Source organism: Natrinema pallidum, from assembly GCF_005890195.1.
GTDB lineage: Archaea > Halobacteriota > Halobacteria > Halobacteriales > Natrialbaceae > Natrinema > Natrinema pallidum.
On sequence record NZ_CP040637.1, the window covers coordinates 2861782 to 2972811 of the forward strand.

General features: G+C 65.5%; 115 protein-coding genes (2 of these 115 cut by a window edge). 59 read left to right on the forward strand and 56 right to left on the reverse strand.

What is annotated here, in order from left to right; translation table 11 throughout:
* The 3 genes from FGF80_RS14180 to FGF80_RS14185 form a co-directional block, all read right to left on the reverse strand.
* Positions 1-291: the 5' portion of a GtrA family protein gene (locus tag FGF80_RS14180; protein WP_006186270.1), read on the reverse strand. 156 nt of this gene lie to the left of the window's left edge; only the first 291 of its 447 coding nucleotides appear in the window; the start codon lies at positions 289-291; the stop codon falls past the left edge of the window.
* Complete coding sequence (locus tag FGF80_RS19800) at positions 284-406, reverse strand: hypothetical protein (protein ID WP_269150330.1); 123 nt, start codon at positions 404-406, stop codon at positions 284-286. The genes FGF80_RS14180 and FGF80_RS19800 overlap by 8 nt, the downstream gene beginning before the upstream one ends.
* 80 nt (positions 407-486) lie before the next feature.
* Entirely contained in the window at positions 487-765 is a 279-nt protein-coding gene (locus tag FGF80_RS14185; RefSeq protein WP_007107822.1) for an HAH_0734 family protein, read from the reverse strand.
* A 146-nt stretch (positions 766-911) separates the two neighbouring features.
* Between FGF80_RS14185 and FGF80_RS14190 the strand changes: the two genes are divergently transcribed.
* From FGF80_RS14190 to FGF80_RS14210, 5 genes are read left to right on the forward strand one after another with little or no spacing between them, the layout of a single operon-like run.
* The gene (locus FGF80_RS14190; protein ID WP_006186272.1) at positions 912-1193 is read left to right on the forward strand and encodes a 50S ribosomal protein L44e; all 282 of its coding nucleotides are present in this window, start codon (positions 912-914) and stop codon (positions 1191-1193) included.
* 5 nt (positions 1194-1198) lie between these two features.
* Positions 1199-1372, forward strand: coding sequence for a 30S ribosomal protein S27e (locus FGF80_RS14195; protein ID WP_006186273.1), 174 nt, complete (start codon positions 1199-1201; stop codon positions 1370-1372).
* Positions 1369-2169: a translation initiation factor IF-2 subunit alpha gene (locus FGF80_RS14200; protein ID WP_006186274.1), complete on the forward strand. Its 801-nt coding sequence runs from the start codon at positions 1369-1371 to the stop codon at positions 2167-2169. Before FGF80_RS14195 ends, FGF80_RS14200 begins: the two co-directional genes overlap by 4 nt.
* A complete protein-coding gene (locus tag FGF80_RS14205) occupies positions 2169-2348 on the forward strand; it encodes an RNA-protein complex protein Nop10 (RefSeq protein WP_006186275.1) in 180 nt (59 codons plus the stop codon). The genes FGF80_RS14200 and FGF80_RS14205 overlap by 1 nt, the downstream gene beginning before the upstream one ends.
* 6 nt (positions 2349-2354) lie before the next feature.
* Complete coding sequence (locus FGF80_RS14210; protein ID WP_006186276.1) at positions 2355-3122, forward strand: proteasome assembly chaperone family protein; 768 nt, start codon at positions 2355-2357, stop codon at positions 3120-3122.
* A 117-nt stretch (positions 3123-3239) separates the two neighbouring features.
* Here FGF80_RS14210 and FGF80_RS14215 read toward each other — a convergent pair whose 3' ends face one another.
* Positions 3240-4019 carry a DUF7839 domain-containing protein gene (locus FGF80_RS14215; protein ID WP_006186277.1) on the reverse strand — a complete coding sequence of 260 codons (780 nt, stop codon included), beginning with the start codon at positions 4017-4019 and terminating at the stop codon, positions 3240-3242.
* A 130-nt stretch (positions 4020-4149) separates the two neighbouring features.
* Between FGF80_RS14215 and artA the strand changes: the two genes are divergently transcribed.
* The 3 genes from artA to FGF80_RS19285 are packed head-to-tail and all read left to right on the forward strand — an operon-like array spanning position 4150 to position 6243.
* Positions 4150-5226, forward strand: coding sequence for an archaeosortase A (artA, locus tag FGF80_RS14220; protein ID WP_138654739.1), 1077 nt, complete (start codon positions 4150-4152; stop codon positions 5224-5226).
* Positions 5219-5935, forward strand: coding sequence for a metallophosphoesterase (locus tag FGF80_RS14225; RefSeq protein ID WP_138654741.1), 717 nt, complete (start codon positions 5219-5221; stop codon positions 5933-5935). The genes artA and FGF80_RS14225 overlap by 8 nt, the downstream gene beginning before the upstream one ends.
* A complete protein-coding gene (locus FGF80_RS19285) occupies positions 5932-6243 on the forward strand; it encodes a hypothetical protein (RefSeq protein ID WP_162471317.1) in 312 nt (103 codons plus the stop codon). The genes FGF80_RS14225 and FGF80_RS19285 overlap by 4 nt, the downstream gene beginning before the upstream one ends.
* 109 nt (positions 6244-6352) lie before the next feature.
* Here the strand turns inward: FGF80_RS19285 and FGF80_RS14235 are convergent, their stop codons facing one another.
* From FGF80_RS14235 to FGF80_RS14265, 7 genes are all read right to left on the reverse strand, one after another.
* Positions 6353-7708, reverse strand: coding sequence for an NAD(P)/FAD-dependent oxidoreductase (locus FGF80_RS14235; protein WP_138654743.1), 1356 nt, complete (start codon positions 7706-7708; stop codon positions 6353-6355).
* Between the two features lie 137 nt (positions 7709-7845).
* Entirely contained in the window at positions 7846-8565 is a 720-nt protein-coding gene (locus FGF80_RS14240) for an ABC transporter ATP-binding protein (RefSeq protein WP_138654745.1), read from the reverse strand.
* Positions 8565-9293: an ABC transporter ATP-binding protein gene (locus FGF80_RS14245; protein ID WP_006186284.1), complete on the reverse strand. Its 729-nt coding sequence runs from the start codon at positions 9291-9293 to the stop codon at positions 8565-8567. The genes FGF80_RS14240 and FGF80_RS14245 overlap by 1 nt, the downstream gene beginning before the upstream one ends.
* Complete coding sequence (locus FGF80_RS14250; RefSeq protein ID WP_138654747.1) at positions 9290-10447, reverse strand: branched-chain amino acid ABC transporter permease; 1158 nt, start codon at positions 10445-10447, stop codon at positions 9290-9292. Before FGF80_RS14250 ends, FGF80_RS14245 begins: the two co-directional genes overlap by 4 nt.
* Complete coding sequence (locus FGF80_RS14255) at positions 10440-11312, reverse strand: branched-chain amino acid ABC transporter permease (protein ID WP_138654749.1); 873 nt, start codon at positions 11310-11312, stop codon at positions 10440-10442. The genes FGF80_RS14250 and FGF80_RS14255 overlap by 8 nt, the downstream gene beginning before the upstream one ends.
* Before the next feature lie 3 nt (positions 11313-11315).
* Entirely contained in the window at positions 11316-12557 is a 1242-nt protein-coding gene (locus tag FGF80_RS14260) for an ABC transporter substrate-binding protein (protein WP_138654751.1), read from the reverse strand.
* A 218-nt stretch (positions 12558-12775) separates the two neighbouring features.
* The gene (locus FGF80_RS14265) at positions 12776-13780 is read right to left on the reverse strand and encodes an MBL fold metallo-hydrolase (protein ID WP_138654753.1); all 1005 of its coding nucleotides are present in this window, start codon (positions 13778-13780) and stop codon (positions 12776-12778) included.
* A 217-nt stretch (positions 13781-13997) separates the two neighbouring features.
* Here FGF80_RS14265 and FGF80_RS14270 point away from each other — a divergent pair, with 217 nt between their 5' ends.
* Entirely contained in the window at positions 13998-14519 is a 522-nt protein-coding gene (locus FGF80_RS14270) for an ArsR family transcriptional regulator (protein WP_138654755.1), read from the forward strand.
* A gap of 102 nt (positions 14520-14621) precedes the next feature.
* Here the strand turns inward: FGF80_RS14270 and FGF80_RS14275 are convergent, their stop codons facing one another.
* The 4 genes from FGF80_RS14275 to FGF80_RS14290 form a co-directional block, all read right to left on the reverse strand.
* Positions 14622-15107: a DUF6789 family protein gene (locus FGF80_RS14275; RefSeq protein ID WP_006186291.1), complete on the reverse strand. Its 486-nt coding sequence runs from the start codon at positions 15105-15107 to the stop codon at positions 14622-14624.
* Between the two features lie 182 nt (positions 15108-15289).
* Positions 15290-16786 (reverse strand): Asp-tRNA(Asn)/Glu-tRNA(Gln) amidotransferase subunit GatB, encoded by a 1497-nt coding sequence (gene gatB / locus FGF80_RS14280; RefSeq protein ID WP_006186292.1) that lies wholly within the window; start codon positions 16784-16786, stop codon positions 15290-15292.
* Between the two features lie 199 nt (positions 16787-16985).
* On the reverse strand, positions 16986-18383 hold the full coding sequence (locus tag FGF80_RS14285; RefSeq protein ID WP_049908148.1) for a sodium-dependent transporter: 1398 nt from the start codon (positions 18381-18383) through the stop codon (positions 16986-16988).
* Between the two features lie 247 nt (positions 18384-18630).
* Complete coding sequence (locus FGF80_RS14290; protein WP_006186294.1) at positions 18631-18810, reverse strand: hypothetical protein; 180 nt, start codon at positions 18808-18810, stop codon at positions 18631-18633.
* A gap of 122 nt (positions 18811-18932) precedes the next feature.
* On the opposite strand from FGF80_RS14290, the gene FGF80_RS14295 reads away from it, so the two are divergent.
* Positions 18933-20177, forward strand: a complete 1245-nt coding sequence (locus tag FGF80_RS14295; RefSeq protein WP_238705300.1) for a PQQ-binding-like beta-propeller repeat protein — start codon at positions 18933-18935, stop codon at positions 20175-20177.
* A gap of 47 nt (positions 20178-20224) precedes the next feature.
* On the opposite strand, the gene FGF80_RS14300 is transcribed toward FGF80_RS14295, so the two are convergent.
* Positions 20225-22297: an AMP-binding protein gene (locus FGF80_RS14300; RefSeq protein WP_138654759.1), complete on the reverse strand. Its 2073-nt coding sequence runs from the start codon at positions 22295-22297 to the stop codon at positions 20225-20227.
* Between the two features lie 162 nt (positions 22298-22459).
* Here FGF80_RS14300 and FGF80_RS14305 point away from each other — a divergent pair, with 162 nt between their 5' ends.
* The 6 genes from FGF80_RS14305 to FGF80_RS14330 all read left to right on the forward strand — a co-directional run bounded on the left by FGF80_RS14305 (position 22460) and on the right by FGF80_RS14330 (position 29674).
* The gene (locus FGF80_RS14305) at positions 22460-23152 is read left to right on the forward strand and encodes an ATP-binding protein (protein WP_394348243.1); all 693 of its coding nucleotides are present in this window, start codon (positions 22460-22462) and stop codon (positions 23150-23152) included.
* 153 nt (positions 23153-23305) lie between these two features.
* Positions 23306-23620, forward strand: coding sequence for a DUF7518 family protein (locus tag FGF80_RS14310; RefSeq protein ID WP_006186300.1), 315 nt, complete (start codon positions 23306-23308; stop codon positions 23618-23620).
* An 87-nt stretch (positions 23621-23707) separates the two neighbouring features.
* Positions 23708-27280, forward strand: a complete 3573-nt coding sequence (smc, locus tag FGF80_RS14315; RefSeq protein WP_138654761.1) for a chromosome segregation protein SMC — start codon at positions 23708-23710, stop codon at positions 27278-27280.
* On the forward strand, positions 27273-28406 hold the full coding sequence (locus tag FGF80_RS14320; protein WP_175417041.1) for a segregation and condensation protein A: 1134 nt from the start codon (positions 27273-27275) through the stop codon (positions 28404-28406). The genes smc and FGF80_RS14320 overlap by 8 nt, the downstream gene beginning before the upstream one ends.
* A gap of 113 nt (positions 28407-28519) precedes the next feature.
* Positions 28520-29257, forward strand: coding sequence for an NAD(P)/FAD-dependent oxidoreductase (locus FGF80_RS14325; protein ID WP_138654763.1), 738 nt, complete (start codon positions 28520-28522; stop codon positions 29255-29257).
* Between the two features lie 222 nt (positions 29258-29479).
* A complete protein-coding gene (locus FGF80_RS14330) occupies positions 29480-29674 on the forward strand; it encodes a hypothetical protein (protein ID WP_006186304.1) in 195 nt (64 codons plus the stop codon).
* 18 nt (positions 29675-29692) lie between these two features.
* Here the strand turns inward: FGF80_RS14330 and FGF80_RS14335 are convergent, their stop codons facing one another.
* Both FGF80_RS14335 and FGF80_RS14340 read right to left on the reverse strand, forming a co-directional pair.
* Entirely contained in the window at positions 29693-30625 is a 933-nt protein-coding gene (locus FGF80_RS14335; protein ID WP_006186305.1) for a Vms1/Ankzf1 family peptidyl-tRNA hydrolase, read from the reverse strand.
* Positions 30626-30654: 29 nt separating this feature from the next.
* Positions 30655-31047 carry a DUF5802 family protein gene (locus tag FGF80_RS14340; protein WP_006186307.1) on the reverse strand — a complete coding sequence of 131 codons (393 nt, stop codon included), beginning with the start codon at positions 31045-31047 and terminating at the stop codon, positions 30655-30657.
* A 390-nt stretch (positions 31048-31437) separates the two neighbouring features.
* On the opposite strand from FGF80_RS14340, the gene FGF80_RS14345 reads away from it, so the two are divergent.
* Both FGF80_RS14345 and FGF80_RS14350 read left to right on the forward strand, forming a co-directional pair.
* On the forward strand, positions 31438-32523 hold the full coding sequence (locus tag FGF80_RS14345) for a hypothetical protein (RefSeq protein ID WP_138654765.1): 1086 nt from the start codon (positions 31438-31440) through the stop codon (positions 32521-32523).
* 77 nt (positions 32524-32600) lie between these two features.
* Positions 32601-33260, forward strand: coding sequence for an ArsR/SmtB family transcription factor (locus FGF80_RS14350; RefSeq protein WP_049908149.1), 660 nt, complete (start codon positions 32601-32603; stop codon positions 33258-33260).
* A gap of 7 nt (positions 33261-33267) precedes the next feature.
* Here the strand turns inward: FGF80_RS14350 and FGF80_RS14355 are convergent, their stop codons facing one another.
* The 4 genes from FGF80_RS14355 to FGF80_RS14370 all read right to left on the reverse strand — a co-directional run bounded on the left by FGF80_RS14355 (position 33268) and on the right by FGF80_RS14370 (position 39145).
* Complete coding sequence (locus FGF80_RS14355; protein ID WP_138654767.1) at positions 33268-33900, reverse strand: DUF456 domain-containing protein; 633 nt, start codon at positions 33898-33900, stop codon at positions 33268-33270.
* A gap of 181 nt (positions 33901-34081) precedes the next feature.
* Positions 34082-36418 (reverse strand): phosphoenolpyruvate synthase, encoded by a 2337-nt coding sequence (gene ppsA / locus FGF80_RS14360; protein WP_006186311.1) that lies wholly within the window; start codon positions 36416-36418, stop codon positions 34082-34084.
* A gap of 137 nt (positions 36419-36555) precedes the next feature.
* Positions 36556-37455 carry a PhzF family phenazine biosynthesis protein gene (locus FGF80_RS14365; RefSeq protein WP_006186312.1) on the reverse strand — a complete coding sequence of 300 codons (900 nt, stop codon included), beginning with the start codon at positions 37453-37455 and terminating at the stop codon, positions 36556-36558.
* 67 nt (positions 37456-37522) lie between these two features.
* Positions 37523-39145: an alpha/beta hydrolase family protein gene (locus FGF80_RS14370; RefSeq protein WP_138654769.1), complete on the reverse strand. Its 1623-nt coding sequence runs from the start codon at positions 39143-39145 to the stop codon at positions 37523-37525.
* Between the two features lie 148 nt (positions 39146-39293).
* Between FGF80_RS14370 and FGF80_RS14375 the strand changes: the two genes are divergently transcribed.
* On the forward strand, positions 39294-40364 hold the full coding sequence (locus tag FGF80_RS14375) for a hypothetical protein (RefSeq protein WP_238705301.1): 1071 nt from the start codon (positions 39294-39296) through the stop codon (positions 40362-40364).
* 96 nt (positions 40365-40460) lie between these two features.
* Positions 40461-40967, forward strand: coding sequence for a hypothetical protein (locus FGF80_RS14380; protein WP_138654771.1), 507 nt, complete (start codon positions 40461-40463; stop codon positions 40965-40967).
* Between the two features lie 523 nt (positions 40968-41490).
* Here the strand turns inward: FGF80_RS14380 and thiC are convergent.
* Positions 41491-42936, reverse strand: a complete 1446-nt coding sequence (gene thiC, locus FGF80_RS14385) for a phosphomethylpyrimidine synthase ThiC (RefSeq protein ID WP_138654773.1) — start codon at positions 42934-42936, stop codon at positions 41491-41493.
* Positions 42937-43073: 137 nt separating this feature from the next.
* Here thiC and FGF80_RS14390 point away from each other — a divergent pair, with 137 nt between their 5' ends.
* The 5 genes from FGF80_RS14390 to trkA all read left to right on the forward strand — a co-directional run bounded on the left by FGF80_RS14390 (position 43074) and on the right by trkA (position 47852).
* Positions 43074-43772: a phosphoribosyltransferase gene (locus FGF80_RS14390; protein WP_138654775.1), complete on the forward strand. Its 699-nt coding sequence runs from the start codon at positions 43074-43076 to the stop codon at positions 43770-43772.
* Between the two features lie 141 nt (positions 43773-43913).
* The gene (locus tag FGF80_RS14395; RefSeq protein ID WP_006186318.1) at positions 43914-44642 is read left to right on the forward strand and encodes a sporulation protein; all 729 of its coding nucleotides are present in this window, start codon (positions 43914-43916) and stop codon (positions 44640-44642) included.
* A 124-nt stretch (positions 44643-44766) separates the two neighbouring features.
* The gene (gene mtnP, locus FGF80_RS14400) at positions 44767-45621 is read left to right on the forward strand and encodes an S-methyl-5'-thioadenosine phosphorylase (protein ID WP_138654777.1); all 855 of its coding nucleotides are present in this window, start codon (positions 44767-44769) and stop codon (positions 45619-45621) included.
* Positions 45622-45769: 148 nt separating this feature from the next.
* A complete protein-coding gene (locus FGF80_RS14405; RefSeq protein WP_138654779.1) occupies positions 45770-46291 on the forward strand; it encodes an SRPBCC family protein in 522 nt (173 codons plus the stop codon).
* A 223-nt stretch (positions 46292-46514) separates the two neighbouring features.
* Complete coding sequence (trkA, locus tag FGF80_RS14410; RefSeq protein ID WP_138654781.1) at positions 46515-47852, forward strand: Trk system potassium transporter TrkA; 1338 nt, start codon at positions 46515-46517, stop codon at positions 47850-47852.
* A 7-nt stretch (positions 47853-47859) separates the two neighbouring features.
* On the opposite strand, the gene FGF80_RS14415 is transcribed toward trkA, so the two are convergent.
* A complete protein-coding gene (locus tag FGF80_RS14415) occupies positions 47860-48924 on the reverse strand; it encodes an NAD(P)/FAD-dependent oxidoreductase (RefSeq protein ID WP_138654783.1) in 1065 nt (354 codons plus the stop codon).
* A gap of 74 nt (positions 48925-48998) precedes the next feature.
* Positions 48999-49733, reverse strand: a complete 735-nt coding sequence (locus FGF80_RS14420; protein ID WP_006186322.1) for a histidine kinase N-terminal 7TM domain-containing protein — start codon at positions 49731-49733, stop codon at positions 48999-49001.
* A gap of 135 nt (positions 49734-49868) precedes the next feature.
* On the opposite strand from FGF80_RS14420, the gene FGF80_RS14425 reads away from it, so the two are divergent.
* The 5 genes from FGF80_RS14425 to FGF80_RS19805 all read left to right on the forward strand — a co-directional run bounded on the left by FGF80_RS14425 (position 49869) and on the right by FGF80_RS19805 (position 54034).
* Positions 49869-50648, forward strand: coding sequence for a prephenate dehydrogenase/arogenate dehydrogenase family protein (locus tag FGF80_RS14425; protein WP_006186323.1), 780 nt, complete (start codon positions 49869-49871; stop codon positions 50646-50648).
* Entirely contained in the window at positions 50645-52207 is a 1563-nt protein-coding gene (locus tag FGF80_RS14430; protein WP_138654785.1) for a small ribosomal subunit Rsm22 family protein, read from the forward strand. The genes FGF80_RS14425 and FGF80_RS14430 overlap by 4 nt, the downstream gene beginning before the upstream one ends.
* 51 nt (positions 52208-52258) lie before the next feature.
* A complete protein-coding gene (gene surE, locus FGF80_RS14435; RefSeq protein ID WP_006186325.1) occupies positions 52259-53065 on the forward strand; it encodes a 5'/3'-nucleotidase SurE in 807 nt (268 codons plus the stop codon).
* Positions 53066-53282: 217 nt separating this feature from the next.
* Positions 53283-53675 (forward strand): helix-turn-helix transcriptional regulator, encoded by a 393-nt coding sequence (locus FGF80_RS14440; protein WP_138654787.1) that lies wholly within the window; start codon positions 53283-53285, stop codon positions 53673-53675.
* Positions 53676-53908: 233 nt separating this feature from the next.
* Positions 53909-54034, forward strand: coding sequence for a hypothetical protein (locus FGF80_RS19805; protein ID WP_006186327.1), 126 nt, complete (start codon positions 53909-53911; stop codon positions 54032-54034).
* A 64-nt stretch (positions 54035-54098) separates the two neighbouring features.
* Here FGF80_RS19805 and FGF80_RS14445 read toward each other — a convergent pair whose 3' ends face one another.
* The 3 genes from FGF80_RS14445 to FGF80_RS14450 form a co-directional block, all read right to left on the reverse strand.
* The gene (locus FGF80_RS14445) at positions 54099-54425 is read right to left on the reverse strand and encodes a TRAM domain-containing protein (protein ID WP_138654789.1); all 327 of its coding nucleotides are present in this window, start codon (positions 54423-54425) and stop codon (positions 54099-54101) included.
* 100 nt (positions 54426-54525) lie between these two features.
* The gene (locus FGF80_RS19295; RefSeq protein WP_175417042.1) at positions 54526-54663 is read right to left on the reverse strand and encodes a hypothetical protein; all 138 of its coding nucleotides are present in this window, start codon (positions 54661-54663) and stop codon (positions 54526-54528) included.
* A 730-nt stretch (positions 54664-55393) separates the two neighbouring features.
* Entirely contained in the window at positions 55394-55843 is a 450-nt protein-coding gene (locus FGF80_RS14450; protein WP_238705302.1) for a hypothetical protein, read from the reverse strand.
* A gap of 592 nt (positions 55844-56435) precedes the next feature.
* Between FGF80_RS14450 and sppA the strand changes: the two genes are divergently transcribed.
* The 3 genes from sppA (at position 56436) to FGF80_RS14470 (ending at position 59658) form a co-directional block, all read left to right on the forward strand.
* Positions 56436-57431 (forward strand): signal peptide peptidase SppA, encoded by a 996-nt coding sequence (gene sppA / locus FGF80_RS14460; protein ID WP_006186331.1) that lies wholly within the window; start codon positions 56436-56438, stop codon positions 57429-57431.
* Between the two features lie 153 nt (positions 57432-57584).
* The gene (locus FGF80_RS14465; protein WP_138654793.1) at positions 57585-58883 is read left to right on the forward strand and encodes a DUF373 family protein; all 1299 of its coding nucleotides are present in this window, start codon (positions 57585-57587) and stop codon (positions 58881-58883) included.
* A gap of 49 nt (positions 58884-58932) precedes the next feature.
* Positions 58933-59658: a diphthine--ammonia ligase gene (locus FGF80_RS14470; protein WP_006186333.1), complete on the forward strand. Its 726-nt coding sequence runs from the start codon at positions 58933-58935 to the stop codon at positions 59656-59658.
* A gap of 83 nt (positions 59659-59741) precedes the next feature.
* Here FGF80_RS14470 and FGF80_RS14475 read toward each other — a convergent pair whose 3' ends face one another.
* Positions 59742-60716: a sugar phosphate nucleotidyltransferase gene (locus tag FGF80_RS14475; RefSeq protein ID WP_138654795.1), complete on the reverse strand. Its 975-nt coding sequence runs from the start codon at positions 60714-60716 to the stop codon at positions 59742-59744.
* 149 nt (positions 60717-60865) lie between these two features.
* On the opposite strand from FGF80_RS14475, the gene FGF80_RS14480 reads away from it, so the two are divergent.
* Positions 60866-61156 carry a transcriptional regulator gene (locus tag FGF80_RS14480; RefSeq protein ID WP_007107758.1) on the forward strand — a complete coding sequence of 97 codons (291 nt, stop codon included), beginning with the start codon at positions 60866-60868 and terminating at the stop codon, positions 61154-61156.
* Positions 61157-61347: 191 nt separating this feature from the next.
* Positions 61348-61716 (forward strand): DUF7344 domain-containing protein, encoded by a 369-nt coding sequence (locus FGF80_RS14485; RefSeq protein WP_049908162.1) that lies wholly within the window; start codon positions 61348-61350, stop codon positions 61714-61716.
* On the opposite strand, the gene FGF80_RS14490 is transcribed toward FGF80_RS14485, so the two are convergent.
* Positions 61713-62159: a Rieske (2Fe-2S) protein gene (locus FGF80_RS14490; RefSeq protein ID WP_138654797.1), complete on the reverse strand. Its 447-nt coding sequence runs from the start codon at positions 62157-62159 to the stop codon at positions 61713-61715. The two genes, FGF80_RS14485 and FGF80_RS14490, sit on opposite strands and share 4 nt — an antisense overlap.
* 174 nt (positions 62160-62333) lie before the next feature.
* Complete coding sequence (locus tag FGF80_RS14495) at positions 62334-63206, reverse strand: aminotransferase class IV (protein ID WP_006186337.1); 873 nt, start codon at positions 63204-63206, stop codon at positions 62334-62336.
* Between the two features lie 294 nt (positions 63207-63500).
* On the opposite strand from FGF80_RS14495, the gene FGF80_RS14500 reads away from it, so the two are divergent.
* The 3 genes from FGF80_RS14500 (at position 63501) to FGF80_RS14510 (ending at position 65868) form a co-directional block, all read left to right on the forward strand.
* Positions 63501-64139 (forward strand): hypothetical protein, encoded by a 639-nt coding sequence (locus FGF80_RS14500; RefSeq protein ID WP_138654799.1) that lies wholly within the window; start codon positions 63501-63503, stop codon positions 64137-64139.
* Positions 64132-65112: a hypothetical protein gene (locus FGF80_RS14505; protein ID WP_138654801.1), complete on the forward strand. Its 981-nt coding sequence runs from the start codon at positions 64132-64134 to the stop codon at positions 65110-65112. The genes FGF80_RS14500 and FGF80_RS14505 overlap by 8 nt, the downstream gene beginning before the upstream one ends.
* A 537-nt stretch (positions 65113-65649) precedes the next feature.
* On the forward strand, positions 65650-65868 hold the full coding sequence (locus FGF80_RS14510; RefSeq protein WP_138654803.1) for a HalOD1 output domain-containing protein: 219 nt from the start codon (positions 65650-65652) through the stop codon (positions 65866-65868).
* A gap of 44 nt (positions 65869-65912) precedes the next feature.
* Here FGF80_RS14510 and FGF80_RS14515 read toward each other — a convergent pair whose 3' ends face one another.
* The 4 genes from FGF80_RS14515 to FGF80_RS14530 all read right to left on the reverse strand — a co-directional run bounded on the left by FGF80_RS14515 (position 65913) and on the right by FGF80_RS14530 (position 69904).
* Positions 65913-66587 carry an anthranilate synthase component II gene (locus FGF80_RS14515; protein ID WP_138654805.1) on the reverse strand — a complete coding sequence of 225 codons (675 nt, stop codon included), beginning with the start codon at positions 66585-66587 and terminating at the stop codon, positions 65913-65915.
* Positions 66571-68127 carry an aminodeoxychorismate synthase, component I gene (pabB, locus tag FGF80_RS14520; RefSeq protein ID WP_138654807.1) on the reverse strand — a complete coding sequence of 519 codons (1557 nt, stop codon included), beginning with the start codon at positions 68125-68127 and terminating at the stop codon, positions 66571-66573. Before pabB ends, FGF80_RS14515 begins: the two co-directional genes overlap by 17 nt.
* Positions 68128-68291: 164 nt before the next feature.
* Entirely contained in the window at positions 68292-69029 is a 738-nt protein-coding gene (locus FGF80_RS14525; protein WP_138654809.1) for a helix-hairpin-helix domain-containing protein, read from the reverse strand.
* Between the two features lie 71 nt (positions 69030-69100).
* A complete protein-coding gene (locus FGF80_RS14530; protein ID WP_138655547.1) occupies positions 69101-69904 on the reverse strand; it encodes a shikimate dehydrogenase in 804 nt (267 codons plus the stop codon).
* 120 nt (positions 69905-70024) lie between these two features.
* Here FGF80_RS14530 and FGF80_RS14535 point away from each other — a divergent pair, with 120 nt between their 5' ends.
* Complete coding sequence (locus tag FGF80_RS14535; protein WP_006186348.1) at positions 70025-70969, forward strand: calcium/sodium antiporter; 945 nt, start codon at positions 70025-70027, stop codon at positions 70967-70969.
* Positions 70970-71008: 39 nt separating this feature from the next.
* Here the strand turns inward: FGF80_RS14535 and FGF80_RS14540 are convergent, their stop codons facing one another.
* Both FGF80_RS14540 and FGF80_RS14545 read right to left on the reverse strand, forming a co-directional pair.
* Positions 71009-72352: a DUF7344 domain-containing protein gene (locus tag FGF80_RS14540; RefSeq protein ID WP_138654811.1), complete on the reverse strand. Its 1344-nt coding sequence runs from the start codon at positions 72350-72352 to the stop codon at positions 71009-71011.
* 54 nt (positions 72353-72406) lie between these two features.
* Entirely contained in the window at positions 72407-74497 is a 2091-nt protein-coding gene (locus FGF80_RS14545; RefSeq protein WP_138654813.1) for a bacterio-opsin activator domain-containing protein, read from the reverse strand.
* A 130-nt stretch (positions 74498-74627) separates the two neighbouring features.
* On the opposite strand from FGF80_RS14545, the gene FGF80_RS14550 reads away from it, so the two are divergent.
* Both FGF80_RS14550 and ftsZ read left to right on the forward strand, forming a co-directional pair.
* Positions 74628-76031, forward strand: coding sequence for a D-aminoacyl-tRNA deacylase (locus FGF80_RS14550; protein ID WP_138654815.1), 1404 nt, complete (start codon positions 74628-74630; stop codon positions 76029-76031).
* Positions 76032-76190: 159 nt separating this feature from the next.
* Positions 76191-77363: a cell division protein FtsZ gene (ftsZ, locus tag FGF80_RS14555; RefSeq protein ID WP_006186352.1), complete on the forward strand. Its 1173-nt coding sequence runs from the start codon at positions 76191-76193 to the stop codon at positions 77361-77363.
* Positions 77364-77473: 110 nt separating this feature from the next.
* On the opposite strand, the gene FGF80_RS14560 is transcribed toward ftsZ, so the two are convergent.
* Positions 77474-78106 carry a ferritin family protein gene (locus FGF80_RS14560; protein WP_138654817.1) on the reverse strand — a complete coding sequence of 211 codons (633 nt, stop codon included), beginning with the start codon at positions 78104-78106 and terminating at the stop codon, positions 77474-77476.
* Between the two features lie 88 nt (positions 78107-78194).
* Here FGF80_RS14560 and FGF80_RS14565 point away from each other — a divergent pair, with 88 nt between their 5' ends.
* Positions 78195-79430 carry an MBL fold metallo-hydrolase gene (locus FGF80_RS14565; protein WP_138654819.1) on the forward strand — a complete coding sequence of 412 codons (1236 nt, stop codon included), beginning with the start codon at positions 78195-78197 and terminating at the stop codon, positions 79428-79430.
* Between the two features lie 76 nt (positions 79431-79506).
* Here FGF80_RS14565 and FGF80_RS14570 read toward each other — a convergent pair whose 3' ends face one another.
* Both FGF80_RS14570 and FGF80_RS14575 read right to left on the reverse strand, forming a co-directional pair.
* On the reverse strand, positions 79507-79842 hold the full coding sequence (locus FGF80_RS14570) for a 2Fe-2S iron-sulfur cluster-binding protein (protein WP_006186356.1): 336 nt from the start codon (positions 79840-79842) through the stop codon (positions 79507-79509).
* An 87-nt stretch (positions 79843-79929) separates the two neighbouring features.
* Positions 79930-80265, reverse strand: coding sequence for a twin-arginine translocation signal domain-containing protein (locus FGF80_RS14575; protein ID WP_138654821.1), 336 nt, complete (start codon positions 80263-80265; stop codon positions 79930-79932).
* A gap of 222 nt (positions 80266-80487) precedes the next feature.
* Between FGF80_RS14575 and FGF80_RS14580 the strand changes: the two genes are divergently transcribed.
* Entirely contained in the window at positions 80488-81891 is a 1404-nt protein-coding gene (locus tag FGF80_RS14580; protein WP_138654823.1) for a geranylgeranyl reductase family protein, read from the forward strand.
* 314 nt (positions 81892-82205) lie between these two features.
* On the opposite strand, the gene FGF80_RS14585 is transcribed toward FGF80_RS14580, so the two are convergent.
* Complete coding sequence (locus tag FGF80_RS14585) at positions 82206-83486, reverse strand: amidohydrolase (RefSeq protein ID WP_138654825.1); 1281 nt, start codon at positions 83484-83486, stop codon at positions 82206-82208.
* Positions 83487-83551: 65 nt separating this feature from the next.
* Positions 83552-83887 carry an uS10/mL48 family ribosomal protein gene (locus FGF80_RS14590; protein WP_006186360.1) on the reverse strand — a complete coding sequence of 112 codons (336 nt, stop codon included), beginning with the start codon at positions 83885-83887 and terminating at the stop codon, positions 83552-83554.
* 184 nt (positions 83888-84071) lie between these two features.
* Here FGF80_RS14590 and FGF80_RS14595 point away from each other — a divergent pair, with 184 nt between their 5' ends.
* Together FGF80_RS14595 and FGF80_RS14600 are read left to right on the forward strand one after the other, a co-directional pair.
* A complete protein-coding gene (locus FGF80_RS14595; RefSeq protein ID WP_138654827.1) occupies positions 84072-84518 on the forward strand; it encodes a bis(5'-nucleosyl)-tetraphosphatase in 447 nt (148 codons plus the stop codon).
* A gap of 182 nt (positions 84519-84700) precedes the next feature.
* Entirely contained in the window at positions 84701-85753 is a 1053-nt protein-coding gene (locus FGF80_RS14600; RefSeq protein WP_138654829.1) for a DUF5787 family protein, read from the forward strand.
* A gap of 20 nt (positions 85754-85773) precedes the next feature.
* Here the strand turns inward: FGF80_RS14600 and FGF80_RS14605 are convergent, their stop codons facing one another.
* Complete coding sequence (locus tag FGF80_RS14605) at positions 85774-86277, reverse strand: DUF5797 family protein (RefSeq protein ID WP_138654831.1); 504 nt, start codon at positions 86275-86277, stop codon at positions 85774-85776.
* Positions 86278-86551: 274 nt separating this feature from the next.
* Here FGF80_RS14605 and FGF80_RS14610 point away from each other — a divergent pair, with 274 nt between their 5' ends.
* Positions 86552-86860 carry a transcription factor S gene (locus FGF80_RS14610; protein WP_006186364.1) on the forward strand — a complete coding sequence of 103 codons (309 nt, stop codon included), beginning with the start codon at positions 86552-86554 and terminating at the stop codon, positions 86858-86860.
* 291 nt (positions 86861-87151) lie between these two features.
* Here FGF80_RS14610 and FGF80_RS14615 read toward each other — a convergent pair whose 3' ends face one another.
* From FGF80_RS14615 to FGF80_RS14625, 3 genes are all read right to left on the reverse strand, one after another.
* Positions 87152-87952, reverse strand: coding sequence for a methyltransferase domain-containing protein (locus FGF80_RS14615; protein ID WP_175417043.1), 801 nt, complete (start codon positions 87950-87952; stop codon positions 87152-87154).
* Positions 87949-88335, reverse strand: coding sequence for a nascent polypeptide-associated complex protein (locus FGF80_RS14620; RefSeq protein WP_006186366.1), 387 nt, complete (start codon positions 88333-88335; stop codon positions 87949-87951). Before FGF80_RS14620 ends, FGF80_RS14615 begins: the two co-directional genes overlap by 4 nt.
* A 130-nt stretch (positions 88336-88465) precedes the next feature.
* Positions 88466-89323 (reverse strand): SDR family oxidoreductase, encoded by an 858-nt coding sequence (locus FGF80_RS14625; RefSeq protein ID WP_006186367.1) that lies wholly within the window; start codon positions 89321-89323, stop codon positions 88466-88468.
* 98 nt (positions 89324-89421) lie between these two features.
* On the opposite strand from FGF80_RS14625, the gene FGF80_RS14630 reads away from it, so the two are divergent.
* On the forward strand, positions 89422-90036 hold the full coding sequence (locus FGF80_RS14630) for an HD domain-containing protein (protein WP_138654835.1): 615 nt from the start codon (positions 89422-89424) through the stop codon (positions 90034-90036).
* A 19-nt stretch (positions 90037-90055) separates the two neighbouring features.
* Here the strand turns inward: FGF80_RS14630 and FGF80_RS14635 are convergent, their stop codons facing one another.
* Positions 90056-90544 carry a PUA domain-containing protein gene (locus FGF80_RS14635; protein ID WP_006186369.1) on the reverse strand — a complete coding sequence of 163 codons (489 nt, stop codon included), beginning with the start codon at positions 90542-90544 and terminating at the stop codon, positions 90056-90058.
* Positions 90545-90737: 193 nt separating this feature from the next.
* On the opposite strand from FGF80_RS14635, the gene FGF80_RS14640 reads away from it, so the two are divergent.
* The gene (locus tag FGF80_RS14640) at positions 90738-90926 is read left to right on the forward strand and encodes a hypothetical protein (protein ID WP_006186370.1); all 189 of its coding nucleotides are present in this window, start codon (positions 90738-90740) and stop codon (positions 90924-90926) included.
* Between the two features lie 45 nt (positions 90927-90971).
* Here FGF80_RS14640 and FGF80_RS14645 read toward each other — a convergent pair whose 3' ends face one another.
* Both FGF80_RS14645 and FGF80_RS14650 read right to left on the reverse strand, forming a co-directional pair.
* Entirely contained in the window at positions 90972-91469 is a 498-nt protein-coding gene (locus tag FGF80_RS14645; RefSeq protein ID WP_006186371.1) for a LabA-like NYN domain-containing protein, read from the reverse strand.
* A 75-nt stretch (positions 91470-91544) separates the two neighbouring features.
* A complete protein-coding gene (locus FGF80_RS14650) occupies positions 91545-92369 on the reverse strand; it encodes a M48 family metallopeptidase (RefSeq protein WP_049908153.1) in 825 nt (274 codons plus the stop codon).
* Positions 92370-92702: 333 nt separating this feature from the next.
* Between FGF80_RS14650 and dapA the strand changes: the two genes are divergently transcribed.
* The 3 genes from dapA to FGF80_RS14665 are packed head-to-tail and all read left to right on the forward strand — an operon-like array spanning position 92703 to position 95223.
* Positions 92703-93626 carry a 4-hydroxy-tetrahydrodipicolinate synthase gene (gene dapA, locus FGF80_RS14655; protein ID WP_138654837.1) on the forward strand — a complete coding sequence of 308 codons (924 nt, stop codon included), beginning with the start codon at positions 92703-92705 and terminating at the stop codon, positions 93624-93626.
* On the forward strand, positions 93623-94390 hold the full coding sequence (gene dapB / locus FGF80_RS14660) for a 4-hydroxy-tetrahydrodipicolinate reductase (protein WP_138654839.1): 768 nt from the start codon (positions 93623-93625) through the stop codon (positions 94388-94390). The genes dapA and dapB overlap by 4 nt, the downstream gene beginning before the upstream one ends.
* Positions 94387-95223, forward strand: coding sequence for a 2,3,4,5-tetrahydropyridine-2,6-dicarboxylate N-succinyltransferase (locus tag FGF80_RS14665; protein ID WP_138654841.1), 837 nt, complete (start codon positions 94387-94389; stop codon positions 95221-95223). The genes dapB and FGF80_RS14665 overlap by 4 nt, the downstream gene beginning before the upstream one ends.
* Positions 95224-95270: 47 nt before the next feature.
* On the opposite strand, the gene FGF80_RS14670 is transcribed toward FGF80_RS14665, so the two are convergent.
* Complete coding sequence (locus FGF80_RS14670) at positions 95271-96020, reverse strand: hypothetical protein (RefSeq protein ID WP_006186376.1); 750 nt, start codon at positions 96018-96020, stop codon at positions 95271-95273.
* A 145-nt stretch (positions 96021-96165) separates the two neighbouring features.
* On the opposite strand from FGF80_RS14670, the gene lysA reads away from it, so the two are divergent.
* The 4 genes from lysA (at position 96166) to FGF80_RS14690 (ending at position 100528) form a co-directional block, all read left to right on the forward strand.
* Positions 96166-97506, forward strand: coding sequence for a diaminopimelate decarboxylase (gene lysA, locus FGF80_RS14675; RefSeq protein ID WP_138654843.1), 1341 nt, complete (start codon positions 96166-96168; stop codon positions 97504-97506).
* Positions 97507-97510: 4 nt separating this feature from the next.
* Positions 97511-98341, forward strand: coding sequence for a diaminopimelate epimerase (gene dapF, locus FGF80_RS14680; RefSeq protein WP_138654845.1), 831 nt, complete (start codon positions 97511-97513; stop codon positions 98339-98341).
* Positions 98338-99531, forward strand: coding sequence for a M20 family metallopeptidase (locus FGF80_RS14685; protein ID WP_138654847.1), 1194 nt, complete (start codon positions 98338-98340; stop codon positions 99529-99531). The genes dapF and FGF80_RS14685 overlap by 4 nt, the downstream gene beginning before the upstream one ends.
* A 127-nt stretch (positions 99532-99658) precedes the next feature.
* Positions 99659-100528, forward strand: coding sequence for a hypothetical protein (locus tag FGF80_RS14690; RefSeq protein ID WP_138654849.1), 870 nt, complete (start codon positions 99659-99661; stop codon positions 100526-100528).
* Positions 100529-100575: 47 nt separating this feature from the next.
* Here the strand turns inward: FGF80_RS14690 and FGF80_RS14695 are convergent, their stop codons facing one another.
* The gene (locus tag FGF80_RS14695; protein ID WP_138654851.1) at positions 100576-101355 is read right to left on the reverse strand and encodes a CPBP family intramembrane glutamic endopeptidase; all 780 of its coding nucleotides are present in this window, start codon (positions 101353-101355) and stop codon (positions 100576-100578) included.
* Positions 101356-101429: 74 nt separating this feature from the next.
* Positions 101430-102815: an adenylosuccinate lyase gene (gene purB, locus FGF80_RS14700; RefSeq protein WP_138654853.1), complete on the reverse strand. Its 1386-nt coding sequence runs from the start codon at positions 102813-102815 to the stop codon at positions 101430-101432.
* A gap of 177 nt (positions 102816-102992) precedes the next feature.
* Here purB and purH point away from each other — a divergent pair, with 177 nt between their 5' ends.
* Positions 102993-104633: a bifunctional phosphoribosylaminoimidazolecarboxamide formyltransferase/IMP cyclohydrolase gene (gene purH, locus FGF80_RS14705; RefSeq protein ID WP_138654855.1), complete on the forward strand. Its 1641-nt coding sequence runs from the start codon at positions 102993-102995 to the stop codon at positions 104631-104633.
* Between the two features lie 54 nt (positions 104634-104687).
* Here purH and FGF80_RS14710 read toward each other — a convergent pair whose 3' ends face one another.
* Positions 104688-105131, reverse strand: coding sequence for a DUF5518 domain-containing protein (locus FGF80_RS14710; protein ID WP_175417044.1), 444 nt, complete (start codon positions 105129-105131; stop codon positions 104688-104690).
* Between the two features lie 166 nt (positions 105132-105297).
* Between FGF80_RS14710 and FGF80_RS14715 the strand changes: the two genes are divergently transcribed.
* Positions 105298-106623 (forward strand): glycerate kinase type-2 family protein, encoded by a 1326-nt coding sequence (locus tag FGF80_RS14715; RefSeq protein ID WP_138654859.1) that lies wholly within the window; start codon positions 105298-105300, stop codon positions 106621-106623.
* Positions 106624-106659: 36 nt separating this feature from the next.
* Here the strand turns inward: FGF80_RS14715 and FGF80_RS14720 are convergent, their stop codons facing one another.
* On the reverse strand, positions 106660-107520 hold the full coding sequence (locus FGF80_RS14720) for an amidohydrolase family protein (protein ID WP_138654861.1): 861 nt from the start codon (positions 107518-107520) through the stop codon (positions 106660-106662).
* 160 nt (positions 107521-107680) lie between these two features.
* Here FGF80_RS14720 and thsA point away from each other — a divergent pair, with 160 nt between their 5' ends.
* Together thsA and FGF80_RS14730 are read left to right on the forward strand one after the other, a co-directional pair.
* A complete protein-coding gene (gene thsA / locus FGF80_RS14725; RefSeq protein ID WP_049908158.1) occupies positions 107681-109225 on the forward strand; it encodes a thermosome subunit alpha in 1545 nt (514 codons plus the stop codon).
* A 116-nt stretch (positions 109226-109341) separates the two neighbouring features.
* Entirely contained in the window at positions 109342-109713 is a 372-nt protein-coding gene (locus tag FGF80_RS14730) for a HalOD1 output domain-containing protein (protein WP_138654863.1), read from the forward strand.
* A gap of 39 nt (positions 109714-109752) precedes the next feature.
* On the opposite strand, the gene FGF80_RS14735 is transcribed toward FGF80_RS14730, so the two are convergent.
* On the reverse strand, positions 109753-110571 hold the full coding sequence (locus FGF80_RS14735) for an SAM hydrolase/SAM-dependent halogenase family protein (protein ID WP_006186389.1): 819 nt from the start codon (positions 110569-110571) through the stop codon (positions 109753-109755).
* Positions 110572-110652: 81 nt separating this feature from the next.
* Positions 110653-111030 carry the 3' portion of a nicotinamide-nucleotide adenylyltransferase gene (locus tag FGF80_RS14740; protein WP_006186390.1) on the reverse strand. It continues 141 nt past the right edge of the window, so only the last 378 of its 519 coding nucleotides appear in the window; its start codon lies beyond the right edge, outside the window; it ends in the stop codon at positions 110653-110655.

A 111030-nucleotide genomic window follows, 5' to 3' on the forward strand; every position in this document is an offset into this window, starting at 1 on the left:
CCGGACGCCGTTCGAACGGAGGAACCGCCTCACCAACGGTCCCAACCCGACCTGCCCGTACTCCGCGAACGTCCACCGCTCGTTGATGGCGAAGATAATCATAATCCCGAGCTCCCAGGAGAGGATCTTCGCCACGACCGGTCCGAGAAACGTCGCCTCGACGAGCGCCACGAGCACCACCGTGTCGACGGTGGCACCGACGGTCCCCACCCCGACGAACTGGGTAAACCGCGACGTCGAAAGCAGCGCACGAACCCGCGTCCGGATGGCCTCTGATAGGGAATCACTCATCGTCGTGTTCGCTCTCGAGCGGCTCGATCGTCGTCCCCCGGATCGCGATCGGAGTCGTCGAGCGACGCGTCGTTCCGAACGGGTCGGGAGACGGGCAGCCACTCGCGGGACCCATTCGTCCGCATGCCAGCCGAGGGAAGAAAAACGTTCTGAGACGGCTCGGGGAACGGGCCGACGACCGAGCCGCGACGACGCTCAGACCGCGAGATCGCTCTTCGCTCGGACGACTTCGACGTCGTCGGCGTCGACGCGGTCGACGTCGAGGAAGTGGGGCGTGAAGTTTCGTTTCTCGTAGTCCTCGTATTCGTCTTCGCTGCCGACGGTACACCAGAGCTGGACCCGATCGGGACCGTGATACTCCCCGTTTCGATTGATCCCGAAACAGACCACCTCGGAGTCACCCTCGTCCCCCTCGTACCGAACGATGGCCCCGTTGCGGATTCCGGGATCGCCGTGAATGATGAGCTGCTTCATGGACGGCCGTTCACAGGAGAGCGGATTAAACGCTTCGGACCCGGGAGTAGCCGTCCGGATCGAAACGACAGCCGGCAGTAACGAGCGACGACGAACCAAACGGGTTTTAAACAGCGCTATCTTAGGCCACGGCAAGTGAGATAACTATGCAGATGCCACGCCGATTCAATACGTACTGTCCGCACTGCAACGAACACCACGAACACGAAGTCGAGAAGGCCCGAACCGGTCGCTCCTCGGGGCTAAAATGGGACGCTCGCCGAACCCGGCGGAGCACCTCGAGCATCGGTAACTCCGGTCGCTTCTCGAAGGTGCCGGTCGGCGAGAAGCCCACCAAGAAGACCGATCTCAAGTACCGCTGCGGCGAATGCGGCAAGGCCCACCTCCGCGAGGGATGGCGCACCGGCCGACTCGAGTTCCAGGAGTGATTCCAATGGCAGGAAATTTCTACAGCGTTCGATGCGGTGACTGCGAGAACGAACAGACCGTCTTCGGCAAGGCCTCCTCGGAGGTCGCCTGTGCCGTCTGTGGCACGACGCTCGTGCGGCCGGCCGGCGGGAAAGCCGAGATCGAACACGAGATCGTTGAGACAGTCGAGTCACGATGAAGTACAGCGGCTGGCCCGATCCCGGCGAACTCGTCGTCGGCAAGATCGACGAAATCGAGGACTTCGGTGTCTTCGTCGATCTCGAGGAGTACGAGGACAAGCGCGGTCTGATCCACATCTCCGAAGTCGCGAGCGGTTGGATCAAGAACGTCCGCGATCACGTCCGTGAGGGCCAGATCGTCGTCTGCAAGGTCCTGGACGTCGACGAGGGGTCCCAGCAGATCGATCTCTCCCTGAAAGACGTCAACGACCACCAGCGCTCCGACAAGATCCAGGAGTGGAAAAACGAGCAGAAGGCCGACAATTGGATGGAACTGGCCTTCGGCGAGGAGATCGCCGACGAGGACTACACCGCGATCGCCAACGAACTGATCGCCATCCACGGTGGGCTCTACGAAGGGTTCAAGCAGGCCGCGATCCACGGCGACGAGGCCCTCGACGACACTGATCTCGACGACGACGAAATCGCATCGATCGTCGAAACGGCCCGCGAAAACGTCTCGGTACCGTACGTCAACGTCACCGGCTACGTCGATCTCGAGAATCCGACCGAGACCGGCGTCGACGGCATTCGGGAGGCCCTCGAAGCGGCCGAAGGCAACGGCGAGGTGCCCGAGGAAGTCGATCTCGAAGTGAGCTACGTCGGCGCACCCGAGTACCGAATTACGGTTCGAGCGCCCAACTACAAGACCGCCGAATCCCAACTCGAGGAGAGCGCACAGCGGGCAGTCACGGCGATCGAAGGCCACGGCGGGACGGGCGAATACCATCGCGAGCGCCGGACCGACGACGAGTAATGAAATCCGACATTCGGGTGTGCTCGGCGTGGCGCGAGGCCCACGACAGCCCGGTGTATACCCTTTCGGATAGCTGTCCCGACTGCGGCGCGGACGCGGAAAACAGCGCGCCGGCACCGTTCGATCCGAACGACCCACACGGGAAGTACCGACGCGCTCTTAAACGTCGCCGCCGCTGATACGGTATGGACGAACTCGAGATCGACGCAGTCGCCGAGGTCGAACTGGACGACCCCGTCCTCGTCGAAGGGTTGCCGGGTGTCGGACACGTCGGCACCCTCGCGGTCGAGCACTTACTCGAGGAACTCGAGGGTGAGAGCACGCTCGTCCGGCGGCTTTACTCTCGGGAGTTCCCGCCGCAGGTCAGCGTCGAGGACGGCGTCTCGGAACTGACCTGCGCTGAGATTCACGCCGTCGAGGTTCCCGAGGGCCGCGATCTCCTCCTGCTGACCGGCGATCATCAGGCACAGAGCAACGCGGGCCACTACACGCTGACCGACGCCTTCCTCGACATCGCCGAGGCGTTCGGTGCGACCGAAGCGTACGCGCTCGGCGGCGTCCCAACCGGCGAACTCATCGACGAGTACGCCGTCGTCGGAGCCGTCAACGACGAGTCGCTGCTCGAGCCGCTCGAGGACGCGGGCGTCGAGTTCCGCGAGGACGAACCCGCCGGCGGCATCGTCGGCGTCTCGGGACTCCTGCTCGGACTCGGCGAGCGGCGCGGCTTCGAGGCGACGTGCCTGATGGGCGAGACCAGCGGCTATCTCGTCGACCCCAAGAGCGCCCGCGCGGTGCTGGAAGTGCTCGAGGACGTACTCGGCTTCGACCTCGCGTACGAGTCCCTCGACGAGCGGGCCGACGAGATGGAGGAAGTCATCGGCAAGATCCAGGAGATGGAGCAACAACAGCAGATGGACGTGCCCACGGACGACGATCTGCGATACATCGGCTGACGGCAGCGACCGGCAGCGCCGGACGGCGGAGCACGAGTCCCTTTTCGAAAGCCGACGCGCCGCGAGAGCCCTCGCTGTCGTGTGTCTCGAGTAGCTCCCGGAGTACGGCCGGTCGACTCAGCCTTCGAGCACTTCGTAGGAGATGTCGGCGTCCCGGAGCGCGTCGGTGACGCGGCCGACGGCGTCGGTCGTGGCCACGGCGGTGACCTCGAGTCCGTGGTTCGCGGCGTCGGCCGCGACCTCGCCGACGGCGAACGTGACGTCGGGATCGGCGTCCGCCTGTCGGCAAGCGACGATGGCTTCGACGCCGGCGGCGACTACGATATCGGCACCGTCACAGGCGTCGGTGACCGTTTCGTCGTCGATCGCGCGGCTGCCACCGGTGCGGATCGAGGGGACCTGCAGAACGGTGACAGAGCCGGGAACCAGGTCCATGACGCCTTCGAAACTGGTGACGCCGACATCGGTTCCGGCCTCGGCGTCGGTCGTCGCGATGCCGGTCGCGGGACCGTCGCTGTCCGGCGTGGCGTGGAGCAGTCCGTCTTCGACCGTCAGCGAGACGGTCTCGCCTTCTTCGATGTCCGCGGTCGCGATGTAGGCGTCTTCGCTCATCGCGCCGAGCACGTCGCCGGTGACGTGGTCGGCGAACCGGCGGACGTCGTCGGCTGCCCGGAAGAGCCAGTCGACACCTTCGCGAGTGACGCGATAGCGCGATCGGCCTTCCTTCTCGACCAGGCCGTCGTCGACGAGTTCGCGGATGTACTCGCTGACGGCCTGGCTCGTCACGCCGACTTCCCCGGCGATCTCCCCCTGGCTGACTGCGGGCTGGCGCTCGGCGATCTGGACGAGAATCCGGAACCGCGTCGCGGCCCGCTTGTTATCGAGGACGTCGACCATGTAGCTAGCGTTTTCTCGAGCGACGGAAAAAGGTACGCGGTCGGCGGGTCGGTCGCCCGGACGCTCCGCCCGCCCGAGCGTTCCGAGGCGTCAAGTTGATAGCGGGAGAGTCCGTCGGGTTCACGTGAGTATGTCGGCCCTCTCAGCGACGACCGCCGCAACCGTGCCGGCCGCCGATTTCGTGGCGACCGGGACCATGTCACCCATTCCGGCAGTCGTCGGCCAACTCGGACTCTCCGACTGGGTCGCCTGGATCGCGATCGGGACCTTCGTCGCGGCGATGGCGCTGCAGTGGTCCGGTGCCGTCGATCCGGCGCGATACGTCGCCGCAGCGGCCTGGTCGGTCTTCGGCGTCTACTGGCTCATGCTGGTGCCGTACTACTACGGCCACCTGCAGAGCCCACTCGAGACGCTGTTGGCACTCGCCGCGCTGCCGCTGTGTCTCTACACCGCCTACCTCCTCGTCACGGGCCGGGAGTCGCTGCTCTTGCTCTCGAAGGCCGTCGCGTTCATGGGACTGATATACCTGCCCGCCGAGACGATCCCCGTCGTTCGCACGTGGTTGATCGAGACGACCGCGGCACAGACCCACTTCGGGATGGAGTTGCTCGGACACAGCCCCGGACTGACCGAAGGTGCGGACGGGTACATGAGCAAGTTCGACTTCGACCCCGAAAAGACGGTCACCGGGCGGACGACCTACATCATCATGGCCTGTACCGGGATCGGTAGCATGGCCATCTTCGGCGGCCTCATCGCCGCGGTCAACGCACCGCTCAAGCGGAAAGCAATTGCCTTCACGAGCGCGATCGGCGTCATCTGGATCCTCAACCTCTCCCGGAACGTCTTTATCGGGCTGGCCTCGCCGTGGGGCTGGTTTCAGCAGGACGTGTTCGTCTACATCGCGAGCGACTTGATGGGTGCTCCCGTGAGTCGCACGTCCTATCTCGTCGCCCACAACTTCATCGCCCAAACGCTGTCGATCGGCGCTCTGCTGGGCATTACCTACCTCGTCGTTCGCATCCTCCCCGAAGTCCTCGAGCCACTCGAGGATGTCCTCTTCGTGCTGACCGGCTCCGAGTACGATCTCGCGGCCGCGCTCGGCGAGGAAGGACACCCCGGCGGCGGTGCGGAGACGTCCCGGTCCGACCAGCGGTCGGCGGTCGACTCCGACGCCGCGTCCGGCTCCGACTCCGACGATGACTGACCACACGGCCGTCGACATCCCGTTCACGATCCACGACCGCGCCGTGTTCGTTCCCGCGGCCGAGACGCTCGTCGTCGCCGACATCCACCTCGGCAAGGCGGCCGCCTCGAGCGTCGAGGCACCGATCGATGACGGACGCGATGTCGTCGAGCGGCTTCGAGGACTCCTCGCGGAGACCGAACCCGCCACCGTCGTGGTCGCTGGCGACCTGTTACACTCGTTTTCGCGGCTTCCGCGGGGCGTCGAGCGCGACCTCGAGCGACTCGTCGCAACCGTCGAGGCGGCCGGTGCCGAGCTGATCGTTACGCCCGGCAACCACGACACGCTGCTCGAGGACGTGTTTTCGGGCACGACCGTCGGGGAGTACCGGCTAGCCGACGGTGACACGGTCGTCTGCCACGGCCACGAGCGCCCCGACGCGACGGCCGACCGCTACGTCGTCGGCCACGACCATCCGGCGCTGTCGATCGAGGGCCGGAAACTGCCGTGTTTCCTCTACGGGCCGGCGTGTGACGAAGACGCGGACGTCCTCGTCCTGCCGGCGTTTACGCGCCTCGCCGCCGGGGCGACGGTCAACGGGATGTCCGGCGTGGATTTCCAGACGCCGCTGGTCCAGTCCGCCGACGCGTTTCACCCCGCGGTCAGGGACGACTCGAGCGGCGATGTCCTGTGGTTCCCGCCGTTGGGGGAGCTACGACGGGTACTGTGACTGTCGAGGGACCCTCCCACCAGGTGGACGACGTTCGATGGCAGCGACTCTCGAGTTCACTGGCCGACGGCACGATCACGAGCGACAGCGCGCCGACGCGACCGGCGTTCGAGTCGGCGGCCGCCACCAAATTTTTGAAGAAATCGCTGAACGTGAGCAGCAAGACCGCGGCGGTGATGATCAAGATGAGGAACGCGAAGAATATGATCGCCGCTTGTCGCCCGGTCAGCGTCGTCCCTTCGAGAAAGTCGTCCATTGCCATGTCGGTTCCGTTCGTCTCCCGAGGGGACGGGACGAGGCGAAGTTAGTAGTTTCCCGCTCGCCGATGGCTGTCGTCGGCCGAAGCACGTCTCGGCGCGGCGGCGACACCGGGACGCCGCGGTTCCCGGTCGCCGACCGACTCGGACGAGAGTGCGGTCACCGCGACAGATCGTCGAGCACGGCTTTGGCTGCCTGCCGACCGCTCTCCATCGCGCCCTGAATCGACGACCACTGCGTGTAGTCGCCGGCGAGATAGACCGGCCCGGCGGGCGCGCGAACGTCAGGCAGCCGGTCGTAAATCCCCGGCGGCTGGTCGAACTGCGCGAACGGGACGCGCTCGGTGTGGAGCGCCTCGAGCGCGGCGAACCGTCGGTCAGGATACCACGACTCGAGGGCGCGTCGCGTCCGCTCGACGAGGGCGGCGTCCGACGCGTCCGGGCCGCGGTCGGCGTCGCTCCCGGTCGAGGACCCGGTGCCCTCGAACTGCTCGTCGAGGTAGGTCGCGCTGAGCAGCGTCGCCCCGTCGGGGGCGTACTCGGGCGCGACCGCGCTGTGTGGGACGACGTGGTTCGGCCCCCGATCGGTCGCGTTCAACAGGAGTCGCCGGCCGGTCTCGAGGTCGACCTCGGCCGGCAGCGCGTAGTATTGGGTGACACACCCCCGCCCGTCGGTCGGGATCGACGGAACGCCGGTGAGGTCGCGAGCGGTCGGCGGGTCCGTCGCGACGACGACCGCGTCGGCGTCGATCGATCCGCCGTCGGTCTCGAGCATGACACGACCGTCCACGCGCTCGGCACCGCTCGAGTCGGCGTCGGTCGCTGTGACCGACTCGACCTCGACGCCCGTTCTGATCGTGCCGCCGGCCTCGCGAACGCGGGTGGCGAGTTGGGTTGGGATCGCTTCCATACCGGTCGCCGGGACCACCGTCTCGCCGGCCGCAAGCGTCCGGAAGGTGTACTCGAAGACGCGTCTCGACGTCGCGAGCGATCGGTCGAGCGTGATCCCCCCGTAGAACGGCGCGATGAAACCCTCGATGAACGCCTCTGAGAAGCCGCGGTCGCGGAGGAACGCGTCGATTCGCTCGTCGTCGCCGGCGAACAGGGCGTCCGGCTCCGTCCGCCGGAGTTCCCACCAGAGCCGGGCGACCCGGAGCGCGTCGCCGGCGGAGACGTACGGACTGGCCAGCGTCGATGGGATCGTTCCGGGCTCCCGAAGCGGGTCCGCCAGCGTCGATCGCCCGGTCGGACCGGCGACGGTGGCACCCGGGGCGAACCGCCGGAGGTCCAGCGCCTCGAGATCGAGTTCCGTCCGGACCGCCGGATAGGCGGTAAAGAGCACCTGAAAGCCGCGGTCGAATCGATAGCCGTCGCGCTCGCGGGTGCGGACGCGCCCCCCGACTGTCTCTCGGCGTTCTACCAGCGCCACGTCCACGCCGCCGGCGGCGAGGTGGCGCGCGGCGACCAGTCCGGCGAGTCCGCCACCGGCGACGACGACCTGCGGAGTCGAGCGCATGGGTGACCATCCGGCCGGCGGCGAATAAAATGGTCGACCCAACAATGCAGGCGCGTCGACGGCAGTCCGACCGATCGCCCCTCGAGAGTGGCATCTACTGCCGGCGGACGCGTCGGAAACGGGCCGGGAAAGCACCGTCAGTGGACGCCGACGTACGCTTCGCGGACGTACTCGTTGTCGTGGAACTCCCCGTGGGTCCCCGACAGTTCGATCTCGCCGGTTTCGATCAGCGAGAGTCGATCGGCGTGGTTCAGCGCGAACGTCGCGTTCTGTTCCGCGAGCAGGATCGTCAGTCCCGTTTGTGCCTGCAGCGTCTCGAGGGCCGCGCCGATGTCCTGGATGATGACCGGTGCGAGGCCGAGCGTCGGTTCGTCGAGCATCAACACGTCGGGGTCGCTCATCAGCGCCCGGCCGACGGCGAGCATCTGCTGTTCGCCGCCGCTCATGGTCTCGGCCTCCTGCTCGCGGCGCTCGTCCAGCCGCGGGAACAACTCGTAGACCATGTCGAGATCCGCTCGGACGCCGTCGCGGTCGTCGCGGAACTGAGCGCCCATCAGTAGGTTCTCGTGGACCGAGAAGTACGGGAACAGGTCCCGATTCTCGGTACAGTAGACCAGACCGTCCCTGACGATCCGCTGTGGGCTGACGGCGGCGAGATCGGCCCCGTCGTAGCGGATGGTGCCGTCGTAGTCGACGAACCCGGCGATAGCGTTGAGCATGGTCGTCTTTCCGGCCCCGTTTGGCCCGATCACGCCGTAGATCTCTCCCTCGCCGATCGACAGCGAGACGCCCGTCAATGCGTGTGACTTGCCGTAGTAGACGTCGAGATCGTCGATCTCGAGTATCGGTTCGGTCATCAGAGTCCCTCCCCGGCGAGGTATGCCTCCTGGACCGCATCGTTGTCGGCGATCTCCGCGGGCGTTCCCGCGGCGAGGAAGTCGCCGTTGTTGAGGACGACGACGCGGTCGACGAGTTCCATCAGCCCGCCCATGTTGTGGTCGACGACGACCATCGTCATCCCGTCCTCGCGGAAGCGTTCGATCTGGGCGGCGAGTGCCCCGATTTCGGCCTGGTTCATCCCGGCGAACGGTTCGTCGAGCAGCATGAGTTCGGGCTCGGTCGCCAGCGATTTGGCGATCTCGAGCCGTCGAACGTCCGCGTGCGGGAGTTCGCTCGGCATCTCGTGGAGTTTGTCTTCGATATCGATGCGTGCGGCGTACTCGCGGATCTCCTCGTCGCTCGCGCCGCCGTGGAGCGAGCGGATACTGTTCGGGAGCGTGAACAGCCTGATGTTCTCGCTCACGGAGTACAGGTCGATCGGATTCGACTCCTGTGAGACCCGCGAGAGTCCCTTGGTGACGATTTGGTGGGTCGAATCCGACGTGATGTCCTCGCCGTTGAACCGTATCTCGCCGTCAGTCACGTCGTACAGCCCCATGATGCAGTTGAACACCGTCGACTTCCCCGACCCGTTCGGGCCGATCAGTCCGACGATTTCGCCCTCGTCGACTTCGAGCGAGAAGTCGTCGACGGCGACCAGTCCACCGAACGTTTTCGTGAGGTTGTCGACTTCCAGAACGCTCATTCGGACTCACCTCGAACGGCACCGAGACGGTGCCAGATCGCCCTGAACAGCCCGTCGCGTGCGAACACGAGCACGAACAGGACGATTAGCCACAAGAAGAGATACCTGACCGGCGTCGAATAGCCGTGGAGGACCTGGTGGTTGAGAACCTCGAAGAGGAACGCGCCGCCGAGCGGCCCGAGGATCGAGCTCATGCCACCGATAACGGCGATCGCGATCATCTCGATGCTGTTGTCGACGACGACGAACGTACTCGGGTCGACGTTCCCGGTAAAGCCGACCAGGAGGACGCCGCCGATCCCCATCGGCACCGAACTGAGCACGAACGACCAGAGCTTGAACTTCGTCGGATTGAGTCCCGCGGCGGACACCGCCGGTTCGTTTTCGCGGATCGCGATCAGGATCATTCCGAGGTTCGACCGGGCCATGAACGTCAATGCGAGCGCGATGAGCAGCATCGGAATCGCCATGTAGTAGTATCGCACCATCGGGTCCCAGGTGAAGACGTCCGGCTGGCCGAACCCGGGAATGCCCCCGAGCGAACTGAACGCCGTCGTCAGCCTGTAAAACAGGAGCACGGCGACGAACGTGATCAGCGAGAAGTACGGCCCCTCGAGCCGAAGCGTAGGCAGCGCGATCAACAGCCCGACCACGAGCGCGGCCAGCACCGACACCGATCCCGTGATCCAGATCGACAGCGTCGGATCGACGTGTACGATCAGGAGGGCCGTCGTGTAGCCGGCCGCGCCGGACAGCGCGGAGTGGCCGAAGCTGATGTAGCCGGTGTATCCGCTCTGGATGTCCCAACTCATCGCGAAGATGGCCCAGATACTGGCCAGCGCCAGCGTTCGCAGAAGGCCGCCGCCGAGGAGCGGGCCGACCATCGGAGCCCAGGTGCCCGCGGTGAGGAGTCCGGCGACGCTGACCGCGATCACGCCGAACTGCAGTCCCGACATCTCGCCGAAGTACGGCCCCAGCGATCGGTTGTACCCGTCTGCAACCGGACCGAGGACCCGGTCGATCGGTGCCAGCAGCCGCTCGAGCGTTCGACCGATCGGCCACAGAACCTGTCGCCGTAGCGTTCCGGCGACGCGACCGAGTCGACCCGTTACCGTCGAGCAGACCGTTCCGAGGAGTAGTATCGTACTAATCATGGGCGAACTCCCTCCCGTAGAGTCCCTGCGGCATGAACAGCAGGAAGGCAACGAGCACGACGAGCGAGAGGATGCCTCGGAACCCGTGCCCGACGAACGTGACCGTGAACTGTTCGAGGAATCCGATGACGTACGCCGCGACGACGGACCCCTTGATCGACCCGATACCGCCGATGACGACGATCATAAACGCCAGCGCGAGCGGGTTGAGCCACATGAGCGGCGTCGCCCCGCCCGTCGAGCCGAGGATGATACCCGCGGTACCGGCGAGTGCGCCGGCGATGAGCCACGTCTTCGACCGGACCGAGTGAAGGTCGACGCCGGTCAACTGCGCCCCCCGCTCGCTCATCGAGGCCGCGAGGATCGACCGGCCGTCGTCGGTCTTCGTGATATAGTACCACAGCAGCCCGATCGCGATCCACGAGATGACGAACCCGACGAACTGAACGATACGGGGCCGCGCGTTGATCCCGTAGGGCTCGAGGTTTACGGCTCCACTGACGAGCGTCATGCCAAGCGGCGAGCTACCGAAGCGAATGAGGATGACTTCCGTCGCCGCGACCGCGACGATGACCGTCGCCAGAAACGTGATGACGACGTTTTCCTCGACCCAGCGGACGAGAATCTGATAGAGCCCCCACGAAAGGAGCGCGATCACGACGATGGTGACTGGGAACGCGACGGCCGAATGGATACTCTGTGCGAGGACGCCGAAGACGTAGGCACCGGACATGATCAGCGCGCCGTGAGCGAGGTTCAACGTCCCGCCGACGCCGAAGATCATGGTGAATCCGATCGCGATCAACGCGTAGACGGCACTGATCATCGTTCCTTGTAACACCAGCGTGGCGATGTCCCCGAGCATCGCTCACTGCATCCACGACGGCAGTTGGTGCTCCGCAGTCCGGTGCTCGTCGGGGTAGACGCACTCGCTTTCCTCCGGGCCGACCCACTGGGTCACGGGGTAGTTCGTGATCGTCCCGTCCGCTCTGCGCTCCTCGCGAACGTCGTGCGGGTAGTCGGAATCGGGCCCGTAGAAACTGAGTTGTCCGGCGACGCCGGTGACATCGACCTCGAGCATCTCGGCGACGAAGTCGTCGAGATTGTTCCGCGTGTCCGTCGTCTCGAGGGAGTCGATTGCCGCCTTGAAGACGTGGATGCCGTCGTACGTGTTGAATCCCATGTACATCGGGGCTCGGATCGGAGCCTCGTCCGCGTCCTGGTATCGACTGGAATACGCCTCGACGAACGGCTGCGTCCGCTCCGTAATGGGCGTCACACCTGCGGCACCGGACTGTGCCGTCGTTTCGTATGTCGCCGCGCCTTCGTAGAGTTCGTTGTACGACGGCAGCATTCCGGAAACGTGCACGCCCTCGATGCCGAACTCGTACTGCCCTTCGTGCCACCGCGTGAGCATATCTCCGCCGTCGATGTGTGCGAAGAACCGCAGGACGAAGTCCGCGTCCGATTCGTTGACGTCGCTCATCACCGGCCCGAAGTCGGTTCCTTCGATCGACAGGGCATCCTGATACACGATCTCTAGATCGCGCTCCGAAAGCAACCCCGGAATCCGTTCGCCGAACGGCTCCGTCCACTCGGCCTGATCGCGGAGGAACGCGACCCGCTCCCAATCGTGTTTGTCGTTGAGGTATGCACAGTAGTCGGCGATCGACTCGGCCTGAAAATCGGAATTGATCGGCCCGATACGGAAAACGTTCTTGTACGTGTCGTAGTCGGAACCGGCGTAGTCGGTAACGAGACTCGGGGCGGCCGATCCAGTGATCATGAGGGGAACATCGAACTCCGCCGTGAGATCCAGAATCGACTGCGTCGTCTCGGAGTTGAACGTTCCGATCAAGAGGTCAACGTCTTCCTGCTGGATGAGTTCCTCCGTCACGCTCTGTGCTTCGCTCGAGTCCGTCCGCGTGTCCTTCGTGATGACGGTGGCCTGTTCACCGTTGAAACCGCCATCCTCGTTGAGTTCCTCGACGGCCATGTCCACCGTCCGTTTGGACCCGATTCCGAGCGGGTTACTCATCGGCGCGAGATGACCGATAGTGAGCCCGTCGCTCCCGCCGCCACCGAGGCACCCGGCGAACGCCGTTGCCATCGTACCGGCCCCTGCAGCCCCCAGGAATCGCCGCCGTCCCACGGTTCCGTTACCAGTTCTGCCCGATTTGAGACTATTATTATCGTCGTTAGACATTATCTATCACTAAGTTACCGATTCTCACCCACCCCTTTCGATCCTGCCATAATAAAGATGAGGGAAGTTAGCAAGTCACTTGGCAACTATACACGACTGTACTGTTGTCCGTGACTACCCGGTCATCGGCCATCGCTCCCGCCGCGATGGGTACGGACTGATGGGACGACATCCTCGAGATCGATCGCCCCGTCCCGGAGCCGGTACTCGCCGTCTTCGTACGCGAGACACCCCTCGTGGCGGAGGTGATCGAGATGTGCGAACGCCTCTCCGGGGCCGTGGACGATGTGAATGCCCTCGAGGTCACCAAACAGGTGGGTGCTGACCGTCCAGGCATCGGCCGGTCCGTTCGCCGACAGGAACTCGAGGACGGTTTCGGTTCGCTCGCGGTGGTGCTCGAGGATCGTCAGTGCGCGATCGGTCGGCTCCGAGATCGAATCGCGGTGGCCGGGCCAGACTCGCTCGTAGTCGCGGTCGGCGAGTCGCGTGAGGGCAGCCCTATACTTCTCGAGGGGATGGTCGACCCGGACGTCCGCCCCGCCGACGTTCGGCGTGTACACCGGGAGGACCGCGTCGCCGACGAACGCCTCGTCACCGCCGTCGAGTTCGAAACAGCACAGGCCGGCCGCGTGGCCTGGTGTGTGAATCGTCTCGAGGGTACGTCCGCCAACCGTGAGCACATCGCCGTCCGCGATCGGCGTCGGATCGACCGGCTGGCCCTCTATCTCCGCCGCCTCGAGAAAAGCGAGGAATTCCGCTCGTGCGTCCTCGGGCACGCCCCACTCCTCGAGTCGGTCCCGGCGGCGGTCCTCGACCGCCGCGACCGCGGCGGATTGCTGGGCGACCAGCGGAGCGTCGGCTTCGTGGACGTAGACCGTCGCGTCGCTTTCGGCCTGGATCTCGCCGGCCAGTCCGGCGTGGTCGGCGTGGAAGTGCGTAAGCACGATGTCGTCGACATCCGCGATGTCGTAGCCGCGCTCGGCGAGACCGTCACGGAGGTCCCGACGAACGGGATCGGTTGCGAGTCCGGTATCCACGAGTGCGAGTGCGTCCGCGTCGTCGTCGGCGAGCACGTAGGCGTTGTTTCGACCCTCGAACTCCTCGTTGCCGAGCGAAATGCGGTCCATGTCGGCTACCGACATGCTTCCTGCTAATAATTCGCGCGGTCGCGGAACGCGGCTTCCCACGACGGAGGTGCCGACCCTTGGCCCGCCACCGTGCGGGCACCGCTCGCTCCGTCATTCGAGCCCCACCGATCCCAGTTAGCGCGCTCCCGAGACCGGGACGTGTCTCTCGAGTCGTCCTCGCCGATACTTATGAGACCGCGTCTCGAATACAGATCGTATGGGAACTCCGCCGTCCACAGCCGAGACGTTCGAGTGTCCCTCCTGTGGCAACCTCGGCTTCGGTCAGGGCGAGATCGTCTGTTGCGATCGGCCGATGGAGCGGGCGACCGACACGGCTGTCGGCGTCAGCCAGCCGGAACTCGACGAAGTGATGCGGTCGGTCTTCGGGATGTCCGAAACCGAACTGGACATCTGTCTCTGCGTCATGGAGGGTGGCGAACAGACCGTTTCGGAACTGGCCGAGCAGGTCGAGTACGATCGGAGCGTCGTCTCCCGCCATCTCAATCACCTCGCCGATCTCGGTGTGGTCGATAAACACCGCCGACTCCTCACGGAGGGCGGTCAGGTCTACATTTACGCACCCACGGACCCGGACGCCGTGCGACACACGCTCGCGGGAGCGTTCGTAATGTGGGCTCGAGAGGCCCTCTCGCTCATCGATTCGCTGAGTCGCGAAAAGACCGAAGCGATGGTCGACCGCGAAACACAGGACGCACAGTGGCGCATCTATCAGGAGTAACACCGCGGCGCTCCGCTCTCACCGGAGCGGGGTTATAGGAGCCACCGGCAGTCACTGCACGCCTGACCGCATGACGGCAGTGCGGTCGGTGTGTGAATCGTTTCAGTGCCCACTATCGGTTCCGCCCTCGAGCACGCCGTAGACGCCGCCGAGCACGAGACCGTACACGGCGTGCCAGAGCAGCGACGGCGGCGCGAAGTTGGGGAACGGCGGCGACGCGGGGGAGCCGACCGCACTGAGCCAGACGGGCATGAGGAGTCCGGCCAGCGCGACCCAGATCACGACGCCCCAGACGAGACCGAGGCCGACGACTTTCCCCATCGACTCGAACCCCAGCACGCCGGCGAGTCCGGCGAAGGCGAGCCCCAACACTGCGCCGTGAAAGACGTGAACTGCCATCCCCACGGGGACAGTCGCCGGGGGTGCCAGGAAGTACAACGACGGAATCGCTACGGCGATCACCGCATCGTTCATACCGAGCATCAGCGCCCCCATGACGATTCCGCCCGCTATGCCACCGCCGACGCCCGCCTTCCAGTTGCTTCTGTGTGAAATCGTTCGAACACCACGACCGGTTTCAGTGGCCATACCGAACGGAGGACCCGCGTTTTCATAGGCGTGCTGAGGGTGTGGGATATGGACCCACGTTCGCGAAACAGTTATAAACCCAGCCGTCTCGAGCCGCTCAGAGCGTCGAGTATGGGCCCACCGCGTCGATTCTCGTCGGGCTTTCCGATCGGTGTCGCGGTCGATGGAGTCGGATTCGGGGTTCAGCCCTCGAGTTCGCGCCGCAGAAGCTGATTGACATCGCCGGGGTCGGCGCTGCCGCCGGTCTTTTGCATGACCTGACCGACGAGGAAGTTGATCGCGCCGTCGTCGCCGCTCTCGTAGTCGCCGACGGCGTCGGGGTTCTCGTCGATCGCTTCGACGACGGCCTGCTTGACCTCGTCCTCGCCGGTCTTCCCCAGCCCGTCCTCTTTGACGACCTCGTCCGGCATCCGACCGTCGTCGAGCATCGATCGCAGGACCGTCTCGCGGGCGTTCTTCGCCGTAATCTCGTCGTCGGCGACGAGTTCGACGAGCCGTTTGATCTCCTCGAGTCGCCCCTCGATCGCGGTGATCTCGATGTCGCGATAGTTGAGTTCGCCCAGCAGGTTGTCCGCGACCCACGTGGCGGCGAGGTCGGGATCGAACTCGCCGGCGACGTCCTCGTAGAAGTCCGCGACCTGTTTCGTCGAGGTGAGCTTCGAGGCGGCCTCCTCGCTGAGACCGTATTCCGCCTGGAACCGTTCGCGGCGGGCCGCGGGGAGTTCCGGAATCGCGATCTCGTCTTTCCAGCCCGAGACGCGCAGCGGCGGCAGGTCGGCCTCCTCGAAGTACCGGTAATCCTTCTCCTCCTCTTTCGACCGCATCGAGACCGTGATCCCGCGGGATTCGTCCCAGTGGCGGGTTTCCTGCTCGACCGCGCGCCCACGTTGAATGGCGTTTTTCTGGCGGGTTTCCTCGTAGGCCAGTGCTTTCTCCGCGCCCTTGTGACTCGAGATGTTCTTGACCTCCGTCCGGTTCGCGGCCTCGAGCGCGTCCATCCCGATCGCGTCGGTGTCGTCGCCGTCGATCTCGTTTTCGGGGATGATCGAGAGGTTGGCGTCGATCCGCAGGCTGCCGTCGCGCTCGGCATCGAAGACGCCCAGGTACTCCAAGACCTCCTCGAGTTCGGCGAGGAACGCCCGTACTTCGCTCGGACTGCGGAAGTCGGGTGCCGTGACGATCTCCATCAGGGGCGTGCCGGCACGATTGTAGTCGACGAGGGTGTACTCCGCCGAATCGATACCGCCACCGCCGCCGACGTGCTGGAGGCTACCCGGATCTTCCTCGAGATGGGCCCGTTCGATCGCGACGGTGCGTCGCTCGCCCTCGACGGCGATCTCGAGCGTGCCGTCCTGACAGATCGGCTCGTCGTACTGGGTGATCTGGAAGTTTTTGGGCAGATCGGGGTAGTAGTAGTTCTTCCGGTGGAAGCGGGTCTCTTCGGGAATGTCGGCGTCGATCGCCTTCCCGATCTTGACGGCGGCCTCGACGGCTCCCTCGTTTACCACCGGGAGCGCCCCGGGAAGGCCGAGACAGACCGGACAGACGTTGTCGTTCGGTTCGTCGCTTGGCTCGGTCGAACAGCCACAGAAAATCTTCGTGTCGGTCTCCAGCTGGACGTGGACCTCGAGGCCGATGACGGTCACGAGGTCGCCCTGCTGGGCGGTCTGGGCAGTCATTGCAGCCCGATTCGGGCTGGGTGGGGTAAAACGTAACGGGACGGAGCCGCCGGTCGCAGTCGAACGGTCGCTGCCCACGGTAGAGAGCAACGGTTGAGGACCCGCCCGCGCGGCCGTCGGACGACGGTCTGCGACGACGAGGGACCGGGAGTCCGAAGTACCACGGAGGGGGTGTTTCAGGTACAGCCCCGTGAGTTCGTCACCCGTCGGTCCTGGCTGCGACCGCCAGTCGACAGCCGACGGTGGCGACGACGGCAACGACCGCTCGGCCGGCGGCTCCCAGTGATACGCCGGCAAGTGACACGAGCGTGTTCGTCAGCATGAACAGGACGACGACGGGCAACACCCAACTAACCGTCAGCAGCCACGGCTCGGCCAACACGGCGAACCGATCGGTGCCAGCGCGAAACTCCGCAAGTGCCGCCGCGCGGAGCAGCCACCCGACGATCGCGACGAACGCGAAGAGACCGACGGTTAACAGCAGATCCGCGAGCGTACCGGAGACGAACTCGAAGATCGGACCCACGAGCGCCAGCCCGCTCCCGGTCACCGCGAGCAGGAGTGAGACCAGCAGCGTTGCCCTGCGCCGCGGGACGTCGAAACAGTCGATAAGCGTCGCAACCAGCGTTTCGAGCAGATTAATCCCGCTGGTCACCGCAGCCATCAGGACGGTGGCGAAGAAGGCGGTCGCGACGACGGTTCCCCCCGGCAGCGACGCGAACGCCGGCGCGAGCGAGACGAACAGCGCACCCGGACCGCCGTGACCGGGATCGATACCCTGGGAGAACAACAACGGGATGACGACCAGTCCGGCGAGAACGCCGATGAACATATTCGAGAACGCGATGACGAGCGTGTTCCGTGGGAGCGAGACGTCCTCGTCGAGATAGGAGGCGTAGGTCAGCATCGCTCCGGTCCCCAGCGAGAGGGTAAACAGCGCTTGGCCCGCTGCCGGTCCGAGAACGCTCGAGAAGTTGGCAACGAGGTAGTCGGCGTCGAAGCTGAGGTAGAACGCGTAGCCGGCGGCGGTGTTCGGCTGTGTCGCCGTCCACACCGCGAGACCGCTCAGGAATAGCACGACCGCAGGAAGCATTACTTTCGAGGCGCGTTCGATGCCGCGGCTTACGCCGAAGAAGACGATCGCGGCAACGACACCGAGAAAGAGCAGGTGAAAGACAACGGCCTGAAGGCCGTAACTGATCGTTCCGAAGAACTGCTGTGGCTGACCGAAATACGCTCCGGTCGGCGAGGCCAGCATGTAGCGGAGGATCCACCCGCCGACCACCGAGTAAAACGAGAGGATCACAAGTGCCGTGATGACGTTGAACGTGCCGAGGGCCGACCCCCAGCGGGAGGCGATAAGCGAGCGAAACGTTCCGATCGGGGTCTGGCGGCCGCGGCGGCCGAGGACGAACTCGGCGAGCAGTCCCGGAACGCCGACGCCGACGACGATGAGCGAGTAGACGAAGAGGAACGCGCTGCCACCATTGCCGGCGGTCAACCACGGGAACCGCCAGATGTTCCCGAGACCGGCTGCACTGCCGATCGAGGCAAGAACGAACCCCACGTTCGATACCCACGAGTCGCGAGTGGACATTTATGTACAAGACTGGTCACTAACGTTGGGATAAGTCAGTGTTGATTCGGCCGTCCGTTCTCCTCGAGACGTTATCAGTTGCCCGCCAAACCGTCCCGGTGTATTTCGAAACAGTCGTATCGGACTATTGTCCCTTGTTGCGTTCGAACGCGCCCGCTGCCGGCTGGCGACGACGCGGCAGTCGACGCGTTCGCGGCCGCCCCGAGAGCGGCGGCGACACCGCAGCGGAGGACGACTGATCCCGCCCTTATCTGGCGTTCTCGAGTCGCTCTAACGCGTCGGGATTATCGATGCTGCTCATGTCGCCCAGATCCTCGCCGGTGTAGGTCGCCTGGACGGCCCGGCGGATGATCTTGCCCGACTGGGTCTTGGGGAACTCGTCGACGAACAGTACCTCTCGCGGGCGGAACGGTTTCCTGAGCCCCATTATGCCAGCGATATCACGCCCTATTTTATATACTGCAACTATAAATTCTCCCCAACCCACACAAGACATTTATAAATGTAAAAATACGGTAGCTTATGCAAAGACGGTCAGTACTCCAAACGATGGGCCGGACCAGCGTTGTCGCAGGCGTGACGGTATGTGGCTGTCTGAGTTCCGCCACCGATACCGAGTATCGGTGGAAATACGAGGTGGGCGGCAACATAGATGCCGTCTCCCAGAACACGGTATTCGTCCGAGAGCGCTCCGAGACGGAGTCACCCGACGATGGCGGATTCTTCAGTTTGAGCAACTCGAGCCCGTCGGCAAACGGACAGGTCGTTGCGCTCGATGCCGAGACCGGCGACCCCCAGTGGACGTACGGCGAAACGGGCGAAATGGCCGGCTACACGGAACTGACGGTCACGGATGATGTCTACTTCAGTTACTGCGGCGATGACAACTGTCATAGACTGTTCGCACTCGAGAGGGACGGTGACACGCGCTGGGAGAACGAGACGGGCGGTTCCTGGAATCGTCCAGTCGTCGCCGACGGCGTCGTCTACAGCGCTAACGATACTGGAACCGTGTGGGCGTTCGACGCAGACACTGGTGACGAACGCTGGACACGTCGAGTTCGCGGCCCCGACGGTGGCGGGGGGAGTTCCGGATCCATCATCGCAGTTGCCGATGCCGTCTACGTCGCAATCGACGCCGGGGTCGTCGCACTCGAGCGGGGCGACGGGAGTACGCGCTGGCGATACGATATCGATACCGAACGGCCGATTCTCGACACTGAGGTCGCAGACGGCGTCGCGTACATCGTGACGACCGATCGGGTCGTTGCGGCCGCGGACGGCGATCGGCTGTGGCACCGGCAGTTCGAGGCGGTCGATATCGGTATCGAGACGACGATCACAGGTCTCGCGACAGACCGACTGTTCGTGTTCGCCGAAACCGAGGGGGCCGCGTTCCGTCTGTTCGCGTTCGATACCGCGACCGGCGAGCGAGACCGGGTCTCGGAACCGCTCGAGCATCCGAGCCAGGAGCACGATCCACAGGCGACCCTCCGCGACGGGACGGTCTATCTCGGATCAAATCAACTCCATGCCCTCGACGCGGTGACCGGGAACGAACGCTGGGAGGTAACGATCGACGCCGGTCCGATTCAGTCAGTGACAACAATCAGCGCGGAGACCGCGGAAGACGATGCCGTGTTCGTCCACGCCGACGGGAGCCGACTGGTCGGGTTCACCTCGGACGGCGAGCGAACGTGGACGGGTGCTGTCGACGGACGAATCCGGAACTATCTGGTGGACGAATCCGTGTTCGTGTCGACGGACGAAGCGGTTTACTCGCTGCGCCGATAGATCGCGCCCGCCTCGAGATGGTCACGAATCCATACGATCCGCGCTGACTACCGCGCGTCCTCGAGTTCCGCGAGCGCGTCGGGATTCTCGATGCTGCTCATGTCGCCCAGATCCTCGCCGGTGTAGGTCGCCTGGATGGCCCGGCGGATGATCTTGCCCGACTGGGTTTTGGGGAACTCGTCGACGAACAGCACCTCTCGCGGGCGGAACGGCTTGCCCAGTTCCTCGCCGACCTGTGCGCGCAGGTCCTCGCGGAGGTCGTCGGTCTCCTCGGAGCCGTCCTCGAGAACGACGTAGGCGACGACGGCGGTGCCGGTGGTGTCGTCGGGTGCGCCGATGGCGGCGGCCTGGGTGACGGCTTCGTGGTCGATGAGCGCACCCTCGACCTCGGCGGGGCCGACCTTGCGGCCGGCGACGTTGAGGGCGTCGTCGGCGCGGCCGTGGAGGAACCAGAAGCCGTCGTCGTCCGTCTGGGCCCAGTCGCCGTGGTCCCACAGGTCGTCGAACGTCGACCAGTACTCCTCGAGATAGCGGTCGTCGCCCGACCACAGGGATTTGGTCATGGAGGGACAGGAGTCGCGGGCGACGAGATAGCCGCGTTCGGTGTCCGCTTTGACGGAGTTGCCCTCGCGGTCGACGATGTCGATATCCATGCCGAGGCCGGGGCCGCCGAGCGTACAGGGTTTCAGCGGCTGGATGGGAAGGGGCATCAGGAAACAGCCACAGATCTCGGTGCCGCCGGAGATGTTGATGATCGGGGCCTCGCCGTTGCCCACGTTCTCGTGGAACCAGTGCCAGGACTCGGGGTCCCAGGGCTCGCCCGTCGAGCCCAGAACGCGCAGCGAGGAGAGATCGTGGCCCTCGAGCCAGTCGTCGCCGTGTTTGCGTAATGCGCGGATCGCGGTCGGCGAGATGCCGAACTGGGTGAGCTTGTGGCGGTCGATCATGGACCAGAAGCGATCCGGCTCGGGGTAGTCGGGCGCGCCCTCGTACATGAAGACGGTGCCGCCGAACGTGTGGGTCCCGATCACCGTCCACGGCCCCATCATCCAGCCGATGTCCGACACCCAGAAGAACCGATCCGACGGCTTGAGGTCCATCCCGAAGTGGACCTCCTTGGCGGGCTGAACGAGTGCGCCGGCGTGGGTGTGGACGATCCCCTTCGGCTTGCCGGTGGTGCCCGACGAGTACAGCAGCATCGACTCCTGGTCCGAGGCCAGGGATTTCGTCTCGTACTCGTCGTCGGCCGCCCCGACGGCATCGGCCCACCATTCGTCGCGGTCGTCGGTCCACGGAATCTCGTGTTCGTTCGTCCGCTCGCGGGACCCGCCGGGTCCCGATCGCCTCTCCGAGACGCTTCGCGCCCCGCTGCTCGAGCCGAGCCGGTCGAAGACGATCGTGTGTTCGACGTGGCCGGCCGCCGTGATGGCCTCGTCGGCCGCGGACTTGAGGAAGACCGGATCGCCGCGGCGGTAGAAGCCGTCGCCGGTAAAGAGTACGGTCGGCTCCGCGTCCGCGATCCGGGTAGCGGCCGCGTCTACCCCGAAGCCGGAGAAGATCGGGACCGCGATCGCGCCGACCTTGAAACAGCCGTAGAGGATCGAGACGACTTCCGGGACCATCGGCATGTAGAGGCCGACGGTGTCGCCCGTGCCGACGCCGCGCTCCTCGAGCGCGTTCGCGACTCGATTCGACTGGCGGTGGAGTTCGTGGTACGTTATTTCCCGAACATCGCCGTGTTCTCCCTCCCAGATCGTGGCGACCGTGTTTCGGCGCTCCGCGTCGACGGCCGCGTGGCGGTCGACGACGTTGTGGGCGATGTTGAGTTCGCCGCCGGGGTACCAGTCGGTGAACTGCGGCCCCTCGCTGTCGTCCCGGACCTCGTCGTAGGCCTCGTCGAACTCGATCCCGAGGTAATCCACCAGTTCGTCCCAGAACCAGTCCACGCCGCTGTCGGGTTCGTCCTCGAGGTCGGTCGTCGTCCGTGCGATGAGTTCCTCGTAGTCGTCGATCCCGTACTCCTGCATGAACTGCCAGACGTTGGTCGATTCGACGAACTCCTGGCCGGGCTCGTGGGCGATCTCGTCGATGTCCGCGAGACTGGGGCTAGTTCCGGGCATTGATACCCGGAGGTACGAGACAGACCATCATCAAACAACAGGTCGCCCCTCCAACGCGGGGAGCGATCCCCGTTGGACACCGCTGCTGACCGTTCCGAGTGACCGAGACACGACCCGCGAGCGCCGGATGGCTTTTTCGCGTTCGACGGCTATCGGACGGCTATGAGTACTCGAGCGGACGCGGACGACGAGACATTCTGGGAGGATGCCGACGACGTTGCGCTCCACCGGTATCGAACGCTCGTCAACGCGATCGACGACGGGCTCTACCAGCTCGATGCCGATGGGCGGTTCGTCGCCGTCAACGACGTCATCGTTGAGACGACCGGATATACACGCGACGACCTCCTCGGCGAACGCGTCTCGCTCGTGCTCGCCGATGCCGATGTCCGCCGGACGAAACGCGAACTCGAGTCGGTTCTCGAGAGCGTGGTGGCTGACCTCCGTCTCCGGATCGACGAGGCCAACGCCGACATCGAAATCGCGGCCCTCCCCCGCGTCGAGGGCGACGCGAGCCAGTTGCGACAGGTGTTTCAGAGCCTGCTTTCGAACGCCATCGAGTACACCGACGGTGAGCCACCGCGGATTTCCGTCGATGCCGAACGCCGAGGGTCGGAGTGGCTGATTTCGGTCCACGACGAGGGCATCGGGATCGAGTCCGACGATCAGGACCGCGTGTTCGAGGTCTTTCAGCGCCTCCACAGCCGGGAAAACTACTCGGGGATCGGAATCGGCCTCGCGCTTTGGCAGCGGATCATCGAACGTCACGGCGGCGAAATCCGGGTCGACTCGGAGCCGGGAGTTGGGTCGACGTTTTCGCTGACGCTACCGTCGGTGGCGACCGACTCGCGGTGATGCTACTCCGACGGCCCGGCCGTGTGACCCCGTTCAGGAATTCCGACCCCGCGGCGGTCTCGAGCGAACTGCATACCGCGCCGGCCCACTATAATAATATATCTAACACTAGTCTGACGTACGTTTATGTGTCCAGACCGACCCCTAGGGGATATGTCGAACAATCGCGTCGAGCAGCTCGAATCGACGGTTGCGGAACTCGAGTCGACGGTAGAGGGCCTGACGGACGAACTCATCGAGGCGAAGGAGCGAATCCGCGTGCTCGAGGCGGAGCTCGATACCGAGACGCCGACACGCGTCCCCGAACGTCGGGCCGAGGAGACGGGAACGACGACGGTCGACGAGGACGACACTCCGGAGGCCGAACCCGACGAAGTCGCCGAAGCGGCGGCCGATGCCGAAGACGAGGACGACACCGTCGGCGATGAAGCGGAAGACTCAGGTAGCGACGACATCATCGTTGCGTAACTGCTGCCGACGCCGTGTGCGGGGAACCGCGGCGTGGGTACCACCGTCGACCGACGGCTGGTGGCTATACGGAGGTCTCGCAACAAGATGTATATCAAGGCGATCGTTCTCGACGATTTCAAGAGCTTCGGCCGAAAGACGAAGATCCCGTTCTACGAGGATTTCACCGTCGTAACGGGTCCGAACGGCTCCGGGAAGTCCAATATTATCGACGCCGTCCTCTTCGCGCTCGGGCTGGCTCGGACCCGTGGGATTCGTGCCGAGAAACTGACCGACCTCATCTACAACCCCGGCCACGAGGGTGCCGACACCTCGAGCGGCCCCCGCGAGGCGACCGTCGAGGTGATCCTCGACAATTCCGAAGGGACCCTCGAACGCTCGCAGGTCGTCAACGCCGCGGGGAGCGACGACGTCGGCGACGTCGACGAGATTCGCATCCGTCGCCGGGTCAAGGAGACCGAGGACAATTACTACTCCTACTACTATCTGAACGACCGGTCGGTCAACCTCTCGGACATTCAGGACCTGTTAGCACAGGCCGGGATCACGCCGGAAGGGTACAACGTCGTCATGCAGGGCGACGTTACCGAGATCATCAACATGACGCCCCACGCCCGCCGGGAGATCATCGACGAAATCGCGGGCGTCGCGGAGTTCGACGCGAAAAAGGAAGACGCCTTCGAGGAACTCGAGACGGTCCAGGAACGGATCGACGAGGCCGAACTCCGCATCGAGGAGAAACGCGACCGGCTCGAGCAGCTCGCGGACGAACGCCGGGACGCAATGCGCTACCGCCGGCTGCGACGCGAGAAAGAGGAGTACGAGAGCTACAAGAAGGCCAGCGAACTCGAGGAGAAACGCACCGAACTCGAGGCCGTCGAGGACGAGGTCGACGACCTCGAAGACGAACTCGCGGACTTCCAGCGCGAACTCGACGAGCGTGAGGGCAAAGTCGTCCGCCTGCAGGAGGATCTCGAGGATTTGAACGCCGAGATCGAGCGCAAGGGCGAGGACGAACAGCTCCGGATCAAAAGCGAAATCGAGGAGCTCAAAGGCGACATTTCCCGGCTCGAGGACAGGATCGAGGCCAGCGAGGGGCAGATCGAGGACGCCGAGGCCGAGCGCCGCGAGGCGTTCGTCCAGATCGACCGCAAGCAGGAGACGATCGACGACCTCGAAGACGAGATGCGCGAGCACAAACTCGAGAAAGCCTCGATCAAAAGCGAGATTCAAGACCGGGAGCAAGAGCGCGCCGACCTCGAAGCCGAAATCGAGGCCGTCGACACCGAGTTCGACGAACTCAAGGCGGCCCTCGCGGAGCGCAAAGACGAATTAGAGGAGGCCAAGACCGAGCGAAACGACCTCCAGCGCGAACAGGATCGCCTCCTTGACGAGGCCCGCCGCCGCTCGAACGCGATCAGCGAGAAAGAGACGACGATCGAGGACAGGCGAGAGAAAATCCCCGAAATAGAGAGCCAGCGAGGCGACCTCGAGCGGGAACTCGAGAAGGCCGAACGGAACCGCGAGAACATCACCGATGTCGTCGACGACCTGAAAACCGAGAAGCGCCGGTTGCAGTCCGACATCGACGATCTCGACGACGAGATTCAGGCGAAACAACAGGAGTACGCCGAACTCGAGGCCAACGCCGGCGAGAGCGGTGACTCCTCGTTCGGTCGCGCGGTGACGACGATCCTCAATGCGGGACTCGACGGCGTGCACGGTGCGGTCGCGCAACTGGGGACCGTCCCCGGCGAGTACGCGACCGCCTGTGAGACCGCCGCGGGCGGCCGGCTGGCGAACGTCGTCGTCGACGACGACATCATCGGCCAGCAGTGTATCGATCACCTCAAGTCCCGAAACGCGGGCCGGGCGACGTTCCTCCCGCTGACGGACATGAGCCAGCGCCGGCTGCCGAACGCGCCGAGCGATCCGGGCGTGGTCGGCTTCGCGTACAACCTCGTCGACTTCGACAGCGAGTACGCCGGGGTCTTCTCCTACGTGCTCGGGGACACCTTGGTCGTCGAGGACATCGAAACCGCCCGCTCGTACATGGGCGACTACCGGATGGTCACCCTCGACGGCGACCTCGTGGAGAAAAGCGGCGCGATGACCGGCGGTTCCGGCGGCGGTTCGCGGTACTCCTTTACCGGCGGCGGCGAGGGCCAACTCGAGCGCGTCGCCAAACAGATCACGGAGCTGCAGGAGGAACGCGAGTCCCTCCGCGAGGACCTGCGCGGCGTCGAGGAGCGGCTCGACGACGCCCGCGACCGCAAGAACGACGCGGCCGACGAGGTTCGCTCGATCGAGGCCGAACTGGCGGGACTCGACGACGAGCGCGAGGCCATCGAGGCCGAGATCGAGGACCTAGCGGACGACCTCGACGACCTCCGCGATGAACGAGAGTCCGTCGACGAGCGGATGAACGAGATTTCAGCGGAGATCGACGCCAAGACGGCGACGGTCGAGGAACTCGAGGCCGAAATCGACGACCTCGAGACGGAACTCGCGGACTCGAAGATCCCAGAACTCACCGACCAGATCGAGGCGCTGACGGCCGAGATCGACGAGCGCGAGGATCGGATTCAGGAACTCGACGCCGAACTCAACGAGTTGAGCCTCGAGGCGGAGTACGCGGCGGACGCCATCGAGGATCTCCACGACGACATCGAGGCCGCCCAGAACCGCAAGGCCGACCACGAGGAGCGAATCGCGGAATACGAGGCGAAGATCGAGGACAAGCGCGAGACGCTCGAGGACAAGCACGAGGCCGTTGCGGAGTTGGAAGAGGAGCTCACCGAGTTGAAAGCGGAACGAAGCGATCTCAAGGCGGAACTCGCCGATGCGCGGACGAAGCGCGACCAGCAACAGGATCGCGTCAACGCCATCGAAAGCAAACTCGAGGACGCACGCGAACGTGCGGGCAACCTCGAGTGGGAGATCGAAGCCCTCGAATCGGAGGTCGGCGACTACGATCCCGAAGACGTCCCTGACCACGAGACCGTCCTCGACATGATCGACTACCTGCAGACGGACATGGCGTCGATGGAGCCGGTCAACATGCTCGCGATCGACGAGTACGACGAGGTCCGCAGCGATCTCGACGATCTCGAGGCGGGGCGGGAGACGTTGGTCGAGGAGGCCGACGGTATCCGAGACCGGATCGAGCAGTACGAAACCCAGAAGAAGCAGACGTTCATGGACGCCTACGACGCGATCGCCGCCCACTTCACCGAGATTTTCGAGAAGCTCTCGGAGGGGACCGGCTCGCTGCACTTGGAGAACGAGGCCGACCCGTTCGACGGCGGGCTGACGATGAAGGCACAGCCGGGTGACAAGCCGATTCAGCGCCTGGACGCGATGTCCGGCGGGGAGAAATCGCTGACCGCGCTGGCGTTCATCTTCGCGATCCAGCGGCACAATCCGGCCCCGTTCTACGCGCTGGACGAGATCGACGCCTTCCTCGACGCCGTCAATGCCGAGCGGGTCGGCGAGATGGTCGAGGAACTGGCCGGGGACGCCCAGTTCGTCGTCGTCTCCCACCGCTCGGCGATGCTCGATCGCTCCGAACGGGCGATCGGCGTGACGATGCAACAGGACAACGTGAGCGCGGTGACCGGGATCGATCTGAGTAGTGGGGAGGTACCGGCTGATGACTAGCGAGGGCTCCGAGGAGCCGACGGCGACGATGGAGGCCGCCGAAAACGCGAGCGAGGAGCAACGTGATCCGCGGGGAAGCAAGCCACGGCCCGGTGAGAGCGAACTGCGACCCGACGGCGGCGACGACATCCCCCTCGATATCACCGGTCACGACGATCGCGAGCGGCCGAGCGAGTCGCCGCCGGGGTCCGTTCTCGAGTCGCCGGCGGACGCGAGCGCGGGCGGCGACGAGGAGCGGGCAGGCGGGTCCGCCGATTCGGTGCTCGAGTTCACGGAGGGAGACACGGCCGGGGGCGACGACGGTGCCGAGAACGAGGACGCAGTCGAACCCGTCGAACTGCTCGTGCAACTCGCGAAGGACGGCGAGATCGATCCGTGGGACATCGACATCGTCGACGTTACGGACACGTTTCTCGCGGCGATCGAGGACGCCGACCTCCGAACGTCCGGGCGCGCACTGTTCTACGCGAGCGTCCTCCTGCGGATGAAAAGCGACGAGTTGTTCGCGACCGACGACCCGGACGAGGACGACCTCCCGCCCTGGGAAGCGCCCTTCGCCGATGACGGGCCGGTAGACGCGGCGGGTGACGACCGGGCGCACCCGCCCGGGTTCGATCCCATCGAGACCCTCGAGAACGAAATGGAACGCCGCCTCGAGCGCAAGCACGCCCGGGGGAAGCCCGAAACCCTGGACGAACTGGTCCGCGAACTCCGCAGCGCCGAACGCGACACGTGGTGGAAGGAGTCCCGGAGCTACGATACGAGCGACTCGCCGAAGGGGTACGACCGGGGTGTGCAGGAACTGCACTACCACTCCGGCGACGACTTCCGGGTCGACGACGAACCGACCAGCGACGACGTCACGCACACGACCCACGAGGAGGACATCGAAGCGGTCATCGACGACGTCGAAACCGAACTCGAGGCCCACTACGAGAACGGGCGCGATGAGGTGCTGTACGCCGAGATCGACGCGGTCGGCGGCTCCCGTGTGATGACCTACCTCGCGCTGCTCTTTCTGGCCCATCGCGGCCGAGTCACCCTCGAGCAGGACGAACTGTTCGGCGACCTCTGGGTCAGAGACGACACGGTGGCGTCGGACGCGGGCGAAGCGGTCACCGGCTGAGGGGCCGTTTCGATCGTCGTCGCCCGATTCGGCCGCCGATACGAGCCGCGCCGTTCCATCGGCCGATGGGGCGAACGGCAACCTTCTATACTCGAGGCCGTCAACCGGGAGCCATGCGAGATGTCTGCATCGTCGGCGGGGGCGTCGCCGGTCTCACCGCATCGATTTTCACCGCACGCGGGGGATTGGATACCCTCGTCGTCGACGGCGGGGAGTCCATCCTCGCGCGCAACGCCAGCCTCGAGAACTTCCCCGGCTTCCCGGACGGGGTCGACGCCCGCCGGCACCTCCGGCTGACCCGCGAGCAGGCACAAGCGGCGGGTGCCGAATTCGAACTCGGACGCGTGACCCGCGCCGAGTCGGTCACCGAAGGGGCGCTCGAGGAGGGGTTCGTCCTCGAGACGGAGGGCGGCGAGCCCCTCGAAGCGCGTCGTGTCATCGCTGCCTCGTGGCCGACCAGCGACTACCTCGAACCGCTGGACGTGGGTCGGATGCAGCGGGGTAGCAAACACTTCGTGAGCGTCGACGAGGGTGGCCGGACGGCCGTCGACGGCGTCTACGCTGCGGGTCGGATCGCGGACGAACCCCACCAGGCGGTCGTCGCGGCCGGCCACGGGGCGAAAGCCGCCCTCGCGCTCCTCTACGACGCCGATGTGCCCTTCTATCAGGACTGGGTCGTCCCGGAGGGGTATTTCACCGGCCGCGACCGCGAGGTCCCGCCGGGATGCGAGGAGATCGACGACGAGGAACGACGGCGACGCGACGAGCGAGCCCGGGAGACGATGTGCGAGGCGTTCGGCGAACCGCTCGACGAGGAACCGACGATGCATCCGAGCGTCGACCGGGACTGATCGCGCGACCCACACCGCGCTCCGCTCGGACAGTCGCGTTCGCGACGATCGGCGAGGTGGCGAACCGGGTCACCGAGGCGGATCACCGGTCACGAACCCGGCGGTAATCGAAACTCGGGCCGGTTGCAGCCGTTCCCCGGAGCGAGTCAGATCCGGTTTCGCTCCGACCCGTACTGTGCAACGGACGATGCTATTATACATAGTGCAGTGGTATCAACCGTCATGGATGGCGTCCTGAACGAGGCGACGGACAAGCTTCACAAGTACGAATCCGGCCAGTCGGACTTTCAGACCACCTGTGGCGCGACTTCGCACGTCTCACACGATCATCTCCGGCTGGTTCCCGTCGAACAGACCGCTACCGACGGCGACGTGAACCGGTGCGGCCGCTGTTTTACCGACGGCGACAGTTACTGACGATCGATCGGGAGCGGCTCACAACACCCGTAGCTCCGTCGTCCAGAACGAGTGAACGGCGTCCTCGAGCGCCGGCTCCGGATCGCCGGTCGCGTCGACGGCGGCCGTCGCGGCCGGTTCGAGCCCCGCTTCCGCAGCGAGCGCGTCGACGATGCCGCGCTGGCCGACCATATAAAGCGGCGTGTCGGCGGCCTCACCGCCGGGTTCGTACGCGGCGAGGGCCTCCGCACACCGCTCGAGGTGATCGTCGATCTGCCCGTCCCGAATCCGTTCGAAGCGGGCCTGGGAGAACCCGCCCTTGGAGTGGTTCCCCTTGACATCGCTCTCGAAGCCGCGGTAGTCGACACGCTCGTCGCCCTCGTAGACGCCGAGGGCGAACAGATCGGTCCGGACGAGTGCGACCGCGTGGCGACCGGTCGGCAAGAACCACTCGCGCTCGAGGGCGAATCGGTCTCGCCAGGTCGCATCGAGCTCGGGGACGACCGGCGGCTCGAGGGTCACGGCGAGCAGGCCGGCGTCGTCGACGCAGCACAGGCAGGGGCCGCCGTCGTCGACGAGGGCGAGTCGCTCGCCGAGGACGGGTTCCAGTTCCGCTCGGACGGGCTCCGCGACCCCGTCGTCATCCACGCCGACGGTCAACGCACCTTCCGGTCCCGTTCGAAACGACGTGAGGCGGTCGAACACTGCCTCGAGACGGGTCCCTCGGAGTTGGTCGCGGTGCCTGACGGACGGCCCGCTCTCCGCCTCGTCGACCCGTTCGAGTTCGCCCTCGAGCTGGGCGATCCGATCCTCGAGTCGATTGAGGCGCTCCTCGGCGTTCTGCCTCGCGGTGGCGGCCTCGGCCCGGCGGTCGGACTCGGCCTCGTAGCGTTTCCGTAACCGCTCGTTTTCGTCCTCGAGTTCGTCGATTCGGTCCCTGAGCGATGCACGGCCAAGCAACTCGTCGAGCATCCGGCCGAACACGGGAAGCGAGCGTACTTCTAGGTTCCGGCGTTTCGCAGGTCGTCGGCCGAGCCGCCGTCACCCGATGCCTGCCAGCCGCCGGCGAGTTCGAGCAACTGCCGGGCCCGGTCTCGGCGGGCGAGAAACACCTCCCGAAGCGACGGGGGGTTTCGAACGTCGGTTTCCTCGAGCATCGATTCGGGCACCGCGAGCGTGTTTGTCGGGACGTCAGCCGCCCCGTGGACCGGGAAGTGTCGGGTCTCGAACTTCATCACGAGCGGCGTATCGAGGCGCTCGAGTCCGTCGCCGGTCGCGTACACTTCCTCGTTGATCCGCTCGTGTTGCTCACTGTGCATGAGTGCGTGCTCCCCGTCGGTGGGGGTCACGTAGAGACGTCCGAGATAATAACTTCGGGAAAACACCTCGAACATGCTAACTAATACCATGGGCTCAACAGACATAACTGTTTGCGAATACGTTTAAACAGTCGCGCTATCAGACCGTTCTCTCGGTTCTCGAGACGGGCCGGAATGGCCAGTCCTCGGCGTCGAGCTATCGGACGGTCGCCCCCGGACTGGCCGGGTTTCGTTCCCCACGTGTCGTAGCTCGTGATTGATCCGTTCTCGGGCGAGTGAAACGGTCCGAACGGTGAGCAACGGCCGGGCAGACGCGGCCGGCAGCGTTGGCCCTCATCGAGCGACAATGACGCGAGTTCCTGCCGCCTTGAACGCTCAAATCACCTCTCGGCGACGTACCGATCCGAGTAAACGGTCCGAACGAAGGTCCGTCTTTTTACTATGTACCGGCCAACGATAGAGCCGATGACAACCACTCGGTCGGTCGCCCTCCTCGCGGCCGTCGTCGTCGGATTCACGGCCGCGCCGCTTGCAAGCGCCGCAGCCGTGGGTTCGTTGACGGGGAGCCACGCTCTCCACGCCGACCACTCCGGGACGGCATCGACGAACGCATCCGTCGGAACGCTGCTGCAGGCGACCGCGGCTGAGACGAAGGAAACGGTCGAGACCGGGATGTTCGAAGCGGCGTACGAAACCGCGGACAACGAGAGCCGGGCAGCCATCGTCGGCGACCGGACGACCGAACTCGAATCGCAACTGCGGTCGCTCGAGGCCGAACGCGCCGAGCTCCGGGAGCAGCGCGCGGGGCTTTCACGCGGCGCTTATCGATCCAGACTGGCGAGATTAACCGTCGAAATCGCCAGCCTCGAGCGCTCGATCGAGCGAACAAACACTACCGTCGCCGACGGCAGTATCGACGAAAGCGATCTCGCGGAGCTTCGGGAGAACGCGACACGGCTCCGAGAAAACGCCTCCGCGGAGGCCGGGCCGGACGTCGCGGCGGTCGCTCGCGGGCTGTCCGACTCCGACGGGGCCCCCGGTGTCGGAGCGGGACCGCCGGACGACCGTGGACCACCCGCCGACAAGGGAGCCTCAAGCAGTGATCGGACGCCCGGTAACGGAGCAGGCACCCCTACCGAAGCCGCAACCGGTGAGGGGACGGAGCCCGGCTCCCCACACGGTGACGATGTCCCCGGAAAGAGCGGGGATACAGGGGCCGGCTCGGAGAACGGCGAATCGAACGGAGACGGAACCGCAAACCGCGCGACAGGGGATGACGGAACCGGCCCCGGAAACGCTGCGCCGGGATCGAACGGGGACGACAACGGAAACGTCGGGTCGAGCGGAGACGGCGCTGGGTCCCAAGGCAGCGACTCAGCCGGAGCCGATACCGGGTCCGGGAACGGCCACTCCGCTGGCAACGACGACGGGGGATCGACGGGACCGTCGTCCGCCGGGTCCGGCCCACAGGGCGGCGATCGGACGGCCGGTTCCGGCGGTGGGACGGGCGGCGCTAGCGGGGGGACCGATACCGGCCGTGGGTCGCGGTAACGGCCCCGCCGAATCGGGTCTCCCGACAGTACGGTGAGCAGACACGCTTTTCAGCGGCGATCACTAACCCTCTCTCGATGGACTCCGCCGCGTTGTTGGATTTACTTGGGAACGAAAACCGAAGACGAATCCTTCGGTTGCTCGCCCGCAAACCTTGTTACGTGACCGAAATTTCGGAATACCTCGGCGTGAGTCCCAAGGCGGTTATCGAGCACCTCCGAAAACTCGAGGAAGCGGGACTGATCGAAAGCCGCGTCGACGACCAGCGGCGAAAGTACTTCCATATCGCTCGGAACGTCCGTCTCGAGGTGACCGTCTCACCCTATGGCTTCGCGAGCAAGAGCGCCTATCCGGCGAACAACAGCTTCGATATCACCACCTGCCGACACCTCTCGCTCGATGTCGCCTGGGACGACGCCGACGACCTCGACGACCTGCTCGTCGCTCTGGAGGACCTCGAGCGACTCGAGAACGAACTCTCCTTGGCCCAGCGCTGGGTCCAGGGGCGGCTCTGTGACGTACTCGATGACATCTCCGAATCCATCGGTGCCGGTCCGGAAAGCCGGATCTACGCCGACCTGCTCGCGAGCATCCGTGCCAAACCGAAATCGGTCGACGAACTGAGCGACGATATCGACGCTCCCCGCGAAGTCGTCGCCGAATTGCTCGAGGTAATGGCCGATAACGGGGTCGTGCGTCGGACCGAACGGGGCTGGGAACTGACGACGAACGGCTGAGGGCGGTTCAATCGATATCCTGCGAGAGTCCGGCGCGGAGATCGCGACCGAAGTAGTAGCCGACGACGGACGCGAGGAGGCCGACCGTCGCGCCGACGGCGACCAGCGTCTGTCCGGAGCCGATGGCGGCGATGACGGCGTTGCTGAGGATCGCCGCGATGCCGCCGACCGAGACGCCGGCAACCCCCATCTCGAGGTAGCGCCGCTTCGACGCGAGGAGCCCGACCGCGAAGGCGGCGGTAAACATCCCGATCGGACGGCCGGCGAACGGCAGCGCGGTCGCGCCGGCCAGCAAGCCGGCGCTGAGCACGCCCACGAGCGCGATGTATTCCTTCGGCGAGAAGTACCGCCCGAGCGAGAGCCGTGCGGTAAGCGGGGCGAGCCACGAGCGCGATGAGCCGCTCTCGGACCCATCGGCCGGATCGTCGTCGGCGGGCGTACCGGTCGGTCCGCGATCGAAATCGGCGTGGGTATCCAGGGGATCGGCGTCGACGGACGGCGCTGACGCGCCGGCGGACTCGGGCGGTGCGTCGCCGGCGTCGGTGCCCGCGTCCGAGAGCAAGCGGTCCGTTTCCTCTAAAAGGTCGTCGGTAGCGGGAGGGTCTCGGCTCTCGGTGACCTCGTCCGAACGGTCGCTCATACGTCAATCGACGCGTGCCCACATCATGGGCCTTTCCCCACGCGGCCCAGGAGTGAACCGTCGGTCGCCGCTCCAGGGAGTCTCCAACGCGAGGCGACGGCGGGACCCGTCGGAGCGGGACGGCACCCACTGCTCGAGGCGGTCGATGGACGGCGGAGAAAACGCAACCGGTTGGAGTTGCTTATCTGACGGAATCGAGCAGGAGTTTCTGTTCGACGCGTTTGACCTCGTGTTGGACGTCGCGGACGGCGTCGATGTTCGCCGAAATGGAGCTAATGCCCTCGTTGACGAGGAACCGAACCATTTCGGGCTTGGAGCCGGCCTGCCCGCAGATACTCGTCTCGACGTCGTGTTCGCGGCAGGTCTCGATGACGTCACCGATCAGGCGCAGGACGGCCGGATGGAGTTCGTCGAAGCGGTCGGCGACGTGTTCGTTGTTGCGGTCGACCGCGAGCGTGTACTGGGTCAGGTCGTTGGTCCCGAAGGAGGCGAAGTCGATGCCCGCCTCGGCCATCTCCTCGACCGACAGCGCGGATGCGGGCGTCTCGATCATCGCCCCCCACTTTCGCTTCTCGGGATCGATGCCGGCCTCCTTCATGCAGCTTTTGGCCCGATAGATGTCCTCGGCGTCGTTGACCAGCGGGAACATGATCTCGACGTTGTCGTAGCCCATCTCGTAGAGCCGGTGGAACGCCTCGAGTTCATGGGCGAAGACGTCCGTCCGGTCGAGCGACCGTCGAATGCCGCGATAGCCGAGCATCGGGTTGTGCTCTTCGGGTTCGTCCTCGCCGCCCTCGAGCTGTCGGAACTCGTCGCTCGGGGCGTCGAGGGTGCGGACGCGGACGGGGCGCGGGTAGAACTCGTCTGCGACGCCGCGAATGCCGTCGACGAGCTCCGAGATGTAGTCGTCGACGCCGTTCTCGGCGATGAACTTCTCGGGCGTCTGGTTCAGCGAGAGGATCATGTGTTCGGTCCGCAGCAGGCCGACGCCGTCGGCACCGGTCGCGGCCGCACGTTCGGCTGCCTCCGGGATCGAGACGTTGACCTTGACCTCGGTGGCGGTCATCGGCTTGACCGGCGACTGCGGACGGACCTCCTCGACGGGTTCGGTCTCCTCTTCGGGTTCGACGGCCGAGCCCTCGAGTACGGAGCCTTTGTCGCCGTCGAGAGTGACGACCTGGCCGTCCTCCAGAACCGTCGTCGCGTTGGTCGTCCCGACGATGGCCGGGACGCCGAGTTCGCGGGAAACGATGGCGGCGTGGCTGGTCATGCCGCCCTCGTCGGTGATGATCCCCGACGCCCGTTTCATCGCGGGTACCATATCGGGCATCGTCATCTCGGTGACGATGATGTCGCCCTCGCCGACCTTGGCCAGATCGTCGAGTTTGGTGACGATTTTCGCGGGGCCGCTGACCGTCCCCGGGCTCGAGCCGAGGCCGTCGACGATGACCTCGCCGGAGCTACCCGCGTCGGCGGTGCCGGCGCTGCTGGTGCTCTCGGCGGCCTGGACGCTCCCGCTGCCGTCGGTCAGGCCCTTCGTGGGGTCGACGCTGCCGGTCGCGGCGTCGCTGCCGTCCTCGTCGATCGTCGTGATCGGTCGAGACTGGAGCATGTAGACGTCGCCCCCGACGATGGCCCATTCGACGTCTTGGGGCTCGTCGTAGTGGTCCTCGACGCGCTCACCGAGGTCCATGAGGGAGTCGATCTCGTCGTCGGAGATGACCCGCTGGGTGCGCTTGTCCTCGGAAACCTCGCGCTCGACGGTCCGACCGGTCGCCTCGTCTTTCTCGTGTTTGACTTTCTTCTCGGCGACGGTCACGTCCATCGAGCGGTCCGTGCGGTCGATAACGTAGTTGTCCGGCGAGACCGCGCCGGAAACGACGGCTTCGCCCAGGCCCCACGCGGCCTCGATGATCATCGTCGGGTCGCCCGTCGAGGGGTGGCTCGTGAACATCACGCCCGATTTCTCGGCGTCGACCATCTGCTGGACGACGACCGCGATGTTTACCGCGGAGTGATCGAAGCCCTGTTCCTGGCGGTAGTAGATCGCCCGCTGGGTGAACAGCGAGGCCCAGCACTCCCGAACGCGGTCGAGCAAGTCCTCTTCGGTGACGTTGAGGAACGTTTCTTGCTGGCCCGCGAAGGAGGCGTCGGGCAGGTCCTCGGCCGTCGCCGACGACCGAACCGCGACGAACGCCTCGCCGTCGCCGACCTCGCCGTAGCTCTCGAGGATCTCGTCGCGTAACTCGTCGGGGAAAGGGGTCTCGAGGATGAGTTCCTGTGCGCGATCGGCGGCGTCGGCCAGCGCACTGGAGTCGTCGACGTCGATGTCGACGGCCGCGAACAGTTCCTCGTCGATTTCGGCTTCTTCGATAAACGATCGGTAGGTCCCGGCGGTTACGACGAATCCCGGTGGAACGGGCAGCCCCGCGCCCGTCAACTCACCGAGGGAGGCACCTTTACCGCCGACCTGCTCGAGGTCGCCGGCACTGATCTCGTCCAGCCAGAGTACAGCCATCTCTAGAGAGTCCCTCAGTGGAACGAATAAAGAAGGTTGCGAACGGGCGCTCCCAGCCGAAACTCGGACCTGAGTAAATCACGCGCCGACGGATACGATCGGCGGGGGTCTCCCGGACCCCGACTCCAGCCGCGCGGTCAGGCCTCGAGGATTTCGTCCTCGTCGGCCTCGGGGACGGCCATCGAGCCGTCGAGGACGGTCACGCCGCGGCCGCCGACACGGACGGCGTCTCCGAGGCGAACGCGAACGATTCCCGGCCGGTCGACGTAGTGACCCTGCTCGAGTCGGAGTTCCGCTGGCAGATCGCCGTCGAACGCGCCGAAGCGATCGAGGTACGCGCTGACGGCCCCGCCCGCGGTGCCGGTGACGGGGTCCTCCGGAACGCCGGCTCCCGGTGCGAACATCCGCCCGTGGACCGTCGACTCGGCCTCGAGCGCGTCGAACGTGAACAGGTAGATCCCCGTCGCGTCGACGGCGTTCGTCAACGCCTCGACCGCGGCAAAGTCCGGTTCGGCGTCGCCGACGTCGGAGAGGTACGTGATCGGGACGATCAGGAACGGGAGGCCGGTCGAGGCCACGGCGAGCGGAATGTCGTCGCTCGCGCCCTCGAGCGCGGCCCGGTCGACACCGAGCGCGTCGGCCACGCGGCCGTAGCCGACGTCGACCTCGCGAATCGACGGCTCGTCCTGTGTCATCCAGACCGTCCCGTCCTCGTCCACGTCGATTTCGAGCCGACCGACGTTCGTCTCGAGGGTCATCGTCTCGGTCTCGAGGCCCTCGTCGTAGAGATGGGCGACGGTGCCGATCGTAGCGTGGCCACAGAGATCCACCTCTTGTGTCGGCGTGAAGTATTTGACCCGGCGGTCGGCGGTTTCGCTCGACCGCAGGAAGGCGGTCTCGCTGACGGCCATCTCCGCGGCGATCGCCTGCATCTGGTCGCTCGAGAGGCCGTCCGCGTCCGGGACGACGCCGGCCGGGTTCCCGGTGTGTGGCTCGTCGGTGAACGCGTCGACCTGCAAGATACGAGTCGTCTCCATACGACGTGGGTTGGGCGACCGGCGTATGAATCCTCGGTCGTGTCGCGTCCCACGACCCCCGGTTCCGTCAGCGCCCGTCGATCCAGTCCGCGAGATCGGCGACGACTCCCTCGGCGACCGTGTTCCGAACGGCGTACGCGAACTCCACCGACGGTCCCTCGCCCGGCATGAGCAGGTGATCGAGCCCGTCGTACGTCTCGAACGTCGCGTCCGCCCCCTCGAGTTCGGATCGCCACCGCTCGAGGTCGTCGGCCGCGCTGACCTGAAAGTCACGGGTCCCTTGCAGGAACAAGCGCGGCGCGTCGATGCCCGCCGCAGTCCCGAGGTGGTCGTACGCTGTAAGGTCGTCCCAGAACGCGCCCGGTTTGCCGAGCAGCGTTTCGGTCGACCCGTACTCTCCCGCACGAACCCGTTCGATCTCGTCGGTCCAGGTCTCGTAAACGTCCGCCAGGTCCGTCCACTCGTGGTCGCCGACGGAGACCTTGTGCTCGAGTTGGGCCAGCGTCAGTTCGTGGTACGGACGTGCCGGCGCTGCGAGGCCGACGATGCCCGCCACCGCCCCGTCGCGTGCGGCGATTCTCGGTGCCGCTCGACCGCCGAGTCCATGGCCGACGACGACGACCCGGTCCGGATCGACGCTCTCGGTCGCCCGGAGCGTGTCGATCGCCCGCACCGCGTCGTCGACGGTGACGTGATCGAGCGTGTAGTCACCAGGGTCGACTTCGCACACGGGTAGCCGCTTGTCGTACCGAAGGCTCGCGATGCCTCGCGTCGCGAGGCCCTCGGCCAGATCGGTGAACAGCTGCGTCCCGCCTCGAGCGGCGTTCCGGGTCACCGGTCCGGAATCGTGGACGAAGACGACGCCGGGAACGTCGTCGCCGTCGGCGGGCGTCGTGACGGTTCCCGGGAGCGAACAGCCATCGACCGCGAGGGTGACGTCCTCGGTGGCGATCGCGCTCGAGTCGACGTACGACGGCCGCTCGTACTGGTCAGCGACGCCGCAGTCGACGAGGCGGGATCGGTCGTCGACGACGATGCGACACTCGTGATGTCCGCCAGCGAAGGCAAGCGTCACGTCAACGGCGGTAACGTCGGTTCCAGTCGTCACGGCCGTCTCGACGATTTCCTCGAACGCTCCGCCCACCGCGCCGTATCCCATCCAGAGCCGCTCGAGGCGGCCGGGATCGCCGCGTCGCTCCCGTTCGGCCGCGACGAATCGCTCACTGGCCGCGTCGAACCGATCGGCCGCGAGGTCTTCGACGAACGCCGTCGCCGCGTCGCGGTGGGTCGCCGGGTCGTGTCCGTCTTCCTCCGTCGCGTCGGCGAGCGGGTCGGCGCAACCGGCCGCTGCCGACGCCATCGCCGTCGATACCGCCGCCAATACGGTCCGTCGTCGGGGTGCCATCGATACCGGACCGACCACGGTCTGTCGGATAAAGACGAGGTCGTTTCTCCGTGACTGTATTCGATCCCGATACGTTTCCGGGCCTTCGTCGTCGCCCGGTTCCTCGAGTGAGACCTGGCTGACGCCCAGCGTCTCGGCCACGCGCTCGTAACCGACATCGACCTCGCAAATGCGGGGGTCGTCCCGGACCGTACCGTCCTCGTCGATCTCGAGGATGCCGACGTTGGTCTCGAGGAGAGGAACAAAAGCCGGATCCCTTACTCGGATTCCGGGTTCGTTTTCCACGTGTTCTCTCCGATAACGACCACATTTTAGATTTCTTATATATTATCGAATCTGGTTGTGCACATGATCCCATCCGCAATTCATAAGAATTAGAACAGGATACGGGGCAGGGATAATTCTTATAATAGATAGTATATAAACTCAGTGTATGGGCGATAAAAATCCAACTCGTCGCAGAGTACTACAAATATTCGGAACTGCTGCGATCGGCGGTACCATGTCGCTCGGAGCAACGCCAGTTCAGGGAACGAACGGTGTGAGTCGTCCCGTTCTGGCCAGCGGAACGCGTACCATTCGTCGGATTCCCACGGACGGTGGATTTATTCGCGAAGAGAAATTCGAGATCGAAGACACGAACCCGATCTCAGTCGAAGTGCGAGACGGCGTTGTTACGACGAACACCGAGTCCGGTAGTTCTAATCCTGCTGTCGAGCCAGGCAGTACAGTTGACCTCGGGAGCGACGAAATGACGGTCGATGAACAAGCGATTGAAGGTCAGCTTTCGGAACAGACCGATGTCGATAGTGCTCTTGAGGGGACCGGATTAGAGATAGCCCGGCAGGATGATCCGGACGTAATTAAATACAAAGATACAACGATTTTGGGGACTGTCGAGCAACACTACGCTCAGGAGATGCGGGCGCGGGATGCAATGTTAGCCGCCGATTCCGTCTCCCCGCAGGCGGAATCGAATCCGCTGCTTGCTGCGGAGTGTTCGAAGTACACGTACAATGGAGACGACCCGTCCGATCCGGATGACCTCGCCGAGCGAACAGCACCGATCAATGTCGCGTGGGATACTGGAAACGATGCATCGGACATACAGGCAGCGATGCAGAATGTCGGCTGGGAATCGCCATGGCCGTCCGGTGATAAATACATTCTCGAGGACGAATCTACCGTCAAGGCGCAGGATGAACATATAAAACAGAATATTACACCGACTGTGGTGCCAACTCAGTATCACGTCCGAGCGTACGATCTGTCCGGTGTTGATAATCTGGCGGTTATCGGTGCGGGCCATAGAGACCCGGCGGATCACAATCAAGGCTGCGAATGGGTCGGAATCGGCTGTGATGTCAACTGGAGAGTGTCAGAGACGCGCGAAGAAGTGTCGGACGACTGGACGGACGTGTTGACAAAATGGGCGGGGAACGCAAACGTTGACTCCGCATCGGGCAATTACGACTACATTCGGGGACGTGTAAACGGACACTGACAAGCAGACAGGCCGTTCTCCTATCTGTCCAGTAACCTCGAGTGAAAACAGGTGATCGCGTAGCAACTATCTACACGCCAGCAGTACCAAACTATTATGCAGGGCAATATTGGCCCGCAATTCGGGAGCAGGCCTGTTGATGCGGTCGTCTCGATCGTGCTCGCATCGCTTACCTTTCTAGGGTTGTATGCCCTCCAGAAACGAATCGACACTCGGAAAGGGGGCGCTGCAGCCAGTAGTGGGTGGTACGTTTTGATCTGTGCTCTGGTCTATCTTGGGCCGCGATATATCCATGACACGTTTGCATCTGGTGTCTTCACGCCTCAGTATCTCCTCTGGATCTTCGTGACTGTCGTTCCATTAGTGGCACTTCAGGCCGGACTCCCAGTGTACATTTTTGCAACCCGTGGAAACGTGGGCGCGTTAGTTGGATTGTTTGCTGTAACTGTGGTCACGTTTTGGGGACTACTGGGCACAGGTGGTGAGTCGGATGTTCTAGTTGGGTTCCCCTACGCTGTGTTTCCAGTCGCCGTCATCATCGTTTCAGTTACGACCGGCGTAGACGTCGCTGCCCGAAAAGTAGCAAAACGGGTTGGTATGTGAGTTCTGTCGAGGAAACGACCCGTCCGGTTACTGATTTCCTGTCATATGCTGGTGCGAGTGGACGACAGCGTCGTCTCACCGGACGAAGGTATGACAATCCACGGTTTTCAGATGGCAGATGCGATGGCAGTGTACTCGCTGACCGTGCGGTCCGTCAGCCGCGTCGGTGACATGCGTGAATTCGCCGTCGGGAACGGCTATCGTAGCAACAGACAGTCATTGCATACCTGATCGCGCGAGGGCGTTGCGATCGGTGTGTAAACCGCTGCAGTTACTACTATGGGTACTGTGTCTTAATCCCCATCACAAGGACCTGTACTTCCCGTTCGACGTTTCCACCGGTGACACGGATCGCTGCGTCGACCTCGTCACGGGGTACTCCAATCGTGTCGGAACTATCTGACTTGACCGTCGGGGTGCCGAGTCCTCGTTTTGGAACTTCTCGACTATCGACCGTCCCACTGACCTGCCACCCACGTAACGGTACCGAGACAGATCGGACGATCGGCGGGGACTGAGCGAGTTATTCGTCGGCCGGTTTCTCGAGCGGGTCACCGCCCTCGTGGTCGGCCATCGGCGGTAACTCGCCCGACTCGTGGGTTCCCACGGGCGGCCGGTTGACCTCCGCGGCCGGCGAGGACTCGAGGTCGGTCCGCGCCTTGCCTTCGATCGCTTGCATCTCGCCGTCCTCGCGGGCGTCCTGATCGATCCGCATCGAGCAGAATTCGGCACCGCACATCGAGCAAAAGCGGGCCTCTTTGTAGTTATCGCCGGGCAGGGTCTGGTCGTGGAACGAGCGTGCGCGGTCGGGATCGAGCGCGAGGTCGAACTGTTCGCGCCAGTCGAACTCGTAGCGCGCTTCGGAAAGGGCATCGTCCCAGTCGCGCGCGCCGGGGCGTTCGGTGCCCACGTCGGCGGCGTGGGCGGCGATCCGATATGCTGCGAGGCCGTCGCGAACGTCTTCCTCCTCGGGAAGGCCGAGGTGTTCCTTCGGCGTGACGTAGCACAGCATCGCGGCACCGGCCTGGGCTGCCATCGCGGCCCCGATGGCGCTGGTGATGTGGTCGTAGCCCGGCGCGATGTCGGTCACCAGCGGTCCGAGCACGTAGAAGGGCGCGCCGTCGCAGACCTCCTGCTGGCGCTCGACGTTCTCGGCGACCTTGTGCATCGGAACGTGGCCCGGTCCCTCGACCATCACCTGGACGCCGTGGTCCCAGCCGATGCGGGTCAGTTCGCCCAGCGTGTCGAGTTCGGCGTACTGTGCCTCGTCGCAGGCGTCAGCCAGACAGCCGGGCCGGAGACTGTCCCCGAGGCTGAAGGTGACATCGTGCTCGGCGAAGATCTCACAGATGTCGTGGAAGATCTGATAGAACGGGTTCTGTTCGCCGTGTTCCTCCATCCACTTGGCCATGATCGAGCCGCCCCGCGAGACGATCCCGGTCTTCCGGCCGTCGGTCAACGGCAGGTGTTCGGCGAGGATGCCGGCGTGAATCGTCATGTAGTCGACTCCCTGTTTGGCCTGCTTCTCGACGATCTCGAGCAGCAGGTCTTTCGTGATAGCCTCGGGACTGCCCGCCTGCTTGACGGCCTCGTACAGCGGCACCGTCCCAAGCGGCACCGGCGAGTGGGCGATATGCGCCTCCCGAATCTCGTCGAGATCGCTGCCGGTGCCGAGGTCCATCACGGTGTCCGCGCCGTAGTGGACCGCGGTGTGGAGTTTCTCGAGTTCCGTCTCGAGGTCGCTGGTCGTCTCGCTGTTGCCGATGTTGGCGTTGACTTTCGTCGCGAACTCCCGACCGATAATCATCGCGTCGAGCGCGTCGTGGTGCTTGTTTGCCGGAATGACCGCCTGTCCCGCTGCGACCTGCTCGCGGACGAACTCCGGCGTGCGGTTCTCTCGCTCGGCGATGCGTTCCATTTCGGGCGTCACCGTTCCCTCGCGGGCGGCCTGGATCTGGGTCTGCGCCATCGATAACTAGGTTGTATTACTGAATTATAAATCAGTATCGGCTCCGTCCGAGTCGGCGGGGGCTCCCGCCAACGACGCGGCCCGTTTCAGCCAACTTAAGGGTGCCGCGCTCGAGTCACCGGGTAGGTGGCCATCAGATGTCCGATCTACCGGACGATTTCGACTGTACCATAACCAACTGGGAGTACATTTACGGCCTGTGTCGGGACGTCAGTGACGACATTCGCGACGACGAGTTCGAGCCCGATGTCGTCGTCGCGCTCGCCCGCGGTGGCTGGTTCGCCGGCCGCTGTCTCTGTGACTTCCTCGGGCTGGACGACCTGACGAGCCTGAAGATGGAACACTACGTCGGTACCGCCGAGAAGGCCGGCGAGCCGACCGTCCGCTACCCGATGCCCGAGGGCAGCGTCGAAGGCAAGGACGTGCTCATCATCGACGACATCGCCGACACCGGCGGCTCGATCCAACGGGCCTACGAGTACGTCGACGACCGCGACGCCGGCGAGGTCCGGACCGCGACCCTCCAACTGTTGGGGACCAGCGAGTTCCGGCCCGACTACGTCGGCGAACGACTCGAGGAGTGGACCTGGGTCGTCTACCCGTGGAACTTCATCGAGGACATGGTCGATCTGATCACCAGTGCGATGGAAAAGGCGGACCAGGAGACCTTCACGATCGAAGCGCTCCGTCACTTCCTCAGCGAACACCACGGCATCGAGCGCATCGAGATGGAGATCGCCCAGCCGGATCGGCTGTCCGAAGTTCTCGCCGAGATGGAACGGCGCGAGGTCCTCGAGTCGGTCGGCACCGACGAGTGGGCGCTTACGGCCGACTAACGCACGGCGTCAGCGTCAGCAGTTCCGTGTCGGTGCGAGCCGGTCGATGCCGTCCGACCGTCCAGCAGTCGTCGTGACGGTGTCCGTCCGGTGGTGTCACCGAGACAAATATATACGCGACGCTTGTGACTTTCCCGTCGTATGAAGGGCGTACTATCCAGCCTCGGTATCGGTGCCGCGACGGTCGATACGGTCCTACCGACGACGCTCACGGCGGGCGAGTCGGTCGATGCGCGCGTCGACATCACCGGCGGCAACGACACACAGGAAATCGACGGCATCTACTTCGCGCTCGCGACGCAGTACAAAACCGACGAGAGCACGAGAACGGCGAAGATCGAGACGGTCCGCGTGGGCGACTCGTTTACCATCGAGCCCGACGAGGAGCGGACCCGAACCGTGTCGATCGACGTTCCGGTCCACACGCCCGTCACGATGGGGACGACGAGCGTCTGGCTCGACACCGGCCTCGACATCGATTGGGCGGTCGACCCGGACGACCGCGACGCCCTCGAGATCGAGCCCGATCCGCTCCGTCGGGCGTTGTTCGACGCCGTCGACTCGCTCGGCTTCGTGCTCCGGACGGCACAGTGCGAGGCGACGGAATCGCTGTTCTCCGATCACCGCTTCGTCCAGGAGTTCGAGTTCGTCCCCCGCTCGGGTCCCTTCGCGGGCGACCTCGACGAACTGGAAATCGTCCCCCTCCCGGCGGACGACGGCTTTGAGCTGTTGCTCGAGGTCGACCGCCGCGGCGGCCTGCTTGCGGAACAGTTCGACGCCGACGAGCGCCACGAGCGTCTCTCACTGCGAGCCGGTACCGAAGCTGATCTCGAGGAGCGGTTGCGAACGGCGATCGAGCGTAATTGCTAAGCTCGGCAGTTCGAACGCCGACTCGCGTCCCCGCGGCTCTGTGCCGGCCACCGGACTCGAGCAGTCGCACCGATACGGAGAGCAAACCAGACCGTTTACGACGCTGGTCCGACGAGACCAGTGCATGACGATCGGCGTGATCGGCGGGAGCGGTATCTACGAGGCACTACCACTCGAGAACACCCGCAAAACGGAGGTCTCGACGCCGTACGGCGAACCGAGCGAGGCGGTCACCCTCGGCGAACTCGGCGGTCGGGACGTCGCCTTTCTCCCGCGCCACGGGGCGGACCACCAGCATCCGCCGACCGACGCGGCTTATCGCGCGAACATCTACGCGCTCAAGTCGGTCGGCGTCGACCGCGTCATCGCCACGAACGCGGTCGGGAGTCTACGCGAGGACCTGCCGCCGCGGACGCTGGTCGTTCCCGACCAGATATTCGACCGCACGAAGCACCGCTCGCCGTCCTTCTTCGGCGACGGCATGGTCGTCCACATGGGCTTTGCCGACCCCTACTGTCCCGAGATGGCGGCTCACCTCGCCGAATCGGCCCGCGAGGCGACCGACGACACGCCCGTCCAGACGGACGGCACCTACGTCTGCATCGAAGGTCCCCAGTACTCCACCCGCGCCGAGAGCGAGTTCTACCGCGAACAGGGCTGGGACATCGTCGGCATGACCGCCATCCCGGAGGCCAAACTCGCCCGCGAGGCCGAACTGAGCTACGCCACCGTCGCTGGCGTCACCGACTACGACGTCTGGAAGGCGGACAGCGAAGTCACGCTGGACGAGGTCCTCGAGAACGCGGCGGCCAACCGGGACGCGATCAACGCGGTCGTCGAACGTGCCATCCGAACGATGCCCGACGACTTCGAGAGCGAGGCCTGGAACGCGCTCGAGGGGACGATCAACACGCCGCCGGAATCGATCCCCGAGGCGACCAGGGAGCGCGTCGACCTACTGGCCGGCGACTACCTGTAGCGAGTCCCCGACGCGAAGCGGTGTCGCGGCCGTGACCGACGCGGGCCGTCGTCGCTCGCGAACGAGCGCGGCCGGTGACGAGGCGACGCCGGTCGACTCCGAGCGGGAGTATGACAATCCTTACTTTCGGATCCGTCGTACGACCGGTGTGGATAGAATTCTCCTCAGTACGCTCGCTCACCGGTCGCCCGAGGAGGTCTTCCCGTACGTCCGGTCCTTTACCGACTACCCGCGGTACACGGAACACCTGAAAGCGGTTCGGGTCGATGGCAACGGCGACGCCGGCTCCGTCTACGACCTCGAGTTGGCGTGGTGGAAGCTCAGCTACACCGCCCGATCGCGGGTTACCGACGTTTCAGCCCCCAGATCGCTGACGTGGCGGTTGGTCAACGACATCGACGCCCGTGGCGAGTGGCGCGTCGAACCGGAGCCGGAGTCCGCGCCGCCGGACGCGGAGACGGCGAGCCGGATCTACTTCGAGGCGATGTACGACCCGCATTCGGCCGACACGAACGCCATCTCGCTCCCGCGGTTCGTCTCGCTGGACTGGGTCGTCGAGAAAGTCCAGCCCAAACTGCTCGGCGAGGCCCGCGCGGTCGTCGAGCGGCTGGTTGCGGACATCGAGGGCCGTCAGCGAGACGTGGAGTTGACGGTACACGAGATGCCGTGACCGACCCTTTGCCGCCTCGCGTTCGCTCACCGCTGTTCTGCTCACGGGGCGCTTCGCTCGCGGCTGCCCGGTGAAGTACGTCCCGTCCCCGTGTGGATCGCCCCGGCGATCGGGACCTGCGTCCCGAATCAGGCCGAACTCACTTACTGCTCGCGACCGGTACTGCGGATATGTGCGGACTCCGGTCCGACTCGAGACAGCGCGCACCGCAGGTGAGGCTCCGATGCGCGTGATCGTCGTCGGTGCGGGCGAAGTCGGATCGAACATCGCCGCGAGCCTCGACGACGACCACAACGTGGTCGTCATCGATACGGACCCCGATCGTATCGACGCGATCACGTATGCCTACGACGTGTTGGCGATTCGGGGCGACGGCACCTCGATCGAGACGCTGCGGGAGGCCGGCATCGCGGACGCGGATCTGGTGATCGCGAGCACCGACATCGACGAGACCAACATCGTCGTCTGCGGGGCGGCGAAGGCCGTCGGTGAGCCGTTCACGATCGCCCGCGTCAAGAAGACGAACCTGCTGCGCACCTGGGAGCAATCGCGGGGTGCGTTCGGTATCGATTTCATGGTCTGTACGGACTTGCAGACCGCCGAAACGATCGTCCGAATCGCCGGCTTACCCGGCGCACACGACGTCGAAACCTTCGCCGACGATCTCGTCCAGATGGCCGAGTTCGAAATCGAATCGGACAGCCCCATCGCCGGCGAGACGGTGTCCGAAGCCGATCGGTTCGAGTCGCTGACCTTCGCCGCGTTGCTTCGCGACGACGATATCGTCATCCCACAAGGGGACACCGTCATCGAGGCGGGGGATGCCGTCGTCGTCATCGGGTCGCGGGAGAGCGTCCGCGCCTTCGCGGGATCGCTGACGCCCGAGCCGACGCTCGAGGATGCAAACGAGATCGTCATCGTCGGCGGGACCGAGATCGGCTATCAGACGGCCCGACTCTTCGAAGCCGAAGGGCTCGAGCCGCGACTGGTCGAACGGGACCCCAGGCGCGCGCGGGAACTGGCCGAGCACCTCCCGGGAACGATGGTCCTCCAGAGCGACGCGACCGACATCGACTTCCTCGTCCGGGAGCACGTCGACGAGTCCGACATCGTCGTTGCCGCCCTCGATAGCGACGAAAAGAACCTGCTCGTCTCCCTGTTGGCGAAGCGGATCGGGGTCGAACGAACCATCGGACTCGTCGAGTCCGGCGAGTACGTCGACCTCTTCGAGACGGTCGGCGTCGATGTCGCCGTCAACCCCCGACTCGTCACCTCCGAGGAGATCACCCGGTTTACACGCGAGCAGCGGACTGAAAACGTCGCAATGCTCGAGTCCGACCGCGCCGAGGTCCTCGAGATTGAGGTCGACGACGAGAGCGTGCTCTTCGAGCGGCGGATTCAGGACGCGATGGCCGATCTTCCGGACGGCGTCGTCGTCGGGGCGATCGGCCGTGCGGGGAGGCTGATCACGCCCCGCGGCGAGACGGTCGTCGCGGGCGGCGACCACGTGGTCGTCTTCGTCGATACTGCGGTGATAGACACCGTCACGTCGGCGGTGTAGCGCCGGCTCAGTGAACGCGGTCTACGATCCGGTCGCCGACCTCGAGGCCGTTTCGGAGCGCCGCGTGAAGCCTGGCGTCACCGGCAACCCAGTCGCCGAGACAGTACAACCCCTCGGCCTCGGCCAGTTGGAGGGGATCGCGGGCGACGCCGTCCTCGGGCAAGGCGTGCCGCCACCCCTGGTGGTCGGTCCAGTCCGGTTCGTACACCCGCTCGTCGCCGAGCAGGTCGGCGGCCAGCGCCGCGAGCCGCTCGCGGTTCCGTTCGTGGGGCTCGTCGTAGTGATCGACCGACCACTCGTGGTTCGCCTGGACGATCAGCAGCGATTCGCCGTCGGGGACGTGGCCGGGTTTGCACTCCTCGCGGCCGATCCAGCCGATATCGTGTTCCTTGTCCGTATTGACGAGCGCGTAGTAGGGCCGGTCGAGTTCGAACGGGTAGTGGAAGACGCCGGTCCAGATCGTCCGGAAGGGGACGGCGTCGATGGCCTCGGCAAGGCGGTCGCGTACGTCGGCGTCCCACTCGGCCGAGCGAAGCAGATCGACGGTCTGGGGTGCCGGCGGGTTCAGGAGGACGACGTCGAAGGGACCCCAACGATTGCCGTCGGCATCCGCTAGGTACCAGTCGCCGGCGTCGCTTCCACCATCGCCCTCGTCGGGTCTGATCACCGTCTCGACGCGGGTCTCCCGTTCGACGGTCGCGTCGGTCCGCGCGAACAGCCGCTTTGCGATCTGGGTCAGCCCCCGCCGGTAGGTCCACTTCCGCCCGCCGCGGTCGTCCCCCTCGGAGACGGTCCCGTCACTATCGAAGGTCCAGACCGGTGGCGTGATGTCGACCAGCCCATCGGTATCCAGGGTCTCGGTCAGCAGGTCGACTACCCGCTCGTCGTCGTTTTTCACGTAGTTCGCGCCGTAGTCGTAGACGATTCCGTCCCGCCGTCTCGTCGCAGCTCGGCCGCAGAGCCCGCGGGATTTCTCGAGTACCGTTATCTCCGTCTCGGTCGCGGCGTCATCGAGGGTCGCGGTCGCGGCCACGGCGGCCGCCCCCGCACCGACGATCCCGACTCGTACCATAGGAAACGGTTGGGGCTCGAACTATGAAACGTCGTGGGCTGTGCCAACCGGATTTCGGCGGCCGGCGCGTGCAGTCACTCGAGAAGGTCCCCGATCCACCGGTACGGTCGCGGCAGTTGGAGATACCGTTTCTGTTGGGCTTGCACCCAGCCGATCGTCGTCAGGGAGCCGGCGACCAGCGGTGCGACCGAGGCCGTCCCGGCGACGAGGACGTTGCTGCCGACGATCGCCGCGGTCGTCGCGGCCCCGACCATGGCGTAACTGCGCGTGTACCGGACGTCGGTCCCGCGTTGCCACGCGAGGCCGAAGAGAATCGTCCCCGCTCCGAACAGCGCGACGAGGAACGCCGTATGCAGCCAGTAGCCGACGTTCGGTTCGATGATCGTAAATGCCGGGATATCGGGTGCACTGCTGGCGATCTCCCAGTACAGTGCGTGTGCCGGGTTGGTGATCGCGAGCGCGATCTCGAGACCGGCCAGTAGCGCCACGAGCCGATAGACCACCCCCTGATAGGGCAACAGCGGCGTGCTACTCGCCGTACTGGCGAACAGCAACCAGCCGACCCCGGCCAGGATGGCACCCAGCGTCGCGATGCTGAAGAAGAACCCTTTCACGATCGGGCGCGGGTCGATTACCTGTGCGGCGAACAAGCCGTTCCAGACCGCGACGCCCATCAGGAAGACGATATACGAGAGGCCGTTATCGCGGTCCCGATAGGCGATCGCGGTCGCCAGATACGGATACGTCGTCAGGACGACGAGTACAGCCCCAGTTGCGAGCAGCACTGGTATCAACTGGGCGAAGTTCATACTCCCTGTCTCAGTGGCATTGACTTGTATATTCTGGCAGACAGTCACCACTGCCCGACCGTCGCCCGCGATCGATGGCTCACTCGAGTCGGTCGATCGAACGGCTTTTGCAACGTCGGCAGGTAGGAGCGGGCGATGGACGTATTGATCGTCGGCGCGGGGTCGATGGGGACATGGTTCGGGGGGGCCGTCGACGCTCCGGTCTCGTTCGCCGACCTCGATCCGGACGCGGCGGCGGCCGCGGCCGATGCGGTCGGCGGTGACGTCGCCGCTCTCGAGGGTGGAACGACGTACGATGTCGTCTGCCTCGCGGTACCGATGACCCACGTCGCCGACGCGATCGGGGAGCAGGCCGGGCGGGCCGAGCAAGCGATCATCGATGTCTCGGGCGTCATGGAACCCGCAGTCGAGGCGATGGCACGTCACGCACCCGATCCGGAACGCATGAGCCTGCATCCGCTTTTCGCGCCCGAGCGGGCACCCGGGTCGATCGCCGTCGTTCGCGATCGATCGGGGCCCGTGACCGACGCCCTCCTCGCGACCCTCGAGTCGCGTGGGAACGCACTGGTCGAGACGACCGCCGCGGAACACGACGAGGCCATGGAGTCGGTCCAGGCAGCGGCCCACGCCGCGGTTCTCTCCTTTGCGCTGGCCGCGGAGTCGGTTCCGCCGGAGTTCGAAACCCCGATCTACGAGGGGTTGCGCGGACTCGTCGAACGGGTGACCGGTGGCACGCCGCGGGTCTACGCCGACATTCAGGCGACGTTCGACGGTGCGGACGCGGTCGCCGACGCGGCCGCGGCGGTCGCCGCCGCCGACGCCGACGATCTCGAGTCGCTGTACCGAGAGGCGACAACGGGCTGGCAGGAGCGACGCGACGACGAGCGACACGATACCCGGGGTGACACCGAGTGAGCGAGCAACGCGAATCCATTCGATCGAACGCGAAGTACCTGCGCAACGTCCGACCGATCGATCCCGACGAGATCTGCGAGTACGTGACGGGGAACCCGCATCCCGCGGTCGTCCGACAGCACCTCCGTGAGGAGGCCGCCGCCCTCGGGCTGATCGAACGGGACGACGGCACGTTCGTCCCCGTCGACGACGACCCGGTGCGGCCGCGCCGGGGGCCGGTCGAACGCCTCCCCGCCGAGTACGAGCGCCGACTCGAGGACCTGCTCGTCGAGCGGTACGGCCCCGACTGGGAAACCGGCGCGTCCGGGGACCTGCTCCGGTCGACGATCCGTCGCTTCAAGGCCGACTATCTCGACGGCCGGTCCGTCGACTACGACGACGACGTCGCGGCCGGCTACGCGATCTATCACCTGCCGGGCTACTACGCGGCGATCCAGTACGCGCTCGACGACCTCGCGGACCGCGGCTTGCTCGACCGTACCCTCCGGGTCCTCGATCTCGGTGCGGGCGTCGGCGGCCCCGCGCTCGGGCTCTGCGACTATCTGCCCGACGACGCCCTGCTCGAGTATCACGCGGTCGAGCCGAGCGCCGCCGCGGACGTACTCGAGGCGTTGCTCGCCGAGACGGGACGGAACGTCCACCCGACGATCCACCGGACGACCGCGGAGGCGTTCGATCCGAGCGCGGCCGGCAGCGGTGACGGAAGCGACGACGGGTTCGATCCCACCGCGCCCGACGACGGGTTCGATCTGATCCTCGCCTGTAACGTCCTGAGCGAACTCGAGGACCCCGTCGCCGTCGCGCGGTCGGCCCTCGAAACGCTCGCGCCGACGGGTACCGTCCTCGCGATGGCACCCGCGGACAAGAACACCAGCGTCGGCCTGCGCGAGGTGGAACGCGACCTCGAAGACGAGCGGCTCTGGGAGCGGGCGGCCGTGGATTTCGACGCCGAGGGCGGCGGGGACGCGGAGACGTATCGCCGCGGCGAAGTCACGGTCTATGGTCCCACGGTGCGGCTCTGGCCCGGCGAACGGCCCTCGGATCGCGGGTGGTCGTTCGACGTCCGACCCGAACTCGAGGTCCCGGCGTTCCAGCGCCGCCTCGACGAGGCGACCCCGGACGGCGACGATCACGCGCCCGGTGAGTTCGTCAACGTCGATGTCCAATTTTCCTACGCACAGTTGCGTCTCGACGGCCGGCGACGGATCGACATGCGACTCGAGACCAGCGAGTGGGCGCAGATGGCCGAGATGGAACGCCACGTCACCGAGCGGATCGACCTCGTCGCGGCGAAACTCAGCCGATCGCTGAGCGACGGCGACGGGAACGGCGGTCGCGGGAGCGGGCGGTCGAACCCCCTGTTCAAGATCAGCGACGGCAGCGAGGACACCGACCATTACGCCGTCGTCACGAAGGAGACGGCGCTCAACCGACCGCTGCTCGAGGCCGATTACGGCGACGTCTGCTCGTTCGAGGGCGTCCTCGCGCTCTGGAACGACGACGAAGGAGCGTACAACCTGGTCGTCGACGAGGAGACGATCGTCGACCGGATCGCCTGAGTCGCGCCCGGAAGCGGTGGGCTTTTCGCGCCGCCGGCCAACCGGGGTGACATGAGCGACGACTGCGAGATCCTGTTGACCAACGACGACGGGATCGATAGCACCGGTATCAGGGCATTGTACGACGCCCTTTCCGAGCACGCCAACGTGACCGTCGTCGCTCCGGCCGACGACCGGAGCGCCTGCGGTCGGTCGCTCTCCCACGAAGTCGAGGTCGACGAGCGCGGGCTGGGGTATGCGGTCCACGGGACGCCCGCCGACTGCGTCGTCGCCGGCCTCGCCGAACTCGGCCCGTATCCCGATCTGGTCGTCGCGGGCTGTAACAAGGGTGCGAACCTCGGGGAGTACGTTCTCGGCCGATCGGGCACGATCAGCGCGGCCGTCGAGGCCGCGTTTTTCGACGTGCCCGCGATCGCCACGTCGCTGTACGTCCCCGTCGACGACACTCCCTTCAAGGAGGTCGACGTGACCGCCGCGGAGTACGCCGAAGCCGCGCGCATCACCTCGTATCTCGCCGAAAACGCGCTCGAGGCGGGCGTTTTCGATCACGCGGCCTATCTCAACGTCAACGTGCCGCTGCCCGACGGCGATCCCGCACCGATCGAGATCACGCGCCCCTCGAAGCGCTACGAGATGGACGCCGAACGCGACGGGGCCCACGTCACGCTTCACGACCGCGTCTGGGACGACATGGACCCAGATTCGCTCCCCGATCCCGCCGGCACGGATCGCCGCGCCGTCGTCGAGGGCCGCATTAGCGTCTCGCCGCTGACCGCCCCTCACACGACGAACCACCACGAAGCCCTCGCTGCACTCGCCGACGCCTACCACGACGCCGTCGCACCGGCTGATCGATGACGGGGCGCGGTCGCTCGAGCCGGGTTGGTCGGCGAGCCTGTCGGTCGCCGAAAGTGATAACTGACTTGCGGGTCGCAAGGGGGTCGCTATTCGACGACGGGGCCGTCACGATAGTCACACCGTACTCGACGGAAATCACTCATGATCCGTACAAAACATAAAATCAAGGTAGGTGGGCGTTCAAGCTGCGGTAGTCCCAACGGAGCGTGATCCATAGATGGTATTCAATACACTCTGGGCTCGGCTGTCGTCTCTCTGGAGCGGGTCGACCGACGACTCCCAATCGGACGAGTCCGCGACGGCCACGGCGGAATCGAGCGAGGAATCCGAGGACGAAACATTAAGCTACGCCGAAGAAATCGAGTACGGCGTCGACGAACGCGACCTCCCCGACGAGGACAAGGTTCTCAGACTGCTCGTCAAACGCGGCGGCCGCGTCGATCAATCGACCGTCCGCGAGGAAACCGGCTGGTCGCCGGAGCGCCTCGAGGACGTCATCGACCGCATGGAAGCGGACGATCAGATCAGCGCGATCACCGTCGGCCGCAAGCGCGTGATCTGCCGGCGCGGGTTCGAACCCAAGGGGTATCGCGGCCATCTCAACGAATAATTCGCTGCTCCGTGTCCGACGATCGGGACCGATTTTCCGCTCCCGTTCCCGCTCCCGGGTTCGTGCTCGAGCGGCTGCCGACTGGGACCCCGCCCCGCCACTCCCGGCTCCGATGGTCTCACGCTCGAAGACGCCCAGGTCCCCGCTCGCGTCACCCACGAGCCCTCGACTCGCCACGGCCGTTTCGCTAAACGGACCATCACGTTTAAGCGATCGAATTACGATCACCGCCTATGGACGACGAATTCCTCGACGGCGAATCGCTCACCGGACGGCAGGCGGGACTGATCTTCATCGGCTTCCTCAGTTTCATCGTCCTCTCCGGGGTGGCCCTGGTACTCCTCAGAGGCCTGTTCTAACTCCTGGGCCGTCGTTCGACCGACTCGAGTCGGCCGATGAGCGACCGGTTCTCCGCGGGCGGGCTTACGATCCGGGTTCGACGAGATCCGCTTCCCCATGGGCCTCCTCGACGGTGGTCACGCGAACCGTGGCCTCGATCGCCGCGATGTCCGCCTCGAGAAAGAGGACGAAGCCGCTTTCGGTCTTACAGACGAGCGTACCGTCGGACTGCCGGTCGACGATGTCGACGGAGACCTCGTCGCCGATTTCGGGCTTTCCGCCCAGGGGATCACCGCATCGCCAGCACTCGGTGTCGTACTCCGCTGTCCCTTCCGGCGCGTTGTTCGCCCCGCATCGGGGCGTCTCGCACTTGATGAACGAGTCGTGTGTCCCCGGCTGATAGCGTCCCACGTCGCCATCGATGCGATTGCTTCGTAAAAGGGTGCCGCTGGCTCGCCGTCACGGCCGCGGCCGATGAGGACTGCAGTGTCGCCGTGCAGTTCGCCTCAGCTCACGCGACATCCGGTGCCGAAATGAAGCGGCGGGCGAACGTGTCCGATTCCGTTTCGGAACTGTTGCTTTCGGGACGCAGGACACCGTCGATCACCCTCGGATAGCGATTCAGCGTCTCCCTCCCACGCCTCGTCATAGTTTTATCGGGGTCGGAGTCATCGAAAAGGTCCCGCTGTCATCCGTTCACCGGACGATCGCATACCAGTTCCGTTTCAACGTACGGAACGCGAGCGACCGCTTCGGGGACCCGTTTGATCTCGAGGGTCGTGTCGGCCGAAAGTTCTCGACCGGCCACCTGTTGTATCTCGGTGAAGAACTGGCGGACCGGATAGCGATGACGTGGCTTGTCGAGTCGATTGGTTCTAAACAACCGCCATCCAGCATATACTCGGCGTATAAAGTACACGCATGTCCCTGTCTGAGGGAGAGTAATCTACCACTTTAATATTGCCCGATAGGACATAACGTATGCCTTGAAAGTATTTAATCTGTATTATGGTTATTGAACGCATATCGTCGGCATGATACTGCTGGACAACCCGAGCCGACATCTGATTGGCTTACTACGAGAGAGGCGGAGACCTCTATTACCGGTAGCCTCTCGTGGTGTCCACGAAGCACAGCAGGGTTGAACAGGCAGTCTCGAGTCAATAGGAACTCTCGGTGTGAGAATCCGCTGAGTACCTGCCGATCAAAACTATATAAAATGTCATACTATCGTCCGAGAAAGGCCACTAGAAAGCGTCGTCAGGATGAAGCTGCCAAAAACATAGGAACAGGTAGATGAAGAGATTGATTTACAATAATGGTGAGAAAATGTGGGTATTTGGGTATGATTCGGATTATCCCCGGACTCTGTTGTGCTTCTACCCCTCCTGAAGGATTTCGGAGCCAGCAGGTGTGTCTAGTTCGACTTGCAACCCGGCATCTGCCTTCCACCACTCGTCACCAGCCGGTCGGTTTCCGTCTTCAGTGTCGAACTGAATCTCGTCGTAGTACGGGCTCTGACCCTTGACAGTGCCTTCAACGGTGGTTTCGCCGTTGTTCCTGGTGACATCATCGTTGCCGAGAATACCATTCTCAACGTTATTCAACGTTGCATCTTCATCAGGCACAGTCACTTCGTAGGTGAGAGTACCGTCGTCAGGTTCCGTTTCGAATCGGATTGCGAAGGACTCCGTGCCTGTCGGCTTGACGGATTCCTCATCCTCGGAAGATTCGTCTGCTGCTACTACTCCGGAGATACCCGCTACTCCCACTGCAGCGGCAGTGATGTTACGAACGACACTACGTCTGGTTATATTATCTCGACCCATTCCAATTAGATATACTACAATATAACTATTAAATCTTGTGCCAAACTAATAGATGGTATTCAGATACGCTGATTCGGCACCGTCTAGTTAGCGCAGTTCGAGAAGTGAGCAGGTCATAGAGTTGGTTGGAATGATGTTCGCAGACCTACTCAGCGAGAGCACCGCCGCTGGAAACGAGTACACCGATGATCCCTCCGCTAACTGCAGCTATAGTAGCAACTGAAATGATTGACACACTGATCGCAACGCCGTCGTGCGATCAGGTGTGCATTGACTTTCAGTTGCTACTATAATGTCCCCCGTCGTATCGTGCTCTCCCACGCACTCGGTGACGGCACCGACCGCTCCGAGACCGGCCGCGACGAGGAGAACGTCCGTATTCGTCTCGATTCTCCCGAATCGACTGGTGATGGGAGCAGACGCTCCGAGGACGAACAGCCCGCTGCCTGCGACGAGTCGTTCTCTCCTTCGACGGCCCATCGATTAGTAATCTGTTCGCCGTTAGTTTATACTATCTAACACGTTTTCTTTCGGAACGTCAACGCTTAACGGGACCCGCTCCCAGATATCGGTATGACTCGAGGTGTTGTCCGTGGTCAGTAGCGGCGGGATGAATCGACTTCTGACGGTCACCCTCGGTGGGCTCGCCTCCGCGGTGGTCGCAATCGCCCTGTTCATCGTCTACCCCGAGACGCTGACGGACCTGTTGGGTGTGCTGGTCGCGCTCGCGGCCGTTCTCGTCGGTCTGCGGTTTGCGAGCAACGCCGCCGATTCGCTGTATCCGACCTACGACGTCGCCGAAGTCGCCGTCGAGGGTCCGATCAGCCGAGACGGCGGTGGCGGGCCGCTCCCCACGACGCCGGGCGCGACGCCGGCCGACGACGTCGTCGAGCAGATCGATCGCGCGAACGAGGACGAGAGCGTGCGGGCGCTCCTCGTGAAGCTGAACACGCCCGGTGGCGAGGTCGTCCCCAGCGACGACATCCGCCTCGCGGCCGAGCGGTTCGACGGGCCGACCGTCGCCTACGCGACCGATGTCTGTGCCAGCGGGGGCTACTGGATCGCCAGCGGTTGCGACGAGTTGTGGGCGCGCGAGGGGTCGATCGTCGGCTCGATCGGTGTCATCGGCTCTCGAGTCAATGCCAGCGACCTCGCCGAGAAGGTCGGCCTCTCCTACGAGCGGTTCGCCGCCGGCGAGTTCAAGGACGCCGGCACGCCGCTGAAGGAACTCGAGGACGAGGAACGCGAGTACCTCCAGGGCTTGATCGACGACTACTACGACACTTTCGTCGAGCGGGTCAGCGACGGCCGGGATCTGGACGCCGAGTTCGTCCGGGACACCGAGGCCCGGATCTACCTCGGCGAGGAGGCCCACGAGATGGACCTGGTCGACCATCTCGGCACCCGTCGAGAGATCGAGGCCGAACTCGCCGACCGCCTCGACACCGACGAGGTGGCCGTCGAGGAGTTCGAGCCCGAACGGCCGCTGATGGCCCGCGTCGGCGCGGGAGCCCAGCAAGTCGCGTACGCCTTCGGTGCCGGAATCGCCGGCCTCGGCGACGGGCGCGGGTTCCGACTGCGGAGCTGATTTCGACGCGCTCGCGGGGTCGCCGCGGTCGCTACGGTCCCCGCGGCCGGTGTGAGCACCGTTCGCCGGTCGAGCGAGTTCGGACCGGATATCGCCGCGACCGTCTCCGAACGAGTAAGTGGTTTTATCGTCGCACAGAATGCATCGCCTACCGTGACAACGCTGGTCGTCTGTCTCGACCGGACCGACGATGTCGGCCGCAAGACCGGTCTTCGGTCGCCCGTCGTCGGCTGGGAGGCAGTCCGCGCGCTCGTGACCGATGTCGGCCTCGCGGACCCGGAGGACTCGGGGGTCAACACCTTGCTCGAGTCGCTCCGGGTCGCCCAGAACTTACGCGACGAAAACGAGGAGGTCGTCGTCGCGGTCGTCTCGGGGGACCACGAGTCGATGGTGTCGGCCGATCGAGCGGTCGCCGAGCAACTGGACGACCTCATCGCCGAGTACGACCCGGAGTCGGCGGTCGTGGTGACCGACAGCGCGGAGGACGAACGGCTGATCCCGATCGTCGAGAGCCGCGTCCGGGTCGACTCCGTCGATCGAGTCGTCGTCCGGCAGGCCCGCGACATCGAATCGACCTACTACCTGCTCAAGCAGTTCCTCGCCGACGAGGAACTGCGACAGACCGTCCTCGTTCCGATCGGGTTGACCCTGCTGGTCTTCCCGCTGCTCGCGACGACGGTCGGCCCTGCACAGGGTGCGGCCGCGATCACCACCGTCATCGGCCTCTTCCTGCTCTACAAGGGGTTCAACGTCGACGAACTTCTGGCTCGAGCGGCCCGGCAGACCCAGGAGTCGCTGTACTCCGGGCAAGTGTCGGTCGTCACCTACGTCGTCGCCGCGGGACTGACGTTCGTCGGCCTGTTCGTCGGCGCGCTCAGCGTCTCGAACCTCGGGGAGACGCCGGGGGTGGTGATTCCGGCGACGCGGTTCGCCTTCGATAGCATTCCCTGGCTGGCGATGGCCGCGCTGACCGCCAGCGCCGGCCGACTGCTCGACGAGGCGATCGGTGACGAGCCGATCCGGAGTTCCTTTCTCAATCTCCCGTTTATCGTCCTCGCCGTCGCCCTGGTCGTCCGCGGGTTCTCGGCGTACTTCCTCGAGCAACAGGCGGTGATCGATCCCGTCGTCGTTCCCGCGAACGAGTTCGGCATCGTCTCCAACAAGCGGTTCGTGCTGGCCGCGGGCGAACGACTCGCCCTGTTCGTCGTCACCGCGATCCTCGTGAGCCTCGTCGGGGCGCGTGTTGCGGCCTCTCTTAGCGGCTCGAACGAGGCCGCCGAACGGGGCGACGGCGGTTCGGAGACGGCACTCGCCAACGGCGGGCAGGCGGACACGAACGGCGACCGCGAACCTGAGGCCGGAACCGACGCGATCCCGGAGCGGCGCGACCCCGAACTCACGGACGGGGGAGACGCGAACGCGAACCCAGGCAGCGGCGATCGAGATCGGTGACCCGTCCCTGACACGGTATTCATTTACCCGCGCCGAGCGACCACCGACTATGAGCGACGCAGACGGTGCGTGGGTGAGTCTCTTTTCGGGCGGCAAGGACTCCGCATGGGCGCTGTACCGCGCTCTCGAGGCGGGGCTGCCGGTCGAGCGGCTGGTCACTGTCCACCCCGCGGGCGACTCGTACATGTATCACGTTCCCGAAACGGAACTGGCCGCGCTGGCAGCCGAGAGCATCGGTATCGAACTGCTGGATGTCGAACCCGCGGACTTCGAGGCCGACGCGGCCACCGATTCGGGCGCACAGGGCGACGCCGAACTCGAGCCACTCGAGGCCGCGCTTGCGGAACTCGATCGCGATCTCGCGGACGGTATCGCCGGTCTCACGGCCGGAGCCGTCGAGAGCGAGTATCAGACGAGTCGCATTCGAGGGCTGTGTGATCGCCTCGACTGTGACCTGTTCGCTCCGCTCTGGCAGGAACCCCCACGTGACCTGGCCGACGCGATGCTCGCGGCCGGGTTCGAGATCGAAATCATTCAGGTCGCGGCCCACGGCCTCGACGAGTCGTGGCTCGGGCGAACGCTCGACCGGGACGCGATCGACGAACTCGAGACCCTCCACGAGGAGTACGGCGTCCACATTCTGGGCGAGGGCGGCGAGTTCGAGACGTTCGTCGTGGACGGACCGCACATGGACCGGCGGATCGCCCTCGAGTACGAGACGGAGTGGGCGGGGACGCGGGGACGGGTGCGGGTCACGAACGCACGACTGGAATAACGGCTCTCGCGGCGTTCGTCACGGCTTCCAGCGAGTCACGTCTGAGCAGATCGGCCGGCTCGAGCCGCTCTTCGAAGGAGCAGTTACCGGTCCGAGCCGTTGGTGATCGTCGTGTGGGCACCGATGAGCGCTCCCGCGAGGTCGAGCTCCTCGATGTGGGTCCCCTGATCGATGATCGAGCGCCGAATGTCGCCGTTGCGTACCGTCGCGTCCGGGAAGATGACCGTGTGCTCGAGATCGGTATCTGCCAGAGTTACGCCGTCCATGACGTGGACGTTCTCGCCGATCGTGGCGTCTTCGAGCGTCGCGGAGTCGGCGACCAGCGAGTCACCGTCCAGATGCCAGGCGACGGCGTCGAGGTAGCTCTCGGGAGTGCCGATATCGAACCACGCGCCCTCGAACGTGAAGGCGTAGGTATCTTCGCGGTTCTGGAGCCACTGGACGAACCAGCCGGGCTCGTCGGGGTTGTTGCCGTCCTCGAGATAGGTCGGGAGGAGGGACAGCGAATCCTGGGGGAACGCATAGCAGGCGATCGAAACGAGCGTGCTCTTCGGATCGTCGGGTTTCTCCTGGAAGTCGACGACGCGGTCGCCCTCGAGTTCGACGAGCCCGTAAGATGTCGCTTTCTCGCGGGAGCCCACGTCGTAGGCGGCGAGCGTGGGGGCCGCTCGTCGTTCGAATTCGTCGAGGAACTCGTCGATGTCGAAGCTGATCAGGTTGTCGCCAGCGATGACCAGCAGGTCGTCGTCGACGTTCTCGCGGTCGATCAGTTGGGCTAGGGCACCGACGACGCCGAACTTGTCGTCTTCCTCGGTCGTCTCTTCGATCGATAGCTGCGGCTTCTCGAACTCGCTGTCGGCGAGATGAGCCTCGAAGTCGGGCGCGAACCGCTCGTTCGTGCTGACGTAAACCTCCTCGATCCGGTCGTCAGCCTCGAGTTCCGAAAAGATTCGATCGATGACAGTCGACTCACCGATCGGGAGGAACATCTTGGGCCGATGCTTGGTAATTGGCCACATTCGCGTCGCGTACCCGCCTGCAAGGACGACGGCCTTCATGACCCTGACTTCATTTGGTGCCGGTAAGTTACTTGCCCTTTCAGTGGGCTCGTATCGCGATCCGGCCCGGTCGCCGAATCGCGACGCAGCTGTCGGACCAACGGACGTACTGCCGTGAGTATAAGTGCGAGACCCGCGTGACCCAACGTATGCGCCAGGCCGACGAAACGACGCGACAGAAGCTCGCCGACGCGCTCCGTGCCGAGCCGGCGACGCCGAGCGAACTCGCGACCCAGTTCGATCTCACGCCGCACGCGGTGGTCCGGCACGTCGAACACGTCTCCCAGTCGGTCGACGGAACGGACGAACGGCTGCTCGTCGCGCCGCCGACCTGTCGGGACTGCGGGTTCGACGACTACGACGACCTGTTGAACCTCCCCTCGCGATGTCCCGACTGTAAGAGCGAGTCCGTCGACGAGCCGACGTTTACCATCGAGTGAACCGGACGGTCATCGTCGACGGACTGTCAGCACCCTCGATTATTCAGTCTCCAATCCGATACTAATATTTATGGTGCAGGTGAGAACCCGATACGAACTCTCGAGCGAACGGCGGCGACGCGGTCGTTCGACGGCGACCGTCGTCCGTGTTCATCGCCGCGGCCGTTCGACTCGAGCCCTACGGAGCACATATGACTTCCAGATCCCACCCCGAGCGTGACTGCGTCGAGTCCGTACAGGCAGTGCTCGACTGGCTCGACGGGCACGACGGGGTCGACGCCTCGACCGAGTCGCTCGACGGCGCATTCGCTCTCCTGGCCGACCAGCGTCGCCGCCTGTTGCTTACCGTCATGCGGACCTACGGCGAGGAACTGACGCTGCCGGACGCGGCCGAGGAAGTCGCCGTCCGCGAAACGGGGCGCAAGGTGACGAACATCCCGGCCGAGCGGGTCAGAGAGGTGTATCTCTCACTCTACCACGACCACCTGCCGCGGCTCGTCGACGCCGGCCTGCTCGAGTACGATCAGGAGCGGGATCTGGTCGCCCCGGACGCGGTCTAGAACTCCACGTTCGAGGTCGACGCTCGGTCGAGATCGTCGCTCTCGAGCGGTCCAGGACCGACGAACTCGTAGTCCGCGTCGGTCAGGTAGACGTCGCCATCCGAGACGGTGATCTCGAGATCGGTGAGGTACGCTCCCTCGCAGGGGCCGAAGGTACAGCGTCCGGAGTCGGCCGCGAAGTACGCACCGTGGTTCGCACAGACGAGTTCACCGTCTCGCATCGGTGCACCCGAGCCCTTATCGAGTTTGATGTGCGTGAGATGCTGACAGTAGTTCAACCAACAGGCGATTCCGTCGGCGTTCGGGTCGTCACCGTCCGTCGTCGCCGTCCCGTCGGCGACGAGAATCGCTTCCCGTTCGTCGCCCGAGTCGTCGACGACACGAAAGAGGAACGTCGAGTCGTCTGGCACGTCCGCAAGCGCCGTGATCCGTCCTGCATTCATTACGCGCCGATTACCGGTCGGACATCCTGAACGTTACGACCGCCGCGAGCAACCGTCTGACTAACTTGCACCCCGTTTCCGACTTCCGCCACCGATGGACCCCCGTCTCATGTACCGATCCTATGGCTACACGAGGCGGGGGTCTCGGCTGTCGCGCATATCATCGAGGGCGCGTCACTCGTAGCACAGGTTCTCGACGCGGTCGTCGTACAGGCCTGCCAGCCGGTCCGTCACGGGACCGCCGCCGATCGCCCGTCCATCGAGCGTCGCGATCGGGCGTAGTTCCCAGGTTCGATTCGTGAGAAACGCTTCGTCAGCCTCGAGCACGTCGGCCGGCTCGTATCGCCCTTCGCGGACCGGCATCCCGGCCTCGCGAGCCAGTTCGAGCACGATATCGCGGGTGATCCCCGGCAACACCGGACCGTCGGTCGTCGGTGTGTGGATCACGTCGTCGCGGACGAAACACAGGTTGCTCGTCGCACCCTCGGCGATCCGGCCCTCGAGATCGCACAGCAGCGCCTCGTCGCTGTCGGCCGCGAGTTCGACGCGCGCGAGAATACCGTTCAGGTAGTTGTGGGTCTTGGCGGCGGCGGGGATCGACGCGTCCGGCACCCGTCGCGTCGCGACGGTTTCGACCGTCGCCGGGCCGTCCCAGACGGGGTCGCCCTCGAGTCCGCCCCGCGGCAGCGGTTTCACGTAGATTACGACCGTCGGCTCGACGTCGGGCTGGGGCGTGAGTTTTCCCGGCTGGACGCCGCGGGTGATCGAGAGCCGAACGTAGGCGTCGGCGAGGTCGTTCGCCGCGAGCGTCTCGTCGATCCGGCCGCGGAGGTCCGCAGCCGACAGCCCGTGCTCGAGCGAGAGCGCCTCGCAGGTGCGCTCGAGGCGCTCGAGATGGGCGTCCCACGCGAGGATCGTCCCGCCGTAGGCTCGCAGCGTCTCGAAGGCGGCGTCGCCGTAGCGAAAGCCCCGGTCGTCGACGCTGACGGTCGCCTCGCTGGCGGGGACGAGATCGCCGTCGACGTGGTAAATGTAGTCGTCGGTCATGGCGGTGGATCGTCTCGTCGTGGCACTCGGAGGTGTATGAAGGTGCTGTCTGCTCGAGATGGCTTCGATCCGGTCGTCGTTCTTCGCTTTCTCGAGTTGCCTCTCCGCTCGTGATTGCCGGTGTTTCATCGCCTGATTCGCGAAGTTGGCTGGCTCCGCGAGACGATCGTCGGTTGATAGACACACGCGTTTCGAATTGGATAGAGTGGAATAGGGCAGCTGAGAAGAATATGATCTTGAAGGGAAATATATATCTGATCAAATGACAATTGACCTGTAGATGAGTGTTCGGCTATGACGATTACAGAAGGAGATTATGAACAGTATCAGGAGACTGTTGATGGCTTTCACTCTCAACAAGTACCTGATTCCTGCCTCCCAACAGCGTTAAAAAATATCCTAGATGAATTTGCAGAACGCGCTGGCGAATCTGGGCTTGAATTTAGCCTTCGGCAACTAAACAATATTTGTGATTATAATAAAGGGATGGCATCAACTGCAGAATTTGTTCCAGAACGTCTCGAAGATAAGGTAGGAGATAATGGGTATACAGCAAAGGTGGCCATCAATCTTGACATGAGTGAATTGAGCAGCATAATCGACGGAGACAGTTCTTCCTATCCAATTGTTGAGTTAGATCCCTCTTATTTCGATACGATTGACGAATGGGACCCTAGACCAGGTGTTGATGGACGGAACTGGCCTCACATTATCGTCCCATTTAAGGTCAATACTGACTCTGTTCTGTATCACGATCCATTTGACGAAATGATGGTTCGATCGTCATACGTTGATAATCCGAAATGCGAGATATCTATTGCCGAGTTTTATGATCTCTGGAGTGGACAGGCACAGTCAAGATGGACAATGTGGGTCCAAGAAAAGCCACAGACTACACTCGATCAAATTGCCGCAGGTGATTCTAGTGAGTAAATCGGAAGATCAACAGAGAAGTCCTCCATCAACAGGAGACCGACTTCGCTTCTCGAACATCAATGAACTCCAAAACCAAGGTGAAGCCTTACTCAAGCACCGATATGGCAGAGGGATTTATATCCAAAAGGTGGAGGAAATTGATGGCGGAAAGTACATCATCTCATTAGGAAACTCAGTCCCCAAGGACTTAAGTGACTCATTGGAAAAAGATGGAGTTATAAAGTTTCTGAGCTTCAGAAACATATATAATTTAGAAGCAGAGCCCACAAACAGCCACTATATAGTTGAGCTACCCGATCGAGAAGAAATCTATGAGGGGTTCCAAGAACGTCGTGAAAATATAGTCGATCAATTGGACTATTCTGTCGCTAAGAGCATCTATAAGAATGTACTTCACTTTGGAGAGGTAGAGAATCAACTTACTCCTATTCGGCAAATTCTACGATGGACCCATGAACGCGGTCCAGTTGCTGAAAGCCGAATTAATGCTAATCAGAATTCAAATCGAACTATTCGGTATTTGGAAGTTCTCGAGGAACTTGGATATATTCGCAGACAGGATGGTGAAGTTCACTCAGGGGAACGGATGGACTCAGGGGTCATACAGGATATATTAGATGATAGTAATGATGATATTGGTGTAGTTGAAGCACTTATGGGAGATCTCGTCCAGCGGGGATATCATACTCTCCGAGACAGGTGCGACCTTAGAATGCTAAGCCATTATCCTCAGTTTGCGGGGGCCTATTATTACGATGCCGTACAACGTGGTGATAGTGATCTTCATCTTGACATGGCTGCTGTTCGAGATAATCTGAATGATCAATATAACCGTGATTTTGGTGAATTATATATTGATGATAAGATGGCACAACTCTCGCAAGTTGATGTGATAGAAAAAGACGGTAACTATGTAACTGCAAACGATGAGGTGTTTTCAGAGGTTTCCCAGCAGATATCCATGGCGTGAAATATAATAAAACGCGACACTCAATCATCTGGCAATTATTTCACATTATCCGAATTGTTGTTTAGACTGACTGGATTAGTGAACCTCTGATCCAGTTGGAACTCTGGGACGAACCGCGGCCGTCGTTCCGTCTCTCGAGCCACCATCACCCAACCAGTCAATATCCTAACGTTCTTTAGGGTAGATTGCGTAACGCACAGACGCGCACGAAAGTGCGCAAGAGCCGGAGTGCACAGGACCAACCAAGCCCTCCGGCTCACACACGGCCCCCGCGTAGCGGGAGCAATCCACCATTGGCGTTGGCGAAATAAAGACCTGCCGACGTACCGCCGACCCAGTCGTAGCCGTCGCTGCATCTCTCGCTGGATTGTGTTCCGCTCCGTCGGGGCCTGTACACGGAGCTACACATGGTTTCGAACGTCACGATCCACTGCGACTGTGGTACTGACATCCACACAACGACCGACGAACCGACGAGGTGTCCGGACTGCGAGGCAGCGTTCGCACTGACCGTCGTCGAACTCCCCGAGACTCACGATGCATTCAGCACTCACAACGGCTCTCGATCGTATCGCGGCCCGTAAGGGCTGTGACCGAGCGGCGTTGCCGCCGCTGTACGACGCGATCGATCCCGAGGCGCTGGCCGCCGTCCTCGAGTCGGACGCGGACGTGACTGTCCGGTTCGAGTACGCGGGCTCCCGCGTCGTGATCGGTCCCGACTCCGACGAGGTGGTGGTGACCGATCCGGATCGGTAACCGGCACCGATCCGGCCGCTCGAGCGACGATTCCGGCGGCCCGATCACGCGTCGCCTCGAGCGGCGACCCGACGGAAGTTCTCGATCAGCCGCTTGCCAAGTGCGAGCGAGATCTCCTCGCCGCTCCCGTCCTCGCCGGCCGCGCCTGGGTCCGCCCGCGTGAGGATGCTCTCGGGATGGAACTGCACCCCGAGGTGCGGTTTCTCGCGGTGGCGGACCGCCATCAAAACGCCGCGCTCGTCGGTCGTTCGGGCGGTCTCCGCGAGCGTCGCGGGCAGGCCAGCGCGCTCGACCGACAGCGAGTGGTAGCGGCCGACCTGAAACGTCTCCGGGAGGCCGTCGAAGAGTCCCGTCCCGTCGTGAGTGATCGTCGACGGCTTCCCGTGGACGACCTCGGGGGCGTGGCCCACCGGCGCGCCGTTGGCCGCACACAGCGCCTGATGGCCGAGGCAGACGCCCAGAATCGGAAACTCGGTTTCCGCAAACAACGGGATCGAGATACCCGCTTCCTGTGGGGTACCCGGCCCGGGCGAGACGATGATCCCGGTCGGCTCGAGGTCGCGAACGCCCGCGAGATCGATCTCGTCGTTTCGCCGAACGAGCACCTCGTCCGCGACCTCGCCGACGTACTGGACGAGGTTGTACGCGAACGAATCGTAGTTGTCGATCACGAGTATCCGCTCGCTGCGGTCGCCGTCCGCGTTACTCACGCCGGTCACCTCCGGGTGCCGGCTCGAGTCCCAGATCGGCCCGCTTGCCGAGCGCGTCGTCGACCGCCGTGATGAGCGCGCGGGCCTTGTCGAGGGTCTCGTCGTACTCGCTACCGGGATCGGAGTCGTGGACGATCCCCGCACCGACCCGCAGGTGGTACTCGTCGGCGTGACGGACCAGCGTCCGGATGACGATATTGAGGGTGGCGCGGCCGTCGAAGCCAAAGATGCCGACGCTACCCGTGTAGGGGCCGCGCCGAGTCGCCTCGAGTTCGTCGATGAGCGCCATCGTCCGCGGTTTCGGCGCGCCGGTGATCGTGCCGCCGGGGAACGTCGCCGCGATGGCGTCGGCGAGCGACTCGTCCGAGCGCAGTCGCCCCGTCACGTTCGAGACCAGATGCATCACCTCGGAGTAACGGTCGATCCGTCGGTACTCCGCGACGTCGACGGAGCCGTACGCACAGACTTTCCCGAGATCGTTGCGCTCGAGATCGACCAGCATGGCGTGCTCGGCCCGCTCCTTCTCGTCGCCGAGCAGGTCCGCCTCGAGCGCGTCGTCGGCGGCGGGCGTCTCCCCGCGCGGTCGGGTGCCGGCGATGGGCTCCGTTCGGACGAAGTCGCCGTCGCGCTCGAGCAGCAGTTCGGGGCTCGCGCTCACCAGCGTTGCCGACCGGAACTCGAGCAGACAGGAGTAGGGGGCCGGGTTGACCCGTCGCAGGGCGTCGTAGGCGGCGACCGGATGGACCGCGGCGGGCGCGACCAGTCGCTGGGAGATGTTCGCCTGAAACGTGTCGCCGTCGCGGACGGACTCCTTGACTCGCCGCACCCGCTCGGCGAAGGCCGCCCGGCCGCACTCGCTCTCGAAGGTCGCCGTCGGGCTCGAGACCGGCGGCTCGCCGATTTCGGGATCACCGTCGCGGACGGCTCGCGCGAGTTCGAGCGCCCGCTCGCGGCCGCGCTCGTAGGTCGCCTCCAGGTCGGCGTCGGTGCCGACCTGCGGACAGGCCGTAATTCGCAGCGTCACCTCGCCGTCGGTCGGTTCCTCCCAGGCGACGAGTCGGTCGTAGACCGCGACCTCGAGACGCGGCAGTCCGCGGTCGTCGACGGCCGAGTCGGGCAACGCCTCGAGTTCGCGGGCGATATCGTACGAGAGCCAGCCGACGGCACCACAGGGGTAGGGCACGTCGCAGTCCCCGCGGGCGATCGAGTCGCCCGCCAGCAGTCCCTCGAGCGCGGCCAGCGTCGGCGACCCGTCGTCGTCGGGTCGCCGAACCGCGTCGGAACCGACGGTGAGCCGGTCGACGGGGTCCACGCCGAAGTAGCCCCAGCCGGGCTGCCCGCCGGTCGTCTCGAGGAACACGGCTCCGTCGGGTCCGTTGCGGGCCCGCCGATAGGCGAGAAACGGGTCGGCAACTGTCACGCGGACTTCGACTGGAACGCGACAGCCGGTGTGTGTCGTCGCACCGTCCGCCGCCGACGCGTCCCTGTCGCGGTCGCGAGCGGCGGCGCGAAACGCGTCCGGCGTCGTCACGACATGGGGATCGCTCATGGGTCTCGAGACGAAACGAGCGAGTAATCCTCTTGCGATTTCCGGGGTAGCGATCCCACGCCGAACGACGGAACGAACCGTGACCGCCAACGGCGTGCCGGTAAAGTGACGAGTACCGCAGAGTGAGACGAATCGGGAGTGGACTCGGGGTCGGTGGCAGGCCGTTACCTGACTTCGGCGCGGTCGATCCAGCCCTGAATGCGCTTTTCGGAGATGTCGGTCCGGTCGGCCAGTTCGGCGGCGTCCGCGTCGGCCAGTTCGCCGACGGTGTCGACGCCGGCACCGGCGAGACGGTCGGCGTAGGCCGGGCCGATTCCTTTGATCTCATCGACCGGTTCCTGGGTCGTCTCGTCGGGCTCGGTGGTATCTGCCGTGTCGTCGACCGACGGATCGGATGCGGTATCCTCGGCTGCGGCGTCGGCGTCACCGGCCGTCTCGGACTCTATCTCTGCCGTCTCCGCCGTTTGGGAGTCCGTCTCCGCGTCGTCGGTCGCGTCAGCGCCCGACTCTGATTCCGAGTCCGGTTCCGACTCCGCCTCACGTTCGGGTTCGGGTTCGGTATCGGGTTCCGCGTCCGTCTCGACGGGTTCCGATTCCGCGTCCGTCTCGACGGGTTCCGATTCCGCGTCGGCGTCGGGCTCGGCCTCCTCGATGGGCGATGGCTCCGCCGGCTCGGTGCCCTCCTCGGACTCCGTCGCCGACGCCGCACTCGAGTCGCTTGCGGCCGTTCGTGACGGCTCCGGGGTGATGCCGCCGGTCGCGGGTTCGGTTCGATCGGTGTCTCGTCCGTCGTCCGTCGACCCTTCCCGTTCGACCGTTACCCCGACCTCTCGAGCGCCTCCGCGCTCCGAGTCCGACTCGTCGAACCCCAACAGGGACTTCAGCTTTTGGAGGATTGCCATTATCTCGTGGTAGTCGGTTCCACCACTTAAATTCGCCTGATACTGACAGGGTTGCGACCGAGTCGCCGGCGCTACAGTCGCGAGCGCAGCGCTTCGTTCATTACGTCGACCGGTGCGTCCCGACCGGTCCAGATCTCGAAGGCTTCGACGCCCTGATAGAGCAGCATCCACGCGCCGTCGATCGTCGTCGCCCCGGCGTCGGCCGCATCCCGAAGCAGTCGCGTCTCGAGCGGGCTGTAGACCGCGTCGAGCACGGCGACCCCCTCGTGGAGCGCGTCCTCGGGCACCGGCGTCGCGTCCGCGTCCATCCCCACGCTGGTCGCGTTGACCAGCACGTCAGCGTCCGCCAGCAGTTCCTCGAGGGCCGCGAGCCCGTGGCCGGTCGCTCGGGGGACCGCCGCGGCCAGGTCGTGGGCCGTCGACTCGGTTCGATTGGCGACCGCGACCGTCGCGCCGGCATCGGCGAGGCCGAAGGCGATCGCTCGACCGGCCCCGCCGGCACCGACGACGACCGCCTGCTCGCCCTCGAGCGCGACGTCGTGCTCGCGAAGCGCGCGCAACGCGCCGATGGCGTCGGTGTTGTACCCCGTCGGTGGTCCCGAGCCGGAGAAATCGATCGTGTTGACCGCGCCGATCCTGGTCGCCAGGTCTTCGGGCGCGACGAGTTCGAGGGCCGCTTGCTTGAACGGGATCGTCACGTTTAGCCCTGCGATCCCGAGCGCGTCGGCCCCGCGGATCGCGTCCTCGATGTCGTCCGCCTCGGGCTCGAAGGTCGCGTAGCGTGCCTCGAGTCCGAGTTCGTCGTAGGCCGCCTCGTGCATCGGCGGCGATAGGGAGTGACCGACCGGGTTACCGAGCAGACCGTATACGTCCATAGCCATTGCTCTCTCACTCGTTTCGGCAGGGATATAATCGGTCTGGCTTCGGCAGGGTATCGCCTCCCGACCGGGGATCGTTTCGCGTCGCTTTTAGGCCGGAGTTGAGTAGCCGACGCCATGCTCTCCGGAACCCCGCTTTTCGTCCTCCTGTTGGCGGCCGGCATCGTCGCGCTGTACGGCGGTGCGGAGTTGCTGGTTGCGGGTGCGGGCCGACTGGCGCTCGGAATCGGTCTGCGGGCGGCGACCGTCGGCGTGACGGTGATCGCGTTCGCGACGACTGCACCGGAACTGTTCGTCTCGACGATCGGCGCGTTGAACGTCTCGACTGACATCGGTCTGGGTGCGGTCGTCGGCTCGAACATCGCGAACATCGGACTGGTACTCGGGATCGCCGCGCTGATCAAACCCCTGCCGATCGCGGACCGGGTCATGCGGCGACACGTCCCCACGATGGTGCTCGCGGCGATCCTCCTGGTCGGGCTGGGCGCGAACGGCCGGATCGGTCGCTTCGAAGGGGCGGTTTTCCTGCTCGTCCTCGCCGGGTTCACGGCCTTTCTGCTGTACTACGTCAACGCGGACCCCATGCCGTCGACGGACGATCCGGACGCGGGCGGCGGTGTCTCGCTGCGGGACGTTGCGCTCGTGATCGGCGGGCTGCTCGCGCTCGTCGTCGGGTCCCGGTGGCTCGTGGCCGGCGGAACCGGGCTCCTGTCGGCGCTTGGGGTATCGGACCTCGTCATCGGGCTGACGGTGCTCGCGCTCGGCACGTCGCTGCCGGAGCTGGCGGCATCGGTCGTCGGGGCCGTCCGCGGCGAGACGGAGTTCGCGATCGGCAACGTCGTTGGCTCGAACATCTACAATATCTTCGCGGTTCTCGGCATCGTGGCGCTGATCACGCCGATCGAGATCGAGCCGGCGACGCTCCGGTTCGAACTCCCGATCATGGTCGCCTTTACGCTCGTGCTGGTCGGGATGATGGCATACGGTCGTCGGCTCAGCCGGATCGACGGCGCGATCCTCGTCGCCGGCTACGCCGGGTTCGTCTACGCTCTCGTTCCCTGAGATGTCCCGTTCGACCGGCTCGACGGGAGCCGATCCGAGTCACATCGGCAGCGGCGTCCCGTCTCGAACGTCGCGGTCGTCGTGTGCGGCCGCGAGTCTGTCGAGACGCGGTCCGAGGTGGTCACGGAGGACCGAGACAAGCGGGTTCTCGCGGCCGTCGCCGGCCAGGGCACTCACCCGCGATTCCGCGTCGGAATCGGCCCCGTCGGTCGTCACGACCAGGGCTCGTTCGCGGTCGGCGAAGACGACGTGTCCGTGCTGTGTCGCCTCGAGCGGGAAGTTGAGCCAGTCGAACTGTGGCTCGCAGACGGCGGCGTCCGGAACCATCGAGCGGACGGTATCGCGGACCCGCGGTGACTGCGACCCGACGTAGACATCGACGCCCCGCTCGGCCGCGGCGTGCCACTGCTCGAGGCACTCCCGCTCGAGTCGACTGCCGTCCGGAACCGTCACGACCAGTTCCGCGTCGGCACCGGCGGCGATATCGCGCCCGCGAGCGTGGACCGGCCCCGCACCGATGATCGTCTCGCAGCCCTCCGCGTGAACGTGGTCTCCCTCGTGGTCCCCGTTTACGGCCGCCTCACCCGTCGCTGCGTTCGAGACGCTGTTATCGGCTGTCGATCCGCCGGACGATTCCCGAACCGCCGCGATGGGAACGGCGCTGTCGGCGAGCGGCCCCTCGAGCAGCCAGTCGCTCTCCCACTGCGGCGCGATCGTGACGAGTGCGGCTCGACCCGCCGCGTCGTCGTACGCGACGAGTCCGGCGTCGGACAGCGCGGGGAGGTGGTCGTGGGTGAGCGTCTCCGCGACGGGCAGCCACTCTTCCTCGGAGACGTCGACCAGTCGCATCCCGTCGCCGCCCTCCCGAGCGACGACCGCCGCGGCGAGAGTCGAGAGGGGAACGGCACCGCGGCGCGCCGCCAGCGAGGCACAGACGATTCGACGGCGCGGCCTCCGAAGAGCCTCGAGCGTCCGGTTCAGCGTCGTCTCGGCGGCGGGAAACGCCTCGCCCGTCGGGTCGTCGAGGAGCGTCCGGACCCACTCGGCCTCGAGGAGCGGGTGATCGGCGAGCGCGACCGTCGGCGCGTCCCCGTCGTCGATCCGAACCAGGACGCCGATGTCGACCAGTCGGGGGACGTGGGCGTGAACGAGGTCGGTCCGAGTCCGTGCACACTGTTCGTCGGTAACGATCGGCCGGTCACGTTCGGTGGTCGCCACCTCGGTCGCGAGCGCGGCGAGCGACATCGCCGCCGTCGTCGCTGGCGAACCGACCGCGGACGTGTCCCCGCGCTCGAGCAACGCGGCGAGGAGGTATCGACGCCGCGGCACCGCGAGCACGTCCAGCGCAGTTGATGTCGGTTCGGCATCCGGTGGAGAACTCATTGGCGGATAGGAGACGATGATCGGGGGAAAGAACTGTACCAGCATGCTCTGGTATCACCCAGTTGTCGTCTCGTTCCGTGCCCCGAAGTACGCCGAGAGGAGCTTCGCCTGTGCCACTCGGAGATGCTGGTGGAACGTCTGGCGGGCGATGTCGAGCCGATCGGCGATCTCGCTCGCGTCGCTGTTTCGCGTTGGCCACTCGAAGTAGCCGCCGTGATAGGCCGCCTCGAGAGCCAGTCGCTGTTTCTCGGTCAGGATCGATTCGACGGTCCGCCGGAAGTCGCCGTGTGTCCGGATCGGTCGCTCGATGGTTCGCTTCGAGACGAGTTCGGTATCGGGGTACGTCGACGTGATCGCCCCGACGAGGTCGCGCAGATCCGTGTCGAGGCTCACGTGAACTGTCAGCTCCGCGACGCCGTCGTGAACGACCTGTGACTGGAGGCGTGCGCCGTACTCTCCGAGGAGCCCGGCGACCGTCGCGTCGCGAACGACGACTTCCCAGTCGCTTTCGTCGTCGGCGGCGTCGATGAGTCGGAGTTCCGTGATCGAGGGGGTGTCCCGCGCGACCGCACGAATCGCGTCGGGATCGATATCGGAGACGGTGAGATAGTAGACGAACACCTCATCGGTCAGCGGTAGCACGTGATCGACCGAGAGGTCACAGCCGGCCCCATGGGAAAGCGCGATACAGCTGTCACCGACGTCGGTCGATTCGAACTCGAGTTCGACGACGGTGTCCAGATAGAGGAGTCGCCGGACAGCCATCGCGTTGATCGCGTGGCCGACGGTGCCGCCGAACTCCTGGAGGATCTCTCGTTCCCGATCGGCGAACGCCGACGGCTCGGCGGCGGCCACCACGAGCGCGCCGAAGGCGCGGTCGGTCGCGACGATCGGGACGACCGCCACCGATCCGTAGCCGCGCTCGCGGGCGTCGGCCCGCCACTCGTCGATCGGGCTCTCGTGGAGATGCCGGTATCGCTGTGTCGACCGGGTCTCGAACGGTGACACGCCGGGCGCGTCGGCCGGCGGCTCGACGAACGACGGGAGCACGCCGTCGACCGCGGTCGTGTCGATCCCCGCCCGTACCGTCGGTTCCCACGAGTAGCCTGCGGTACTCGCGGCGGGTTCGGTCCGCCCGATGGCCGCGAACCGGTAGGCGTCGGCGGCCGCGAACTCCTCGACGATCGCCTGCTCGATCTCGTCGCGAGTCTCGGCCGCGACCACGGTTTCGTCGATCGTCCGTACGATCGCGTTGAGCCGCTCGAGGCGCTCGAGTTCCCGCTCGCGGGCCTTGCGGTCGCTGATGTCCCGACCGGTACCGGTAAACCCCAGGACTGCGCCGTCGTCGTCGGTGATCCGTGCGCTGTTGAACTCGTAGGGAATCCGCCGGCCGTCTTTCGTAACGAGGTCCGCTTCGGCGGTGACGTACTCGTCGACCTCGAGCAGCCGTCGAATCGTCCCGGCGATCCGGTCCCGGTCCTCGGGGGCGACGAACTCGAGGGGCTCCATCTCGGCCAACTCCGCGTCGGTGTAGCCCGTCACCGCCCGCACCCGCTCGTTCCACTCGAGGTGGTTCTCGTCCGCATCGAACGCGTAGACGATGTCCGGCTGGGCCTCGAAGACGCTCTCGGCGAATGCCGTCTCTTCGCGGAGGGTGCGTTCGCGCTCGTAGTCTTCGGTGCGGTCGTGGACGAGCCAGACGTACCCCGCCAACTCGACCGGCCGGTCGACGGGGACGCCGATCTCGTCGTCCTCGCGGACCGGCGCGACTACCTCGTGAACCCGGATGCGGTCGCCGTCGTCCCGGAGACGCCACCCCTCGGTTTCGGCCGTCCCGTTCGATCGCGCTCGCTCGAGAACCCGTTCGGGCCGGTCGGATTCGCGTGCGTCCGGCGGAAAGAACGTCCGGTAGTGTGCCCCCACGATCGTCTCCGCGTCGTACCCGGTGAGTCGACGCGCACCGTCGTTCCACCGGTTCACGCGGCCGTCAGGGCCGAACGGTGCCACCGCACAGTCATCGACGAGCGTACTGAGTTCGTGGATCTCGAAGTGACGATCGGTTCGCCCGTCGACCCGGTTGCCGTCCGTTGCGTCACGGTCCGATCCGGTCGTCGAATCGGTTCGATCGGCCGGATCGTCGCTCATTGCTGCCACCCACTCACAATGGTGTCTGGTCACCACCCACATCCGAAAAAGCACGGGTCGTCTTCACCGGGGTCGTTTACGGCCGGCTCCGAACCGGCGACGTTAACGGCCCCACCGTCCGAGCACGGATATGACCTCGCTCGCGATCGTCGAAAGTCGCGCCGACCGCGCCTCGGAGCACATCTGTGACCGACTCCGCGAGCGCGCGGACTGGACGGAACGGACCGATGACACCCGGCCGGACGCCGCGGGCGGCGGCACCTATTACCGAACCGACCGGGCCGAACTCCGCTCGTTCGACGGGTTGCATATCGAACTCGAGCGCCCGGCCGATGCCTTCGACTGCGACCCGACGCTGCTCGTCTTCGCCTCCCGACACTCGGGCGACACCGGCCCGCTACTGACCGGTCACTTCACGGGGAACTTCGGCCCCGCCGAGTTCGGCGGCGAGCCCGACGCGCTTGCTGCGGCCGCCCCGAACGCCCTCGCTCACCTGCTCGAGGCCTTCGACGAGTACGCCCCAGCGGAGTACGAGGTCGGCATGGAAGGGACCCACCACGGCCCCACCGACGTGGGCTGTCCGTCGCTCTTTGCCGAACTCGGCAGCGGCGACGAGCAGTGGGACGACCCCGCCGGTGCCGACGCCGTCGCCCGTGCGATCCTCGCCCTCCGCGGCGTCGACCCACACTGCGACCGACTCGAGAGCGATACCCTCACGAGCCGTCGGAATCGCGATACGGTTCCGAGAAGGCAGGTCGTCGGCTTCGGCGGCAACCACTACGCCCCCCGGTTCGAGCGACTCGTCCGCGAAACCGACTGGGCGGTCGGCCACGTCGCCCCCGACTGGGCGCTCGAGGCGATGGACCATCCGACGGCCCATCGCGACGTCATCGAACGTGCCTTCGAGGCCAGCGACGCCGAGATCGCACTGCTCGACGGCGAGTGGCCGGTTCTCGAGGAAACCCTCGCGGACGTCGACTGTCGGGTCGTGGGCGAGACCTGGCTGCGCGAGGTCGACGACCGCCCGCTCGAACTCGTCGACACGGTCGAGGCTGCCCTCGGAGCCATCGAGGACGGCGTCCGCTTCGGCGACCGGCTCGCGGCGTCGATTACCGTCATCGACCTCCCGACGGCGCTTCTGGGGACCGCACAGGGGATCGATCCCGACCGCGTTCGGACGATCGTCGAGGCCCATACGGTGGCGTTTACCACCGAAAACGGCGGCAGCCGGGTCGGCTCGCGAGCGGCGGTCCCCGAAACCGACGCGACGGAAGCCGACGCGCACGAGCCGCGACGCACGATCGTTGCGGCACTGGCCACCGTGCTCGAGGCGAAGTACGACGCGGTGCGGGTCGAAGACGATACCGTCGTCGCCGAAGAGACGGCGTTCGACCCCGCGCTGGCTCGTCAGGTCGGCGTTCCGGAGGGGCCGAAGTTCGGTACTCTCGCCGACGGCGAGCCGGTCACCGTCGACGGGGAAACAGTCAGTCCCCAGAGGGTTCGGGCCGAGCGGACGGACCGATTCCCGATCTGAGCGGCTCGACCGGCAATAGTAAGCCGCTATTACTCGACTCACTCCCGCGAATACGGCGTTCTCCTCGACCGGACACGTAAGAACCGATTACGTTGTCAGACGGCTGGCTGACGTGTAGGGGAAAGGTAATTATGCTCCATTGTTTAGACAGGGCCAAGAATGGACTCTCTAATCGACGACGCGATCGACGAGGCCGAAACCGGGGAGGCCGCGGTCCCCGAGGACGCCGCGCCGCGGGACGGACAGCCGTCCGACGGCGACGGGTCGGCCGGCCGGCAGACAGGGACGATGACCGACGACGAACTCGAGGACGTCCTTCAGGACCTCCAGACCGACATTACGGTCGTCGGCTGTGGCGGTGCCGGCGGTAACACGGTCAACCGGATGCACGAGGAGGGCATCCACGGGGCGAAACTCGTCGCCGCCAACACCGACGTACAACACCTCGTCGAAATCGACGCCGACACCAAGATCCTGATGGGCGAAGAGAAGACCGGCGGCCGCGGTGCCGGCTCGCTCCCGCAGGTCGGCGAAGAAGCCGCCCTCGAGAGCCAGCAGGACATCTACGACGCCATCGACGGCTCCGACATGGTCTTCGTCACGGCCGGCCTCGGCGGCGGCACCGGCACCGGCTCCGCACCGGTCGTCGCCAAGGCCGCCCGCGAGGCCGGCGCGCTCACGATTTCGATCGTCACGACGCCGTTCACCGCCGAGGGCGAAGTTCGGCGAACCAACGCCGAAGCGGGGCTCGAGCGCCTGCGCGACGTAAGCGACACCGTGATCGTGGTCCCCAACGATCGCCTGCTCGATTCGGTCGGCAAACTGCCCGTCCGCCAGGCGTTCAAAGTTTCCGACGAGGTGTTGATGCGCTCGGTCAAGGGTATCACCGAACTCATCACGAAACCCGGCCTCGTCAATCTGGACTTCGCCGACGTTCGCACCGTCATGGAACGGGGCGGCGTCGCCATGATCGGCCTCGGCGAAGCCGACTCCGAAGCCAAGGCCGAGGACTCCGTCAAGACAGCACTGCGCTCACCCCTGCTCGATGTCGACATCTCCGGTGCGAGCTCCGCGCTGGTCAACGTCACCGGCGGCAACGACATGGCCATCGAGGAAGCCGAAGGCGTCGTCGAGGAGATCTACGACCGGATCGATCCCGACGCCCGCATCATCTGGGGGACGTCGATCGACGAGACCCTCGAGGGCAGCATGCGGACGATGATCGTCGTCACGGGCGTCGAGTCGCCCCAGATCTACGGTCGGCCGGACGGCGAGGACCCCGTCCAGCCCCAGACACCCGCACAGGGCGAAGACATCGACTTCGTCGAATAATCGAGCCCGTTCGCGTCGGCGATTCGAGTCCCAGATTCCGTTCGCGTTCGTTTCTCTCGGCCGGCGGCAGCGTCACGACAGCCGCCGCTGCGCTACACGTCGGACCCCGCTTAACAGATCGGCTTCGGATCGATGCCGAGATCGTCCAGCGAATCGGCGTACGCCCCGTACGCGATCTCGATCACGTCCTCGGCGACCGTCCGCGCCCGGTCCCAGTCGTCGCTGTCCGTACTGATGTCTCCGAGTCGCTGGGCTGCTCGGTCCCCCTGCGAAGCCGTTTCCTCCCGCAGTTCCCGGAAGCAGTCGGTGCGCTTCGTATCCCCTTCGTTCACGAAGAAACTGATCAACTGAAGGTGCGTCCGATCGGCGACCAGCGCTCGCCCGACGAGTCCGCCCAGCCGGGCCGTCGTTGCCTCGAGCGAGCGAAGCTTCGCGTGCATCGGCCCGGCGTCCCCCGCGCCGACCTCGTCGTCCGCAAGCATGGCCGTAATCCGATCGTAGTGGTCGCGTTCCTGATCGTGGTACTCGTCGAACAGCCGGCGGACGTCCTCGTTCGTCTCGTCGGTCGCCCACGCCTCGAGCGTCTCCATCGCGGCTCGTTCGCTCCTCGCAGCGGTTCTGAGAATCCGGTCTTCCGTCAGGTCGGCGTCGGTAAGCGCAACGAGGAGTTTCGACGAGCCGAGGCGGTCGAGTTCGACGGCCATCGATGCTTCGATCGATTGCTGGAAGTCGGTAGCGTCCATATCGGACCGACATTGCGAAGCGTGTTGAACGTTAGTGACTGTTCAGTCGACCACGACCATTACACGCCTCGAGCACGTACCGACGAGCATGACCGATCGGAGCGACGCCGCCGACGCAGCCGACGAGACGCCCTCCATCGCTCCCGACGAACTGTCCGAACGGCTGCAGTCCAGCGATCCCATGACCGTCCTCGACGTCCGTGACCGCGACGAGTTCGAACGCTGGCACCTCACTGGCGACGGGATCGAGGCCGTCCAGATCCCGCACATGAAGGTCGTCCAGGCCCAGGCTACCGGCGACGTAACCGATCTCGTAACCGATCTCGAGGAGCCGATCCTCGCGGTCTGCGGTCACGGCGAAGCGAGCGCTCACGCCGTCGACCTCCTCCGGGACGCGGGTCTCGATGCGGCCAACCTCGCTGGCGGGATGGACGCCTGGGCCGACCTGTATCGGGTCCGCGAACTCGATGTCGACGCACCCGCGCGAGTCCTGCAGTACGACCGCCCCTCGAGCGGCTGTCTCGCCTACGCGATCTATAGCGGCGGCGAAGCGGCGGTGATCGACCCGCTACGGGCGTTCGCCGACCGGTACGACGCCGACGCCACCGACCGAGACGCGGCGCTCACGTACGCGATCGACACTCACGTCCACGCCGACCACGTCAGCGGCGTTCGCACGCTCGCGGACCGGACCGACGCGACGGCGGTCGTCCCCGACGGCGCGACGGAGCGGGGCCTCACGTTCGACGCGATGACCGTCGGAGACGCCGCGGAACGCAGTTCCGCGAGCCCTGCGTCGCACACTCGGCAGGATGCCGTCGACGAACTGCGAATCGGTGATGTGACGTTGACCGTGCTGGCGACGCCGGGCCACACGACCGAATCGATCTCGCTTCGACTCGAGGGCGGCGATTCCCCGATCCTGTTTACCGGCGACACGCTGTTTCTCGAGGGGGTCGGCCGACCGGATCTGGAACGCGGCGACGACGGCGCGGCCGCTGCCGCCGGGCAGTTGTACGAGACGCTTCGGACCCGTCTCCTCGAGCACCCCGACGAGACGACGGTCGCGCCGGGCCATTACAGCGACGCCGCAGAACCGCGAGATGACGGGACGTATGCCGCTCGGCTCGGGACCCTCCGCGATCGACTCGACGCGCTCTCGATGGACGACGCCGCGTTCGTCGCTCACGCGACGAGCGAACTCCCGCCGCGGCCATCCAACTACGACCGCATCGTCGCAGCGAACCTGGGACTCGAGGACGTCGACGCGGACACGGCGTTCGAACTCGAACTCGGGCCGAACAATTGTGCGGTCGCGGACTGACGCGGCCGGCCCCTTCCCGGCCAGTGCCGGCGCACCCGCGACCTGTCAGTGTGCCGATACAGTTGGCCGGACCAGCTCAGTCGTCGGCGGCCGCGCCGTCGATCGCGCCGGTGGCTTCGAGATCGCCCTCGATACTCGGCGGATACTTCCCGCGGTCGAGTTTCAGGTCCGACTGTGGCCGCGCCATACAGGTCAGCGCGTAGTTCTCGGCCTCTTCGTCGGTCAGCCCGCGGGCGGCGGGCTGGGTGACTTCTCCGTCGATGATCTCGGCCGAACACGCCAGACACATCCCGACTCGGCAGGAGTACTCCTGGGCGATGCCCTCCTCGAGACACCGGCTCAGGATCGTTTCCGTGTCGGAGCAGGTGATCGTCTCACCCGTCCCGACGAACTCGATGGTGTACTCTGTCATACCTCTCGGTACGACTGACCTCCCTAAAACGTTTTATGTGCCGGCGGACGCCGGCGTCGCCTGGCTCCGTCCCACCACGGGAAGCGGCTAGATTTCCCGAACGAAATCCTCCGCGATCCACCAGTCGTCGTCTAGCTTGTGCCAGTCGACCTTGTAGACCTCCGTTCCGCCGTCGTCGGCGATCGCCTGAACGTATCCCGCCCAGGAGCGATTGATCTCCGTCCAATCACCGCTTCTGTCGCTGGTCTCCCAACCGGGAGCGTACCCGAAGTCACCCCAGGCCTGCACTTGATCTCCCACGTCGATCCAATCGGACGCACTGGCCGTACCGACCGCGGCGACCGTACCGACACCCGCAGCGACCGTCGCGGCGGACGTTTTCAGCACGTTTCGTCGAGACCGTCCGTCGTCGTTTCCAGGCATTACATCGGAGTAGTGAACGGTGCCACACATAAATTTAATCTAGCATATATTACGAATGTGATCTGTATCGCATTGGTGAACCCGTGGGCCACGGCTATGAGCGAAAAGACAGCCGCACCACAACGCCGCGCTTGCTCCGAACCGGGTACCGTCGCGGTCGACGCGACACTACCGCGGACCGACCATAAAACGTTTTCTTACCACGGCCTCCACACAGTTGATATGAGTACGCAGGAGCAGTCGGCCGCCACGACGCCGAAGACTCAGTCGCCGGACGCGGTCGTCGTCGGGGCCGGAACGGCAGGGTGCTACGCCGCAGCGACCATCGCACGAGCGGGGTACGAGGTCGTCATCCTCGAGCGAAAGGACGAGCAGGAAGCGGGCCACATCGCCTGCGGCGACGCCCTGAAGGGTGCCGATGCCTTCCCCGAAGCGATCCCGAAGTCGAAACTCGAGCCGGCCTTTACCAACACGGACGTCGATCACGGCCGCTTCGAGATTCCCCAGGAGGACACCGTTCTCGAGATTCCGGTTCCCGGCGAACTCGCCGTCATCGACCGCTGGGAGTACGGCCGACGGATCATCGACGGGGCCGAGGATGTCGGCGTCGAGTTCCGATACGATACCGTCGTTACAAACGTCGTCCAGAACGACGACGGTCGCGTCACGGGCGTCGAGGCGATCCGGAAGGGTGACCCGATCACGTACGAGGCCGACATCGTCATCGACGCCGCCGGCTCGCTGTCGGTGCTACAGGACAACGTCGATTTCTCGGCGTCGACGTTCGACACCAACGTCGATTACAGCCACTTCTGTTCGGCCTACCGGGAAATCGTCGAGGTCGAGGAGCCGGTCGAGTGGGACGACGCCCTCGTCTTCAAGCCGACCGAGCGCGCTGCGGGCTACCTCTGGTACTTCCCGCGAACGGACACCGAGATCAACGCCGGCCTTGGCTTCCAGATGACCGAGGAGCCGATGCAGCTGGTCGACGACCTCAAACGCGACCTCGAGACCCGCCCCGAGTTCGACGGCGCAACCGTCGAGGACAAACTCGGCGCGGCGCTGCCGACCCGGCGACCGTACGATTCCGCCGTCCATCCGGGGTACATGGCCATCGGCGACGCCGCCGGCCACGTCAACCCCACCACCGGCGGCGGCATCGCCGGGGCCGCCTACGGCGGCAAGTACGCCGCCGAGCGCGCCATCGAAGCCCTCGAGACGGACGACTACGGCGAGGACGTCCTCTGGGAGTACAACGAGAAGGTGATGGAGCACTTCGGCGCACGCTACGCCGCGCTGGACGTCTACAACATCCTCTCGACGGCCGTCGACGTCGACGACCTGATGGGCTTACTCGCCGCGATGCCCGGCGACAAGCTCGCCGAGGCGCTGTACTCGGGCAGTACGGACATCGGACTCAAGCTCAAACTCGAGGCGCTGGTCAAGAGCCGCGGCCACTGGGGAACGATCTGGAACCTCTACAAGACCAAGCGCCGGGCCGACGAACTGCTCTCTCACTACGAGAACTATCCGACCAGCCCCGCGGGACTGGGGGCCTGGCAGGACCGCCGCGACGAACTGATGGAGAAAGTCTACGAGACGACCGGGGCCGACCCCAAGTACTAGAACCGGAATTTTACGCTGCGGTCTGTCGCGCTGGCGGCTTCGCCACACAGCGTGACGTTCCTCGGTAAAATTTCGACCAAAAGCACTCCTCCTTCCCCTCCATTCACTTCGTTCATTCCGGGTCAGTCGTCGGCCCGCTCGTTCGCTTCGCTCACTCGCGGTTGGGTACTGGGCAACTGCCTGCCCTTCCCCGCTGAGCGGAAACTTCGTTTCCGCGATGCTCGGAAGAGTTTGCTCTAGGGGCGCGGACTCCTCGCGATGCTCGGCACCCGCTTCCGGCCACTCCCGCTCGAAATCAGTCGGAACCGTGTCGATCAGGATCGTCGACGGCTAATTTGCTCGATCGACCCCGCGAGGACGTCGATCCCGTGACCGATGCTGGCCTCGTCGACGTCGAACGTCGCGGTGTGGTGGCCGGTCGGGTGGTCGGTTCCGACGCCGACGTAGCAGGCCGTCCCGCCGTTTTCCTGCACTGCCTTCATTAGGAATGTCGCGTCCTCGCTGCCGCCGAGTTCGTCGCGCTCGAGCACTCGCTCGACGCCCGCCGTCTGGCCCGCCACGTCGGCGACGATCGAGGCGAGTTCCCCGTCGCTGGTCGCGCTGGGGGCCTCCGCGCCGGTCTCGAACGAGACCGTACAGTCGTGCATCTCGGCGGCGCTCCGAAGGACCCGCCGGGACCGGCGTTTCATGTACTCCATCAGTTCGGTCGTTTCGCCGCGCACTTCGGCGACGACCCGCGCGTCGCCCGGGATGACGTTGGCGGCGCTGCCACCCTCGACGACGCCCACGTTGACCCGCGTCGCGCCGTCGTTGTGCCGGGGAATGCCGTAGAGGTTCTGGACGGCCGTCGCCATCGCCTGAACGGCGTTGCGACCCTGTTCAGGGTGTCCGCCCGCGTGGGCCGGTTCGCCGGTGAACGCCGCGTGGATGTGTGAGACAGCCAGAAAGCCGTCGATACCGGCGACGATCTCGCCGGTCGGATGATCGAGCCCGATATGGACCGCGAGCAAGGCGTCGACGTCTTGGATGTGATCGCTTTCGGCCATCGACTTGCCGCCGCCGACGACCTCCTCGGCGGGCTGGAAGAAGACTTTGAGCGTTCCCGCGAAGTCGCTCTCGGCGATGCGCTCGAGCACGCCGACCCCGATCGTCGCGTGGGCGTCGTGGCCGCAGGCGTGCATCGCGCCCTCGTGTTCGGACCGAAAGCCGTCGGCGACGGGCGCGTGGTCCGGCGCGTCTGACTCCCGCTGCGGGAGACCGTCGATGTCGACCCGCAGCCCGACGGTCGGCCCCGCGCCGCGCTCGAGGACGGCGACGGCACCCGTGTAGCCGCCCGCGAGCCGCTCGAGGATCGCTTCGTCGACGCCTGCCTCCCGTGCCCGGTCGTACCAGCGGGTCAGCTCAGCGTCGTCGGGGACCGCCATTCGGTGGTCGCCCGCGATGGCCTCGGGGCCGACGTGGAGCTCGGCGAGGTCGTCGCCGAGTCGGGACTCGAGTTCGGTGACGATCCGTGCAGTCGTATAGAATTCGCGCCAGGCGGGTTCGGGTCTCCGGTGCAGGGCTCGGCGCAACGAGACGAGGTCGTCTGCGGTCATATGCTGCCCTCGTCGGGAACGGTACAAAGCCCTGTCGACGGTCTGGCACGTACTGATAAACCCAGTCAGTTCCCGCGGCCCGCGCCGTGGATCTGCTCGACCTCGGCCTCGATGTGGACCGAGTCGGGAAAGCTCTGCGAGGCGATATTGCGTGCGAGGCTGTCGTGGCCGTGAATCTCGAGTTCGCGGGTGAAAACGGTGTACTGCCACGACGAGAAGTGGCGGTCGTCGTCGGCGTGGAGCCGACAGCGCTGGGGCACCGAGAACGTCTCGGGCGGGTGGGAGTGCGGGCCTTTCAGCGCGGCCCCCTTCCGTTCGGCGTTGGCTTTGATGTCGTCGACGATACTATCGAGGGCGGCCCGATCGCCGCTCTGGAGGGTGAGACGGGTGACGAAGGTCATGGCTGGTACTGTCGCATACGTCCACGGTGGGCGCGTAAAAACTTGCTGAGATGGCTCCCGCCGTGCCACCGGGCCACGACCGCGGTCGACATACTGTCAGTTACTTCATACTCGGGCGCGGAATCAGTGTTCGTTGGACGAACAGTCCGATATTCTCTTAACGTCGCACCTATTAGCTCACTTAATGGCAGTCGAAGCTACGAGCGCAGGCGCGATCCTCTTCCGCGATACGCGGGGCCGGCGCGAGTATCTTCTACTCAAGAGCCGCCCAGGCGATTGGGAGTTTCCCAAGGGCGGTGTCGAAGGAGATGAAGAACTACAGCAGACGGCGATCCGCGAAGTAACGGAAGAGGCAGGTATCGAACAGTTCCGACTACTCGACGGCTTTCGCAAGGACTACGACTACGTCTTCGAGGCGAACGGCAAGACGATCCACAAGACCGTTCATCTCTTCATCGCGAAGTCGTTCGAGGCCAGCGCGGAACTCTCAAACGAACACCGAGATCTCCAGTGGCGCGATTACGAACAGGCGGTCAACACCGTCACGCAGGACGGTCCCCGGGAGATCCTCGAGGACGCCCACGACTTCCTCGACGAGCGCGAGGAGGAGGACGACGACGACGAAGCGTAGTCGAGCACGACGACCGTCAGCGTCGGTTCCGACAGGACGGTCCCGTGCCGTAGACACACCGTGTGGGAGAGGTCGCGTTTCACACCCGGCGATCGGCCGGCAGCACCGCTGCCGTCGCGTTCACGTTGATCGGTGTCGGCCGATCGAATAGCGTTTTTGGGCTCGCGTTCCAACGCCCCGCCGTGGACCCACACACTGCCGAGTTCGGGTTCGAACTCCGAACCTGTCGGTGGGCCGAACGCGAGTGGCCGCCAGGGGCGGACCCCGCCGGCGATAGCTACGCGATCGTCGTCGCCCGCCAACTCGGGACGAAGCGCCGCCGCTGGGATACTATCGTCCTCGAGTGTGACCCCGTAGCCCTCCGCCAACGGGCCGCCTTCGGCCGCGAGCGACTCGACGGCGACCTCCGCCACGTGGTCCGAAACGCTCCGGCGGAGTGGACCTACTATCGCGACGCGCTTCCCCACCCCGGCTACCCGTGGCGGTACGTCCGCGAGGCGATCCACCGCGCCGCCGATCGCGGCATCCTCGAGACCCGCAAGAACGGGACTCGAATCGAAATCAGACGCAAGTGGGCCTATCCGGACTGGCTCGAGCGGATCGTCGCGATCGAGAACAAGCCGGACTTAGACGCCAGCGCCGCCCGCACACTCGCCTCGCAACTCGAGTACGACGTCGCCGTCGGCCTGGCCGACGAGGTCTGGGTCGCGACCGAGACGACGGGCGAGCGCGTCGAACCCGCCATTTTCGAGGACCTGCCGGTCGAGGCTGGCATCCTCGCGCTCGCGCCCGACGACCTGACCGCCGAGGTCGCGTGGCACCCCCGCTCGCTCGCGGTCGACAAGCCGGGGACTCGAATCCTCGAGCGGCCCGACGGCGGCGAGCGTGACGACTCGGCCGCCCGCTTCGAGTACGCCGATCCCGAGTGGAAAATCGATAAACGGCTCGGGATCGCCGAGCGCGCCTACGAACGCGGCTGGCGCTCGTTCGCCAACACGATGCGTCCCGACTGTCGCCACTTCCAGTTGCGCGCTCGAGACGCGACGCAGGCGCTGCCGTACTGCGCCGCCATGAGCCGGTGCCAGACGGCCGCCGAGTGTGCCGGCTCCTGTGACGAGTTCGAACCCGAGCCGCCGGTCTGGCGTACCCGCGGCTGGCCGATCGAAGGCGGCCCCGGAAAACGGTTACAGCAACTCCTCGCGGACCGCCGGCGGCGACGGCGGCCGGGACTATAGCGTCGCTCCCGGCGGCGGCATCAGTCCGAAACGGCGACCTCGAGATCCTCGCGCTCGACCGCCAGCCGGAACGTGGGGACGGTGCGGTACTCGACCTCGACGACGCCCTTCCGGCGCAGACTCTGAAGCCCCGACCGGACGGCTTCGGCCTCGGGATCGATATCGTACTCCGCCCGGAGCTTGTGGAGCACCGAAACGACGCTCTCGGTGCGGTCCGTCGGCCCCGCCATCACCGCGACGATCCGCGTCTGTAACTCGGGCACGCGGATCTTGGAGGGGACGCCGTCGCCCTCGGGATCGCTCTCGATGCCCGGCTCGACGTCGACCAGGTCGGCCGCCGCCGCGGTCGCACGGATCAGGCTGTTGTCGTCCCGGAAGTAGTAGTCGCCGAGTTCGTCCTCGAGGTACTGGTGGACCTCGCTGCCGCTTTCCATCCCCCACCGCTCCTGGAGTTCGGAATTCTTCGTCGGCTGTAGCTCCACCACGTCCGCCAACCGGTCCTGGGCCTCCTCCGAGAGCGTCATGGTGGAACCGTATGGTGATCCGGTACTTTTGCGTTGCGTCCCGCCGCGGGCCCCGGGCCCGCGTCCGTTCGCGCACGCCCGCCGTCAAACTCAGCCGGATCGAACCCGTCCTGGCTGACCTCGAGTCGGAACGCAACAACGGCCTGCCACGAGCGGCCGTCGGCGGGCCCTCCCACTCCGCGGGCGAGGGATAGCGCTCGAGCGACCGCGGCGGGCCGAGGGGCGGCCCCAAACGGGTGCCTTAAGTCGCTCGCCCTCCGTAGCCCGGACAACGATGGAATTCTGCGACGAATGCGGTTCGATGATGAAAGCCGAGGACGGTCTCTGGGAGTGTGGCAGTTGCGGCTATACGGAGCCGAAAGGCGACGCCGACCAGTACATCGTCACCGACGATCAGGAGGCCAGCGAAATCATCGAGTCGTCCGGCGAGACATCGTTGCCCGAAACCGACGCCATCTGTCCCGAATGTGGCAACGACCGCGCCCACTGGTACATGCAACAGATCCGGTCGGCCGACGAGTCCGAGACACGCTTTTTCATCTGTACCGAGTGCGAACACAAGTGGCGCGAGGACGACAACTAGAACCGAACTTTTGCGCTGCGGGCGCGGCTTCGCCGCGCCCTCGGCAAAACTTCGATGAAAAGCACTCCTCCCTCCCCTGGCTCGCGGCCTTCGGCCGCTCGCCTCGACGCGGCGCTTCGCGCCGCGCTCTCCGGGTCAGTCGTCGGCCCGCTCGCTCGTTTCACTCGCTCGCGGTCAGTGTTGGGTGACGGCCTGCCCTCCCCCGAGTCGCGGGCTCCTCGCGTTGCTCGGAGCCCGCTCTCGGCCATCGCTCTCGCGAGTTGAAGACAGGTTTGAGGAAAGAAGATCGCCCTATTCGTTGCGCGCGATCGTCAGATAGCCGGTATGCCCGACGGGTGCGGTCGTCGGCCGCGACCCACGGTCGTCGAACTGCATCTCGCGCTGGATCGTCTCGCGGGTCGTGACGTTTGCGAGGCCGACCTCGCGGGCCGTCCGTGCGACCTCGCGGGTCGACTCGATGAAGGGGCTGTAGACCGCGACGAAGCCGCCGTCGACCAGCAGGTCCGGGGCGTGTTCGACCATCGCGGGCGCGTCGGCCGTATCGAGGGTCATAACGTCGAACGACGACGGCTCGAGGGCGTCGACCTCGTCGGTCACGTCGCCGGTCCGGACGTCGACGGCGTCGGCCACGCCGCCAAGCGCCATGTTCTCGCGGGCCACGTCGGCGAACTCGGCGTCCTGCTCGTAGGTCACGACTTCGGCACCGGCCCGAGCCAGCAGGGCCGCGAGGACGCCGGTTCCGGTACCGGCGTCGAGGACCCGATCGCCGCCGGCGATGCCGGTCTCGCCGATGACGAGCCCGATGTCGCGGGGCACCATCGGCGCGCCGGTCCGCTCGAAGTGATGGAAGAGGTCCGGGCCGCGCAACCGGCGCACCTGAAACTCATCGCCCAGATGCGTTTCGATGGTGTCGCCCGACTGCACGTCCGTGGGGACCTCGAGCACGCCGAGGTCGGTTCCCTGTTCGCCGCCGGGTTCGACGAGATACTCGCGGTCCCCGCGAACGAGCAGCACCGGGACGCGGTTGCTCTCGCCCTCGGTTCCGGCGTCCTCGCTGTCGTCTTCGATATCGTCGCCGCTCACGCGAGTCACTCGAGGGACTCGATCGCCGCGGCGAGGTCGCCGCCGTTGTCCTCGAGCGCCGCGCGGGCCTCGTCCTCGCTGACGCCGGCACGCGTCGCGACGAGGTCGATATCATCGTCGGGGATCGACGAACCGGCGTCGGAGTCGTCCGCACCGCCGGCGCTGCCGCCGGCCGAGCCGGCCTCGACTTCCGCGGGCGAGCCGATGACCTGGTAGGTCTCCTGGCCGCGGGCGTCCATCTTCGTGACTTCGGCGTCGTCGAAGACGAGGTCGTACTCGTCGGTCCGGATAATGACTTCCTCGGCGTCGATGTCCTCGACATCGATGCCCATCTGTTCCATCATCTGTTCCATCTTGCGCGGGTTGAGTCCGCCGCCGCCTCCTCCAAACATACTCGACACGTGGCCACGGGTGACCTTTTAGTTTGTCGTTCGCCCGAGAGTGGGGACGGGCTCCCGGCCGTCAGTGTCGGCGACCGCAGGACGACTCGAGGTCGCGCCGCCGATCGTACAGCAGCCCGTCTCAGGCGTCGTCCGGCCGCGAGTAGTCCGGATCGAACAACTGTGCCGACGTCGGTTCGGGATCGCCTTCGGTGAGGTTGTACTCGGCGAAGTCCTCGACGCCGGCCTCGCGGAGGAAGTCCTCGTCGTAGACGCGGTTCCCGGTGAACTCGGCTGGGTCGCGGGCCAGAATCTCGAGGACCGTATCCGAGACGATGTCGGGCGTGCGCCAGTCGTCTTCGGTCCCCATCTCGAAGTACCGGGTCGCGCGCGTGTCGATCGCGGTGACCGGCCAGAAGGTGTTACAGCCGATCTCGTCGTCGGCCAGTTCCTGTGCCATCGACAGCGTCACGAACGACATCCCCATCTTCGACCAGGAGTAGGCGGCCGATCCCGGGGCGCGGTCGAGTTCGACCGGCGGCGCGTTCGTCAGGATCCAGGCGTCTTCCTCGACGCCCTTGAGGTGGTCGATGAACGCCCGCGAGACGAGGTAGGTGCCGCGCACGTTGACCTCGTTCAGGAGGTCGTAGCGACTTGCCGGTAGGTCCTCGACCGCTCCCATCTGGATGGCCGAGGCGTTGTTGATGACGATATTGATCTCGCCCATCTCGTCGATCGCTTCCTCGACGGCCGCCTCGATGGCGTCCTCGTCGCGCACGTCCAACTGGATCGCGTGCGTCTCGACGCCCGTCTCGGCGCACTCCTCGGCGGTCTTGTGGATCGTTCCTTCAAGGTCCGAGTCCGAGTCGTCGACGGTCTTCCCCGTCGAAACGATGTCACAGCCGCGTTCGGCGAGCGCGAGCGCGAGTTGCTTTCCGATTCCGCGCGTGGTACCCGTTATAAACGCGGCCTGTCCGCTCAGATCTGGTTTCTGTGGCATTCGTGATTGATACACACTCCCGCGCCCCTAATAGTCCATTCAAACTCCCGGACCGCCGATCGACGTTTTCAATCCCCGCCGGCGCGTGGGTGAGCGTAATGGCCGACGAACTCGACGCCCTTCTCGAGGCCCTCGAATTGAAAGACGAGCGCCGGACCGGATGGGTCCTCCGCGGGATCGAATCCCCGGAGTCGGTTGCAGCCCACACGTGGGGCGTGGCGACGCTGTGTCTGTGCTACGCCGACCGTGCCGACAATGTGGACCGGGACCGCGCGGTATCGATGGCGCTGGTCCACGATCTCGGGGAAGCGCGGACGGGCGACGTTGCGACGCGCGCCGAAGACGGCAATCAGCGGGTCGACGCCGAGGAGAAAGTCGCCCGCGAGCGGGACGCGATCACGGATCTGCTCGAGCCGTTCGACCGCAACGACGAGTTCCGGTCGCTCTGGCAGGCGTACGAGGCCCGTGAGACCCCGACGGCGCGGTTCGTCAAGGACATGGACCTGATCGACAACTGTCTGCAGGCACTCAAATACGAGCGCGAGGAACGGTACGACGAGACCGATCGCAACGAGGCGTTCGACGAGTACGAGAACCTCGACGAGTTCTTCGCGACGGCCGCGCCCCGACTTCGAACGCCGATCGGCGAACGGCTGTTCGAGGCGATCAAGACGCGGTACGAGTGTGAGATCGGCCGGGAGTGTCAGCTGTAGCGGGCCGGCGACCGCCCGTTTACGTCTCGGCGGGTGCGCCCTCGCGCACGTTGACCGCCATCCCCGTCTCGAAGTCCCGGATCGCGCCGGCGTCGAGCCGTGCCGTCCCGACCGCGAGCAACTCGCCGCGCTCGTGGACGACCAGTACCTCGTCGCCCGGCCGGATCTCGTCGCCGACCGCGAGGACGAACTTCGTGAACACGTTCTTTTCCTCGCGGACGAAGGGCTCGCTCTCGTCGTCGACGACGACGCGGTAGGCGGGTTCGGCGAGCGCGTCGGCGAGCCGGCGACCGCCCTCGAGGCCCAGCGTGAACCGGCCGTCGATGCCGAAGGAGACGATCCGGCCGTCGTCGGCGTGAATCTGCTGTGGTCGGCCCGACGACGTCCGTTTGACCGTCAGCGATTCGGCGGGCGGGAACAGTGCTGTGCCCGCGCCCGCTCCGAACTGGTAGTCCGCGATCGTTCGGAGCTGGGGCAGTCCCGCGCTCCCGTCTGTTGACTCGCTCATTGACCGGGCTTCGAGGCGGCGGGTCGAAAGCCCTTCGACCTGACTGCGCGGGTCGCTCTCGGCGTCCCCGCGGTGGGGTCTCGTCGGTGCCCACGGACGACACTCCCGCCCGGCCGTCCCGCCGAACAACGACCTCCCAACCGGAAGAGAATGGTGACGCTTATACTAACCGATACGGTACGTCCGCTATCACATGGACGTCACGCAAATCGGGCTCGGGGCCACCCTGTTCGTCATCGGTTCCCTGACGCTCGCCGGCCCCGCTACGCTCGTCACGGGGCCGTTCGTCTATCTCTTGACGGGCGCGACCCTGCTCGTCACGGCGTACGCACTGGTGATCGGCCTCTGGCAGCGCCGGCCACCGAACTCGAGTACCCAGTGACTCGACGTCCACCGCCCGAGACGCGGGTCGGTAGCCGCACCGATCTCAGAGCAGGAACGTCTCGTGGCGGTCGCCGAGGTCGAGGAACGAATCGGAGGCCTCGATGAGCTCCTCGGCCGTCGAGGACTCGAAGGCCATGACTTCCACGCGGACGCCCTCGTGGCGCAGGTGTGAACACAGCCGCGAGAAGTCGCCGTCGCCCGTACAGAGGACGATCGTGTCCACGTGATTCGCGAGCGTGACCGCGTCCAGGCTCATTCCGACGTCCCAATCGGCCTTCTTGGAGCCGTCCGCGAAGGTCTTGATGGCCTTGATCTTCGGCTCGAAACCGATATCGATCAGCGCCTCGAAGAAACTCTCTTCCTCCGGCGAGTCGGCACGGATGACGTAGGCGATCGCGCGCGTGAGTTGCCGATCTTGAACGGCCTTCTCGAGCAGCGCGGAGTAGTCGATGTTCCGGCTGTGGAGGCTTTGTGCGGTGTGATAGAGGTTCTGCGCATCGACGAGGACGGCGACGCGCTGACCGGGATGAATTTCAGTCATATACTAGCATGTCGCGGGCGGCCATAAAAAATCGCGGCGTTCGATCTTCCGAGACCCGCCCCCTGGGGGCGGCGCTTAGCTTCGGAGTTTCTGGATGCGCTTTTCGGTCGGCGGGTGCGTCGCGAACAGCGTCTGCAGAAGTCCGTTCTCCGAATTGAAGATACACAGCGCGCTTACGCTGTCGTCGACCTGTGATTCGCGACCCTGCGCTCCCTGTGAGATCTTCTCGAGGGCGCGGGCCAGCGGGTCGCCGCTCCCGATGTACTGGCGTGCGTCCTCGTCGGCGACGTACTCGCGGTACCGCGAGATGGCCAACACGAAGACCATCACGAGCATCTGGGCGATGTTCGAGATGACCATTCCGACGATGAAACTCCCGATGTTGCGCTCGCCGCCCATCATGTAGACCATGTAGGCGACCCAGCCGACCATCATGGCGATGGAACTGCCCAACACCATGGCGACGACGTCGCGGTTTTTGATGTGGGCGAGTTCGTGGGCGATCACGCCCTCGAGTTCGTCGCGCTGGAGGAGGCGGATGAGTTCCGTCGAGACGACGACGACGCCGTTGCCCTTGCGACCGGTCGCGAAGGCGTTGGGGACGCCCATATCCATGACCATCAGTTTGGGCTTTTTAATGCCCATATCCCGACAGAGCGAGTCGACTGTCCGATGGATATCCTGATACTGGCCGTCCTCGGGCATCGGCTCGGCCCGTCTGGTCGCGGACCAGGTCCCGATCTTGTACTGGATAACCGGCAACACGAGCAGTCCCAGGAGAACGAAGGGCCACGCGCCGAAGCCGAACATCGCCAGGCCGAAAGCGCCGACGAGCATGTAGAACGCGAACAGGATCGAGCCGACGACCGCCATTCGCACTTTCAATCCGAAATCCGTCATAGACGACTATAAGTAACGACTCGGGATAAATGACGCGGACCCGGGCTGTAAGCTCTCCCACACGATCGGGAGGCAAAGACACAACTAATAAGTCGGAATAGGCCAGTCCACCGTACATGCGTCTCGCCGCTCACCCGATCGCCGGTTCCGTCGTGAGTGGCGTCCGCCCTCGGTTTCTCAAACGTAAACGTGCGTAGGTGTGCTCGTTGCGGGCTGGCAACCCGTTTCGGGGACGATTCGACCGCGCACGATCGATTCCAGTAACTACCCGCCGATCGGAACCGATACACCGCCGATCGTGCTGGCTACGCGACCCAAGAGACCACACGACACATGAGTTCAGCTATCGACCTTTCGGGCGTCTTCCCGGCGATGTGCACGCCCTTCGACGATGACGAACGGATCGACTTCGAAACACTGCAAGCGGACGCCCAGCGCCTCGAGGCCGCGGGCGTCGACGGACTCGTCCCCGTCGGCTCGACGGGCGAGTCGGCGACCCTGACCCACGACGAACACGTACAGGTCGTCGAGGCGGTCATCGAGGCCGTCGACGATGTCCCTGTCATCGCCGGGACGGGATCGAACAACACGCGCGAGGCGCTCGAACTCTCCGAACGCGCCGCCGACGCGGGTGCCGACGGCCTATTGCTCATTTCGCCGTATTACAACAAGCCCGAGCAACGCGGGCTGCTCGAGCATTACCGAACGGTCGCGGACGCCGTCGACCTGCCACAGATCGTCTACAACGTGCCCTCGCGGACGGGCCGGAACATCGAGCCCGATACCGCCGTCGAACTCGCAAGCCACGACAACATCGCGGGGTTCAAGGCCGCCAGCGGCGATCTGGGCCAGATCGGCGAGATCGCCGAGCGAACGGCCGACGAGGCGTTCGCCGTCCTCTCGGGCGACGACGCGCTCACCCTCCCGACGATCTCCGTCGGCGGAACCGGGACGATCAGCGTCGCGGCGAACATCGAACCCGAGCGCACGTGTGCGATGGTCGGTGCGGCGCTCGACGGCGACTACGCCCGCGCTCGAGCGATCCACCACGAACTCGGGCCGCTGTTCCGCGGGCTCTTCGTCGAGACCAACCCGATCCCGGTCAAGGAGGCCATGCGAATCCGCGGCTACGGTCCCGCTCGCATGCGGTCGCCGCTCACCCGACTGGCAGCGGAGTACCGCGAGGATCTCGAGGCGGTGCTGTCCGATCTCGAGCGCGACTCGGCGGCGGTCGCCGACACGGAGGGCGAGCGATGACGACGCGGATCGGCGTCACCGGCGCGACCGGCCGCATGGGCCGGGAAGTGATCGCCGCGGCGACGGGCCGCGAGGACTGCGAGGTCGTCTGTGCCGTCAACCGGGAGCCCGCCGGGGCGATCGTCGACGGCGTCGAGATCGAGCCCGCAGCGGAGTTCGAATCGCTGGTCGCCGATCGGGAGCCGACCGCCGTGATCGACTTCACCGGGCCGGCGTCGGCCGCCGACTACGTCGCGACCTGTGCCGACGCCGGCGTCGCGTTCGTCACCGGGACGACCGGGTTCGACGACGAGGGGTACGAGGCGCTCGAGGCGGCCAGCGAGGACACCGCCGTCCTCCACGCGCCAAACTTCGCCCGCGGGGTTCAGGCGCTTGTCAACGTCGTCGGCGAGGCCGTCCGGAACCTGCAGGGCTACGACGTGGAACTCGTCGAGACCCACCACAACGGAAAGCGCGATGCGCCGAGCGGCACCGCCAACCGGCTGCTCGAGGAGATCGAGGCAAACGGTGACTTCGGCGGCCGCACGCATGGCCGCGAGGGCGACGCACCGCGAGAGGCGGGCGAGATCGGCGTCCACGCGCTGCGGGCGGGGGATATCACGGGCGAACACGAGATCGTCCTCGCGGGCAACCACGAGGAGGTACGGCTGACACACCGCGCCGAGGATCGCGGCGTCTTTGCCGCGGGCGCGGTCGACGCGGCGGTCTGGATCGCCGGACAGAAGGCAGGGTGGTACGACTTCGCAGACGTGATCAGCGAATGAGCGCACTCGAGACCGAAATCGGCGAGCTGTGGGAGCGCAAGCAAAACGGCGACATCAGCGCCGAGAACGCCGGCGACGACGCGTCCGCGACGCTCGAGGCCTTCCTCGACGCCCTCGAGGCCGGCGAGGTCCGCGCCGCCGAGAAACGGGGCGACGAGTGGGAGGCAAACGAGTGGGTCAAACAGGGCATCCTGCTCACCTTCGGCCTCCGCTCGATCGGCCAGTACGAACACGGCGGTACGACGTACAACGACGTGCTGCCGCTGGCGGACGCGAGCGACTACGGCAATCGTGGGAGCCGCAACACGCCGGACGGTACCGTCGTTCGCCGCGGCGCGAACATCGGCTCGGACTGCATCCTGATGAGTCCCGCCTTCGTCAACATCGGCGCTCGGGTCGGCGACGGGACCCTCGTCGACTCCTGCGATACGGTCGGTTCCTGCGCCCAGATCGGTGACAACGTCAAACTCGGCGCGAACACGCTCATCGGCGGCGTCCTCGAGCCGGTCGAGAACGCGCCGGTCATCGTCGAGGACAACGTGTCGCTGGGCGCGGGCTGCCGAGTGACGAGTGGCTTCGTCGTCGGCGAGAACAGCGTCGTCGGCGAGAACACGCTGCTGACGCCGCGAATCCCCGTCTACGACCTCGTCGAGGAGGAGGTCATCTACGGCGAACTGCCCGCCGACCGCCGCGCGTTCACTCGGTTCGTCGAGTCCTCGATCAGCGACCACGACCTCTTCGAGGGTGGCGCGTACAAGCCCGCCGTCGTCGCGACGGATCTCGAAACGGAGACGCTCGAGGCGACCGAACGCGAGGACGCGCTGCGGGAGTAACCTCGTTCGCTGCCGATTTCCTTCGGGAGACTCGCCTTCACGTCGATTCAGCGGCGCTCGTTCCCGACGTAGGTCACCTCGACGCGCCGAGAGAGATGACCGAGCAGTGAAAGCCCGAGCAACGGCGCGAGATACGTCAACAGGAAATCGAGGCCGCGCGCCGGAAGAGACGGGGCGCTCCGCTCGGCCAGCGTGACGTACTGGAAGCTCTCGTCCTCGAGTCGGATCGGTGTGTCAGGAGTCTCGACCTTGCGATGAGAGTCGGCGGCTCCGCTTCGCGCGGCTTCGGCGATGGTCGGTGAGACCTCATCGGCCGTCACGGGGATACTCACGTCACGTAGCACCTGCTCGAGCGTCGTCCGCTCGAGCGCCAGATCGATGCGGTAGCCGTCGTTCTGTCGGGCCGACTCGTTCGCGATGTATATCGTCTCGTAGACGGTCTCGTTGAGGAGGACGTACTGGTAGCGGTCGTCAACCGGCGGCCATACACGACCGGCACTGCCGTATTGGATATCCGTCGGGACGGTCCGATTCTCGAGCAGTAATCGCTCGAACGCACACGCTCGACTGTCCCACGGTATCCCGTCCGTACAGGCAATTTCGTCGCGAAGCGGTGTTTCGTGCGAGACGGCGTCGGCATCGGCGTAGTCGATGCTACCGTTGCCGGCCGTCACCGCCGTCCGCTCGTACCGATAGGTCGGTTCGTCCACGTGCAACGGCAGTACCCACAGGGACGCAGCGAGCAATCCGAGCGCGAGGATGGCGAGAACGACATCGCGACGGATCGTGAAAGGCATCGGGCGAACGTCTCGCGAGCAACGGGTTAGTATTTATTATCCAACTTCCGGAAGATGGATAATATCGATCCGGTATTCGAACGGCGGAGTGAGACGGGAGTCCGGAATCCAAACCTTGAATTCTCACGGTCACGTGGACTTGACAATGACTGACGTTGCGGATTCGCCGCCCGTTCGCCGCCTCTCCGACTGGGACGCGGCCGAACTACTGGCGCTCGTCGACGACTACGGCACGCCGCTGTACGCGCTCGACCTCGAGCGCGTCCGCCGGAACTACCGACGGCTCGAGGCCGCCTTTCCCGACGCCGACGTTCTCTACGCGGTGAAGGCGAACGCGCTGGGTGAGGTGCTGTCGACGCTGCACGAAGCGGGCGCTGGCCTCGAGTGTGCCTCCGCCGGCGAAGTACAGCGGGCGCTCGCGGCGGGTGCACTCGGCTCCGAGATTCATTATACGGCGGTTAACCCGCCCGCGGGCGACCTCGACTGGATCGTCGACGCCTGGGCGGACCACCCCGACCTGACAGTCACCGCCGGCTCCGAGGACACGATCGATCGCCTCGCAGATCGGGGCTACGACGGTCGGCTCTGCCTCCGCGTGAATCCGGGGATCGGTGCCGGCCACCACGAAAAGGTCCGGACGGGTGCCGCGGCGAAGTTCGGCGTCCCCGCGGAGCGTGCGGTCGACGTGCTCGCGGATGCCGCCGCCCGCGGCTTCGACGTCGTCGGCATCCACGCTCACGTCGGCTCGGGCGTCTCGAGCGACCAGCTCGATGCCCACCGGGAGTTCGTCGCGCGGATGGGTGATCTCGCTCGAGACGCTGCGGGGGCCGTCGGCGACCTCGAGTTCGTCGACATCGGCGGCGGCTTCGGCGTGCCCTATCGCGAGGACGAGGCCCCGCTGGACCTCGAGCGCGTCACGGACGCGACGCGGGACGCGCTCGGCGAGCTCGACGCGGCGTTGACGATCGAACCCGGCCGCTACTTCGTCGCGGACGCGGGCGTGCTCCTCACCACGGCGAACACGGTCAAGGATGCCCGCGAGACGACCGTCGTCGGCGTCGATGCGGGGCTGACGACGCTGCTCCGACCGGCGATGTACGACGCGTACCACCCGATTCGGAACCTGACTGCCGACGCGAGCGAGCGTGGCTCCTCCCGCGAACGGAGCCCCCAGACCGTCGCCGGCCCCATCTGCGAGAGCGGCGATGTTTTCTGTACCGACCGTGAACTCCCGGGAAGCGAACGCGGGGATCTCCTCGCGATCGGCAACGCGGGGGCCTACGGCTACGAGATGGCGACCCAGTACAACACCCGACCCCGACCCGCATCGGTCGTCCTCGACGACGGCGACGTGCGACTCGCGCGCCGCCGCGAGACGATCGCCGACGTGACGCGGCCGGAGCGCGAGGCACTCCGCTCCTCGAGCGCGGACCGAAAGACCGACCACGACCGAGCGACCGACACCGACAACGAACGCGATCGATAGCACGATGAGTATCCCATTCCAGAAGTACCACGGCACCGGCAACGACTTTCTAATTATCCACGCGGACGAACACGTCCCCGATCGGGGGGCGCTCGCCGAACGCGAGTGCGACCGGACCGACGGCGTCGGTGCCGACGGTATCCTCTTTCTCGCACTCGAGGAGCAGTTCAACCCGCCACGCGTCGTGATGACGCTGGTCCAGCCCGACGGCGCGACGGCACCCATGTGCGGCAACGGCGCTCGCTGTGCCGCCGAGTGGGCGATGGATCGGACGGGCTCCGAGAGCGTGATGATCGATACCCAGGCGGGAACGCTGCGCGCCGAACGCGACGGCGAGGCCGTCGTCGTCGAGATGACCGAACTCACGTTCGTTCCCGACGAGGTTCCGGTCAACGCCGACGAACCGGTCCTCCGGGAGGAGATCGAGGGGCTCGAGGTCTCGGTCGTCAACACCGGCGTCCCCCACGCGGTGAGCTTCGTCGACGACGTTGACGACGTCGATCTCGAGGCGGTCGCGCCGCCGGTTCGCTACGCCGATGTCTTCCCGAAGGGGACGAACGTCTGCGTGGCCAGCCCGGACGGCTCGGGCGGGTTCCGCCAGCGAACCTACGAGCGCGGCGTCGAGGGCGAGACCGACTCCTGTGGCACCGGTGCGGTCGCCATCGCCGTCGCGGCGCGTCGCCTCGGTCTCACCGACGCCGATCCGGTCGCCGTCAGCCCGCCGGGCGGCGACCTTCGGGTGAGCTTCAACGACCGCGGGCGGCCGACGCTCGCCGGCCCCGTCGAACACGAGTTCGACGGCGAAGTGGCCGTCGAATCCCCGGTCGAGCCGTGACGGACGCCGATGCAGCCGTCGATGCCGGGAACGCCGACGCGTTCGACCCGATCGATTTCCTCGAGACCGCCGTCCAGCACCCCTCCCACGAGAATGTCGACCCGATGCGGGAGTTCCTCTGCGAGACGCTCGCCAACCAGGGGATCGAGCCCCACGTCGACGACGCCGGGAACGTGCTGGCGAACCGCGGCCGAGCGATCGAGGACGCCGAGACCCACGTCGTTTTGAATACCCACATCGATACGGTCTCGCCACACGTTCCCTTCGACCGCGACGCGGACGCTCCGGAAGCCGACGGTGCCCCGGTCGTTCGCGGCCGCGGCTCCTGTGACGCGAAGGGACCCCTCGCAGCGCTGCTCTCGGCGTTCTTCGCGGTCGACCCGACCGACGGCCGCGTCACGCTCGCGGTCACGCCCGACGAGGAGGTCCTGTCGACGGGGGCCCACGCGCTCGTCTCGAACGAGCAGCCGCCCACGCGGGACGCCGACGCGGTGATCGTCGGCGAGCCCACCGATCTCGACGTCTGTACGGCCGCGAAGGGACGGTTTCAGGGCACGATTCAGCTCTCCGGTGCCAACGCCCACGCCGCCGAACCCGACACCGGGAGCAACGCGGTCGCCGCGCTCGAGCCGGTGCTCGAGGCGATCCGGACGTTCGGCGAGCGCGCGGACGCGCCGCCGACCCACCCGCAACTCGGCGCGGCGACGCTGACGCCGACCGTCGTCGAGGGCGGCGAGGCGACCAATCAGGTGCCCGCCGACTGTGCGCTGACGGTCGACCGCCGGAGCGTGCCGCCGGAGACGGCCGACGACTTCCACGCGTCGCTGACCGCCCACCTGCGGGCCGCCGTCCCCGACGACGTAGCCCTCGCGTTCCGGTTTACCGACCGGCCGACGCCGTTTCTCGAGGCGTGGGAGACCGACCCCGACGCGGCAGTCGTCGACGTCCTCGCGGATGCCTCCGGCGGCGCGATGCGTCCGTTCACCGCGGCGACGGAGGCCTCCTACTTCGCGTCCGCGGCCCCGACGGTCGTCTTCGGACCCGGCGTTCTCGCCGACGACGAGGGAGCCGTCGCACACGCCCCGCGCGAGTACGTACGCGTCGATGCCGTCCGCAAAGCGGCGCGGGCGCTCGAGGCGACGGTGACCGAACTGCTCGAGGACCGGTCCCCGGCCGGCAGTCAAAGCTAATACTCGCTCCGGCTCGTATCCGTTTCCGCCGCGCTGACGTACCGTCCAACAGCCGTCCGTCCCCGTACGGTACCTGGCCGATCGACCGCACTTTTTTACCGGTTTCCCGTCTGTCTCGAGACGAACCGTGGTTCCCACTGTTGCCGCACTCCCCGTGCCGGGACGTACAGCCACCGCGCCGCTCTCGCAAGCGGCGTCGGTGACGCTCGCCTGGATGGCGATTACCGCCGTCGCCGCGACCGTCCTGTTGCTCGGCGCGCCGAGAGCGATGCGCGGATTTCGTGACGATCTCGTTACCGAGCCGGATACGACGTTCGCCGTCGGGTTCGTCGCCCTCTTCGGCGTGCTCGTCTGTTCCGGACTGCCGCTGTTCGTCGGCACGTCGCTCGAGCACTCGGGGCTGATCGCGGTCGGCCTGATCGTGGCCACGCCGGGACTGCTCGCGTGTGTCGTGTTGCTGATCGGCGGCGGCTGCGTCGGCACCGTCGCCGTCGGCGATCGGCTCGGCAACCGGCTCGGATCGGGAGCGCCGTCAGCGTGGCAGTCGCTCGGGCTCGGACTCCTCGCGGTCGGCGGCAGCCAGCTCGTCCCGATCGCCGGCACGATCGCGACGATCGCAGTGGCGAGCGTCGGCAGCGGTGCGATCGTCAATCACGGGACCGAAGCGTGGCGCGGCGAGCCGTTGCTCGGGGCGTCGGCCGACGGTCGCACCGATCGCCGGACGGCGGCTCGGTCAGCAGCGCCGTCGGAACGGGATCGGTCGGACCGACATGTCTCGAGCGACCCCACCGACGGCGGCGGGGACACGGACCCGATTCCGGCCGTGTCCGGGACTCGATCGACTGGAAAAACCGACCGCCGCGGCGACGCGTCGTGGGGGCTCGAGAACGGTAAACCGGATCTCGAGGCCGGCGACCGAGCGGCAGACGAGCGTCGGGGTACTGATGAAACGTCACGGGACGATCGCGGCGGCGAGCGCCGGGATGACGCGACCTGATCGATCGGCGGCGCGGGCAGGCGTCTCCCGGCCCGCCGACGGATCGGTCACGCGTAGGTCAGATAGTTCGTGAGATAGACGGTCGCGTTGAAGCAGCCGTGGATCAGCGCGGGGACGAGCAGCGTCCCGCTGCACTCGTAGAGGACCCCGAAGTACAGCCCGAGCGTCGTCACCGTCCCGAGGCTGACGACGACTGCGCTGGGTTCGGAACCCATGTAGACGGGCAGGTGGACCGCCCCGAAGACGAGCCCGGTCAGCACCACCGCGACCGCCGTCGGGAACGTCTCTCTGAGCCGCGACTGGAGGACGCCCCGGAACAGGAGTTCCTCGCCGGGCCCCGTCAACAGGACCGCGAGCGGAATCCCGAGGAGGAACAGGACCGGATACTCCCGGCCGGCCTCGATCCCGGAGTGAGTCGTCCCCTCGCTGCCGCCGAGCGGTTCGATCAGGTCGACGACCTGCTGGTAGCCGACGACCGCGACGAACGCGCCGATGAGACCGACGACGACCCAGCCGAGGTCCCAGCGGGTCGGTCGTCGGAGTCGGAGGAAGTCGACGATGAACTCCCGATCGAACCCGTGGCGGCGGACGATCAGATACGACACGGCGGTCCCACCGGCCCCGACGACGTTGAACGCCACCGAAAGCCCGATCTCGTCGACCGTTTCCGTGCTGTACCCCAGAACGGAGAGGTGACCGATCGTACCGATTCCCGCGGCCGTGCCGCTGAGATAGCCCAATACCCCGACTGCAAGACAGACGGTGATCGCCCGGCCACCGCGCTTGATCCGCGTTCCGATTCGCTGACGCCGTTGGCTCGAGGACACACGATCACGTTGCCGGGAGACACAAAAATAGGTACTGACACGTCGAGGCACCGGCGACCGCCGTCGCGGCGACCCTACTCGAGATCGTCGACCAACTCGCTCGCGACGCCGGTGTAGCCCGCCGGCGTCAGCGCGCTGAGTTCCTCGCGCACGCCCTCGTCGATGTCGAGTTCGTCGAACAGTTCGCGGAAGTCCACGAGGGTGACGTCCTTCCCGCGGGTGACGGCCTTGACGCGCTCGTAGGCGTCCGCTTGTCCCTCGCGGCGGAGGATCGTCTGGACGGCCTCACCGATGATCTCGGGGGTGGCCTCGAGTTCGTCGCGCATGACCTGTTCGTTGGGAACGACCTTCGAGAGCCCCGCAGCGGTCTTGCCGTAGCCGATCAAGCAGTGGGCGAAGGCACCGCCGATATTGCGTTTGACCGTCGAATCCGAGAGGTCCCGCTGGAGTCGGGAGGTGGTGACGTAGTCCGCGAGGAAGGTGAGATCCGAGTTGGCCTTCGAGAGGTTCCCCTCACTGTTCTCGAAGTCGATCGGGTTGACCTTGTGGGGCATCGTCGAGGAGCCGGTCTCGCCGTCGACGGCCTCCTGGCCCAGATAGCGATCGGAGACGTAGAGCCACACGTCCAGATCGAGGTCGAGGAGGACGGTATTGGCTCCGCGGAACGCGTCGAACAGCGCCGCGAGGTCGTCACAGGGGTTGACCTGCGTCGTCAGCGGCTCGAACTCGAGGCCGAGCCCCTCGACAAATTCCTGCGCGAAGGCCTGCCAGTCGACGTCGGGATAGGCCGCGACGTGGGCCGCGTAGGTGCCCGACGCGCCGCCGAGCTTGCCGCTGAGTTCGTCGGTCGCCTGTCGAATGCGTCCGGTGGCTCGGCCGAGCCGCGCGGCGTAAACGGCCATCTCCTTGCCGAAGGTCGTCGGCGTGGCGGGCTGGCCGTGGGTCCGCGCGAGCATCGGGATCGCGCGGTAGTCACGCGCCATGTCGGCAAGGGTGTCCCGCACGTCGTACAGCTGTGGCAAAAGCACCTCGTCGACCGCGTCGCGGACGAGTAGCCGGTGGGCGAGGTTGTTCACGTCCTCGCTCGTCAGCCCGAAGTGGATCCACGGCGAGGCGTCGCTGCCTTCGGGGAGTCGGTGCCGGACGAAGTACTCGATGGCCTTGACGTCGTGGTTCGTCGCCTCGAACTCGGCGTGACCCTCCGTCTCGAGTTTCTTGATCAGCTGGGCGTCCTCCTCGGCGAAGTGCTGGTAGAGGCCACGCAGGTGGTTGCGATCGTCGAGATCGAGTTCGAGCGGCGTCGCCTCGAGTTCCGCCAGCGTGATCAGGTACTCGACTTCGACGCGAACGCGGGCGCGCATGAGCGCGGCCTCGCTCGCGTACGGCGACAACGGTGCGGTCCGGCCGTCGTACCGGCCGTCCAGCGGCGAGACGGCGTACAGGGCGTCGGTCTCGGTCATACTGGCCGTTGGTCCGGGCCGTCGCAAAAGCGTATCGATACCGTGACCCGTTCGAGACCACGAGCGTGTATACCTCCGCGCAGTCGATGGCGAATGTGGCCGTAATAATGCACAGATGTGCATATGTTGGCGCTCGAGACCGCAACCACTTTGCCGCTCGCGGGTGCGGACTAGACCATGACGCGAATCGCCGGGATGGCCGGCAACCGAGGGCGCAACCTGTTGAACATCGCCGACCGCGAACCGGGCGGAGCCGAGTTCGCCGTCGTTTTGACGACCGACCCGGACGCGCCGGTGCTCGAGGCCGCCGCCGAGCGCGACATCCCGACCGAGGTCGTCCCGCTCGCCGACGAACTGAGCCGCCGCGAGCACGAGGAGGCGGTAGTCGAGGCGCTGTCCGACTACGAGTTCGACCTCGTCTGTCTGGACGGCTACATGCGAATCCTCTCGAACACCTTCCTCGACGAGATGCCGACGACGCTGAACGTCCACCCCGCACTGTTGCCGTCGTTCCCCGGCATGGACGCCTGGGGCGACGCGCTCGAGGCCGGCGTCTCGGTGACGGGTTGTACGGTCCACGTGGTCACGGACGCGACCGACGAGGACGGGGCGGTCGTCGAGGAAAAAGTCGATGCCGGTCCGATCGTCACGCAGGAACCGATCCCGGTTTACGAGGGCGACGACGAGGAGACCCTGAAGGATCGCGTTCTCTACGAGTGCGAGTTCCGCGCCTATCCGCGAGCCGTGAAGTGGTTCGCGGAGGGTGCGATGGACGTGGATCTCGCGACAGGCGAGGTATCGGTCGACGCCGATGTTGCGACCGCCGAGGGAGACGACCACGACGGTCTCCCGGCGCGACGGCTGGTCTCCGACGATCGCGCGGAGACGCTTCGCTACGGGGAAAACCCCCATCAGGACGCTGCGGTCTACACCGACTACACCTGTGACGAGGCCAGCGTCGTCCACGCCGACCAGTTAAACGAGGGCGCGAAGGCGCTGTCGTACAACAACTACAACGACGCCGACGGCGCGCTCAATCTGATCAAGGAGTTCGACGAGCCAGCCGCAGCGGTCATCAAACACACCAATCCGGCGGGCTGTGCGACCGCCGACTCGCTCGCCGCGGCCTACGAGAAGGCCCTCTCAACGGACCCGATGAGCGCCTTCGGCGGCATCGTCGCCCTCAACCGCGAGTGCGACGCCGCGACCGCCGAGCAGGTCATCGACTCGTTCAAGGAAGTCGTCGTCGCGCCCGGCTATACCGACGCCGCCCTCGAGGTCCTCCTCGAGAAGGACAACCTCCGCGTCCTCGATGTCGGCGACCTGAACGAGACACGCACCGAACGCTTCACGGAGAAGCCCCTCGTCGGCGGGCGACTCGTCCAGGAACGGGATCTACAGTCGATCTCGGCCGCCGACCTCGAGATCGTTACTGAGCGCGAACCGACAGACGCGGAACTCGAGACGATGGTCTTCGCGTGGCAGACCCTGAAACACGTCAAGTCGAACGGCATCTGCTTTGCCGACGGCACGGAGACGGTCGGGATCGGCATGGGGCAGGTCTCCCGCGTCGACGCGGTTCGGCTGGCGGCGATGAAAGCCGACGAGCACGCCGAGGGCAAGGACGCCGAGGGCGCGGTCATGGCTTCGGACGCCTTTTTCCCGTTCCCGGACGGGATCGAGGAGGCCGCGGAGGCGGGCATCGAAGCGGTGATCCAGCCCGGTGGCTCGGTCAACGACGAGGACGTAATCGAGGCCGCCGACGAGCACGACATGGCGATGGTGTTTACCGGCCAGCGGTCGTTCAGACACGACTGAACGAAGCGACGGCGCATCCGACGTTTCGGCGGGACTGACTGACAGCGGTCCGTTTCAGTGTCCAACCCCTGGGACTCGGATGCGGCCGACCGTCCCGCCAAGCCAGTCGCCGATCCACGCGCCGATCATGGCGACGACGATGGCCATGCCGACGCCGAGCACCGTGAACCCGGCCACGAACGTGACGGTAACTGCCCGGAGCCACGGCGGCGAGGTCGTCTCAGTGAGGGCGAAAACCACCATATCGCTGCACTGCCAGAGCACCGGCAACGCACTGATACACCCGACTCGAGTCGCGACTCGGGAGCGGTCGGTGGAGCCGGATTCGTAGAGATAGCCCGCCAGCAGGCCGGCGTAAAACACCGGGCCGAAATCGATCTCGGTCCCCGTCCGCACGTAGCTGGCGGTCGTAAACGGCAGCGCGGCGACGCCGGCGACGAGTGCCACCCGCCACGCGTCGTCCTCGAGTAGGGTTCGGAGGATCGGGGTACGGCTCACAGTCGTCATTCATGTCCACGGGAGTATAAAGACAAGCCATCGACACGCCCGACCAGCGGGCCGCGGCCGCGAGCGCTCGGTGGCGAGCGAGCCGTCACCGTTCGACCGGGCGATCCGTCGCGGTCGATGCCACGAAGCTATCAGCACCGTCCCCGTTCGTGTGGCTATGATCGCGAACCGTGATCGCCTCGCCGCGAGCGAGGCCCGCGACATCGCACTCGACTGCGTCGTGGCCGGCATCGAGGCGGGCCATCCTCGAACGGTCGTCCGCGATACCGTCGCTCTCGAGGGTGCGACGCTCCGCATCGCGGACGCGACGTACGACCTCCGCGAGTACGACACCCTCGTCGTCCTCGGCGGCGGCAACGCCGCGGCACACGTCGCCGTCGCGCTCGAGGCGATTCTGGGTGATCGAATCGATAGCGGCGTCGTCGTCACGGACGATCCCGCCGAGACCGAGCGCGTGACGGTCCGGGCGGGTGACCACCCGATACCGAGCGAGCGCGGCGTCGACGCGGCGGGCGACGTCCTCGCAGCGGCGGACGCGGCCGACGGGGATACGCTCGTGCTAGCGGCGATCACCGGCGGCGGAAGCGCCCTCATGCCCGCACCCGCGGGGGACCTCTCCCTCGCCGATCTCCGGACGACCACCGACGCCCTGCTCGCCAGCGGGGCCGACATCGGCGACATCAACGCGGTCCGCAAGCACCTCTCGGCGCTGAAGGGGGGCCGACTGGCGCGCCGCGCCGTCCCCGCGACGGTCGCTTCGCTCGTCCTCAGCGACGTGGTGGGGAACGACCCGAGCGTGATCGCCAGCGGCCCCGTTGCGCCCGACGAGTCGACCTTCGACGACGCGCTCGCAGTCCTCGAGCGGTACGAAATCGACGCTCCCGGCTCCGTCCAAGCTCGCCTCGAGCGCGGAGCCGCCGGCGAGATCGCCGAAACGCCCGGACCCGACGACGCGGCGTTCGAGACCGTTTCGAACCACATCATCGCGGACGGCATGACCACCCTCGACGCGGCTCGCGATGCGGCGGCCGAGCGGGGGTATGAGACGCTCGTCCTTTCTTCGCGCGTTCGTGGTGAGGCTCGCGACGCGGCCGCGACCCACGTCGCGATCGCGGAGGAGGTGCTGGCGACCGGCAGGCCGGTCGCGCCGCCGGCCGTCGTGCTTTCCGGGGGCGAGACGACGGTGACGGTCCGGGGCGACGGGACGGGCGGACCGAATCAGGAGTTCGCGACGAGCGCGGCGCTCCACCTCGCGGACGGGAGCGAAATCGCGGTCGCTGCGGTCGACACCGACGGCAGCGACGGGGCGACCGACGCGGCGGGCGCGCTGGTCGACGGGACGACCGTCGCCGATCCCGACGCGGCGCGCGAGGCCCTCGCGAACAACGACGCCTATCCGTACCTCGAGTCCCGGGACGGGCTGCTCTGCACGGGCCCCACGGGAACGAACCTGAACGACCTGCGGGTCATCGGTATCGAGTAGACCGTCCACGGCCCGGAGCGGCTCGAGCCGGCCGACTCAGCTCCAGTAGTCCCCATCGGGCGCGAGCGGGTCGATCACGCGGCAGGCGTTTTTCGAGAAGGCACGACGCAGCAGGTCCTCCGAGACATCGAGGGTCAGGATCTCCATGACAGCGACGTTCGGGTGACAGGCGGGTGCGCCGCTCCCGAAGAAGACGCGATCGGGGTGTTCCATGAGCGCCCGCTCAAGGTGGTCGCGATACCGGACGAAGCTCGTCTCGAGATAGCAGTCGTCGTATTCGGCGAGCAGATCGATCATCTCGGTCATGAGCGACCGATCGAGCGGATAGCCGCCGAAGCAGCCGACGACGACGGGGAACGAGCGCTCGAGGAGGACGTCCGCGAGCGTCTCGGGCGGGGCGTCGACGCCGCCGCGGACGATCACCGGCAGGCCGACGTCCTCGAGAGCCGCGAGAACGTCGTCGTCGGGGTAGTCGTCGACGGCGGGGTCGAGGACGAACCCGTGAAAGCGATCGTCGTACGCGTACTTCTCGATGTCTTCGGGGGACGTGTGGTAGCCCTCGCGACTGCTGACTGCGTTGCGCAGACGGCCGGTCGCGTTTCGACCCGGCGTCTGGGTACCGTTGATTCGGGCGAAAGCGACGAACGGGCGGTCGACGCTCCGTCTGGCGACGCCGTTGTTCGGCGCGAGATAGCTCGTCTCCGCCAGCGCCGGCGGGCAGACGACCGACCGCGTGATCCCGGCCTGATGCATCTCCCGTTCGAGCCGTTCCGCCGTCATCGGTCGCCCCCCGTGCCCCCCACTACCGTCCGTCGGCGGCAGCCGCGTCGAGACGTCGACGACGCGGAACCCGTGTTCCAACTCCAGCATCTTCCGAAACGTTTCGCATCGATCCATATTTCCCTACCGGCTCCGTCGCCGCCCGCCGTGGCGGTCGTTCACATGCGCAATCGCAAGACGGAGCGGCGGTCGGAGGGAAAGAATTATATAGAAGTGCTGACGACATGGTTAGTGAGGATCAACGATGGCACAACAGCGACGCATGGGTGGGCAGCCCATGTTCATCATGAGCGAGGATAGTCAGCGAACGCAGGGTCGCGACGCGCAGTCGTCGAACATCATGGCCGGCAAGGCCGTGGCCGAGTCGGTACGCACGACGCTCGGACCCCGCGGTATGGACAAGATGCTCGTCGACTCCGGCGGGGACGTCGTCATCACCAACGACGGGGCGACCATCCTGAACGAGATGGATATCGAGCACCCCGCGGCACAGATGATCGTCGAGGTCTCCGACTCCCAGGAGGAGGAAGTCGGCGACGGGACGACCACGGCTGCGGTGCTCGCCGGCAACCTGCTGGGCGAGGCCGAAGACCTCATCGAGCAGGACGTCCACGCGACGACGATCGTCGAAGGATATCACGAGGCCGCCGAGATCGCCCTCGAGGCGATCGACGAACAGGTCAACGAGGCCGACGTCGATGACGAAATCCTCCGGCAGGTCGCCGAGTCGAGCATGACCGGCAAGGGCACCGGCGGACTCACCGCCGCGTCGCTGGCGGAGACGGTCGTCGAAGCGATCCGCCACGTCGATACTGACGCGGGCGTCGCACGCGACAACGTCACCGTCCACACACAGATCGGAGCCTCGTCGAACGCGACCGAACTCGTCCCCGGAATCGTCGTCGACGAGGACCCCGCTCACGACGGCATGCCGAGCGAGGTCGAGGACGCGTCGATCGCCGTTCTGGACGTCGAACTCGATGTCCGCACGGGCGATGTCGACGCCGAGTACGCCATCGACTCGATCGACCAGCTCAACGCCGCAATCGACGCCGAGGAGGGCGAACTCGAGGGCTACGCCGAGACCGTCGCCGAGAGCGGTGCCGATGTCGTCTTCACGACCGAAGACGTCGCCGACCGCGTCGCCAACGCCCTCGCCAACGAGGGCGTCCTCGTCTTCGAGGGACTCGGCGACAGCGACGCCCGGCAGGTCGCCTCCGCGACCGGCGCACGCCGCGTCGGTGACCTCGACGACCTCGAGGAATCCGACTTCGGCTCGGCCGACCGCATCCACACCGAGACCTACGGCGATGACGACCTTGCCTTCGTCGAGGGCGGCGCAGCGGCCGAGACGGTCACCGTCTTCGTCCGCGGCGGCACCGAACACATCGTCGACGAACTCGAGCGCGCCATCGGTGACGCGCTCGATGTCGTCGCGACGGCGCTGGAATCCGGCGAAGTCGTCCCGGGTGCCGGCGCGACCGAAATCTCGATCGCGGACAAGATCCGCGAGGAAGCCGCCGGTATCGAGGGTCGCAAGCAACTCGCCGTGACGGCCTTTGCCGACGCGGTCGACATCGTCCCACGCACGCTCGCGGCCAACACCGGACGCGACCCGATCGACGTGCTCGTGGACCTTCGTGCCGCCCACGAATCCGAGGGTCGAGCCGGCCTGATCACCAAGGGTGACGAGGTCACGATCGACGATCCCTTCGAGCACGGCGTCGTCGACCCCGCCGACGTCAAGCGCGAGGCCGTCGAGAGCGCGACCGAGGCCGCCACGATGATCGCCCGCATCGACGACGTTATCGCGGCCGAATAACGTCGCCGTTCGCGACATCCGTTTCGAACGTCCGCTTTTTTCGAGCGCTGTTGTCCCGATAGCCATCACGATTAGCCAATAGTGTTAAGTGTTAACATCAATCAGTTAGAAGTATTATGTCCGGAACTGCTCCGCGAGACACACTGACGCCGATCGCCGTCACTGACGGCCGCACGGTCTACTACGACGACGACCGTGGCACCTACCACACGTGGTGCGAGGACGGCGCGTACGAGCCGGTGAGTACGGCACTGCTCATGACCGTCTCGTCGGTGCTCGGGATCGAACCGGACGATCTCGAGTCGCTCTCCGAGTGCGTCGAACCGGACGCGCTGAACGCCCTCTTCGTCCACTGGCGCGGTGCCGGCCCCCGTTCCGGTGACGGGGCGATCACGTTCACGTTTTCGCAGTGCGTCGTCACGGTCCGCGCCGACGGCGAGCTCGTGATCGATCCGGCCCGGACACACGCCGGTCCGACCGGCGATTGATTCGGGGTTCCACCGCCGTGTTTCATCCCCACTGAGCCGTCACGAGGACGCTTCGAGGACGACTCGATCGCCGGGCGCGAGGCCGAACGCGTCCTCACCGCGGCCCCGATTGACATCGAGTTCCACGTACCCGTGACTGCCGACGGTCGCGAGTCGGGCACCCATGGAAACGGCCGCGAAGGTCTCGCCGACCGGAACCGCGTCGCCGTTTACCAGGACCCGGGCCCGGCCGTCGAGGAACGACCCGGGAACGTTCGTGATCGCGTTCCCGAACCCGTCGACAACCATCACCTCGCCGATTGCACGGTGCCCCTCGAGATCGGCTGTCGGAAGTTCGAGGTCGACCGCGACGGCCCCCGACTCGAGACACGTGAGCGAGCCGAGCGCATCGCTCTCGACGTCGTGAACGGCGGCGGCAGCGGGGGCGAAGACGTCCCGACCGTGAAAGGTGTTGCTCCGCGGTGAGCGGTGCTCGCTCGGCTGTGACGGTATCGTCGGTTCCACGGTATCGAGTTCGTCCTCGGCGATCACGTATGCCTCGAGTTCGCCGTCGTCGCCGCCCGCGAGTCGCCGCGCCGCGGGGCACAAAACTCCGTTATCCGGGCCCACGAGCGTGTGGTCGCCGGCACGGAGCACCAGCGCGGCCCGCTCGGTGCCGACACCGGGATCGATCACGACGAGGTGGGTTGCCGGAGGGAAGTACGGCAATACCTCGCGAAGCCAGAACGCCGCCGTTCGAACGTCCTGCCGCGGAAAATCGTGCGCGACATCGACTAATCGAGCATCCGTCCGCTGTCCCAGTACGCCCTTCATCGCCGCCGGATACGGCGTGCCGAAGTCGGACGCGAGCGTAATCATGAACGGCCGTACGGCGTGAGCACCCAAAGACAGCGGGGATTCGGCGGCGGTTGCTCGTCAGTCGTGTTCGATCCGCCCGGTTCAGTCCCCGTTCGAGTCCGAGTCGCTGACCATCTGAATGCGCTCGATCCCGTTCATCTCCTCGACGACATCGACGACCGCTTCGGGGACGAGCGACTCCCAGTCGCCGCCCGTGATCATCCGCTCGCGGACCTCCGATCCTTCGAGGACCTCGCGGTTGAACATCGGCGACTGGCGGATTTCGATGTCGGCCTCGTGGAAGAGTTGGATCACGAGTGGGTTGTTCGAGTAGGCGACATCGAAGTCGGGACTCATGCTCTGGACGTGGCTGACCCATACCGAGTTGCGTTCGAGGTCCTCGATCGGGACGGCGTAAGTGACGAGATCGAACTCGACGAGCGACTTCGTGATCATCATGATCCGTTCGCCCGCCGTAAA

What these genes read in the sequence shown, in the direction of transcription:
- FGF80_RS14475 (WP_138654795.1), bottom strand. Translation starts at nt 60,716, where the DNA reads ATGAAGGCCGTCGTCCTTGCAGGCGGGTACGCGACGCGAATGTGGCCA.
- FGF80_RS14345 (WP_138654765.1), top strand. Translation starts at nt 31,438, where the DNA reads ATGACAACCACTCGGTCGGTCGCCCTCCTCGCGGCCGTCGTCGTCGGA.
- FGF80_RS14305 (WP_394348243.1), top strand. Translation starts at nt 22,460, where the DNA reads ATGAGTACTCGAGCGGACGCGGACGACGAGACATTCTGGGAGGATGCC.
- FGF80_RS14310 (WP_006186300.1), top strand. Translation starts at nt 23,306, where the DNA reads ATGTCGAACAATCGCGTCGAGCAGCTCGAATCGACGGTTGCGGAACTC.
- FGF80_RS14275 (WP_006186291.1), bottom strand. Translation starts at nt 15,107, where the DNA reads ATGGCCACTGAAACCGGTCGTGGTGTTCGAACGATTTCACACAGAAGC.
- ftsZ (WP_006186352.1), top strand. Translation starts at nt 76,191, where the DNA reads ATGGACTCTCTAATCGACGACGCGATCGACGAGGCCGAAACCGGGGAG.
- FGF80_RS14550 (WP_138654815.1), top strand. Translation starts at nt 74,628, where the DNA reads ATGACCTCGCTCGCGATCGTCGAAAGTCGCGCCGACCGCGCCTCGGAG.
- FGF80_RS14585 (WP_138654825.1), bottom strand. Translation starts at nt 83,486, where the DNA reads ATGACCGCAGACGACCTCGTCTCGTTGCGCCGAGCCCTGCACCGGAGA.
- FGF80_RS14215 (WP_006186277.1), bottom strand. Translation starts at nt 4,019, where the DNA reads ATGGTCGACGTCCTCGATAACAAGCGGGCCGCGACGCGGTTCCGGATT.
- FGF80_RS14420 (WP_006186322.1), bottom strand. Translation starts at nt 49,733, where the DNA reads ATGAACTTCGCCCAGTTGATACCAGTGCTGCTCGCAACTGGGGCTGTA.
- FGF80_RS14210 (WP_006186276.1), top strand. Translation starts at nt 2,355, where the DNA reads ATGGACGAACTCGAGATCGACGCAGTCGCCGAGGTCGAACTGGACGAC.
- FGF80_RS14560 (WP_138654817.1), bottom strand. Translation starts at nt 78,106, where the DNA reads ATGGACGCTACCGACTTCCAGCAATCGATCGAAGCATCGATGGCCGTC.
- FGF80_RS14490 (WP_138654797.1), bottom strand. Translation starts at nt 62,159, where the DNA reads ATGAATGCAGGACGGATCACGGCGCTTGCGGACGTGCCAGACGACTCG.
- FGF80_RS14335 (WP_006186305.1), bottom strand. Translation starts at nt 30,625, where the DNA reads ATGCTCGACGAGTTGCTTGGCCGTGCATCGCTCAGGGACCGAATCGAC.
- dapF (WP_138654845.1), top strand. Translation starts at nt 97,511, where the DNA reads ATGAGTATCCCATTCCAGAAGTACCACGGCACCGGCAACGACTTTCTA.
- FGF80_RS14330 (WP_006186304.1), top strand. Translation starts at nt 29,480, where the DNA reads ATGGATGGCGTCCTGAACGAGGCGACGGACAAGCTTCACAAGTACGAA.
- FGF80_RS14365 (WP_006186312.1), bottom strand. Translation starts at nt 37,455, where the DNA reads ATGGAGACGACTCGTATCTTGCAGGTCGACGCGTTCACCGACGAGCCA.
- FGF80_RS14185 (WP_007107822.1), bottom strand. Translation starts at nt 765, where the DNA reads ATGAAGCAGCTCATCATTCACGGCGATCCCGGAATCCGCAACGGGGCC.
- FGF80_RS14575 (WP_138654821.1), bottom strand. Translation starts at nt 80,265, where the DNA reads ATGCCTGGAAACGACGACGGACGGTCTCGACGAAACGTGCTGAAAACG.
- FGF80_RS14200 (WP_006186274.1), top strand. Translation starts at nt 1,369, where the DNA reads ATGAAGTACAGCGGCTGGCCCGATCCCGGCGAACTCGTCGTCGGCAAG.
- FGF80_RS14320 (WP_175417041.1), top strand. Translation starts at nt 27,273, where the DNA reads ATGACTAGCGAGGGCTCCGAGGAGCCGACGGCGACGATGGAGGCCGCC.
- FGF80_RS14350 (WP_049908149.1), top strand. Translation starts at nt 32,601, where the DNA reads ATGGACTCCGCCGCGTTGTTGGATTTACTTGGGAACGAAAACCGAAGA.
- FGF80_RS14540 (WP_138654811.1), bottom strand. Translation starts at nt 72,352, where the DNA reads ATGAGTTCTCCACCGGATGCCGAACCGACATCAACTGCGCTGGACGTG.
- thsA (WP_049908158.1), top strand. Translation starts at nt 107,681, where the DNA reads ATGTTCATCATGAGCGAGGATAGTCAGCGAACGCAGGGTCGCGACGCG.
- dapA (WP_138654837.1), top strand. Translation starts at nt 92,703, where the DNA reads ATGAGTTCAGCTATCGACCTTTCGGGCGTCTTCCCGGCGATGTGCACG.
- FGF80_RS14375 (WP_238705301.1), top strand. Translation starts at nt 39,294, where the DNA reads ATGGGCGATAAAAATCCAACTCGTCGCAGAGTACTACAAATATTCGGA.
- FGF80_RS14440 (WP_138654787.1), top strand. Translation starts at nt 53,283, where the DNA reads ATGGTATTCAATACACTCTGGGCTCGGCTGTCGTCTCTCTGGAGCGGG.
- FGF80_RS14395 (WP_006186318.1), top strand. Translation starts at nt 43,914, where the DNA reads ATGAAGGGCGTACTATCCAGCCTCGGTATCGGTGCCGCGACGGTCGAT.
- trkA (WP_138654781.1), top strand. Translation starts at nt 46,515, where the DNA reads ATGCGCGTGATCGTCGTCGGTGCGGGCGAAGTCGGATCGAACATCGCC.
- FGF80_RS14190 (WP_006186272.1), top strand. Translation starts at nt 912, where the DNA reads ATGCAGATGCCACGCCGATTCAATACGTACTGTCCGCACTGCAACGAA.
- FGF80_RS14510 (WP_138654803.1), top strand. Translation starts at nt 65,650, where the DNA reads ATGCATTCAGCACTCACAACGGCTCTCGATCGTATCGCGGCCCGTAAG.
- FGF80_RS14355 (WP_138654767.1), bottom strand. Translation starts at nt 33,900, where the DNA reads ATGAGCGACCGTTCGGACGAGGTCACCGAGAGCCGAGACCCTCCCGCT.
- dapB (WP_138654839.1), top strand. Translation starts at nt 93,623, where the DNA reads ATGACGACGCGGATCGGCGTCACCGGCGCGACCGGCCGCATGGGCCGG.
- FGF80_RS14730 (WP_138654863.1), top strand. Translation starts at nt 109,342, where the DNA reads ATGTCCGGAACTGCTCCGCGAGACACACTGACGCCGATCGCCGTCACT.
- FGF80_RS14450 (WP_238705302.1), bottom strand. Translation starts at nt 55,843, where the DNA reads ATGGGTCGAGATAATATAACCAGACGTAGTGTCGTTCGTAACATCACT.
- FGF80_RS14650 (WP_049908153.1), bottom strand. Translation starts at nt 92,369, where the DNA reads ATGACGGATTTCGGATTGAAAGTGCGAATGGCGGTCGTCGGCTCGATC.
- FGF80_RS14630 (WP_138654835.1), top strand. Translation starts at nt 89,422, where the DNA reads ATGGCCGACGAACTCGACGCCCTTCTCGAGGCCCTCGAATTGAAAGAC.
- FGF80_RS19805 (WP_006186327.1), top strand. Translation starts at nt 53,909, where the DNA reads ATGGACGACGAATTCCTCGACGGCGAATCGCTCACCGGACGGCAGGCG.
- FGF80_RS14300 (WP_138654759.1), bottom strand. Translation starts at nt 22,297, where the DNA reads ATGCCCGGAACTAGCCCCAGTCTCGCGGACATCGACGAGATCGCCCAC.
- FGF80_RS14265 (WP_138654753.1), bottom strand. Translation starts at nt 13,780, where the DNA reads ATGGACCGCATTTCGCTCGGCAACGAGGAGTTCGAGGGTCGAAACAAC.
- FGF80_RS14535 (WP_006186348.1), top strand. Translation starts at nt 70,025, where the DNA reads ATGCTCTCCGGAACCCCGCTTTTCGTCCTCCTGTTGGCGGCCGGCATC.
- FGF80_RS14670 (WP_006186376.1), bottom strand. Translation starts at nt 96,020, where the DNA reads ATGCCTTTCACGATCCGTCGCGATGTCGTTCTCGCCATCCTCGCGCTC.
- lysA (WP_138654843.1), top strand. Translation starts at nt 96,166, where the DNA reads ATGACTGACGTTGCGGATTCGCCGCCCGTTCGCCGCCTCTCCGACTGG.
- artA (WP_138654739.1), top strand. Translation starts at nt 4,150, where the DNA reads ATGTCGGCCCTCTCAGCGACGACCGCCGCAACCGTGCCGGCCGCCGAT.
- FGF80_RS14500 (WP_138654799.1), top strand. Translation starts at nt 63,501, where the DNA reads ATGACGATTACAGAAGGAGATTATGAACAGTATCAGGAGACTGTTGAT.
- purH (WP_138654855.1), top strand. Translation starts at nt 102,993, where the DNA reads ATGACGCGAATCGCCGGGATGGCCGGCAACCGAGGGCGCAACCTGTTG.
- FGF80_RS14270 (WP_138654755.1), top strand. Translation starts at nt 13,998, where the DNA reads ATGGGAACTCCGCCGTCCACAGCCGAGACGTTCGAGTGTCCCTCCTGT.
- surE (WP_006186325.1), top strand. Translation starts at nt 52,259, where the DNA reads ATGAGCGACGACTGCGAGATCCTGTTGACCAACGACGACGGGATCGAT.
- FGF80_RS14480 (WP_007107758.1), top strand. Translation starts at nt 60,866, where the DNA reads ATGCGCCAGGCCGACGAAACGACGCGACAGAAGCTCGCCGACGCGCTC.
- FGF80_RS14295 (WP_238705300.1), top strand. Translation starts at nt 18,933, where the DNA reads ATGGGCCGGACCAGCGTTGTCGCAGGCGTGACGGTATGTGGCTGTCTG.
- FGF80_RS14610 (WP_006186364.1), top strand. Translation starts at nt 86,552, where the DNA reads ATGGAATTCTGCGACGAATGCGGTTCGATGATGAAAGCCGAGGACGGT.
- purB (WP_138654853.1), bottom strand. Translation starts at nt 102,815, where the DNA reads ATGACCGAGACCGACGCCCTGTACGCCGTCTCGCCGCTGGACGGCCGG.
- FGF80_RS14530 (WP_138655547.1), bottom strand. Translation starts at nt 69,904, where the DNA reads ATGGACGTATACGGTCTGCTCGGTAACCCGGTCGGTCACTCCCTATCG.
- FGF80_RS14415 (WP_138654783.1), bottom strand. Translation starts at nt 48,924, where the DNA reads ATGGTACGAGTCGGGATCGTCGGTGCGGGGGCGGCCGCCGTGGCCGCG.
- FGF80_RS19295 (WP_175417042.1), bottom strand. Translation starts at nt 54,663, where the DNA reads ATGACGAGGCGTGGGAGGGAGACGCTGAATCGCTATCCGAGGGTGATC.
- FGF80_RS14240 (WP_138654745.1), bottom strand. Translation starts at nt 8,565, where the DNA reads ATGACCGAACCGATACTCGAGATCGACGATCTCGACGTCTACTACGGC.
- FGF80_RS14570 (WP_006186356.1), bottom strand. Translation starts at nt 79,842, where the DNA reads ATGACAGAGTACACCATCGAGTTCGTCGGGACGGGTGAGACGATCACC.
- FGF80_RS14225 (WP_138654741.1), top strand. Translation starts at nt 5,219, where the DNA reads ATGACTGACCACACGGCCGTCGACATCCCGTTCACGATCCACGACCGC.
- FGF80_RS14620 (WP_006186366.1), bottom strand. Translation starts at nt 88,335, where the DNA reads ATGTTTGGAGGAGGCGGCGGCGGACTCAACCCGCGCAAGATGGAACAG.
- FGF80_RS14565 (WP_138654819.1), top strand. Translation starts at nt 78,195, where the DNA reads ATGACCGATCGGAGCGACGCCGCCGACGCAGCCGACGAGACGCCCTCC.
- FGF80_RS14595 (WP_138654827.1), top strand. Translation starts at nt 84,072, where the DNA reads ATGGCAGTCGAAGCTACGAGCGCAGGCGCGATCCTCTTCCGCGATACG.
- FGF80_RS14340 (WP_006186307.1), bottom strand. Translation starts at nt 31,047, where the DNA reads ATGTTCGAGGTGTTTTCCCGAAGTTATTATCTCGGACGTCTCTACGTG.
- FGF80_RS14715 (WP_138654859.1), top strand. Translation starts at nt 105,298, where the DNA reads ATGATCGCGAACCGTGATCGCCTCGCCGCGAGCGAGGCCCGCGACATC.
- FGF80_RS14545 (WP_138654813.1), bottom strand. Translation starts at nt 74,497, where the DNA reads ATGAGCGACGATCCGGCCGATCGAACCGATTCGACGACCGGATCGGAC.
- smc (WP_138654761.1), top strand. Translation starts at nt 23,708, where the DNA reads ATGTATATCAAGGCGATCGTTCTCGACGATTTCAAGAGCTTCGGCCGA.
- FGF80_RS14580 (WP_138654823.1), top strand. Translation starts at nt 80,488, where the DNA reads ATGAGTACGCAGGAGCAGTCGGCCGCCACGACGCCGAAGACTCAGTCG.
- FGF80_RS14665 (WP_138654841.1), top strand. Translation starts at nt 94,387, where the DNA reads ATGAGCGCACTCGAGACCGAAATCGGCGAGCTGTGGGAGCGCAAGCAA.
- gatB (WP_006186292.1), bottom strand. Translation starts at nt 16,786, where the DNA reads ATGACTGCCCAGACCGCCCAGCAGGGCGACCTCGTGACCGTCATCGGC.
- FGF80_RS14285 (WP_049908148.1), bottom strand. Translation starts at nt 18,383, where the DNA reads ATGTCCACTCGCGACTCGTGGGTATCGAACGTGGGGTTCGTTCTTGCC.
- pabB (WP_138654807.1), bottom strand. Translation starts at nt 68,127, where the DNA reads ATGAGCGATCCCCATGTCGTGACGACGCCGGACGCGTTTCGCGCCGCC.
- FGF80_RS14625 (WP_006186367.1), bottom strand. Translation starts at nt 89,323, where the DNA reads ATGCCACAGAAACCAGATCTGAGCGGACAGGCCGCGTTTATAACGGGT.
- FGF80_RS14425 (WP_006186323.1), top strand. Translation starts at nt 49,869, where the DNA reads ATGGACGTATTGATCGTCGGCGCGGGGTCGATGGGGACATGGTTCGGG.
- FGF80_RS14635 (WP_006186369.1), bottom strand. Translation starts at nt 90,544, where the DNA reads ATGAGCGAGTCAACAGACGGGAGCGCGGGACTGCCCCAGCTCCGAACG.
- FGF80_RS14640 (WP_006186370.1), top strand. Translation starts at nt 90,738, where the DNA reads ATGGACGTCACGCAAATCGGGCTCGGGGCCACCCTGTTCGTCATCGGT.
- FGF80_RS14380 (WP_138654771.1), top strand. Translation starts at nt 40,461, where the DNA reads ATGCAGGGCAATATTGGCCCGCAATTCGGGAGCAGGCCTGTTGATGCG.
- FGF80_RS14645 (WP_006186371.1), bottom strand. Translation starts at nt 91,469, where the DNA reads ATGACTGAAATTCATCCCGGTCAGCGCGTCGCCGTCCTCGTCGATGCG.
- FGF80_RS14195 (WP_006186273.1), top strand. Translation starts at nt 1,199, where the DNA reads ATGGCAGGAAATTTCTACAGCGTTCGATGCGGTGACTGCGAGAACGAA.
- FGF80_RS14720 (WP_138654861.1), bottom strand. Translation starts at nt 107,520, where the DNA reads ATGGATCGATGCGAAACGTTTCGGAAGATGCTGGAGTTGGAACACGGG.
- FGF80_RS14205 (WP_006186275.1), top strand. Translation starts at nt 2,169, where the DNA reads ATGAAATCCGACATTCGGGTGTGCTCGGCGTGGCGCGAGGCCCACGAC.
- FGF80_RS14325 (WP_138654763.1), top strand. Translation starts at nt 28,520, where the DNA reads ATGCGAGATGTCTGCATCGTCGGCGGGGGCGTCGCCGGTCTCACCGCA.
- FGF80_RS14255 (WP_138654749.1), bottom strand. Translation starts at nt 11,312, where the DNA reads ATGCTCGGGGACATCGCCACGCTGGTGTTACAAGGAACGATGATCAGT.
- FGF80_RS14290 (WP_006186294.1), bottom strand. Translation starts at nt 18,810, where the DNA reads ATGGGGCTCAGGAAACCGTTCCGCCCGCGAGAGGTACTGTTCGTCGAC.
- FGF80_RS14245 (WP_006186284.1), bottom strand. Translation starts at nt 9,293, where the DNA reads ATGAGCGTTCTGGAAGTCGACAACCTCACGAAAACGTTCGGTGGACTG.
- FGF80_RS14485 (WP_049908162.1), top strand. Translation starts at nt 61,348, where the DNA reads ATGACTTCCAGATCCCACCCCGAGCGTGACTGCGTCGAGTCCGTACAG.
- FGF80_RS14605 (WP_138654831.1), bottom strand. Translation starts at nt 86,277, where the DNA reads ATGACGCTCTCGGAGGAGGCCCAGGACCGGTTGGCGGACGTGGTGGAG.
- FGF80_RS14250 (WP_138654747.1), bottom strand. Translation starts at nt 10,447, where the DNA reads ATGATTAGTACGATACTACTCCTCGGAACGGTCTGCTCGACGGTAACG.
- ppsA (WP_006186311.1), bottom strand. Translation starts at nt 36,418, where the DNA reads ATGGCTGTACTCTGGCTGGACGAGATCAGTGCCGGCGACCTCGAGCAG.
- FGF80_RS14260 (WP_138654751.1), bottom strand. Translation starts at nt 12,557, where the DNA reads ATGGCAACGGCGTTCGCCGGGTGCCTCGGTGGCGGCGGGAGCGACGGG.
- thiC (WP_138654773.1), bottom strand. Translation starts at nt 42,936, where the DNA reads ATGGCGCAGACCCAGATCCAGGCCGCCCGCGAGGGAACGGTGACGCCC.
- mtnP (WP_138654777.1), top strand. Translation starts at nt 44,767, where the DNA reads ATGACGATCGGCGTGATCGGCGGGAGCGGTATCTACGAGGCACTACCA.
- FGF80_RS14390 (WP_138654775.1), top strand. Translation starts at nt 43,074, where the DNA reads ATGTCCGATCTACCGGACGATTTCGACTGTACCATAACCAACTGGGAG.
- FGF80_RS14525 (WP_138654809.1), bottom strand. Translation starts at nt 69,029, where the DNA reads ATGGCAATCCTCCAAAAGCTGAAGTCCCTGTTGGGGTTCGACGAGTCG.
- FGF80_RS14495 (WP_006186337.1), bottom strand. Translation starts at nt 63,206, where the DNA reads ATGACCGACGACTACATTTACCACGTCGACGGCGATCTCGTCCCCGCC.
- FGF80_RS14235 (WP_138654743.1), bottom strand. Translation starts at nt 7,708, where the DNA reads ATGCGCTCGACTCCGCAGGTCGTCGTCGCCGGTGGCGGACTCGCCGGA.
- FGF80_RS19800 (WP_269150330.1), bottom strand. Translation starts at nt 406, where the DNA reads ATGGGTCCCGCGAGTGGCTGCCCGTCTCCCGACCCGTTCGGAACGACG.
- FGF80_RS14590 (WP_006186360.1), bottom strand. Translation starts at nt 83,887, where the DNA reads ATGACCTTCGTCACCCGTCTCACCCTCCAGAGCGGCGATCGGGCCGCC.
- FGF80_RS14470 (WP_006186333.1), top strand. Translation starts at nt 58,933, where the DNA reads ATGAGCGACGCAGACGGTGCGTGGGTGAGTCTCTTTTCGGGCGGCAAG.
- FGF80_RS14735 (WP_006186389.1), bottom strand. Translation starts at nt 110,571, where the DNA reads ATGATTACGCTCGCGTCCGACTTCGGCACGCCGTATCCGGCGGCGATG.